Source organism: Caldicellulosiruptor morganii, from assembly GCF_026810225.1.
Taxonomy (GTDB): Bacteria; Bacillota; Thermoanaerobacteria; order Caldicellulosiruptorales; family Caldicellulosiruptoraceae; genus Caldicellulosiruptor; species Caldicellulosiruptor morganii.
Genome location: NZ_CP113865.1, coordinates 628,700 through 744,042 on the forward strand (window position 1 = coordinate 628,700; position 115,343 = coordinate 744,042).

Annotated in this window: 107 protein-coding genes, 1 pseudogene and 1 riboswitch (2 of these 109 running past the window's edge); of the genes and pseudogenes, 93 read left to right on the forward strand and 15 right to left on the reverse strand. The window is 37.2% G+C overall.

The annotated features are described in order from the left end of the window. The 40 genes from OTK00_RS02985 to fabZ form a co-directional block, all read left to right on the forward strand. Window positions 1-1,163, forward strand: partial view of a UDP-N-acetylmuramoyl-tripeptide--D-alanyl-D-alanine ligase gene (locus OTK00_RS02985; RefSeq protein WP_268760827.1) — the 3' portion only. 175 nt of this gene lie to the left of the window's left edge; 1,163 of the gene's 1,338 nt are visible here — the last part of the coding sequence; its start codon lies beyond the left edge, outside the window; its stop codon occupies window positions 1,161-1,163. 2 nt (window positions 1,164-1,165) lie between these two features. Next, complete coding sequence (gene mraY, locus OTK00_RS02990) at window positions 1,166-2,122, forward strand: phospho-N-acetylmuramoyl-pentapeptide-transferase (protein ID WP_045170290.1); 957 nt, start codon at window positions 1,166-1,168, stop codon at window positions 2,120-2,122. A gap of 17 nt (window positions 2,123-2,139) precedes the next feature. Continuing rightward, window positions 2,140-3,501 (forward strand): UDP-N-acetylmuramoyl-L-alanine--D-glutamate ligase, encoded by a 1,362-nt coding sequence (gene murD, locus OTK00_RS02995; RefSeq protein WP_045170289.1) that lies wholly within the window; start codon window positions 2,140-2,142, stop codon window positions 3,499-3,501. Between the two features lie 35 nt (window positions 3,502-3,536). After that, window positions 3,537-4,622 carry a putative lipid II flippase FtsW gene (ftsW, locus tag OTK00_RS03000; protein ID WP_052670962.1) on the forward strand — a complete coding sequence of 362 codons (1,086 nt, stop codon included), beginning with the start codon at window positions 3,537-3,539 and terminating at the stop codon, window positions 4,620-4,622. Next, a complete protein-coding gene (gene murG, locus OTK00_RS03005; RefSeq protein WP_045170288.1) occupies window positions 4,619-5,728 on the forward strand; it encodes an undecaprenyldiphospho-muramoylpentapeptide beta-N-acetylglucosaminyltransferase in 1,110 nt (369 codons plus the stop codon). The genes ftsW and murG overlap by 4 nt, the downstream gene beginning before the upstream one ends. 103 nt (window positions 5,729-5,831) lie before the next feature. Beyond that, complete coding sequence (locus OTK00_RS03010) at window positions 5,832-6,566, forward strand: cell division protein FtsQ/DivIB (protein ID WP_045170287.1); 735 nt, start codon at window positions 5,832-5,834, stop codon at window positions 6,564-6,566. Window positions 6,567-6,571: 5 nt separating this feature from the next. Continuing rightward, a complete protein-coding gene (locus OTK00_RS03015) occupies window positions 6,572-7,315 on the forward strand; it encodes a DUF881 domain-containing protein (protein ID WP_045170286.1) in 744 nt (247 codons plus the stop codon). A gap of 7 nt (window positions 7,316-7,322) precedes the next feature. Beyond that, window positions 7,323-7,688: a small basic family protein gene (locus OTK00_RS03020; RefSeq protein WP_045170285.1), complete on the forward strand. Its 366-nt coding sequence runs from the start codon at window positions 7,323-7,325 to the stop codon at window positions 7,686-7,688. Then, on the forward strand, window positions 7,681-8,772 hold the full coding sequence (gene ftsZ / locus OTK00_RS03025; RefSeq protein WP_045170284.1) for a cell division protein FtsZ: 1,092 nt from the start codon (window positions 7,681-7,683) through the stop codon (window positions 8,770-8,772). Before OTK00_RS03020 ends, ftsZ begins: the two co-directional genes overlap by 8 nt. A gap of 233 nt (window positions 8,773-9,005) precedes the next feature. Next, entirely contained in the window at window positions 9,006-10,667 is a 1,662-nt protein-coding gene (locus tag OTK00_RS03030; protein ID WP_045170283.1) for an AMP-binding protein, read from the forward strand. 79 nt (window positions 10,668-10,746) lie between these two features. Continuing rightward, the gene (lysA, locus tag OTK00_RS03035) at window positions 10,747-12,048 is read left to right on the forward strand and encodes a diaminopimelate decarboxylase (protein ID WP_045170282.1); all 1,302 of its coding nucleotides are present in this window, start codon (window positions 10,747-10,749) and stop codon (window positions 12,046-12,048) included. Between the two features lie 21 nt (window positions 12,049-12,069). Continuing rightward, window positions 12,070-12,702, forward strand: a complete 633-nt coding sequence (locus OTK00_RS03040) for a site-2 protease family protein (protein WP_198525746.1) — start codon at window positions 12,070-12,072, stop codon at window positions 12,700-12,702. Window positions 12,703-12,755: 53 nt separating this feature from the next. Further along, a complete protein-coding gene (trpS, locus tag OTK00_RS03045) occupies window positions 12,756-13,733 on the forward strand; it encodes a tryptophan--tRNA ligase (RefSeq protein ID WP_045170281.1) in 978 nt (325 codons plus the stop codon). After that, complete coding sequence (locus OTK00_RS03050) at window positions 13,730-14,440, forward strand: segregation and condensation protein A (protein ID WP_045170280.1); 711 nt, start codon at window positions 13,730-13,732, stop codon at window positions 14,438-14,440. Before trpS ends, OTK00_RS03050 begins: the two co-directional genes overlap by 4 nt. A gap of 12 nt (window positions 14,441-14,452) precedes the next feature. Further along, window positions 14,453-14,992: an SMC-Scp complex subunit ScpB gene (scpB, locus tag OTK00_RS03055; protein WP_045170279.1), complete on the forward strand. Its 540-nt coding sequence runs from the start codon at window positions 14,453-14,455 to the stop codon at window positions 14,990-14,992. Between the two features lie 12 nt (window positions 14,993-15,004). Beyond that, on the forward strand, window positions 15,005-15,169 hold the full coding sequence (locus OTK00_RS03060; protein ID WP_157841039.1) for a hypothetical protein: 165 nt from the start codon (window positions 15,005-15,007) through the stop codon (window positions 15,167-15,169). Between the two features lie 102 nt (window positions 15,170-15,271). Then, complete coding sequence (locus OTK00_RS03065; RefSeq protein WP_045170278.1) at window positions 15,272-15,472, forward strand: hypothetical protein; 201 nt, start codon at window positions 15,272-15,274, stop codon at window positions 15,470-15,472. Continuing rightward, complete coding sequence (locus OTK00_RS03070; RefSeq protein WP_045170277.1) at window positions 15,447-15,647, forward strand: HD-GYP domain-containing protein; 201 nt, start codon at window positions 15,447-15,449, stop codon at window positions 15,645-15,647. The genes OTK00_RS03065 and OTK00_RS03070 overlap by 26 nt, the downstream gene beginning before the upstream one ends. Next, on the forward strand, window positions 15,634-16,758 hold the full coding sequence (locus OTK00_RS03075) for an RNA-binding domain-containing protein (protein WP_045170276.1): 1,125 nt from the start codon (window positions 15,634-15,636) through the stop codon (window positions 16,756-16,758). Before OTK00_RS03070 ends, OTK00_RS03075 begins: the two co-directional genes overlap by 14 nt. Before the next feature lie 20 nt (window positions 16,759-16,778). Continuing rightward, window positions 16,779-18,164 (forward strand): tetratricopeptide repeat protein, encoded by a 1,386-nt coding sequence (locus OTK00_RS03080; RefSeq protein WP_045170275.1) that lies wholly within the window; start codon window positions 16,779-16,781, stop codon window positions 18,162-18,164. Between the two features lie 164 nt (window positions 18,165-18,328). After that, window positions 18,329-19,807: an IS200/IS605 family accessory protein TnpB-related protein gene (locus tag OTK00_RS03085; protein ID WP_045170274.1), complete on the forward strand. Its 1,479-nt coding sequence runs from the start codon at window positions 18,329-18,331 to the stop codon at window positions 19,805-19,807. A 126-nt stretch (window positions 19,808-19,933) separates the two neighbouring features. Next, window positions 19,934-21,853, forward strand: a complete 1,920-nt coding sequence (gene thrS / locus OTK00_RS03090) for a threonine--tRNA ligase (protein WP_045170273.1) — start codon at window positions 19,934-19,936, stop codon at window positions 21,851-21,853. A 253-nt stretch (window positions 21,854-22,106) separates the two neighbouring features. Continuing rightward, a complete protein-coding gene (cheB, locus tag OTK00_RS03095) occupies window positions 22,107-23,144 on the forward strand; it encodes a chemotaxis-specific protein-glutamate methyltransferase CheB (protein WP_045170272.1) in 1,038 nt (345 codons plus the stop codon). A gap of 280 nt (window positions 23,145-23,424) precedes the next feature. After that, on the forward strand, window positions 23,425-27,108 hold the full coding sequence (rpoB, locus tag OTK00_RS03100) for a DNA-directed RNA polymerase subunit beta (protein ID WP_082054661.1): 3,684 nt from the start codon (window positions 23,425-23,427) through the stop codon (window positions 27,106-27,108). A gap of 29 nt (window positions 27,109-27,137) precedes the next feature. Continuing rightward, entirely contained in the window at window positions 27,138-30,629 is a 3,492-nt protein-coding gene (gene rpoC / locus OTK00_RS03105) for a DNA-directed RNA polymerase subunit beta' (RefSeq protein ID WP_045170271.1), read from the forward strand. Window positions 30,630-30,788: 159 nt separating this feature from the next. Then, window positions 30,789-31,040: a L7Ae/L30e/S12e/Gadd45 family ribosomal protein gene (locus OTK00_RS03110; protein ID WP_045170270.1), complete on the forward strand. Its 252-nt coding sequence runs from the start codon at window positions 30,789-30,791 to the stop codon at window positions 31,038-31,040. Window positions 31,041-31,065: 25 nt separating this feature from the next. Next, window positions 31,066-31,503 (forward strand): 30S ribosomal protein S12, encoded by a 438-nt coding sequence (gene rpsL, locus OTK00_RS03115; RefSeq protein ID WP_045170269.1) that lies wholly within the window; start codon window positions 31,066-31,068, stop codon window positions 31,501-31,503. A gap of 79 nt (window positions 31,504-31,582) precedes the next feature. Continuing rightward, the gene (gene rpsG, locus OTK00_RS03120) at window positions 31,583-32,056 is read left to right on the forward strand and encodes a 30S ribosomal protein S7 (protein WP_045170268.1); all 474 of its coding nucleotides are present in this window, start codon (window positions 31,583-31,585) and stop codon (window positions 32,054-32,056) included. Window positions 32,057-32,088: 32 nt separating this feature from the next. Further along, a complete protein-coding gene (gene fusA / locus OTK00_RS03125; protein ID WP_045170267.1) occupies window positions 32,089-34,164 on the forward strand; it encodes an elongation factor G in 2,076 nt (691 codons plus the stop codon). A gap of 90 nt (window positions 34,165-34,254) precedes the next feature. Then, window positions 34,255-35,457, forward strand: coding sequence for an elongation factor Tu (gene tuf / locus OTK00_RS03130; protein ID WP_013290055.1), 1,203 nt, complete (start codon window positions 34,255-34,257; stop codon window positions 35,455-35,457). Window positions 35,458-35,565: 108 nt separating this feature from the next. After that, window positions 35,566-37,128, forward strand: coding sequence for a GTPase HflX (gene hflX / locus OTK00_RS03135; protein WP_045170266.1), 1,563 nt, complete (start codon window positions 35,566-35,568; stop codon window positions 37,126-37,128). A gap of 114 nt (window positions 37,129-37,242) precedes the next feature. Beyond that, on the forward strand, window positions 37,243-37,665 hold the full coding sequence (locus OTK00_RS03140; protein ID WP_045170265.1) for an NUDIX hydrolase: 423 nt from the start codon (window positions 37,243-37,245) through the stop codon (window positions 37,663-37,665). Between the two features lie 127 nt (window positions 37,666-37,792). After that, window positions 37,793-38,413: a YigZ family protein gene (locus tag OTK00_RS03145; RefSeq protein ID WP_045170264.1), complete on the forward strand. Its 621-nt coding sequence runs from the start codon at window positions 37,793-37,795 to the stop codon at window positions 38,411-38,413. 40 nt (window positions 38,414-38,453) lie between these two features. Beyond that, a complete protein-coding gene (locus tag OTK00_RS03150) occupies window positions 38,454-39,068 on the forward strand; it encodes a hypothetical protein (RefSeq protein ID WP_045170262.1) in 615 nt (204 codons plus the stop codon). 153 nt (window positions 39,069-39,221) lie between these two features. After that, complete coding sequence (locus tag OTK00_RS03155) at window positions 39,222-39,947, forward strand: YebC/PmpR family DNA-binding transcriptional regulator (RefSeq protein WP_045170261.1); 726 nt, start codon at window positions 39,222-39,224, stop codon at window positions 39,945-39,947. 201 nt (window positions 39,948-40,148) lie between these two features. Beyond that, window positions 40,149-40,799 (forward strand): MgtC/SapB family protein, encoded by a 651-nt coding sequence (locus OTK00_RS03160; protein ID WP_045170260.1) that lies wholly within the window; start codon window positions 40,149-40,151, stop codon window positions 40,797-40,799. Window positions 40,800-40,867: 68 nt separating this feature from the next. Further along, complete coding sequence (locus tag OTK00_RS03165; RefSeq protein ID WP_045170259.1) at window positions 40,868-42,349, forward strand: aminotransferase class I/II-fold pyridoxal phosphate-dependent enzyme; 1,482 nt, start codon at window positions 40,868-40,870, stop codon at window positions 42,347-42,349. Window positions 42,350-42,405: 56 nt separating this feature from the next. Beyond that, window positions 42,406-42,798, forward strand: coding sequence for a Mini-ribonuclease 3 (locus OTK00_RS03170; RefSeq protein ID WP_082054660.1), 393 nt, complete (start codon window positions 42,406-42,408; stop codon window positions 42,796-42,798). 32 nt (window positions 42,799-42,830) lie between these two features. Further along, the gene (locus OTK00_RS03175; protein ID WP_045170257.1) at window positions 42,831-43,856 is read left to right on the forward strand and encodes a DUF1646 family protein; all 1,026 of its coding nucleotides are present in this window, start codon (window positions 42,831-42,833) and stop codon (window positions 43,854-43,856) included. 36 nt (window positions 43,857-43,892) lie between these two features. Continuing rightward, window positions 43,893-44,315 carry a 3-hydroxyacyl-ACP dehydratase FabZ gene (gene fabZ, locus OTK00_RS03180; RefSeq protein ID WP_045170256.1) on the forward strand — a complete coding sequence of 141 codons (423 nt, stop codon included), beginning with the start codon at window positions 43,893-43,895 and terminating at the stop codon, window positions 44,313-44,315. Window positions 44,316-44,378: 63 nt separating this feature from the next. On the opposite strand, the gene OTK00_RS03185 is transcribed toward fabZ, so the two are convergent. From OTK00_RS03185 to OTK00_RS03195, 3 genes are read right to left on the reverse strand one after another with little or no spacing between them, the layout of a single operon-like run. Continuing rightward, window positions 44,379-44,960, reverse strand: a complete 582-nt coding sequence (locus OTK00_RS03185; protein ID WP_045170255.1) for a Uma2 family endonuclease — start codon at window positions 44,958-44,960, stop codon at window positions 44,379-44,381. Window positions 44,961-45,007: 47 nt separating this feature from the next. After that, complete coding sequence (locus OTK00_RS03190) at window positions 45,008-46,042, reverse strand: ATP-binding protein (RefSeq protein WP_045170512.1); 1,035 nt, start codon at window positions 46,040-46,042, stop codon at window positions 45,008-45,010. Continuing rightward, the gene (locus tag OTK00_RS03195; RefSeq protein WP_045170254.1) at window positions 46,026-47,045 is read right to left on the reverse strand and encodes a DnaD domain protein; all 1,020 of its coding nucleotides are present in this window, start codon (window positions 47,043-47,045) and stop codon (window positions 46,026-46,028) included. Before OTK00_RS03195 ends, OTK00_RS03190 begins: the two co-directional genes overlap by 17 nt. Before the next feature lie 103 nt (window positions 47,046-47,148). On the opposite strand from OTK00_RS03195, the gene thyX reads away from it, so the two are divergent. From thyX to OTK00_RS03275, 16 genes are all read left to right on the forward strand, one after another. Further along, window positions 47,149-47,937, forward strand: a complete 789-nt coding sequence (thyX, locus tag OTK00_RS03200; RefSeq protein WP_045170253.1) for an FAD-dependent thymidylate synthase — start codon at window positions 47,149-47,151, stop codon at window positions 47,935-47,937. Then, window positions 47,924-48,685: a 23S rRNA (guanosine(2251)-2'-O)-methyltransferase RlmB gene (gene rlmB, locus OTK00_RS03205; protein WP_045170252.1), complete on the forward strand. Its 762-nt coding sequence runs from the start codon at window positions 47,924-47,926 to the stop codon at window positions 48,683-48,685. The genes thyX and rlmB overlap by 14 nt, the downstream gene beginning before the upstream one ends. Beyond that, on the forward strand, window positions 48,669-49,181 hold the full coding sequence (locus OTK00_RS03210; protein ID WP_045170251.1) for an NYN domain-containing protein: 513 nt from the start codon (window positions 48,669-48,671) through the stop codon (window positions 49,179-49,181). The genes rlmB and OTK00_RS03210 overlap by 17 nt, the downstream gene beginning before the upstream one ends. A 97-nt stretch (window positions 49,182-49,278) precedes the next feature. Then, window positions 49,279-49,917 (forward strand): RNA polymerase sporulation sigma factor SigH, encoded by a 639-nt coding sequence (locus tag OTK00_RS03215; protein WP_045170250.1) that lies wholly within the window; start codon window positions 49,279-49,281, stop codon window positions 49,915-49,917. A 155-nt stretch (window positions 49,918-50,072) separates the two neighbouring features. Next, on the forward strand, window positions 50,073-51,476 hold the full coding sequence (locus tag OTK00_RS03220) for a phosphoglucomutase/phosphomannomutase family protein (protein WP_045170248.1): 1,404 nt from the start codon (window positions 50,073-50,075) through the stop codon (window positions 51,474-51,476). A 110-nt stretch (window positions 51,477-51,586) separates the two neighbouring features. Next, the gene (locus tag OTK00_RS03225; RefSeq protein WP_045170247.1) at window positions 51,587-52,681 is read left to right on the forward strand and encodes a D-alanine--D-alanine ligase family protein; all 1,095 of its coding nucleotides are present in this window, start codon (window positions 51,587-51,589) and stop codon (window positions 52,679-52,681) included. 6 nt (window positions 52,682-52,687) lie between these two features. Then, the gene (gene murI / locus OTK00_RS03230; protein ID WP_045170246.1) at window positions 52,688-53,491 is read left to right on the forward strand and encodes a glutamate racemase; all 804 of its coding nucleotides are present in this window, start codon (window positions 52,688-52,690) and stop codon (window positions 53,489-53,491) included. Between the two features lie 25 nt (window positions 53,492-53,516). Further along, a complete protein-coding gene (locus tag OTK00_RS03235) occupies window positions 53,517-53,954 on the forward strand; it encodes a DUF1934 domain-containing protein (protein ID WP_045170245.1) in 438 nt (145 codons plus the stop codon). Beyond that, window positions 53,951-55,636 carry an arginine--tRNA ligase gene (argS, locus tag OTK00_RS03240; RefSeq protein WP_045170244.1) on the forward strand — a complete coding sequence of 562 codons (1,686 nt, stop codon included), beginning with the start codon at window positions 53,951-53,953 and terminating at the stop codon, window positions 55,634-55,636. Before OTK00_RS03235 ends, argS begins: the two co-directional genes overlap by 4 nt. A 163-nt stretch (window positions 55,637-55,799) precedes the next feature. Continuing rightward, window positions 55,800-57,215, forward strand: coding sequence for a phenylacetate--CoA ligase family protein (locus OTK00_RS03245; RefSeq protein ID WP_045170243.1), 1,416 nt, complete (start codon window positions 55,800-55,802; stop codon window positions 57,213-57,215). Window positions 57,216-57,295: 80 nt separating this feature from the next. After that, complete coding sequence (locus OTK00_RS03250) at window positions 57,296-58,885, forward strand: FMN-binding glutamate synthase family protein (protein ID WP_045170242.1); 1,590 nt, start codon at window positions 57,296-57,298, stop codon at window positions 58,883-58,885. Between the two features lie 157 nt (window positions 58,886-59,042). After that, window positions 59,043-62,573: a VWA domain-containing protein gene (locus tag OTK00_RS03255; RefSeq protein ID WP_045170511.1), complete on the forward strand. Its 3,531-nt coding sequence runs from the start codon at window positions 59,043-59,045 to the stop codon at window positions 62,571-62,573. A 72-nt stretch (window positions 62,574-62,645) separates the two neighbouring features. Continuing rightward, window positions 62,646-63,374, forward strand: a complete 729-nt coding sequence (locus OTK00_RS03260) for a tetratricopeptide repeat protein (protein WP_045170241.1) — start codon at window positions 62,646-62,648, stop codon at window positions 63,372-63,374. A gap of 82 nt (window positions 63,375-63,456) precedes the next feature. After that, window positions 63,457-64,185: a tetratricopeptide repeat protein gene (locus OTK00_RS03265; RefSeq protein ID WP_045170240.1), complete on the forward strand. Its 729-nt coding sequence runs from the start codon at window positions 63,457-63,459 to the stop codon at window positions 64,183-64,185. An 85-nt stretch (window positions 64,186-64,270) separates the two neighbouring features. Further along, window positions 64,271-64,996, forward strand: coding sequence for a hypothetical protein (locus tag OTK00_RS03270; protein ID WP_045170239.1), 726 nt, complete (start codon window positions 64,271-64,273; stop codon window positions 64,994-64,996). Further along, window positions 64,953-65,486 carry a hypothetical protein gene (locus tag OTK00_RS03275; protein WP_268760829.1) on the forward strand — a complete coding sequence of 178 codons (534 nt, stop codon included), beginning with the start codon at window positions 64,953-64,955 and terminating at the stop codon, window positions 65,484-65,486. The genes OTK00_RS03270 and OTK00_RS03275 overlap by 44 nt, the downstream gene beginning before the upstream one ends. Before the next feature lie 167 nt (window positions 65,487-65,653). Here OTK00_RS03275 and OTK00_RS03280 read toward each other — a convergent pair whose 3' ends face one another. After that, on the reverse strand, window positions 65,654-66,403 hold the full coding sequence (locus tag OTK00_RS03280; protein WP_045170238.1) for a fumarylacetoacetate hydrolase family protein: 750 nt from the start codon (window positions 66,401-66,403) through the stop codon (window positions 65,654-65,656). A gap of 171 nt (window positions 66,404-66,574) precedes the next feature. Between OTK00_RS03280 and OTK00_RS03285 the strand changes: the two genes are divergently transcribed. Further along, the gene (locus OTK00_RS03285) at window positions 66,575-68,005 is read left to right on the forward strand and encodes an ISNCY family transposase (RefSeq protein ID WP_045169044.1); all 1,431 of its coding nucleotides are present in this window, start codon (window positions 66,575-66,577) and stop codon (window positions 68,003-68,005) included. Window positions 68,006-68,270: 265 nt separating this feature from the next. On the opposite strand, the gene OTK00_RS03290 is transcribed toward OTK00_RS03285, so the two are convergent. After that, a complete protein-coding gene (locus OTK00_RS03290) occupies window positions 68,271-69,125 on the reverse strand; it encodes a hypothetical protein (protein ID WP_045170236.1) in 855 nt (284 codons plus the stop codon). A 173-nt stretch (window positions 69,126-69,298) separates the two neighbouring features. On the opposite strand from OTK00_RS03290, the gene OTK00_RS03295 reads away from it, so the two are divergent. Next, window positions 69,299-70,246 carry an ISNCY family transposase gene (locus OTK00_RS03295; protein WP_045168612.1) on the forward strand — a complete coding sequence of 316 codons (948 nt, stop codon included), beginning with the start codon at window positions 69,299-69,301 and terminating at the stop codon, window positions 70,244-70,246. A gap of 203 nt (window positions 70,247-70,449) precedes the next feature. Here the strand turns inward: OTK00_RS03295 and OTK00_RS03300 are convergent, their stop codons facing one another. The 3 genes from OTK00_RS03300 to OTK00_RS03310 all read right to left on the reverse strand — a co-directional run bounded on the left by OTK00_RS03300 (window position 70,450) and on the right by OTK00_RS03310 (window position 73,597). Beyond that, the gene (locus OTK00_RS03300) at window positions 70,450-71,457 is read right to left on the reverse strand and encodes a transposase (RefSeq protein ID WP_232841444.1); all 1,008 of its coding nucleotides are present in this window, start codon (window positions 71,455-71,457) and stop codon (window positions 70,450-70,452) included. Next, window positions 71,454-72,017, reverse strand: a complete 564-nt coding sequence (locus tag OTK00_RS03305) for a transposase (protein ID WP_241765460.1) — start codon at window positions 72,015-72,017, stop codon at window positions 71,454-71,456. The genes OTK00_RS03300 and OTK00_RS03305 overlap by 4 nt, the downstream gene beginning before the upstream one ends. Before the next feature lie 446 nt (window positions 72,018-72,463). Continuing rightward, complete coding sequence (locus OTK00_RS03310) at window positions 72,464-73,597, reverse strand: hypothetical protein (RefSeq protein WP_014043029.1); 1,134 nt, start codon at window positions 73,595-73,597, stop codon at window positions 72,464-72,466. A gap of 136 nt (window positions 73,598-73,733) precedes the next feature. Here OTK00_RS03310 and OTK00_RS03315 point away from each other — a divergent pair, with 136 nt between their 5' ends. From OTK00_RS03315 to dapF, 7 genes and pseudogenes are all read left to right on the forward strand, one after another. Then, window positions 73,734-78,254: an Ig-like domain-containing protein gene (locus tag OTK00_RS03315; RefSeq protein WP_268760830.1), complete on the forward strand. Its 4,521-nt coding sequence runs from the start codon at window positions 73,734-73,736 to the stop codon at window positions 78,252-78,254. A 230-nt stretch (window positions 78,255-78,484) separates the two neighbouring features. Further along, a complete protein-coding gene (locus tag OTK00_RS03320) occupies window positions 78,485-79,228 on the forward strand; it encodes a hypothetical protein (RefSeq protein WP_241765541.1) in 744 nt (247 codons plus the stop codon). A gap of 43 nt (window positions 79,229-79,271) precedes the next feature. Further along, window positions 79,272-79,796 carry a hypothetical protein gene (locus OTK00_RS03325; RefSeq protein WP_268760831.1) on the forward strand — a complete coding sequence of 175 codons (525 nt, stop codon included), beginning with the start codon at window positions 79,272-79,274 and terminating at the stop codon, window positions 79,794-79,796. Window positions 79,797-80,017: 221 nt separating this feature from the next. Next, a complete protein-coding gene (locus OTK00_RS03330; protein ID WP_045170234.1) occupies window positions 80,018-80,941 on the forward strand; it encodes a carbohydrate kinase family protein in 924 nt (307 codons plus the stop codon). A 45-nt stretch (window positions 80,942-80,986) separates the two neighbouring features. Next, window positions 80,987-81,256, forward strand: coding sequence for an ACT domain-containing protein (locus OTK00_RS03335; RefSeq protein ID WP_029228822.1), 270 nt, complete (start codon window positions 80,987-80,989; stop codon window positions 81,254-81,256). A gap of 47 nt (window positions 81,257-81,303) precedes the next feature. Beyond that, window positions 81,304-82,647 (forward strand): annotated as a pseudogene (locus tag OTK00_RS03340) (PFL family protein); the annotation flags it as partial. A 25-nt stretch (window positions 82,648-82,672) separates the two neighbouring features. Further along, window positions 82,673-83,509 carry a diaminopimelate epimerase gene (gene dapF, locus OTK00_RS03345; protein WP_045169042.1) on the forward strand — a complete coding sequence of 279 codons (837 nt, stop codon included), beginning with the start codon at window positions 82,673-82,675 and terminating at the stop codon, window positions 83,507-83,509. Window positions 83,510-83,622: 113 nt separating this feature from the next. Here dapF and OTK00_RS03350 read toward each other — a convergent pair whose 3' ends face one another. Together OTK00_RS03350 and OTK00_RS03355 are read right to left on the reverse strand one after the other, a co-directional pair. Beyond that, window positions 83,623-84,969, reverse strand: a complete 1,347-nt coding sequence (locus OTK00_RS03350) for a hypothetical protein (RefSeq protein ID WP_241765463.1) — start codon at window positions 84,967-84,969, stop codon at window positions 83,623-83,625. A 641-nt stretch (window positions 84,970-85,610) separates the two neighbouring features. Beyond that, the gene (locus OTK00_RS03355; RefSeq protein ID WP_241765464.1) at window positions 85,611-86,579 is read right to left on the reverse strand and encodes a hypothetical protein; all 969 of its coding nucleotides are present in this window, start codon (window positions 86,577-86,579) and stop codon (window positions 85,611-85,613) included. A gap of 341 nt (window positions 86,580-86,920) precedes the next feature. Here OTK00_RS03355 and OTK00_RS03360 point away from each other — a divergent pair, with 341 nt between their 5' ends. The 12 genes from OTK00_RS03360 (at window position 86,921) to OTK00_RS03415 (ending at window position 98,404) form a co-directional block, all read left to right on the forward strand. Next, window positions 86,921-88,351 carry an ISNCY family transposase gene (locus OTK00_RS03360; protein WP_045169044.1) on the forward strand — a complete coding sequence of 477 codons (1,431 nt, stop codon included), beginning with the start codon at window positions 86,921-86,923 and terminating at the stop codon, window positions 88,349-88,351. 505 nt (window positions 88,352-88,856) lie between these two features. After that, on the forward strand, window positions 88,857-89,267 hold the full coding sequence (locus OTK00_RS03365) for a 4Fe-4S binding protein (RefSeq protein WP_011916528.1): 411 nt from the start codon (window positions 88,857-88,859) through the stop codon (window positions 89,265-89,267). 1 nt (window position 89,268) lies between these two features. Continuing rightward, on the forward strand, window positions 89,269-91,029 hold the full coding sequence (locus OTK00_RS03370) for an aldehyde ferredoxin oxidoreductase N-terminal domain-containing protein (protein ID WP_045169045.1): 1,761 nt from the start codon (window positions 89,269-89,271) through the stop codon (window positions 91,027-91,029). Next, complete coding sequence (locus tag OTK00_RS03375) at window positions 91,004-91,234, forward strand: MoaD/ThiS family protein (protein ID WP_045169046.1); 231 nt, start codon at window positions 91,004-91,006, stop codon at window positions 91,232-91,234. Before OTK00_RS03370 ends, OTK00_RS03375 begins: the two co-directional genes overlap by 26 nt. Before the next feature lie 6 nt (window positions 91,235-91,240). Beyond that, window positions 91,241-91,921, forward strand: coding sequence for a HesA/MoeB/ThiF family protein (locus tag OTK00_RS03380; protein WP_045169047.1), 681 nt, complete (start codon window positions 91,241-91,243; stop codon window positions 91,919-91,921). Further along, window positions 91,916-92,049, forward strand: a riboswitch (molybdenum cofactor riboswitch). It overlaps the preceding gene by 6 nt. 76 nt (window positions 92,050-92,125) lie before the next feature. Beyond that, complete coding sequence (locus OTK00_RS03385) at window positions 92,126-92,935, forward strand: extracellular solute-binding protein (RefSeq protein WP_108720983.1); 810 nt, start codon at window positions 92,126-92,128, stop codon at window positions 92,933-92,935. 19 nt (window positions 92,936-92,954) lie between these two features. After that, complete coding sequence (locus tag OTK00_RS03390) at window positions 92,955-93,587, forward strand: ABC transporter permease (protein ID WP_045169050.1); 633 nt, start codon at window positions 92,955-92,957, stop codon at window positions 93,585-93,587. Further along, complete coding sequence (locus OTK00_RS03395) at window positions 93,580-94,164, forward strand: ATP-binding cassette domain-containing protein (protein WP_045169051.1); 585 nt, start codon at window positions 93,580-93,582, stop codon at window positions 94,162-94,164. Before OTK00_RS03390 ends, OTK00_RS03395 begins: the two co-directional genes overlap by 8 nt. Next, the gene (locus tag OTK00_RS03400) at window positions 94,161-95,375 is read left to right on the forward strand and encodes a molybdopterin molybdotransferase MoeA (protein ID WP_045169052.1); all 1,215 of its coding nucleotides are present in this window, start codon (window positions 94,161-94,163) and stop codon (window positions 95,373-95,375) included. Before OTK00_RS03395 ends, OTK00_RS03400 begins: the two co-directional genes overlap by 4 nt. After that, on the forward strand, window positions 95,372-96,535 hold the full coding sequence (locus OTK00_RS03405) for a molybdopterin molybdotransferase MoeA (protein WP_045169053.1): 1,164 nt from the start codon (window positions 95,372-95,374) through the stop codon (window positions 96,533-96,535). Before OTK00_RS03400 ends, OTK00_RS03405 begins: the two co-directional genes overlap by 4 nt. A gap of 14 nt (window positions 96,536-96,549) precedes the next feature. Continuing rightward, window positions 96,550-97,476 (forward strand): GTP 3',8-cyclase MoaA, encoded by a 927-nt coding sequence (moaA, locus tag OTK00_RS03410; protein WP_045169054.1) that lies wholly within the window; start codon window positions 96,550-96,552, stop codon window positions 97,474-97,476. A 4-nt stretch (window positions 97,477-97,480) separates the two neighbouring features. After that, window positions 97,481-98,404, forward strand: coding sequence for a cyclic pyranopterin monophosphate synthase MoaC/MOSC-domain-containing protein (locus OTK00_RS03415; RefSeq protein ID WP_045169055.1), 924 nt, complete (start codon window positions 97,481-97,483; stop codon window positions 98,402-98,404). Window position 98,405: 1 nt separating this feature from the next. Here the strand turns inward: OTK00_RS03415 and OTK00_RS03420 are convergent, their stop codons facing one another. Then, a complete protein-coding gene (locus OTK00_RS03420) occupies window positions 98,406-98,900 on the reverse strand; it encodes a MogA/MoaB family molybdenum cofactor biosynthesis protein (protein WP_045169056.1) in 495 nt (164 codons plus the stop codon). A gap of 116 nt (window positions 98,901-99,016) precedes the next feature. On the opposite strand from OTK00_RS03420, the gene OTK00_RS03425 reads away from it, so the two are divergent. The 10 genes from OTK00_RS03425 (at window position 99,017) to OTK00_RS03470 (ending at window position 105,408) form a co-directional block, all read left to right on the forward strand. Then, window positions 99,017-99,400 (forward strand): GNAT family N-acetyltransferase, encoded by a 384-nt coding sequence (locus OTK00_RS03425; RefSeq protein WP_045169057.1) that lies wholly within the window; start codon window positions 99,017-99,019, stop codon window positions 99,398-99,400. 28 nt (window positions 99,401-99,428) lie between these two features. Next, window positions 99,429-100,211 carry a CheR family methyltransferase gene (locus OTK00_RS03430; protein ID WP_045169058.1) on the forward strand — a complete coding sequence of 261 codons (783 nt, stop codon included), beginning with the start codon at window positions 99,429-99,431 and terminating at the stop codon, window positions 100,209-100,211. Continuing rightward, on the forward strand, window positions 100,208-100,717 hold the full coding sequence (locus tag OTK00_RS03435; protein WP_108720984.1) for a hypothetical protein: 510 nt from the start codon (window positions 100,208-100,210) through the stop codon (window positions 100,715-100,717). The genes OTK00_RS03430 and OTK00_RS03435 overlap by 4 nt, the downstream gene beginning before the upstream one ends. Continuing rightward, window positions 100,714-101,694, forward strand: coding sequence for an MraY family glycosyltransferase (locus OTK00_RS03440; RefSeq protein ID WP_045169059.1), 981 nt, complete (start codon window positions 100,714-100,716; stop codon window positions 101,692-101,694). Before OTK00_RS03435 ends, OTK00_RS03440 begins: the two co-directional genes overlap by 4 nt. 213 nt (window positions 101,695-101,907) lie before the next feature. After that, entirely contained in the window at window positions 101,908-102,102 is a 195-nt protein-coding gene (locus tag OTK00_RS03445) for a hypothetical protein (protein WP_045169060.1), read from the forward strand. Window positions 102,103-102,119: 17 nt separating this feature from the next. Beyond that, window positions 102,120-102,896, forward strand: a complete 777-nt coding sequence (rph, locus tag OTK00_RS03450) for a ribonuclease PH (protein WP_045169061.1) — start codon at window positions 102,120-102,122, stop codon at window positions 102,894-102,896. Further along, window positions 102,865-103,500, forward strand: coding sequence for an XTP/dITP diphosphatase (locus OTK00_RS03455; protein WP_045169062.1), 636 nt, complete (start codon window positions 102,865-102,867; stop codon window positions 103,498-103,500). Before rph ends, OTK00_RS03455 begins: the two co-directional genes overlap by 32 nt. After that, entirely contained in the window at window positions 103,457-103,933 is a 477-nt protein-coding gene (locus OTK00_RS03460) for a metallophosphoesterase (protein ID WP_045169063.1), read from the forward strand. The genes OTK00_RS03455 and OTK00_RS03460 overlap by 44 nt, the downstream gene beginning before the upstream one ends. Window positions 103,934-103,937: 4 nt before the next feature. Next, window positions 103,938-104,492 (forward strand): GNAT family N-acetyltransferase, encoded by a 555-nt coding sequence (locus tag OTK00_RS03465; protein WP_045169064.1) that lies wholly within the window; start codon window positions 103,938-103,940, stop codon window positions 104,490-104,492. Window positions 104,493-104,643: 151 nt separating this feature from the next. Continuing rightward, on the forward strand, window positions 104,644-105,408 hold the full coding sequence (locus tag OTK00_RS03470) for a DeoR/GlpR family DNA-binding transcription regulator (protein ID WP_045169065.1): 765 nt from the start codon (window positions 104,644-104,646) through the stop codon (window positions 105,406-105,408). Window positions 105,409-105,446: 38 nt separating this feature from the next. Here OTK00_RS03470 and OTK00_RS03475 read toward each other — a convergent pair whose 3' ends face one another. From OTK00_RS03475 to OTK00_RS03490, 4 genes are all read right to left on the reverse strand, one after another. Next, window positions 105,447-106,673, reverse strand: a complete 1,227-nt coding sequence (locus OTK00_RS03475) for an aspartate kinase (protein WP_045169066.1) — start codon at window positions 106,671-106,673, stop codon at window positions 105,447-105,449. A 97-nt stretch (window positions 106,674-106,770) separates the two neighbouring features. Beyond that, entirely contained in the window at window positions 106,771-107,697 is a 927-nt protein-coding gene (gene thrB, locus OTK00_RS03480; protein WP_045169067.1) for a homoserine kinase, read from the reverse strand. A gap of 40 nt (window positions 107,698-107,737) precedes the next feature. Next, entirely contained in the window at window positions 107,738-108,994 is a 1,257-nt protein-coding gene (locus OTK00_RS03485) for a homoserine dehydrogenase (RefSeq protein WP_045169068.1), read from the reverse strand. 32 nt (window positions 108,995-109,026) lie between these two features. Next, window positions 109,027-109,473: an ACT domain-containing protein gene (locus tag OTK00_RS03490; RefSeq protein WP_082054613.1), complete on the reverse strand. Its 447-nt coding sequence runs from the start codon at window positions 109,471-109,473 to the stop codon at window positions 109,027-109,029. 354 nt (window positions 109,474-109,827) lie between these two features. Between OTK00_RS03490 and OTK00_RS03495 the strand changes: the two genes are divergently transcribed. From OTK00_RS03495 to wecB, 6 genes are all read left to right on the forward strand, one after another. Then, window positions 109,828-110,355 (forward strand): adenine phosphoribosyltransferase, encoded by a 528-nt coding sequence (locus OTK00_RS03495; RefSeq protein WP_045169069.1) that lies wholly within the window; start codon window positions 109,828-109,830, stop codon window positions 110,353-110,355. Between the two features lie 16 nt (window positions 110,356-110,371). Then, window positions 110,372-112,582, forward strand: a complete 2,211-nt coding sequence (locus tag OTK00_RS03500) for a RelA/SpoT family protein (protein ID WP_045169070.1) — start codon at window positions 110,372-110,374, stop codon at window positions 112,580-112,582. A gap of 6 nt (window positions 112,583-112,588) precedes the next feature. After that, window positions 112,589-113,038 carry a D-aminoacyl-tRNA deacylase gene (dtd, locus tag OTK00_RS03505; RefSeq protein WP_045169071.1) on the forward strand — a complete coding sequence of 150 codons (450 nt, stop codon included), beginning with the start codon at window positions 112,589-112,591 and terminating at the stop codon, window positions 113,036-113,038. A 40-nt stretch (window positions 113,039-113,078) separates the two neighbouring features. After that, the gene (locus tag OTK00_RS03510) at window positions 113,079-113,678 is read left to right on the forward strand and encodes an MBL fold metallo-hydrolase (RefSeq protein ID WP_045169072.1); all 600 of its coding nucleotides are present in this window, start codon (window positions 113,079-113,081) and stop codon (window positions 113,676-113,678) included. Between the two features lie 97 nt (window positions 113,679-113,775). After that, complete coding sequence (hemZ, locus tag OTK00_RS03515) at window positions 113,776-115,188, forward strand: coproporphyrinogen dehydrogenase HemZ (protein WP_045169073.1); 1,413 nt, start codon at window positions 113,776-113,778, stop codon at window positions 115,186-115,188. Between the two features lie 79 nt (window positions 115,189-115,267). Next, a protein-coding gene (gene wecB / locus OTK00_RS03520) for a non-hydrolyzing UDP-N-acetylglucosamine 2-epimerase (RefSeq protein ID WP_045170117.1) crosses the window boundary here: on the forward strand, window positions 115,268-115,343 show its beginning. It continues 1,082 nt past the right edge of the window; 76 of the gene's 1,158 nt are visible here — the first part of the coding sequence; it begins with the start codon at window positions 115,268-115,270; its stop codon lies off the right edge, out of view.

The window sequence follows — 115,343 nt, forward strand, 5'->3', positions numbered from 1 at the left end:
CACTTTGCTTTCTTACACAGAAAGATGTAATAGCAAAGAAAGATTGTCCTTACTTGAAGGTTGACGATACATTAAAAGCTATGCAAAATCTGGCTTGTGCTTACAGAGAAAAAAGAAAAGACCTTGTTGTGATTGGAATCACGGGAAGCGTTGGCAAGACAACAACAAAGGAGTATATATACAACGTGCTGAGTACCACCTACAATACATACAAAAATCAGGGAAATTACAATAATCATATAGGTCTTCCATATTCTATTCTGAATATTCCGGATAAAACAGAAATAGCAGTCCTGGAGATGGGTATGAGCAATTTTGGTGAAATATCTTTTCTTTCAAAAATATCAAAACCTGATATAGGAGTAATTACCAATATTGGAGTGGCACATATTGAGAATCTCAAAACAAGGTATAATATCTTTCTTGCTAAATCTGAGATACAGGATGGTATGCCAAGCAGTAGCTTGCTTGTCATAAACAATGATAATGATATTTTACATTCCCATAGAAATGAGCTCAAAAGAAGGGTTGTAACCATTGGGATTGAAAATGATTCTGATTTTATGGCAAAGGACATTCAAAAAGCGGCAAATGGATTTTATTTTGTTGTGGACAGTTATAAATACTTTATTGAGACCTTCAACTTTCATGACATATACAATTCACTTTTTGCAATTGCAGTTGGCATAATTTTGGGAATTGACAGAGAAGCAATTGCACAAGGGATAATGAAGAAAGATGGGCTTAAAAGAAGGTTTGAGGTGATAAAAAAGGGTGATATTACAGTTATTGATGATACCTACAATGCAAGTACACATTCAATGATTTCTGCAATAGATAGTGTATGTAATTTTGAGGGCAAAAAGATATTGGTGCTTGGCGATATGCTGGAACTTGGCAGTCTCTCCGAACAGGAACACAGAAAGGTTGGCAGTTACATAGTTACAAAACCGATTGATGTTGTTATCTGCACGGGTCAGGATGCCTTTTATATATTTGACCAGGTGAGAAAGAACGAAAAAATTAAATCATATTTTGTATCAAAAGAAGAGTGTCTTGATATTCTTCAAAAAGAGCTTGAAGGGGGATCGGTTGTCCTGTTTAAAGCATCAAGAGGTGTAAAGCTTGATGAACTTGTAGATAACTTTCTCAGGGGGCTTTGAAAATGCTTGACATTGATACAATACTGGCAATTATAATCTCATTTTTGATAATTCTAATTGTTATGCCAGTTGCAATTCCGTTTTTAAGATACTTAAAATGCGGGCAGGTTGTCCGTGATGATGGACCACAGACACATCATAAAAAAAGCGGTACTCCTACAATGGGCGGAATTATAATTTTTTTAAGTATTTTGATAACTTCATTGATTTTTTACAGAAAATATCCACAAATAGGAGCACCGCTTGCCTGTGCATCCGCGTTTGGACTGATCGGGTTTATTGATGACTTTATAAAGGTTGTTTTAAAAAGGTCACTGGGTTTGCGTGCACGTGAAAAGTTGGTTTTGCAATTTTTGATCAGTATAACATTTTTATATTTTGTTCAAAGGTATCTGGGCACTGATGTGTATATACCGATTTTAAACAGATATGTAGATTTGAAATGGACATATGTACCTGTAATGTCCACTTTGATGGTATTTACTGTAAATGCCGTAAATCTTACAGACGGGCTTGACGGACTTGCAAGCGGGGTTACTTTCATTGTTGGTCTGTTTCTGGCTATTATTTCAATCTTTTTTCAAAAACATGACATGGCAATCTTTAGCGGTGCTATTGTTGGAAGTTGTTTGGGGTTTTTAAGATATAATGCGTATCCTGCAATGGTTTTTATGGGTGATACAGGGTCGCTTATGCTTGGTGGGGCAGTTTTCGCAGTGGCTGTGATGTTAAAACAGCCTGTTCTGGTAATGATTATAGGTGGGTTTTATATCATAGAGGCACTTTCTGTCATATTGCAGGTAATATACTACAAGCTTACAAAGAGGCGACTATTCAGGATGGCACCTTTGCATCATCACTTTGAGCTTTTAGGATGGGATGAGGCGAAGGTTGTTGTTGTGTTCTGGATATTTACAGTTATATTCTGCTTGGTGGCTCTGGCAGTTATACAAATATAAAACTGGAGGTTTTAAAATTGGATTTAAACAAAAAAAATGTTCTGGTGGTTGGGCTTGGCAAAAGTGGAATATCATCGGCAAGGTTTTTAAAAAAACATGGAGCTTACGTTATCGGTTTTGATGAAAAAAGAGAGGATGAGTTAAAGGCTGAAGATGTAAAGGTTTTACATCAATTTACAGATGAACTCTTTTTTGAAGATTTGCCGGATAGCATTTTGGACAAAGTAAACATGGTTGTTGTAAGTCCTGGTGTGCCGCTTACAAAGAGATATATTCTGTTTGCTCACAAAAGGGGAATAGAGATAATCGGTGAGATGGAGCTTGCGTACAGGTTTTGTAAGAGTAAAAACATAGTTGCAATAACAGGGACAAACGGGAAAACAACAACAACCACACTTGTAGGAAAAATTCTACAGGAAGTTTACAGTGATGTGGTTGTGTGTGGCAACATAGGTGTGCCGTTTATTGATTGTATAGAAAGCACAGGTGCTGAAACCATTTTTGTTATTGAAGTTTCAAGTTTTCAGTTGGAGACAATAAAATATTTCAAACCTAAGGTTGGGTGTATTTTGAACATAACGCCTGATCATCTAAACAGACATGCAAACATGGAAAACTATATAAAAGCAAAAATGAGGATATTTGAAAATATTGATGAAGAAGGGTTTACTGTTCTCAATATGGACAACAATATCACAAGAGACTTGATTGGAGATGCAAAAGGAACGCCTATAATCTTTTCGAAAAGTAAGCTGGATAATGAGAATGGTGTTTTTGTTGATGGAGATTATATCTACTTTAGCTTCAATGGTAAAAAGGAAAAGGTGATGAATAAAAATGATATATTCATTCCGGGTGAGCACAATTTAGAAAATGCTATTGCTGCAATTGCATGTGCACTGCCTTTTGGCATTGAGGCAGGCATTTTTGAAAGGGTGCTGAAAGAGTTCAGAGGGGTTGAGCACAGGATAGAGTTTGTTAGAGAAATAAATGGAGTTAAATTCTATAACGACTCAAAGGGTACCAACACCGATGCAGCTATGAGAGCTTTGAATGCTTTTAGCTCACCAATAATTCTGATTGCGGGCGGTTATGATAAAGGGGAAAGCTTTGAGAAATTTGCAAAACTGATTTCGCAAAAGGTCAGGAAGGTGTTTTTACTTGGGCAGACAAGCCAGAAGATAGCAAAAGAATTACAGAAGGCAGGATACTCTAATTTTGAGTTTGTAGAAGATTTGAAAGAGGCTGTTGTAAAAAGCTACAGAGAAGCAAAAGAGGGAGATATAGTTTTGCTGTCGCCTGCATGTGCGAGCTGGGATATGTTTGAAAACTATGAACAAAGAGGAAGACTTTTCAAACAATATGTGAATGAACTTTGAGACTATTTGTGGGATGTGGAAAAATGGAAAGAAAGATTGTCGATTATCCACTTTTATATGTTACTCTTTTGTTATCATTAATTGGAGTTGTCATGATATTCAGTGCAAGTTATTATTATGCATATTATCAATTTCATGATAGTTATCATTTTCTAAAAAAACAATTGATAGGTCTTGTTCTGGGTATAGCAGTAATGTATATAACAAGTCAGATGGATTATAAAATCTTTAAAAAACTGTCGGTGCTTTTTTATATAACAGGAACGGTGTTTCTTGTACTTGTTTTAATACCCGGGATAGGGAAGCTGGTGAATAATGCACGCAGATGGATTGATATTGGACCTATTCAATTTCAGCCATCAGAACTTGCAAAGTATGCCCTTGTAATACTGCTTGCAAGCTATCTTGATGAGACAGCTGAAACAAAATCAAAGTTCAAGGTTTTTATAATCTCCATAATTCTGAGCAGTGTTTATTTTATACTAATATACAAAGAGCCAAACATGAGTACGGCTATTCTGATACTTGCTATTGCAATGCTGATGCTTTTTGCATGGGGACTTAATATTGGCTACTTTTTAACAATTGGCTCTTTATCTTTGCCGGTTCTATATTATCTTACAGTAAAGGAAGCATATAGAGTTGAAAGAATACAGGCACTTTTTAACCCCTGGGCAGACCCGACAGACAAGGGCTATCAGATAATTCAGTCACTGTACGCAATTGGCTCTGGAGGACTTTTTGGTATGGGACTTGGTCAAAGCAGGCAAAAACTTTTGTACATTCCTGAGCCTCATACAGACTTTATTTTCTCTATCCTGTGTGAAGAGCTTGGCTTTGCAGGGGCTGTATCAATAATAATTTTGTTCATACTTTTCATCTGGCGTGGTTTTGTCATTGCTCTTAATGCGCCTGATAGGTTTGGGTTGCTTTTGGCATTTGGTATTACAAGCATAATTGCTGTTCAGGCTATTTTGAATATAGCAGTTGTTACAGCTTCTGTACCCGCAACAGGTGTGCCTATGCCATTTATTACCTATGGAGGTTCATCGATACTTTTTCATATGTTTGGAGTTGGAATACTTTTGAGTATTTCAAGGAGGATAAAGGTGTTAAAATGAACCATAAAAGGGTAAGTATTGTCTTCAGCGGAGGGGGTACTGGCGGGCATATATATCCGGCTCTTGCTGTTGCTGACTATCTGAAAAAAAAGCACAGTGGACTTGAAGTGGTGTTTATTGGCACACAGCAGGGTTTGGAATCCAGGATAGTGCCGCAGCATGAATATCACATAGAGTACATTCAGGCAAAAGGACTAAAGAGAAGTTTGAGTTTAAAAAATGCTGATGTATTTGTTAAGTTTTTAAATGGCTACAGGCAGGCTCTGCGCATATTAAGAAAAGTAAAGCCTGAATTGGTTTTTGTGACAGGGGGCTATGTATCTCTTCCTGTTGCACTTGCGGCAAGAAAACTTGGGATTAAAATTGTATTGCATGAACAAAATGCATATCCCGGGCTTGCCAATAGAATAATTTCAAGATTTTGCGACAGGATCTTAATCAGCTTTGAAGAGAGCAGAAGATTTTTTAAAGATTCAAGCAAGACAGTACTTACAGGTAACCCTGTAAGACTTGAACTTTTATCTTATAGTCAGAAGGCTGCAAAAAATTTCTTGGATTTGACAGACAGGACAGTAGTTTTAGCAGTTGGTGGCAGCAGAGGTGCTGAGAATCTCAATAAAGCGGTGATTAAGCTTGCTAAGGAATTTGAGAATAACAAAGATGTATATTTTATTCTCTCAACCGGTGAAAAAAAATATCAAGAGGCGCTGAGCTTTGCAAATACCTTTGGCGCAAAAAATAACATCAAGATACTTCCGTATATTTCAGATATGCCAAAATACCTTTCAGCTGCGGATATTGTAATATCAAGAGCAGGGGCTATGGCAATCTCAGAGATAACTGCACTTGGAAAGCCGAGTATACTTGTTCCTTCGCCATATGTGGCAAATAATCACCAGGAGCACAATGCAAGGTCTCTTGAGATGCAAGGTGCATGTTTTGTTGTTCTTGAGAGGGAATTGGAAAGTAACAAACTCAAACTTTTCCTTGAAAAGCTTGTTTATGACAGAGCTGTGTATGAAAAAATGAGCAAAATCAGCAAGAAATTGGGCAAACCCGATGCCACCCGGAATATAGGGGAAATTATTGAGTTATACCTGTTTTAGTAACAGATATTGTGGTTTGTGAATAAATAATATGCGGTATTCATCCAAACTATTGTTTAAACAACTAAAAGCAAACAACGTTAAAGGTGAGTGAACTTAGTAAATGAGCAGGTTAGTTAAAAAGATTACAGTATTATTGATTTTGGTTTTCTTAACACTTATATTTGTGTTTAGACTTGACTTCTTTAATGTGAAAGAATTTAGTATACATAATTTGAAAAGAGTTAAAAAAAATGATATTATAAAAATACTACAACAATATCAGAATAAGAATATACTGAGCATAAATAAAAATGAAATTAGAAAAAAACTGCTGGAAAACCCCGAAATTGAAGATGTTAGAGTAAAAATACATTTACCAGATATGCTAATTTTAGAAATTTATGAAAAAGAGACAGCTGGTCTTATAAAATATTTAAACTCCTATATAGAGATTGATAAAAATGGGTATGTAATAAGAATAGAAGGAGATCTGCCCAAAAACTCAATTATATTTGAAGGGCTCAAAATAAATGAGGCAGCAGTTGGCAGAAAACTTGATGTTGAGGATAATCTTTTGCTTGATGAGGGAATACAGATTGCAAATAATTTGAAGAATTTTGATGTTTTTAGTAAATTTGATGTCGACAACGTTATTGTTTTACTGAAAAATATCAATGACATTGAACTTAAAATAGACAAGCTAATAGTAAAATTAGGTGATGGCTCGGAGATAGATTATAAATTGAGGCTTTTGAAAAGTGTGTATGACAGGCTTCCAAAGCATATAGAAGGGATAATAACTGTGAATTCAAACGGGATAGCCACATTTAGTCCAGACGCCGGGGAGGAAAACTAATTATTATGAAAGTAAAGATAAAAAGACCAACAGGTGGACAGGTTGCAATTGCTATTTTGCTGCTTATTTTAGGGATATTGATTTCAATGCAGATAAAAAGTGTCAGGCAGAGCAATGAACTTAAAAACCTTGAAAAGGCAAGGGCTATTGAACTTGCTGAACAGATAAACCAGCTACGAAAAGAAAATAGCAGTTTGAAAGCTCATATTTATGAACTGGAAAGCAGGATTAAAGAGTACCAGGACTCAGCTGCGAGTATTAGCAAAACAACAGAGCTTTTAAAGGAAGAACTTGACAAAGTAAAGATACTGGCCGGGCTTACAGATGTGGTGGGACCAGGCATAGTAATCACGCTTGACGACAGTAAGCTTCCTGCAACAACAAATGTTGACCCGAACAGTTTTCTTCTGCATGATTCAGATATTCTGCAGGTTATAAACGAACTGAGGGCGGCAGGAGCTGAGGCAATATCAATAAATGACCAGAGAGTAGTAGCTACCACAGAGATAAGATGTGCCGGTCCAACAATCAGTATAAACAATACGCGATATTCTGCCCCGTACATAATAAAGGCTATTGGTGATCCCAAAATTTTAAAGAATTCATTGATGATGCGGGGTGGTATTATAGACCTTTTAAAGGAGTTCTCCATTGAGGTCAAAATTGAAGAGGCTTCGAATATTGTGATTCCGAGATATACCGGGACTCTGAAATTTAATTTTGCAAAGATAAAGAGCGAAGGAAGTTGATGGTGAGATGATTGTACTTATACTTGCACTGGCAATAGGCATCTTAATAGGTATATATATCCCTGTGAGTATTCCGCAGGATTATTCTTCATATATTGCAGTGGGGCTTCTTGCTGCACTTGATTCTATTTTTGGTGCCTTGAAATCAAACCTGAAAGGTGATTTTAAAATTGACATATTTATCTCTGGTTTTGTTGGGAACACATTGATTGCTATGCTTTTTGCATATCTGGGTGACAGGCTTGGGATTCCTTTGTATCAAGCGGCAGTTGTGGCGTTTGGCGTTAGGATTTTTCAAAACTTTGGGGAGATGCGAAGAAAGCTTTTGCTTAAAAATAAGAGTTTAACCGGGGAGGAGAAAGAAAATGATTAGTTTTGACACAGAAAAAATGACTGTTGCTCAGCTGAAAGTAATTGGTGTTGGTGGGGCGGGCAATAATGCAGTAAACAGGATGATTGATGTTGGAGTGTCGGGCGTTGAATTTATAGCGGTTAATACAGATAAGCAGGCTCTGCAGAGGTCCAAGGCTCATTATAAGATTCAAATAGGTGAGAAGATAACAAAAGGACTTGGAGCAGGAGCTGACCCCGAGATTGGGCGAAAAGCGGCAGAGGAGAGCAAAGAAGATATAGCTCAGGTTCTAAAAGGTGCTGATATGGTGTTCATCACAGCAGGTATGGGTGGTGGCACAGGAACAGGTGCATCTCCGGTTGTTGCTGAGATTGCAAAAGAACTGGGGATATTGACTGTTGCGGTTGTCACAAGACCGTTTAAAAGCGAAGGTGCAAAACGCAGGGTCAATGCTGAAAAGGGAATTGAAGAGCTAAAGAAGATTGTAGACACAATAATAATTGTACCCAATGACAGGTTGTTTATGCTCTCAACCAATAAAGGTCTAAAAATATCAGATGCATTCAAAATGGCAGATGATGTTCTAAGGCAGGGAGTTCAGGGTATTTCTGATATAATATTGAATCCTGGTCTTATCAATGTTGACTTTGCAGATGTGAGAGCTATTATGATGAATAAGGGATATGCACATATGGGTATTGGTAAGGCAAAAGGGGATGATAAGGTCCTGAAGGCACTGGAACAAGCCATTAACAGCCCGCTCTTGGAAACATCAATAAAAGGTGCAAAGGGAGTGCTTGTGAATTACACAGGCAACCCCGAAGAGCTTTTGCTCGATGAGATTGAAAAGGCAAATGAACTTATCTCATCCGAAGCAGATGAAAATGTCAACTTCATTATGGGTATTGTGTTCAATGAAGAGATGAAAGATGAAGTGCAAGTTACTGTCATTGCAACCGGGTTTGATTCTATAGAAGAGAATAAACAAGAACAGCAAAGTACTAAGATTCCTTCATCAAAGGTGGAAAACCTGAAAAACCTTTTGCAAGATGATGATGTGTTTGAAATTCCAATATTTCTGAAAAATAAAAGAATAAAATATTAATTAAAACAAGGCAAAACTTTTTGCGAAGCAATAGAATGTTGCTAATTTTGTATTTTACATACACAGTTATTAAGAATAGAAAATGATGCAATTGGACATATTGATAAATATATATAATTTTTCGTGATTGACAATTTATGCATCAAAAATTTATAATAGTCTAAAGTCATATAGCCTTTTACCTTATAGAGCAAGGTAAAAGGCTATATAAGTTTTAAGGAGGCAATGGTAGGATGGCTTTAATTGATATGACAATTCCTGATTATTTTGATATGATATCACAGAAGTACGCAGATAACCTTGCAGTAATTTATCATCATGAAAAGATTTATCTTACATATGCTGAGTTCAAAAAAATGGTAGAAGATGCAGCTAAGGGATTTATGGCAATAGGAGTTCAGAAAGGTGAACATGTTGCTGTCTGGGCAACCAACAGGTTGGAGTATCTTATTTCTATTTTTGCTCTTGCTAAGATTGGTGCTGTTTTGGTTACAGTAAATACTAACTACAAAATATATGAGCTTGAGTATCTGTTAAAGCAGTCAGATAGTTCCACACTTGTATTTATAGAGGGCTTTAAGGACTCTAATTATCTTGAAATTGTAAAACAGCTAAATCCTCAGCTTTCTACCTGTGAGAAGGGAAAGCTTGAAAATCCCAACTTACCATATTTAAAAAGGTTAATTTTCATCGGGCAGGAACCTCAAAAAGGAATGTATACCTGGGATGAGGTTGTAGAACTTGGCAAAAATATTACAGACCAGGAGCTTTACCAGAGACAGAAAAGTTTACATCCTGACGAGGTTATCAATATGCAGTATACCTCCGGGACAACAGGATTTCCCAAAGGAGTTATGCTTACACATAAAAATATCTTGAATAATGGCTGTGCAATTGCTGATTGCATGAAACTCAAGCCAGAGGACAGGCTTTGCATACCTGTTCCGTTTTTCCACTGCTTTGGACTGGTGTTGGGAATTACTGCCTGTGTTACAAAGGGTGCTACGATGGTACCTCTTGATCACTTCAATCCACTCATGGTAATGGAGACGATTCATTATGAAAAATGCACTGCTTTACATGGTGTGCCAACAATGTTCATTGCAATACTGCAGCATCCAGATTTTAACAAATTTGATTTTTCTTCACTCAGAACAGGGATTATGGCAGGTGCCCCCTGTCCTATCAAAGTTATGAGAGAAGTTGTTGAAAAGATGAATATGAAGGAGATAACAATTGCATATGGTCAGACAGAGGCCTCTCCTGTCATAACACAAACAAGGGTAGACGACCCGCTTGAATTTAGAGTATCCACTGTAGGCAAGCCATTGGAAGGTGTTGAGGTTAAAATTGTTGATATAAATACCAGAGAAGAGGTTCCAAACGGAACAATTGGTGAGATCTGTGCAAGAGGCTATAATATCATGAAAGGGTATTATAAGATGCCCGAGGCAACAAAGCAGGCAATTGACCAGGATGGCTGGCTTCACACAGGTGATTTGGGCTATATAGACCAGAACGGGTATTTGAGAATTACCGGAAGGCTCAAAGACATGATAATAAGAGGTGGAGAAAATATATATCCGCGTGAGATAGAAGAGTTTTTATACACGCACCCGGCTGTCAAGGATGTTCAGGTGGTTGGAGTGCCTGACAAAGTCTATGGTGAGGAGATAATGGCATTTATTATTTTGAAAGATGGTGCAAGCGCTTCGGAGGAAGAGATAAAGGAGTATGTAAGGCAGAACCTATCACGTCACAAAACTCCAAAATACATTAAGTTTGTAGATAGCTTTCCTACAACTGCCAATGGCAAGGTTCAAAAGTACAAGCTCCGCGAGATGGCGATAGAGATGTTAAATCTTCACGATGCAGCGAATATTGAAACAGCCTGAAAATGATGTAAAATGCAGATTGAATTTGAATGAGTCAATATGTTAGAATTATTAAAACCATTTCTGGAGGGGAAAGAGGATGCAGCTTCGGTACAACCTTGAAATATCACCAGGGGGTAATCTTTCATGGGAAGGAATTGACCTTCTTGACCTGGTAGAAATGTACGGAACGCCTCTTTATGTTATGAATGAGAGGATGATAAGGGAAAATATAAATAGATTCAAGAGTGCACTTCAAAAATATTTTGGAGAAGATGGGCTTATAATTTATGCATCAAAAGCTTTCTGTACAAAGGCAATGTGCCAGATTGCAAAACAGGAAGGAATAGGGCTTGATGTTGTATCAGGTGGAGAGCTTTACACTGCTCTTTCAGTAGATTTTCCGACCGACAGGATATTTTTCCATGGCAATAATAAAACATATGATGAACTGGATATGGCAGTTGAAAATGGAATAAAGATTGTTATTGACAACTTTGATGAACTTGAGCTGCTCAGCCTTATCTGCAAGACAAAATCAAAGAAGGCGGATGTTCTTATAAGAGTAAAACCTGGAATTGAAGCACACACTCATGAATTTATCCGGACAGGTCAGATAGATTCAAAATTTGGCGTTACACTTGAAAATGGTGAAGCATTTTCAATGGTAAAAAGAATACTCACAGAAGAACATCTGAACCTGGTTGGGCTTCATTGTCATATAGGCTCACAGATTTTTGAAACAGCACCTTTTAAGCTTGCAGCAAGGGTTATGCTTGAGTTTATATTAAAGATAAAAAAAGAGCTTGGTTATGACATCCACATTCTGGATTTAGGTGGTGGTTTTGGTATTAAATATACTGCTTTTGACCAGCCACCTCAAATAGAAAAGTTCATAGAAGCTATAGCTGAAGAGGTGGAAGAGTTTTGCCAGCAAAAAGGTATTAAAAAACCTTTTATAGTTTTGGAGCCAGGTCGTTCAATAGTTGGGGAGGCTGGGATTACCCTTTATACAATAGGTGGTATTAAAGAGATTCCCAATGTCAGAAACTACGCATCTGTGGATGGTGGCATGACAGACAATCCACGTTATGCACTTTACCAGGCAAAGTATGACGCATACGTTGTTGAAAATCCACTGGGCGAAAGGACAAAGGTTTACACGATTGCGGGAAGATGCTGTGAGTCAGGGGATATACTCATAAAGGATATTAAACTTCCCGAGCTGAAAGTGGGACAGCATCTTGCTATCCTGGCAACAGGTGCATATAATTATTCTATGTCGAGCAATTACAACAGATTCCCGCGTCCGGCAGTTGTGCTTTTAAAAGATGGACAGGCAAAAATTATTGTAAAGCGTGAAACCTATGAAGACATAGTCAGAAATGATCTGGAAATATAAAAAGTTATGGAGAGAAAGATTATGGGCTTACCAGATATTTCAACAGCGTTACTCAGGATTCCTGGACTTTTGTTTGCTATATCTGTCCATGAAGCGGCACATGGATATGTTGCCTATCTTCAAGGTGATGACCTGCCTAAAAGGCAGGGAAGAATTACATTAAATCCTCTGCCGCATATTGATATTTTGGGTGTAATTTCGCTGATGTTATTTGGTTTTGGATGGGCAAAACCTGTTTTGACAGACCCGAGAAGATACAAGAATCCCAGGGTAGGTATGGGACTTACTGCCCTGGCAGGGCCTGTTGCAAATATTTTATCTGCCATTGCATTTGCTTTGATTTTGAAGTATGTTGGAAACTACAATCTTGTTTCAAACAGATATGTTCTGGCTATGCTGCAGCAGGCATACCTGATAAATGTATATCTTGCCATATTTAATCTTTTACCCATACCACCACTTGATGGGTCAAAAATTTTATTTATTTTTGCACCTGCAAAATATATAGAATTTTACGATAGATTCGAAATAGCTGGTCAGATAATACTTATTGCGTGTATATTTTTGGCACCATTTCTTCTTTCGTTTATACTGCAGCCAATAGCTTATGTTGTTATTAATTTTATAAATATCATACTGAGTCTATTTCCTTGAAAATTTTTTGAAGCATCAATTTCTAAAAACAATGAGGATGGGAGAAGGTAAGAATGAAAAGAGTTTTATCGGGTACAAGGCCGACAGGAATTTTGCATCTGGGAAACTACTTTGGTGCAATAGAGAGCTGGGTAAAACTTCAGGATCAGTATGAGTGTTTCTTTTTTGTCGCCGACTGGCATGCACTTACAACCGGGTATGAAGATACATCCAATTTAAGAGAGTATACAAAGCAGGTGATTATTGATTTGCTTGCGTGCGGGCTTGACCCCAATAAGTGTACCATATTTGTTCAATCTCATGTACCTGAGCACGCGGAGCTTCATCTTTTATTTTCAATGATAACTCCACTTTCCTGGCTCTACCGATGCCCGACTTATAAAGACCAGATGAGAGAGCTAAAAGAACGGAATATAGCAACCTATGGCTTTTTGGGATATCCATGTTTGCAGGCGGCAGATATTTTAATATACAAAGCTGAACTTGTTCCTGTTGGGGAGGACCAGCTTCCGCACCTGGAGCTCACAAGAGAAATTGCAAGAAGGTTCAACTACCTGTATGGGCAAACGTTCCCTGAACCGCAGCCAATCTTGAATACCGTAAAAGTCCTGATCGGGACCGATGGAAGAAAGATGAGCAAAAGCTATGGTAATACAATTGCTCTATCTGAAGATTTGGAAAGTGTGAGAAAAAAAGTAATGAACATGGTCACAGACCCTGCGAGAATAAGAAAAAATGATCCCGGTCATCCGGAGGTTTGTACTGTATTTGCTTATCACAGGATATTCAGTCAAGATTCTATAGATGAGATAGACTCAAGCTGCAGACAAGGGAAAATTGGCTGTGTTGAATGCAAGAAGAAGCTGTTTGAAAATCTTTCTGGATTTTTGGAACCAATTCAGGGTAGAAGAAAAGAGCTTGAAAATGATATGGATTTTGTATATGGAGTGATTGAGGAGGGGGCTAAAAAGGCAAAAGCTGTAGCATCCCAAACATTAAAAGAAGCAAAGGATAGGGCAGGGCTGTTATGAGCTTTGAGGTAAAGCTTCCTAATTTTGAAGGACCGCTTGACCTGTTGCTTTATCTTATAAAGAAAGATAAGATAAATATCTATGATATTCCTATTTCTGAAATTACTAACCAGTATCTGATGTATATAAAACATATGGATGCTATAAATGTAGATTCTGTTTCTGAATTTTTGGTTATGGCATCAACACTTCTGGAGATTAAATCAAAGATGCTTTTGCCAGCATTAAAACAGGAGGAAGATGACCCAAGACAGGAGCTTGTTGAAAAGCTCAAATTATATCAGAAGTATAAAGAGATGGCAATTTACTTAAAGGAGAATCATCCATATAGAGAAAGTTACAGAAGAGTGGTTGGCATAGAAACTCTGGAAAAGGATGTTACAGTAAAGCTTGATATAAGCAAACTTTTTGAGGCATATAAAAATATTCTGACTAAAAGTGAGGTATCGCCGATTAGTATCGAAAATACTCAAAAACTCCATGAAATAACCAAAAAACAGACAATTTCAATTTTAAAAGTGATAAGGCAGGTTTTTGAGTATATAAAGCAAAAGGGTGTTTTGTATTTCAGTGCTCTTATAAAAGGAATTTCAAAAGAGGAGATAGTGTACAGATTCCTGGCAATTTTGGAGTTATGTAAATTGGGTCATATTTGTGTATCTCAGCAACAGGTGTTTGACGATATAAAAATCACAAAAAGGCAGTGAGGCTAAAAGAGGATGGATAGGGCAGCTGCAAAGTCTGTGATTGAAAGTATACTTTTGATGAGTACATCACCGCTTGAAATAAACAGGCTTGCGAAGATTCTGAATATTTCCGAGGAGGAAGTTGAAAATTTTATTGAGGAGCTAAAGCAGGAGTATATTGAAGCTAAAAAGGGTTTTTTGATTGTAAAAGAAGAAAAAGGGTATGTTTTGGTTACAAACCCGGAGAATTCTAAGTATATAAAGGAGTATTTTGAATTTGAACAAAAACAAATGGCACTTTCACAGGCTGCGTATGAGGTACTCTCTATAGTGGCACTCAACGGACCTGTAACAAGGCAGGAGATAGAAAAGATAAGAGGGGTTGGCAGTGAAAATGTGATAAAAAATCTGCTTGAAAAAGGGCTTATAAAAGAAGCAGGGCGGCTTGAAACAGTGGGAAGACCGGCTTTGTATGAGGTGACAGAACTTTTTTACCACTGCCTGGGAATAAAAGATTTGGAAGAGTTGAAACAAAAGTTCATTGAGGCTCAAAAAGGGGATACAACAATTTGATGTATCCTCTTTTTGTTTTTTATAGAAATATTTGCAAATAATATTATAAACTTATCCATCAGCATAAACATCAAGATTTGCACAGCATGGCAAAAAGATAAGATAATTGTACAGAAAAACCCTTTTGAAATTTCAGAAAGAGATTTTATATATTTTAAAAAGAAAGACGGTGCGTAGTTTGTGTATTTTTAACAAATGACTTGTTAACTCACAATATGTTATACTAAATTTAGACAGAATTCGACAAAAAGTAAAGCTTAAAATAGAGGATGTGGCAGGGTGGAGCTAAGAGTTAAAATACTTATTGTGACAATCTTGATAGCACTTTTACCTTCATCAATTGTAGCTGTGTATGTTATGACAAACCTGATACCTCAGTATGAAAAGATAGTTTATGAGTATTTTGTAAATCAGCAGAAAAGGTCCCTGGAAAAGATAACTCAAAAGGCATTTGATGATATCAATAGCAGATGTATTTGATGCCCTCACAACTGACAGACCTTACAGAAAAGCATATTCTACACAGGAAGCTATTCTAATCATGAAAAGTGATGTTGGGAAGAAATTTGATCCGGAGATATTTGATGTCTTTTTGCAGGTATTGGAAGAAGAGAAAAAATTAAATGTTGAGATGAAGATAGATGGACAGGTATAAACTTAAGGTGTTGCTTGAGTCTGATGAAGGACCAAAACTTGATTTTAAAAGTAAGCTTTCTCTGGAGACAGAAAGTGAAAAAAAGGAACTTGTAAAGGATGTAATTGCTATTGCAAATTCAAGAGGTGGCAGAGGATATATCATCTTTGGTGTTGAAGACAAAACCAAAAAAGTCGTTGGAATAGAAGATGAAGGAATTACCGAGGAGAAGATTCAGCAGATTATCTCAAGCAGATGTGACCCTCCTGTTTCAATTAAGTTTGAGATTATGGAGTACGAAGGTAAAAGAGTAGGGATACTTACCATTTACAAAAGCAGTTTGCGTCCCCACCAGATGGTGCAAAATGGAGTGTTTTATATAAGGCGTGGGTCCACCACAGATGTTGCAAAGCGAGAAGAGATTGCTTCCATGTTTGAAGAAAGTGGTATTGTCAACTTTGAGATGACAATCATAAGGAATGCAACTATTTCAGACCTTGACCCGAATCTTATAAGCTTATTTTTCAAAAAAAGTGGGATTGCTTCTGAATGGGATAATGTGGTTTTGCTTGAGAGCTTCGGAATTATTCAAAGAGACAGAGAAAACGGAAATTTTTACCCTACAATGGCTGGAATACTTGTCTTTGGTAAGTACCCGGAGCGGTTTATACCTTCTGCTTATTTGAATTTTGAATTTTTTGACCACAATATGATTATTTGTGGTAACATATATAGTATAATAAATTCGATTGTAAATAACCTGACAGGAAAGTACCCGCAGAAGAATTTATGGGCGCTGTTTGAAGCAGTTGCGAATGCCCTTGTGCACAGGGACTACTGTGATATAACAAGGGCAACAGCGGTGAGGATTACCGAAAAGTCCATAGAAGTTGCAAATCCGGGCTGCCTTTTGGAAGGCAATATAGTTTACAATATGGGAAGGGAGATTATCCCGCGAAGGCGGAATCCCTGGATTTATCAAAAGATGATTGTCTTGGACGAACATAATCTATTTTTAAGAAGCGGTAAAGGTATTGGGAAGATTAAAAAGAGTTATCCTTCTGCGAAGCTGGTAAACGTAAATTCTCAGAATACCTTTAAGATTATATTGCCGCCAATAGAGAAACTGTAAAGAGGAGTATGTTGTCGAAGATGGTGAAAGGTAAGGTTGTGAATTTGCATCCCACATCATCACGGTTTTTTAGGATGGGAATTAAACATTATGAAAAAGGTGAGATAGACATTGCTATTGAGAGACTCAAAAGAGCACTTGAACTTGATAGTAAAAATATTGAGATAAAATTTAACTTGGCAGGACTTTTAGCACAGATAGGAGACTTTGAGAATTCAAATAGACTCTTGCAGGAGCTTGCTCATGACAATCCAGAATTTTACGATTCTCTTTTTGGACTTGGCTGTAATTTTTTTGAGATGGGCAAGCTAAGAGAAGCAAAACACTTTTTAAAAAGGTATCTACAGCTTAGCAATAACATGGAATTTAAGGAAGCAGCTGAAGATCTTCTTGATTTTATTGAGACGCAGCAGGAATTTGAAAAAGAACAAAAAGAGATGGAAAAATTAACAAAGCTTTTAGAAAGAGGCAATTTTCTTTTAGAAAATGGACGTTACGGGGATGCTATAAAGTATTTTAAGATGATACTGTCAAAAGATAATACAATCTTTGCAGCAAGGAACAATTTGTCGCTTGCTTATTTTTATATGGGGGAGATTGAAAAAGCAATACAGGAGGCAAAGAAGGTTTTAGAGGTTGATAAATACAATGTTTATGCAAATTGCAATCTGGCGTTTTTTTACAGTACAGCTGGCAAAACAAAAGAGCTCAGAAAGCAGCTGAAAATAATACTGGAGCTTAAAACGTACGACAACAAAGACAGGATAAAAGTACTGGACACGCTGATAAAGCTAAATCAGCATGATGCAATTGTTGAGAGAGCAGCTGAACTCTTTGAAATTACAAAAGAGCCTTATTTTAAGCATATACAGGCAATTGCATTGTATAATACAAAAAGGTATATAAAAGCAAAAAAGATATGGATGGAGCTTAAAAAGAAGTTTGACATGCCAGAAATCAGGATTGACTATTTCATCAAAAAGGTGGAGAATGTAATAAAAACCTTCAAAAAGGACACTGTAGACTATTTTGAAACAGGTTATACAGGTTCTTCACAGCTTGAGGAGAAAGAGTTTAAAAACCAGCTTCAAAAACATATTAATTTCTATTTTTCTCAGACATTTGAGGAAAATTCAAACAGGATAATGGATATAATACAGCAAAATGTGCTGTTAAGTGAAGAAGATAAAAATGGCATCTACAAACTTTTAAATGCTCTTCCGCTTGAAAAACAGAGACTCAATCTTACTGCAATTGCAGCGGTTGTATACTATGTCTATACAAAGCATTTTGCTAAAAGGAAGGTCAAACAAAAGGATATAGCACGGCAATTTGGTATCTCTCAAACAGTGTTTTCAAAATGGTTTAAAGAATTCAGGGAGTTATTGCTGGGAGAAGAAACTTGAGCTGTAAAACTTATTATACACAGAAGGAGGTATGCAACAGTTGAGAATTACAATGCAAAAAGGTATAATTTTGACTGGGTAGCATTAAAAGTTATTCTGTATGCAAAAGGTTGGTAATATATATGCTACCAGCAGAAGAGCCTTAATAAGAGGTGTAAAAAAACGTGGTAACAGTTCAGACCAAGCTTATTTTTGAAAGTTATGAAGACAAGCAAAAGATACTTGAGCTTATGAGAAGATGGTCTTCATGCATGAGATTTGCATACAAAAGGCTTTTAGAAGGCTTTGATAGAAATAGCCTCAAAAAAGATTTGCAGGGGATTTTTTATTTGAACTCAAGGTATGTAGATGATGCAATAATGAAAGCAAAAGCTGTTTTAGAGTCCTGCAAGCAAAGAGGAGAAGACCCGAGGAAAGCTATCTTTGGCGGCAGGCAGCTTTTTGAAAAGCTCAAAAAGCGGCATATAAATGGCAAGCCTTATAAAAAGCTCAAGATTGAGTGGCAGGAAAAAAGGAAAGGGAATTTATATTCAAGAGGGGACAGGAGCAAGAAAGGGAACTTAAACACAAGGATTGTGACAAATGAAAGAGGCACATTTTTGAGGATAAATGTAGGAGATAGAAAATATGTATTTGCAAGATTGTCAGCTGGTTATAAGAAAGGCAAAGATAGAAGACAAATTTTACAGGAGATTGCTACCCTTGGAGTGCCTTATTCTGTAGAGCTAAAACTCAAAAATGGGAATGTGTATGCTTACTTTTCAGCAGAAGAACTCTTTCCGGCGACAGAAATAACCAAGGAAAATGGTGCTATAGGTATAGATACAAATGCATATCCAAATCACATGGCATGGGTAGAGGTGGACAGAAGCGGACAGTTTATAAGCCATGGCAAGATTCCAATGCCAGAGCTTGAAAGTGGAAGTTTTGAAAAAAGAGAGTATTACAGGTGGCAGTATGCGCATGAGGTTGTGAAGATTGCAAAAGAGAAAAGAAAAGCTATTGTGATAGAGAGGCTTGATATAAAAGACAAAGGGCAAAGAGGAGATTTTTCTTTCAGAAAATCAAGACGGATAAGACATTTTTTCAGTTACAGGTCGCTTTTAGACAAAATCAAGATTTCAGCAAAACGAGAAGGGATAGAGGTTATAGAAGTAAATCCTGCGTACACATCAGTGATAGGGATGCTAAAGTTCGCACCGCAGTTTATGATAAGCAAAGATGTTGCAAGCGCATATGTGATAGCAAGAAGAGGACTTGGAAAAAAAGAGAGGATACCTGCAAACTACATGAAGCTTTTAAATAATCTTGATGCCAGTAGTTTAGAAGAGCTAAAAGGGTATGTGAGAAAAGAAGTTAAAAATGTTTACTTGAGAAGGAAACAAATCAAAGAGATTGAATATGTAATGCGGAAGATACAAAGCTCTGGGAGTGAGCCAGGGAGGCTATTTGCACCTCTGGATGGAACAAGTGCGATTAGCTGTAGTGCAGGCTACAATCTCTGGCGAGTTCTCAGGGTAGCGGTGGTAACACCACTCTCCCCTGACAGGGTGTTGCGAGACATGTCTGTCCTGAAACGGATATTGGTTTCAGGGCAAGTGGGGGGACCGAAAATCGGCGCAAGTTCCTACTTCTTGGGGTAGGGGCTATGGCTTTCCCAAATACCGCCTGCTGGGGCTGGGAAAGTCTTGAGATGGCGGATTACAAATACCCCAGCCGCCAATACTGTACAATTTTGCACAGTATTGGTTGACCAGGAAAAGCTTTAAATGGAAAAAGTAAAAGTCACTCTTCCGGATGGAAAAGTAATTGAAGTTGAAAAGTCAACCTGTGCTTTGGATCTGGTAAAATCAATTAGCATGAAACTTTACAAAGAGGCGGTTGCATGCAAGATAAACGGGGTTTTAAAAGATCTGTGGACAAATTTGTATGAGGATTGCAATTTTGAAGTTGTTACATTTTCAAGCGATGAAGGAAAGAAAGTTTACTGGCATACAACTTCACATATCCTGGCCCAGGCGGTAAAAAGGATTTTTGGTGATGGGGTGAAACTTGCCATTGGACCTGCTATTGACAACGGTTTTTATTATGACTTTGATGTTCAGGAGTCCATTACAGCAGAGATTTTAGAAAAAATAGAGCAAAAGATGCAGGAAATAATCAAAGAGGATTTGAAAATAGAGCGGTTTGAGCTCTCAAGGCAGGATGCTATAAAGCTTATGGAAGATAGGAATGAGCCATATAAAGTTGAGCTTATAAAAGAAATTCCGGAAGGCGAAGTTATTTCATTCTACAAACAGGGGGAGTTTGTTGACCTTTGCACAGGTCCACATCTTCCTTCGACAGGCAGAGTAAAAGCTTTCAAGTTGCTTTCTGTAGCAGGTGCGTACTGGCGTGGAAATTCTCAAAATAAAATGCTTCAAAGAGTTTATGGAATATCGTTTGAGAAAAAGTCACAGCTTGATGAATACCTTACAATGCTTGAAGAGGCAAAGAAAAGAGATCATAGAAAGCTTGGAAGAGAACTTGATCTGTTTGATATATTTGAGGAAGGACCGGGATTTCCTTTCTTCCTGCCAAAGGGGATGGTTATAAGAAACATTCTGGAAGACTTTTGGAGACAGGAGCATAAAAAAAGAGGTTATCAGGAGATAAGAACTCCTATAATGTTGACAAAAGACCTTTGGGTTCAGTCAGGTCACTGGGACCATTACAAAGAAAATATGTATTTTACCAGAATAGATGATCAGGAGTTTGCCATAAAGCCTATGAACTGTCCTGGTGGCATACTGGTATACAAGAGAAAATCACATTCATACAGAGAACTTCCTCAGCGTTTGTGTGAGCTTGGGCTAGTTCACAGGCATGAGTTATCCGGTGTATTGCATGGTCTTATGAGGGTAAGGTGTTTTACACAGGATGATGCTCATATATTCATGTTGCCTTCGCAGATAAAGGATGAAATAAAGGGTGTAATTGATCTTGTTGACTATTTTTACAGTGTATTTGGTTTCAAATATCATGTTGAGCTTTCAACAAGACCTGAAAACTCAATGGGGACAGATGAGCAGTGGAATATGGCAGAGACTGCTCTTAAAGAAGCTTTAGAGGAACTGGGTATAGATTACAAGATAAATGAAGGTGATGGTGCTTTTTATGGTCCCAAGATTGATTTTCATCTTGAAGATAGTTTGAAAAGGACATGGCAGTGTGCGACAATTCAGCTTGATTTTCAGATGCCAGAAAGGTTTGACCTGTATTATATAGGTGAAGATGGTGCAAAGCACAGACCGGTAATGCTGCACAGGGTTATCTTTGGAAGTATAGAGAGATTTATTGCCATACTTACTGAACACTTTGCCGGTGCGTTTCCTGTTTGGCTGGCACCTGTTCAAATAAGAGTAATACCGGTATCCGATAATTTCAATGATTATGCAGCAAAAATATCTCAAATACTGAAGGAAAATGGATTCAGAGTTGAGGAAGATTTCAGGTCTGAGACAGTGGGGTATAAGATAAGAGATGCTCAGCTGCAAAAAATACCTTATATGGTGATAGTTGGCGAAAAAGAGAAAAAAGAAGATACTATATCTGTAAGGGACAGAAAGAAAGGTGATCTGGGAACTTTTACGGTTGACCAGTTTATATCAATGGTTAAGGAGAAAGTAGAGAAAAAGGCTCTGGAATAAAAAGAAGGCTGCCTTTGATTGATGTTTGCTTGAATGCTTTTGGGGCTGTTTTATGGCAGCCTTTTTTAAATTCTTTTTGTTATTTATGAATTACTTAAAAGGATCAAGAGAAAGATTTACAATATTGCATTTGTATGAATTTTTGGGACTGGCCGATGAGGTTGTGCAAAGTTTATGAAAAATGGTCTGTTTTGATTATAGCATTTTTGGGAATAAATATTAATAAACAATATCATAATAAGGTGAATGGCTTATGTACAGAGTACTGGTTGTTGACGATTCAGCATTTATGAGGCAGCTCATCAAGTCAATTTTGGAACAAACAGGAATGTTTTCTGTAATGGTTGCGCAAACACCTCTTATTGCACTTGATAGAGTGAGGAAATTTAAATTTGATGTTATAACCATTGATTATGAGATGCCATATATGAATGGTGTTGAACTTATAAAGAAGATAAAAGAGATTTCAGACAGTAAAATCTTAATGATAAGTGCATATACCTATCCCGGTGCACATACAACATTTGAAGCATTGTCAGCAGGTGCATTTGATTATATACTAAAGCCATCAACACAGGAAGAAATAAAAGAGTTCGAGAGTGAACTGATCAAGAAAGTAACTGCTGCGTGCAAAGAATACAGGATACCACAAATTACAAAAGCTGTAACCGACGATATAAAAGATTTCAAAATGTCAGTAGAGGATAATCTAATTGAAAGAGCAAAAGCTGCAAAGGTTGTGGGTATTGGGATATCAACAGGGGGCCCCCCTGTTTTAGAAAAGATGTTTAAGGACCTCAAGAAAGATTTTTCTATTCCAGTTCTGGTTGTGCAGCACATGCCACCGAACTTTACAAAACCGTTTGCAGAAAGGCTTGCTTCTATTACATCCAAATGTATCAAAGAAGCAGAGGATTGGGAAGAAATAAAACCGGGGTGTATATACATTGCAAAAGGTGGGTATCACCTGGCTGTTGAAGGGAAAGCGGGCAAACTTTACACAAGAGTGCTTGACCTTGAAAAGATAAAGAGCCACAAACCATCTGCTGAGATTCTTTTTAGCTCAATTGCAGAGGCATGTGGCAAAGATGCCATAGGTATAGTTATGACCGGGATGGGTTCTGATGGAAGTGATGGTATACTGGAGATGAGAAAAAAAGGAGCAATTACTATTGCGCAGAGTGAAAAGACATGCGTTGTCTTTGGAATGCCAAAGGCAGCTATTGAAAAAGGAGCAATTGAATTTGTTATGAGTCCTCATGAGATTGTTGGGTTATTAAATATGCTCTAGGATAATAATTTTTAAAAATTTTTTTGATTCTAGCTGTAGATGACCACAAAAATTTGACAGTGGTCATCTTTAATTTTGTGCAACAAAAAATTTTTCAGTTAATTGACACAAAAAAGTGCTTGTGTTATAATAACAAAATGCGTTAATATGGCTGTGAATTCCTTTCAACAAAGACTGGTCTAAAAAAGCTTGATGTCGATATAGATACTTTCATGAATGCACTTGTAAGTTTAAGGAAACAATATTAAAGAGAAGGAAATTTTTTTAAGAGGTGATTTAGTTGGCGCTACCTCGTCCTGTGCAATATGGAAAAGTACAGAGAATGAGCTATGGAAAAGTAAAAGAAGTTCTGGATTTGCCATATCTGCTGGAAATCCAGAAAAAGTCATTTCAGTGGTTTTTAGACGAAGGACTCAGAGAGGTTTTAAAAGAGATATCTCCTATCAAGGACTACTCAGAGAATTTGCTTTTGGAGTTTGTGGACTACTATTTTGACGGACCACCAAAGTATTCTGAGCAAGAATGTAAAGAGAGAGATGCAACGTACGCAAGACCTCTCAAGGTTAAAGTGAGATTGATTAACAAAGAAACAGGTGAGATAAAAGAACAGGACATCTATATGGGCGATTTTCCAATTATGACCGAAACAGGGACATTTATAATCAATGGGGCAGAAAGAGTAATTGTAAGCCAGCTCATACGATCACCTGGGTGTTATTTTGCATCCTCAATTGACAAACAGGGTCGCAAGATTTTTTCTGGCACTGTGATTCCAAACAGGGGTGCATGGCTTGAGTTTGAAACAGACACCAGCGAGCTTTTGTCTGTCAGACTGGACAGAACAAGGAAAGTGCCATTGACAACATTCCTCAAAGCACTGGGACTTTACAATCAGCAACTAATATTTGACAAATTTGGTGAGGATGAGAGGTTAAAAGCTTCTCTTGAGAAAGAAGCCAACAAAGGCGAGCTTGGAAATCCGGTTGAAAATGCACTTTTGGAGATTTACAGAAGGCTCAGACCTGGTGAGCCACCGAATGTTGAAAATGCAAGAAGTTTGCTGAAAAGAATGTATTTTGATCCAAGAGGATATGATCTGGCAAAGGTAGGAAGGTACAAGTTAAATAAAAAATTATCATTGTGGAAGAGAATTTTTAACAAAAGAGCTGCCCAGGATGTTGTTGATGAAACAACAGGGGAGATACTTGTAAAAGAGGGTGAAATAATATCGAGAGAAACAGCACTTGCTATTCAGGATGCAGGTATTAATGAGGTTTTAATATATATAGAAGACAGCAGAGTATTCAAAGTGGTTGGAAACAATACAGTAAAGCTTGAAAAGTATGTGGATTTTGATGTCTCTGATTTGAACATCAGAGAACTTGTATATCTACCTGTTCTCAAAGAGATTCTGTCTGCGACCAGCGATGTGAGTGAAATTAAACAGTTAATTAAAGAGAGAGAAAGAGAACTTGTACCGTATTGTCTCACAATAGATGATATATTTGCTGCAACAAGCTATTTCCTGGGCTTAAAATATGGTATTGGTCATACAGATGATATAGACCACCTTGGAAACAGAAGAGTAAGAGCGGTGGGTGAGCTGCTGCAAAACCAACTCAGAATAGGTTTTGCACGAATGGAAAGGGTTATCCGGGAGAGAATGAACATACAGGATATTGCTTCTGTCACACCACAAACGCTTATAAATATACGTCCTGTGACAGCTGCAATTAAGGAATTTTTTGGTTCAAGCCCGCTTTCTCAGTTTATGGACCAGGTGAACCCGCTTGCAGCTTTGACAAACAAAAGGAGACTTTCTGCACTTGGTCCAGGGGGGCTTTCAAGAGACAGAGCAGGGTTTGAGGTAAGGGACGTTCATCATTCTCACTATGGAAGAATGTGTCCTATTGAAACACCCGAGGGACCCAATATCGGTCTTATAACATCCTTAGCAACATATGCAAGAGTCAATGAATATGGCTTTTTGGAGACACCCTACAGAAAGGTGGATAAGAAAGAAGGAAGAGTTACTGATGAGGTGATATATCTTACGGCAGATGAAGAGGACACATACAAAATTGCTCAGGCGACAGAACCTGTAGATGATGAAGGAAGATTTGTAAACCAGAGAATTACAGTAAGATTTGGAGAGGATATTATTGAGGTTGACAAGCATGAGGTAGACCTTGTTGATATATCACCAAAACAGATTGTTTCAGTGTCTACATCATTAATACCATTTTTGGAAAATGACGACGCAAACCGCGCGCTCATGGGCTCCAACATGCAGAGGCAGGCTGTTCCACTTCTGATGACAGAGTCACCAATTATTGGCACAGGTGTTGAGTATAGAGCTGCTGTGGATTCTGGTGTTTGCGTAGTTGCCAAGAAAGACGGTATTGTTGAGAAGGTTTCTGCCGATGAGATTGTCATCAAGAATAATGATGGCACAAAGGATGTATATCATCTTTTGAAATTTAAGAGGACAAACCAGGGGACGTGTTTTAACCAGCGACCAATTGTGAAAAAGGGGCAGGAAGTAAAGGCAGGCGAGGTTATAGCAGACGGACCATCAACCGACCATGGCGAGCTTGCGCTTGGCAAAAATGTTCTTGTTGCATTCATGCCATGGGAAGGCTATAACTATGAAGACGCTATATTAATCTCTGAAAGGCTTGTAAAAGAAGATGTATATACATCCATTCATATAGAAGAATATGAATGTGAGGCAAGGGATACAAAGTTAGGTCCGGAAGAGATAACCAGAGACATACCAAATATAGGTGAGGATGCAATCAAGGACCTGGATGAAAGGGGAATTATTAGAATTGGTGCAGAAGTAAAAAGTGGAGATATTCTTGTAGGTAAAGTTACACCAAAAGGGGAAACAGAGCTCACTGCCGAAGAGAGGCTTTTGAGAGCTATTTTTGGTGAAAAGGCAAGAGAAACAAGGGATACATCCTTGAGAGTACCTCATGGTGAGGGTGGAATAGTTGTTGATGTGAAAGTGTTCTCCCGTGACAAAGGCGATGAGCTACCACCGGGTGTAAATCAGCTTGTAAGGGTATATGTTGCCCAGAAAAGAAAAATTTCGGTTGGCGACAAGATGGCAGGAAGGCATGGTAATAAAGGTGTTATTTCAAGAATTCTGCCTGTTGAGGACATGCCATTTTTACCCGACGGTACTCCGGTTGATATTGTATTGAACCCGCTGGGTGTACCATCGCGTATGAATATCGGGCAGATTTTGGAGACGCACTTAGGTTATGCAGCAAAAGCACTTGGCTGGAAAGTAGCAACGCCTGTGTTTGACGGTGCCAAGGAAGAGGATATAGAAGAGGCTTTAAAACTTGCAGGGCTTTCACCAAGTGGGAAAACAGTACTCTATGATGGAAGAACTGGTGAGCCATTTGATAATGAAGTCACTGTAGGTTATATGTACATGCTAAAGCTTGTGCATCTTGTTGATGATAAGATTCACGCACGCTCAACAGGTCCTTATTCACTTGTTACACAGCAACCACTTGGTGGTAAAGCTCAGTTTGGCGGGCAGAGATTTGGTGAGATGGAAGTCTGGGCGCTTGAAGCATATGGAGCTGCGTATACATTGCAGGAACTTTTGACTGTGAAATCTGACGATGTCACCGGTAGAGTAAAGACCTATGAGGCAATTGTAAAGGGAGAGAATATTCCAGAGCCGGGTATACCTGAGTCGTTTAAGGTTCTGGTAAAAGAGCTCCAGAGCTTGTGCCTTGATGTGAAACTACTGTCTGAGGATAACAAAGAGATAGAGCTCAAAGAATCTGTAGATGAAGATGAGCAAATACAGGGTCTGACAGGTTTTGAACAGGGACTTGAGGATATTGAAGATGTTGAAGAAGACAGAGAAAAATTCTATGAGGATTTAATGGATGCAGTCAATGAGCAAGACGAGGGTGCAGACGATGATTTTGACGAGTAAAAACCTCAAAAAGGTGGGTGTGAGGTGGAATGGATTTATTCAACTTTGATGCCATAAAGATTAGCCTTGCTTCTCCTGAAAAGATTAGAGAATGGTCAAGAGGCGAGGTAAAAAAACCCGAGACTATAAACTATAGAACATTGAAGCCCGAAAAAGATGGGCTTTTTTGTGAAAAGATTTTTGGTCCGACAAAGGACTGGGAGTGTCATTGTGGAAAGTACAAAAAAGTGAAATACAAAGGTGTTGTATGTGACAAATGCGGTGTTGAGGTAACAAAATCAAAAGTAAGACGTGAGAGAATGGGGCACATTGAACTTGCTGCCCCCGTCTCTCACATCTGGTATTTCAAAGGTGTACCAAGCAGAATGGGACTTATACTTGACATGACACCAAGAAACTTAGAAAAGGTCCTGTATTTTGCAGCGTATGTTGTAATTGACCCGGGCGATGTACCTAACTTAGAGAAGAAGCAGATTTTGTCTGAAAAAGAATACAGAGAGCTTAAAGAGAAATATGGTGACAGATTCAAAGCGGGAATGGGTGCAGAAGCTATAAAGGAGCTTTTAAAGGAAATAGATTTGGATAAGCTCTCAAAGGAGCTAAGAGAAGAGCTTGAAATGGCAACAGGGCAAAAGAAACTGAAAATAATAAAAAGGCTTGAAGTTGTTGAGGCGTTCAGAAGGTCAGGTAACAGACCCGAGTGGATGATATTAGACGTAATACCAGTAATTCCACCTGAGCTTCGCCCGATGGTGCAGCTTGATGGTGGGAGATTTGCAACATCTGACTTGAATGACCTTTACAGGAGAGTTATAAACAGAAATAATCGTTTGAAAAAGTTGATTGACCTGGGTGCGCCCGACATAATAATCAGAAATGAGAAGAGGATGCTTCAGGAAGCGGTTGACGCACTGATTGATAACGGAAGACGTGGCAGACCTGTCACAGGTCCAGGAAACAGAGCTCTTAAGTCTTTGTCTGATATGTTAAAAGGTAAGCAGGGAAGGTTCAGACAGAACCTTCTGGGTAAACGTGTTGACTATTCAGGACGTTCTGTTATTGTTGTTGGACCGGAGCTAAAAATATACCAGTGTGGTCTTCCAAAGGAAATGGCACTTGAGCTTTTCAAGCCTTTTGTTATGAAAAAGCTTGTTGAAAAAGGAATTTGCAACAATATCAAAAACGCCAAAAAGGCAGTGGAAAGACAGAGAAGTGAAGTATGGGATATACTGGAAGAAGTTATAAAAGACCATCCGGTTTTGCTAAACCGTGCTCCAACATTGCACAGGCTTGGTATTCAGGCATTTGAGCCAGTACTTGTTGAAGGAAGAGCTATAAGACTCCATCCTCTGGTGTGCACAGCATACAATGCTGACTTTGACGGCGACCAGATGGCGGTGCATGTTCCACTGTCTGCAGAGGCACAGGCTGAGGCAAGGTTTTTAATGCTTTCTGCGAACAATTTGCTAAAACCTGCCGATGGTAAGCCTATTGTGGTTCCAACCCAGGATATGGTTCTGGGAATATATTACCTGACGCTTGAGAAGAAGGGTGACAGAGGCGAAGGGATGATATTCTCCTCAGAGGATGAGGCGCTTTTAGCGTATGATCATAAAGCGGTGGGGCTACATGCCAGAATCAAAGTAAAGAGGACGGTTGAGAAAGACGGTGAGGTTGTTTCGGGAATTGTTGAGACAACTGTAGGGAAAATTATACTGAATCAAGTAATTCCACAGAACCTGGGATTTGTCGACAGAAGCAAAAAGGAGAACTGGATAAAGTACGAGATAGATACGCTTGTTGATAAAAAAATGCTGGGCAAAATCATTGACAGGTGTATAAAAGTTTATGGAAATACTAAAACGGCAGAGATTTTGGATGAGATAAAAGAGCTTGGATTTAAATTTTCAACAAGGGGAGCAATCACAATTTCTGTATCCGACATGGTAATTCCAGAGGTTAAGCAAAAGCTCATAGCAGAGGCTGAGCAAAGGGTTGAGGAGATTGAAAAGCTATACAGGCATGGATTGATTTCGGATGAGGAGAGATATGAACAGGTAATTACTGTGTGGAATGAGACAAAGGACAGGATAACAGAGGAACTTATCCAGAATCTTGATGAGTTTAACCCGATATACATGATGGCAAACTCGGGGGCGAGAGGTTCAAAAAATCAGATAAGCCAGCTTGCAGGTATGCGTGGGCTTATGGCAAATCCATCCGGAAAGACCATAGAGATGCCTATTAAGTCAAACTTCAGAGAGGGCTTAAATGTTCTGGAATTTTTCATCTCTACACATGGTGCAAGAAAAGGGCTTGCAGATACAGCGCTAAGAACAGCTGACTCAGGTTATTTGACAAGAAGACTTGTTGATGTTGCTCAGGATATTATTGTTCGTGAAGAGGACTGTGGTACAAGCAAAGGTGTTTGGGTGGAAGAGATAAGGGATGGCACAGAGGTAATTGAGACGCTTGAAGAAAGGATAATAGGAAGATATGCTGCCGAAGATATTGTACATCCGCAAACTGGAGAGATCATAGTAAGAAGGAATGAGGTTATAACAGATAATAATGCAAACAGAATAGTAGAGGCTGGTATAAAGAGTGTGTATGTAAGGTCAGTGCTTGAATGCAAAACAAAATATGGAGTTTGTGCAAAGTGTTATGGGCTTGACCTTGGCACAGGACAGCCGGTAAACGTTGGTGAAGCAGTGGGTATTATTGCTGCTCAGGCTATAGGTGAACCGGGAACACAGCTTACAATGAGAACATTCCACACAGGTGGTATTGCAGGGCAGGACATTACACAGGGTCTTCCGAGGGTTGAAGAGCTATTTGAAGCAAGAAAACCAAAAGGAGTTGCTATAATTTCTGAGATAGAAGGGTATGTTTCTATAAAGGAAGATAAGAAGAAGACTATCACAGTGCGCAACGACAATGGAGAGGAAAGGACTTATGAAGTGCCATATGGTGCAAGGTTGAAAGTGAATGATGGGGATTATGTAAAAGCAGGAGATGAACTTACAGAAGGTTCACTCAATCCACATGATTTGCTGAGGATAAAAGGACCAAGAGGGGTTCAGAGCTATCTTCTGGCAGAAGTCCAGAAAGTTTACAAGATGCAGGGTGTTGATATAAATGATAAACACATAGAAATAATAATCAGGCAGATGATGAAAAAGGTCAAAATTGAAGATGCGGGTGATACAGAGCTTTTGCCGGGCGATATTGTAGAGATTCACAGGTTTGAAGAAGAGAATGACAGAGCGATAGCAGAAAGCAAACGTCCTGCTCTTGGAAGAAGGGTGCTTCTGGGTATTACAAAGGCAGCACTGTCAACAGAGTCGTTTTTGTCTGCTGCATCTTTCCAGGAGACAACAAGAGTTTTGACCGATGCAGCAATTAAGGGTAAAGTGGACCCACTGATTGGTCTTAAAGAGAATGTTATCATAGGCAAGCTAATTCCAGCAGGAACTGGAATGGCAAAATACAGAAATATTGTGGTTCAAGAAAAAGTATAAAAGAAAAAAGGGGTATGCCCGATAGAACTTTTAGAGGCATACCCCTTGAAAAAGCCTAAAAGCTGCTTTAGCAAACTTTCTTGACATAAAATAATTTGAGTGTTATTATATTTGAGTGTAATTTTACACCTTCCATTGTGAAAAAGGGAGGAAGTGAATTTGTCATCAGACTTAGAAGCCTTAAAAACTTCTCCTAAGACAGTAGGGGCGCGCCAAACTGCCCAAGCTATCCAGAAAGGGAAAGCCAAAATAGTATTCGTGGCAAAAGATAGCGACGAATGGGTAGTGAGGGATATTATAGAGATGTGCAAACAAAAAGGTATAAAGCTTGTGTTTGTTGATTCCAAAAAGGAACTTGGAAAGATTTGCGGTATAAGTGTGGCAGCATCCTCTGCCGCAATAATTGAATAAGATTTTCGACAAGGAGGTGTAATGAATGCCAACAATAAACCAGCTTGTAAGATATGGGCGTGAAAAGAAGATTGATAAGTCAAAAGCACCAGCGCTCCAGAAAGGTTTTAATTCACTTAAAAAGAAGTACTATGATATAAGCTGTCCACAGAGAAGAGGTGTTTGTACAGTTGTAAAAACTGTTACACCAAAGAAGCCAAACTCTGCTTTAAGAAAGGTTGCCAGAGTAAGGCTTACAAATGGTATTGAAGTGACAGCATACATTCCTGGTATTGGTCACAACCTGCAGGAACACTCTGTTGTTCTTGTAAGAGGTGGAAGAGTCAAGGACCTGCCGGGTGTAAGGTACCATATTGTAAGAGGAACTCTTGACTGTGCTGGTGTTGCTAACAGAAGACAGGGCCGTTCCAAATATGGAGCAAAAAGACCAAAGCAGCAGGCAGCTGGCGCGGCAAAGAAATAATGAATATGACAGGGTAGCGTAGAGCAGGATACAAGCTTTAAAAAAGATGATTGTAGTTTTTAAAAAGGAGGGGTAGAGTTTGCCAAGAAAAGGACCAGCAAAGAAAAGAGAAATATTGCCAGATCCAGTCTATAATGACAGAGTGGTGGCAAAGCTTATAAACAAGGTAATGAAAGATGGAAAAAAATCTATTGCACAGAAGATAGTATATGGTGCATTTGATATAGTTAGAGAAAAAACCGGTAAAGATCCGCTTGAGGTGCTGGAACAGGCACTTAATAATGTTATGCCAGTACTTGAGGTAAGGCCAAGAAGAGTTGGTGGTGCAACATATCAGATTCCGATTGAAGTATCACCTGACAGAAGACTTTCGCTTGGTGTTAGATGGCTTGTTGAATATGCAAGGGAAAGAAAAGACAAAAGAACAATGAGGGAAAAGCTTGCTGCAGAGATTATGGATGCAGCAAACAATACAGGCGGTGCAGTCAAGAAGAAAGAAGATACACATAGAATGGCAGAGGCAAATAGAGCATTTGCACATTATAGATGGTAATATTACTTTTTTGACAAGGAGGACAGAAGAAATTGCCCAGGCAGTTTCCGCTTGAAAAAACAAGAAATATAGGTATTATGGCTCATATAGATGCAGGGAAAACTACAACAACAGAGAGAATTCTTTTCTATACCGGTAAGGTTCATAAACTGGGAGAAGTCCATGAAGGTACAGCTACCATGGACTGGATGGAACAGGAACAGGAAAGAGGTATTACAATAACCTCGGCTGCTACAACCTGTGAGTGGAGAGGGCACAGAATAAACATCATTGACACACCAGGGCATGTTGACTTCACGGTTGAAGTAGAAAGGTCTCTGCGTGTGCTTGACGGTGCAATAGCTGTATTCTGTGCAAAAGGCGGTGTTGAGCCACAGTCAGAGACTGTGTGGAGACAGGCGGACAAGTATCGTGTTCCGAGAATTGCGTATGTTAACAAGATGGATATAATGGGTGCTAACTTCTTCAATGTCATTGAGATGATGAAGGAAAGACTGGGTGCCAACCCTGTTGCGATTCAGGTACCAATTGGCAAAGAGGACACTTTCAGAGGTGTTGTAGACCTTCTTACAATGAAGGCTATTATATATGTAGATGACCTTGGTAAGGTTTCTCAGGAGACAGAAATTCCAGATGATGTAAAAGATGTTGCAGAAGAGTATCGCACAAAACTTTTAGAAGCGGTGGCTGAAACAGATGAAGAGATCATGGTAAAATATTTAGAAGGTGAAGAGATTACAGTTGATGAGCTCAAAGCTGCTATAAGAAAAGCAACAATAAACATGCAAATGACACCTGTTTTGTGCGGTTCGTCATATAGAAATAAAGGTGTTCAGCCACTTTTAGATGCTGTTGTTGACTATTTACCATCACCGGTTGACATTGCAGCTGTTAAAGGATTTTCGCCTGACACTGGCGAAGAGATTGAAAGAAGAACAAGTGAAGATGAGCCATTCTGTGCTCTGGCGTTTAAGATTATGTCTGATCCATATGTTGGTAAGCTCACATTCTTAAGGGTTTACTCGGGTATACTTCATGCAGGTTCCTATGTATATAACTCAACAAAGAACAAGAAAGAGAGAGTTGGAAGACTTCTTCAGATGCATGCAAATCACAGAGAAGACATTGATGCAGTATATGCAGGTGACATTTGTGCAGCAATAGGTCTTTCCAATACAACAACAGGTGATACCCTGTGTGATGAAAACCACCCGATAATACTGGAGTCAATGGAATTTCCAGAGCCTGTTATTCAGGTTGCAATTGAACCAAAGACAAAGGCTGACCAGGAAAAGATGGGTATTGCACTGCAAAGACTTTCTGAAGAGGACCCGACATTTAGAGTGTCAACAAACCATGAAACAGGTCAGACACTAATTGCAGGTATGGGTGAGCTGCATTTAGAGATTATTGTTGACAGAATGAAAAGAGAGTTCAAAGTGGATGTAAACGTTGGTAAACCACAGGTTGCTTACAAAGAGACAATTAAAAAGTCGGTCAAGGTTGAAGGTAAATACATCAGGCAATCAGGTGGTAGAGGTCAATACGGTCATGTATGGCTTGAACTTGAGCCGCTTGAAAGAGGCAAGGGATATGAATTTGTTAACAAGATTGTTGGTGGTGTGATTCCAAAAGAATTCATACCATCGGTGGACGCGGGAGTTCAGGAAGCTATGCAGACAGGTGTTCTGGCAGGGTATCCTGTTGTGGATGTAAGAGTAACTCTGTTTGATGGTTCTTACCATGAAGTTGACTCAAGTGACATGGCGTTCAGGATTGCGGCGGCTCAGGCTTTCAGAGAGGGTATGAAAAAGGCAGACCCGGTTCTGCTGGAACCTATTATGAAGGTTGAAGTTGTTGTGCCCGAAGAGTATATGGGCGATGTAATGGGTGATATTAACGCAAGAAGAGGTAGAATTGAAGGTATGGAACTCAGAGGAAATGCGCAGGTTATCCGTGCATATGTTCCACTTGCTGAAATGTTTGGATATGCAACAGACCTGAGGTCTAAAACACAGGGTCGTGGCACATATACAATGCAGTTTGATCACTATGAAGAGGTTCCAAAGAATATTGCTGATAAGATTCTTGAAATGAAGAACAAATAAATGATAAAATAATTCATAAGCCGTGGTTGTAATTTTAAACATTAACATAAATCAAAAAATATTATTATCGTGAAGGAGGATAAAACGAGGATGGCAAAGGCTAAATTTGAAAGAACAAAACCACACGTAAACATAGGTACAATTGGACACGTTGACCATGGTAAGACAACATTGACAGCAGCAATCACAAAGGTTTTGGCGCTAAAAGGTAAAGCTCAGTTTATGGCTTATGACCAGATTGACAAGGCTCCAGAGGAAAGAGAAAGAGGTATCACAATCAACACAGCACACGTTGAGTATGAGACAGATGCAAGACACTATGCACACGTTGACTGCCCAGGACATGCTGACTATGTAAAGAACATGATAACAGGTGCTGCTCAGATGGATGGTGCTATCCTGGTTGTATCTGCAGCAGATGGTCCAATGCCACAGACAAGAGAGCACATTTTGCTTGCAAGACAGGTTAACGTTCCATACATCGTTGTATTCCTCAACAAGGTAGACATGGTAGACGACCCAGAATTAATTGAGCTTGTTGAGATGGAAGTTAGAGAGCTTCTGTCAAAGTATGGTTATCCTGGTGATGAGGTACCAATCATTAAAGGTTCTGCTTTAAAGGCGTTGGAGTCAACATCACAGGACCCGAATGCACCGGAGTATCAGTGCATTTTAGAGCTTATGGATGCGGTTGACAAATACATTCCAACACCACAAAGAGACATTGACAAACCATTCTTGATGCCAATTGAGGACGTGTTCTCAATTACAGGTAGAGGTACAGTTGTTACAGGTAGAGTTGAAAGAGGAACACTCAAGACAGGCGAAGAGGTTGAAATTGTTGGTTTTGCACCGGAGCCAAGGAAGACTGTTGTAACAGGTATTGAGATGTTCAGAAAGGTACTTGACGAAGCAGTTGCAGGTGACAACGTAGGTTGCTTGCTCAGAGGTATCCAGAAGAATGAGGTTGAAAGAGGTCAGGTTCTTGCAAAGCCAGGCACAATCAAACCTCACACCAAATTCAAAGCACAGGTTTATGTACTGACAAAAGAAGAGGGTGGAAGACATACACCATTCTTCAACGGTTACAGACCGCAGTTCTACTTCAGAACAACAGACGTTACAGGTACTATTACACTACCAGAGGGTGTTGAAATGTGCATGCCTGGCGACAATGTTGAGATGACAGTTGAACTTATTTCCCCAATTGCAATTGAATCAGGACTCAGATTTGCTATCCGTGAAGGCGGAAGAACAGTTGGTGCAGGTTCTGTTACAACAATAATCGAGTAATAAAAAAAGCCCAAGCCTATGGGACGGGATATGGTTTTCTCCCCCTTAGGTTTGGGCTTTTTTTGACATATAGAAAATTACAAAAGGGGGCTTTAAGTTTTAAGATTTATGGCAAGGATAAGAGAATACTACAGAGACCTCATTGAAAAGCTCAGGCGCTACAAAAGCGACGAGTATATGATAGACCAGTTTATCTACAATGGTTTAAAAGAAATCTCCCAGAAACTGAATAAAGAAGTTGCTGTGATAATGAACAGGAAGGGTAACATTGAAGAGGTTGTAATTGGAGAAAAGGATAAGATAGAGATTGAAGATAAACTTAAGCCTCAGAAAAAAGCAGCCATCATCCATACTCATCTGACAAACCAGTCCAGCCCCTCTATGAGTGATTTGTCAACACTGATTTTGGAAAAATATGATTATATAATGACAGTTTCGCTAAAGACAGAAGAAGCGACTGTAGCGTTTTGGGGTAAAGCACTTAAAGATATTGAAATACTCGGTCCTTTTAAGGTTGAGTATTTCTATGGATTTGACATATCACACAAAATTTCAGAAATTGACCGAAAGCAAAAAGAAAGAGAAAAAATCTATGATATTGATAGTGATAAGATTGAAGAAAAGGCTCTTTTGGTTGATGTGTGGGCAAGAAGTGATTCTGAAATTGACAAATATCTGTTTGATGAACTTGAAAGCCTGTGTCACACAGCAGGTGTAAAGGTAATTGACAGGGTTGTCCAGGTAAGACGCAACATAGACCCTGCATATTTTATAGGCAGGGGTAAAGTGGAAGAGATCTTACAAATATGTCAGCAAAAAGACATTGATGTTGTAATCTTTAACAGGGAGCTGACTCCGGCACAGATAAAGAATCTTGAAGAGGCCCTTTTGAGAAAAGTAATTGATAGAACAGACGTCATACTTGACATATTTGCAAGAAGGGCAAGGACAAAAGAAGGAAAACTTCAGGTGGAGCTTGCCCAGCTTCTTACGCTGCTTCCACGACTTCGTGGAATGGGGACCATACTTTCAAGACTTGGTGGTGGGATTGGCACAAGAGGTCCCGGTGAGACAAAGCTTGAGCTTGATAGAAGACATATCCAAAGACGTATAGAAGAGATCAAAAAGGAACTTGAAAAGGTAAAGAAAAGCAGAGAAATACAGAGAAAAAGTAGAATAGAGAACAATGCCCCGGTTGTTTCTATTATAGGTTATACAAATGCCGGCAAATCAACTTTGATGAACGTACTTTCAAAAGCAGATGTACTTGTTGAGGATAAGCTATTTGCTACTCTTGATACCACAACAAGAAGAGTGTACCATAAAGGTAAAGAGTTTTTGGTTACAGATACAGTTGGTTTTATACGCAACCTTCCACATCATTTGGTAGAAGCCTTTTCTTCAACTCTTGAAGAGGTGAGATATTCAAATTTAATTTTAAATGTTGTGGATGTATCAGACCCGTTCTACTTTGAACACATAAAAGTCTCGGAGGATTTACTAAAGCAGCTTGGTGCTGACAACATTCCTATTATTAGAGTGTATAACAAGATTGATAAAGTCAACTCTTTCGATTTGCACATTTTTGACCGGGTTCCGTCTGTTTTTATTTCAGCTAAAAATAAAGCAGGTATTGACAGGCTTCTTGATATGATTGTTGAGAGGATATAAATAAAGATTTTTCACATTCTAAGATGCTCAAGTTGAATATAATGCATAAAGAGGGTATTATTAATTTAAGGGGGAAATTTTAATTTAAATAAAAAAGGAAAGGGGTTGTCCGCAGTGCTTATTAGAAACTGTGCTGGTGGGGTTGTATTCTATCAGGGCAAAATTTTTATTATGAAAAATGAAAAAGGTGAATGGGTGTTTCCCAAGGGCGTTATCAGGAACGGTGAGATTGCACCTGAGGTTGCTGTAAGACGGGTAAAAGAAGAGGTTGGGATTGATGCTTCAATTCTGTCAACTGCAGGTCAAACAAGTTACGAATTCTATTCGGTGACACGTCAGAAGCCAGTGTGCAATAAAATAGTCTGGTATATCATGGAGGCAAAATCCCCGGAGTTTTTGAAGGAGAATAAAGAAGAGAATGTATATGATGCAGGATATTTTGATATTGAAGAGGCTCTTCAGAAGATTACTTATAGTCAGGATAAGGCTTTGGCTTCCTGTGCGTATCAGCAATACAAGCAGCTTGTGAATATTTAAATTGATGTCTATAATATAATTGATAGAGGCTAAAAGGGGGCTGTCATTAAATCAAAATATGACAGCCCTTTTGCTTCTGCTTCTAACCAGGGAAAATGAGGGCTAAAAAAGGGAAGGGAATGGGGATATGGGCTTTAAAACTATAAGAGAAAACACACGAGCAGAGATTGTAGAAAAAAAATCCAGATTTATTGCCTCAATATTTAGAGTGGAAAATCAGCAGGAAGTGGATTTTTATTTAAATGAAATACGAAAAGAGTTTTACGATGCAACTCATAATGTATATGCCTATACATATGGCATTGAATATCCGGTTCAAAAATACTCGGATGATGGAGAACCACAGGGCACAGCAGGGCTGCCTGTGATGGAGGTTATAAGAAAAAACGGGCTTTCCAATGTTCTGCTGGTTGTTACCCGTTATTTTGGTGGAATACTCCTTGGTGCATCAGGACTTGTGAGAGCGTATACCCAGGCTGCCGCAGTTTGTATTGAAAAGGCAGGAGTTTTGGAGTATCATGAGTGTGAGAAGATAGCCATAACTGTGGATTATCCTGACTATGAAAAAGTCAGGTGGTTGATTGAGAAAAATAGGACTAAAATACTTGAAATAGAATACTCGCAGGTGGTGGACATCCTTGTTTTGGTGAAAGCAGAACATGCCGACGAATTTGTAAAATTACTTTCTGACCTTACAGGGGGTAACTTTTTGGTCGAAAGAAAAGGCCTGTGTCTTGAAGCAATTTAAATACTTCAGGTAATTTTACAAAAAAGGAAGTGAATGGTCTGTGAACAAAAAAGAAAATATGTACAGGAATGCTATCTTTAATCCTTTGAATTTTATCAGGGATGTTTCACTTATAAATAATTTTCCTGCTGGAATAGCAATTTATTTAATTTATCTGGTTTTATTTTCATTGTATGTGTATGTGCAGATTAAGGGCAGAAATGAGATGCTGCCACAAGAATCAGGTCTTATCTTTTTTGCAGATAGAATAATAAACTATGATATTGAGAATTTGAGACTGGCAAAACTTGTAATAAACTTATTTTCAGCAGAAATTTTAAGACTTTTTGTTATGAGCGTAATTTTGTTTATAGTATCCTCAATACTGACAGGAAGAAGAACAAAACTATCCCAGATTACAACAATATTAACAGTATCATACTTAATCCCCTGTTATGTGTTTCTCATAGGAGTTGTATTATCATTTTTGCCTTTGAGCTTTGTGATTTTTAAAGCAGCCGAATTGGCGTTTTTAATATCTTTGTATGAAGCATTTTCAAAAGGTTTTGGTATATCAAGACCGAAAGCATTTGTGAGTTTATTTGTAATTGTTGTAGCTCAGGCACTGCTTTATGTGTATGTACCCTCAGTTTTTCTCACACCATTTTTCATATAAATAATAAATTCTATTTGACATTAATCCTAAATTGAATTTATAATTTCTGTGTACTGAATGCTTTTGTTAATTCATATAAGCTAAGATATTCGTCAAAGGCAAAAATTGAAAATTATTCATGTATACTATACAAACGGGGTAGGTGTGAGATGGATGGCTGGACATTCAAAATGGGCAAATATAAAACATAAGAAGGAAAAAACTGATGCTCAGAAAGCCAAAATTTTCACAAAACTGGGCAGGGAATTGATGGTTGTAGCCAGATTGTATGGTCCTGACCCTGAAGCAAATCCCAAACTCAGAGATGTGATTGCAAAAGCAAAAGCTAACAATATGCCCATGGACAAGATAATGGGGTTTATAAAAAAAGCAGCCGGTGAAATTGACACTACAGGGTACGAAGACATTACATACGAAGGCTATGGTCCTGGCGGTGTTGCTGTAATTGTTGAGGCTATGACAAACAACAGGAACAGAACTGCCGGGGAAATCAGACATATCTTTGACAAAAATGGTGGTAATTTGGGGCAAACTGGTTGTGTATCCTGGATGTTCAGCAGAAAAGGTGTGATTATAATAGACAAAGAGAGTTTTCCTGATGAAGATTTTGTGATGGAGAAAGCTTTGGAGTATGGAGCAGAAGATTTTTCTTCAGAAAATGATATATATGAGATAATAACTTCTCCTGAGGATTTTTCAAGGGTGAGAGAAGGTTTGGAGAGGGATGGATTTACTTTTATAAGAGCTCAAATAGAGATGATTCCCCAGACCACTGTAAAGCTTTCTGAAGAGGATGCCCAGAAGATGAGAAGACTGATTGACATGCTTGAAGACAACGATGATGTAAAAGAGGTATATCATAACTGGGAAGAAGAGTAAGTTTTTATGTATAGCAGTGAGAGTGGCAGGGAATAACAGTAAAAAAGCAGGTATTATTTGGGAATTTTTTAGATGCAAGAATTTATTTTAAAGCTGCCCTTCTTACTGCTATTATTTTATATAAATTGAGGATAACATTTTAATTTTTGCTGAATTGTAGTATAAAATATGAATATATCCTATAGATTAGAGGGATTTTGAATGTTAGAAGACATTCTAAAGATCATGTTTGCAATCTTAGCAGGTGGTCTTATTGGCATTGAGCGCGAAAATGTCCACAGACCCGCAGGCTTTAGAACTCATATTCTGGTGTGTGTGGGCTCTACTCTTGTTATGATGACGTCAGAGTACATTTTTAATGTATACTATAAGGGACATGCCAACATAGACGTTGCAAGGCTTGGTGCTCAGGTAATCTCGGGGATTGGTTTTTTGGGTGCAGGCACTATAATAAAAGATGGTGCTACAGTAAAGGGTTTAACAACAGCTGCAACACTGTGGGCTGTTGCATGTATTGGGCTGGCAATTGGAATTGGCTATTATAAAGGTGCGGCTCTGGCAACAGCTGCTGTATACCTTACATTAATTTTTTTGAAGAAATTTGAAGTGAGATTTGTTTCCAAAGGGATTTTAAGGTCGATTGTTGTTGAGGGGCACAATCTCAAGGATTCAATCCAGAAGATTGATTCTATTCTGTCCGCACATGCTATTGCAATAAAAGACCTTAAATTTATTCATGAGGAGACAGAAAAGATTTATTACAAAGTTCTTGTGCTTCCCGATGCAAACATAAATCAGCTCATTACAGACCTTTATCTTGTAGAGGGAGTCAGCCGCATTTTCTTTGAATAAAAAAGTACTTTTAAAAAAAATGAAGTGTGGTATAATTATCAATCAGAAAATTAAAAAAATAAAAGTGGATGGAGGCAGGGCAGAATAAGGTGACAAAGGAGGACCAGAGCAAAACACCCCTTTTTGATGCTGTAAAAAGACACATTGAGAAAAATATTATACCATTCCATGTGCCGGGGCATAAATATGGAAGAGGTCTTAAAGAGTTTACTGACTTTGTCGGGCAAAACGTCATGCTAATGGATCTGAATGGTATGGAGGATCTGGACAATGCAAACAACCCGATAGGAGTGATTTATGAAGCAGAAAGGCTTTTTGCAAGTGCATTTGGCGCTCAGTATGCATACTTTCTGGTGAACGGGACAACATCGGGTGTACAGACAATGATAATGTCGGCCTGTGAACCTGGCGATGAGATAATATTGCCTCGAAACGCTCACAAAAGCGTGTTTGGGGGTATAATCTTAAGCGGGGCAATTCCGGTGTATGTTCAACCGGAGGTAAATGAAGAGCTTGGCATTACTATGGGTGTGACAATTGAAAATGTTAAAAAGGCAATAATGAAACATCCTCATGCAAAGGCTGTGTTTGTTATAAATCCAACATATTATGGTATTGCAAGTGATTTGAAATCCATCACAAGAACTGCACACAAGTTTGGCATGGCAGTTTTGGTTGATGAGGCGCATGGTGCACATATGGGCTTCCACAATGATTTTCCACTGACAGCAATGGAAGTTGGGGCTGATATGAGTGCTGTTTCAACCCATAAAACGGGTGGTTCTCTTACCCAGAGTTCGGTACTTCTTCTGCGCGGGCACAGAATTCAGCCCGAGACAGTAAAACAGGTTCTAAACCTCACAATGACAACAAGCTCATCCTATATATTGATGTGTTCGATTGACGTTGCAAGAAAACAGCTTGCAATGTACGGTGAAGAGATGCTGGAGGAGACATTGAGGCTTGCCAGAATGGCAAGAGAAGAGATAAACAAGATTGAGGGACTTTATGCATTTGGTAAAGAGCTCATCGGCACCCCTGGTGTTTATGACTTTGATGAGACAAAACTTGGGATCAATGTCCGAAGACTTGGAATTACTGGTTATGAGGCTGAAAGGATATTGAGAGATGAATACAACATACAGATAGAGATGTCTGACCTTTATAATATTCTTGCAATAATCACTCTGGGTGATACTCAGGAGAGTGTGGAAAAGCTAATCGAAGCGCTGCGCGATATGGCAAAGAAACTTGGTGTAAAGGATGTAAAGACCCCAACAATTGTGCTTCACTCACCGCAGGTTATTGTATCACCGCGGGATGCCTTTTACAGTTCAAAGAAGGTTGTTGAGCTTGACAATGCAGTAGGTGAGATTTCTGGCGAGATGGTAATGGCATATCCACCGGGAATACCACTTATTTTGCCCGGTGAAAGAATAACAAAGGACCTTGTGGACTACATTAAGCTTTTAAAAGAAGAGGACTGCCAGCTTCAGGGTACTGCCGACCCGTATGTCAATACAATAAGAGTACTGGGAACTGCTGATTAGAGAAGAGGAGTGTGTGAGTAACTTTTAAAATTTATTTAAGAGAGAGTGTTGATAAATTGCTTAGCCCTTTGGTATATGCTTATATTGGTGATGCAGTGTATGAGTTATATGTAAGAAATAAAGTGATATCCGAAAATCCTGATTTGACTCCTTATCTTTATTACTTGAAAACTACTATGTATGTAAGAGCTTCAAGTCAAGCGATAGCTATAAAAAAATTGTATGAAAAGCTTGATGAAAATGAAAAGTGGATTGTGAAGAGAGGTAGAAATGCAAAGACTAAAACTATTCCTAAGAATGCTAAGTTGAGTGATTACAAATATGCTACAGCCCTTGAAACATTAATTGGGTATTTGTATTTAGAAAATAATATTGAAAGATTGGAATATGTTCTTTCACAAGCATACGAAATAATAACTCAAGAGTACAAAATGATTAAAAACAACTGATTTGAAAATCAATTTTGAAAGGATTGATGAATATGATCACTGGATTAATAGTTCTCCTTTTGATTATTTTATTTTTGCCTTTTTTTGTTAAGGCAGTAGAACACAATTTAGAGTATTTTTTGTTCATAATGGGCATTATAGGTGTTGTTATCTCTAAGCAGATGAGCTTAGATTTATTTGAGCATATCCTTAAAAATCATCTGCTTTATTATATAACTTTTGCTGTTTTAATAGCTGGAATGTTGTTTTTCTTCTTTAGAAATAAAATAAACACAATGATAGAATTATTGACTCGTAGAATTTCTATCCAATTTTTTGTGTTTATTGTAATTATTATTTTGGGATTAAGTTCAAGTTTTATTACTGCCATAATTGCGTCATTGTTATTAACCGAAATAATGCATCACACGCCACTTGATAGGAATACGAAGATAAAGGTTATTGTATTGGCATGTTTTGCAATTGGATTTGGTGCTGCATTGACACCAGTGGGTGAGCCATTGGCAACAATTACTATTTCAAAACTCAAAGCAGATTTTTTCTATTTAGCAAGAGCAGTTGGAGTAGAGATTATTATCACAACACTGTTAATGGCTTTTTTAGCAGCTCTTGTTGTTAAAAAGGCAAGTAAAGTAGATAAAGATGAATTTACTGAAAGTGTAGAAACCATTAAAGATGTGTTTTTGAGGGCTTTTAAAGTTTTTGTATTCGTATTTGCACTTGAGCTGTTAGGGACTGCTTTTAAACCATTAATAGATTTGTACATTATAAAGTTAGATGCCAGAATTCTTTACTGGGTCAACATGATTTCTGCTATAGTTGATAATGCTACCCTGGCAGCTGCAGAAATTTCAAGAGATATGACAGATGAACAGGTCCGAGCAATTATTCTTGGAATGATTATAAGTGGAGGAATGTTAATTCCTGGGAATATACCAAATATAATATCAGCAGGAAAGTTCAAAATTAAAAGTAAAGAGTGGGCAAGGATTGGGGTTCCGATAGGTTTGGTTTTGATGTCTGTATATTTTGTTTTGGTATTTATAATTAAACTGTAAAAAATTTCAAAAAGTTAGGAAAGGAAGATGTAGTTGATGTATGATATTACCAGTATACTACATATTCTTCCACACAGATATCCTTTTTTGCTTGTTGATAGAATAATTGAAATAGAAGAAGGAAAAAAGGCAAAGGGGATTAAAAATGTAACAATAAATGAGCCTTTTTTTCAGGGGCATTTCCCAAAAGAGCCTGTTATGCCGGGTGTTTTAATTGTTGAGGCAATGGCTCAGGTTGGAGCTGTTGCAATGCTTTCAAAAGAAGAGTTCAAAGGGAAAACTCCATTTTTTGCGGGTATTGATAAAGTGAGGTTTAAGAAGGTTGTAAGACCGGGAGATGTGCTTTTGATTGAAACAGAGCTTATATCTCTCAAAGGCTCAATTGGCAAGGCAAAAGCTGTTGCCTGTGTTGAGGGTGAAGTTGTCTGTGAGGGAGAGCTACTTTTTGCAATAAAATAAATTAAAGCAGAAAAGGGTAACCGCTATAACTTCTTGAAAGTTTTTGGGGGTTACCCTTTTACTTTATAACACCTCTTTTATCTGAGCAAAATCTATTATAAGATCATCAAAGATTAAGACTTTGATTTTGTCATCAAAAGTATAAAGTGATGGTGGTAAATAGTCTTGGTTATCTTTTAGTTGATAAACTAAAATGGTCTGGTTTTGTGGATTTACAATCCAGTATTCTTTTACTTTAAATTGGGTGTAAAGATTTAGCTTTCTAATATAGTCATGGGAAAAGTTGTTTTGGGATACCACTTCAATTATCATGTCAGGTGTTCCGATACAACCTTGTTCAGTAAGTTTCTTTTTGTCACATATAATTGAAATATCAGGCTGAACTACATTCTTAGCTTTATTCACCTCATTTCCTTCCTCTACTAAGATGACGTCAAAAGGAGCTGTATAAACCTTGCAAGGTTTTTTATTCTGCTTTATATAGTTTCCAATAATCAGTGTTAATTCAAAGATAATTTCTTGATGTATTCTTGAAGGAGCAGGGCTCATGTTATAAATGACACCATCAATAATTTCCACTCTTTCCTCTTTAGGAAATTTCAAATAATCTTCATATGTCCAGAACTTTGGTAATATCTCTTCCATACAAGATGCACTTCCTCTCTTTAGAATTATATTGAAAAAATTGAATTTTATGTCGCACGTTTTTCCAACTGAGTTTTGGCTTTTATAACCCTTATATCTTCACCAAACAGGTGCAAAAACATGAAATACTCATGAAGCCTTCCCATTGTCTTGTCTGAATAGAGTTTTAAAAGTCCATCAATGTTATAGTTTGTTGTTATAATTGTCTTTTTGTTTGTCATATAGCGTTTGTCCAAAAAGCTCTGGAAAACGCCGTGACAGAACTCAGTGCCTTTTCCTTCATTACCAAGGTCATCTATAATCAAAAGATCCACCTCTTCAAGGCTTTTGTACTCTTCGTCATCCACCTCATCGTACAGCCTCACCATTTTGGAATATTTTTCTTTTAAGATCTCAAAAAAGGCAATGCTGTCAAGGAATATTACCGTTTTTTTTCTGTCAATAATCTCTTTTGCAATACAGTGTGCTAAAAAAGTTTTGCCAAGCCCGGTTGAGCCATAAAAAAGTAGACCTTTTTGAGAAGGCTTGTCAAAATTCTTTACAAATTTTTTCACTTCTTTTATGATATTCAGCATATTCTCGTATGGCGATATGCCCTCTTTTGGGTCTATCTCTTTTGAATAGAATTCAAGGTTAAAATTTTTAAAGTTATGCTCTTTTAAAATGTCCTTCAACTTGCTCTGTTGATATAAAAGTTCTATAAAAAGCTGAGTTCTGCATCTGCAAACTTCAATTCCTTTTTCACCCACCACAAAACCTGTATCTTTGCAAGTTTGGCAGGTATAGCCGGGTTCTAAATAGTCCTTTCCAAGTCCAAGGCTGATAAGTAGTTTTGTCCTCTTTTGAATCAGGTTGTCTAAAACTTTTGTGTACTTTTCTATATCAGCCTGATTCTGAGAAAGAGAAGCCTGTGAAAGTTTTAAGCCAGCTTTTATTATCTTCTGGTTCAAATCGGCAAATTCTTTTGACTTAGAAGATAATTCTGCAATTTTTTTCTCTCTTGCAATCTCAGCATTTTGTCGCCTTTGCTGATATATTCTGTTTATTGTTTCAACTATCTTCTTTTTATTCATCATCGTCATCATCTCTGTTACCTCTCAGAGCTTTTTTATAAAGTTCCTCCAAGGCAGTATATGTAGAGGGGTCCCTTTCTTCGTGGGTTACTTTTTTGGAAGCTGTTTTTTTATTCTTTTCTCTTTTCTGAGCATTTTCAAGCTCAAACTTCTTGATTGACTCTAAATCTCTGAGCCCTGCCTCATACCATCGTTTTATTATACCATTTACATAGTTAACGGTAGGATTGTTGACATTTTTTATAAGACTCAGTGCATACATTATTACCTCTTCGGGCATCTTCCAGTCATTTATCCAGACGTTCATTATCTCATCTTCAACCTTGGTAGGAGCTCTGTTGTAAATTCCAAGGTTTTGAAGCACAAGTCTTTTTATTCTGCCGGTGCTTTCCTGAAGCCTTATATACTCCTCAGCTTTCTCGATACTATCTATGTTCAGTTCCTTCCACTTGATGGCAATCTGCTCGAGGTATTTCAGGTTCTTATTGTTCTTGTTTATTGTAACATAGTTGATGAGAAGATATATAACCTCAATAGGGAGTTTTAACCAGTCGTAAATTTCAAGAAGCACATCTATATCGTTTTTATTGAATGTTCTGCAGTACTGCTTCTGGGCAAATTCCAAAAGGTTTCTGAACTTCTCATCTGTCTCAAAAAATCTTGATAAATCGTCTGTTGTGTATACAGGAGGTGTTGGTTTGGTTTCAGCAGTTTCAAAATCAAGTTTTTCGTCAAAAAAGTCAACTGTGATGTTTCCATCTGTATCTTTTGAAATCTTTATAAGTTTCCTTTCAGCCCAGAATTCAATGGCTTTGATTACATCGCTTTCAAGAAGATTCAGGTCCTGAGCTATTTTATTTACTTCGATAAAATCCACTTTGTTTTGCAGCAAAAACTTCAGGTAAATATATACCTTTACAAACTCACCGTCTGAAAAAGGCATATGGTTTTTTATAAAGTCATGGGTTATCACAACAAAGTTTTGTACCTTCTGTTGAAAAAAAAGCTTCATACCTGTAAAATGCCCCCTTTTTGTGATAAAATAATTTTATCACAAATTGAGCATTATTTTTATACCAAAAAAATGAATGAATACACTAATATGGAGGAAAAAAATGGGTTTTAAAGTTAGCCTGCTGTCGCACACGCCGGAACCAGAAAAGGTTGTTGCAACGGCTGCAAAGCTCTGCTATTCAAATACATCTGTGGAGAATATTTTTGACAGGCTTGATGATGAAGCAATAAAGAACTTTCTGAGTTTTTTGGTTGAGATAGGGCACCAGTCTCCGCTTGAGCATGTTAGCTTTACTTTTGGAATAGAGGGTGTTAGTAGGAGCTTTACACACCAGCTTGTGCGGCATAGAATTGCTTCATATTCCCAGCAGTCGCAAAGGTATGTAAGGCTTGATGGCTTTGAATATGTAATTCCACCGAGTATAGAAGAAGATGAAGAGTTAAAAACAATCTTTGAGGATACCATGAGAGAGATTGCAAGAACCTACAGAGTTTTGACAGAAAAGCTTCAGGAAAAACACAGAGCTGCTTTTGTAAGTAAAGGTTTTAGCGATAAAGAAGCTTTTAAAAGGGCTGAGAAAATGGCAATTGAAGATGCAAGATATGTTTTGCCAAACGCATGTGAGACAAAGATAATCATGACAATGAACGCAAGGGAGCTTTTGCATTTTTTTGGTGAGCGTTGCTGCAACAGAGCACAGTGGGAAATAAGAAGTGTTGCTGATAAAATCTTGGAGATAGTAAAAGAGGTTGCACCAAATATTTTCAGGTTTGCAGGACCAAAATGTATAAAGCTTGGATACTGTCCCGAAGGGAAGTTTTCCTGCGGGGAGTTTGAACAGGTGAAGAAGAAATACCTTGGAAAGAGGGAAAAAGATGAGAACAATTGAGGGCAAAAATCCTGTGAAAGAGGCGTTGAAGGCAGGAAGTTCTATTGCAGAGGTGTATGTGTCAAATACTGCAAAGGATAAAACCATTTCAGAGATCATAAATCTTTGCAAGCAAAAAGGTATAGTTGTAAAATTTGTTGACAGAAATAAGATTGACAGAATGGCAAAGACCAAAAACCCACAGGGAGTAATTGCAATTGCTCAGGAGTACAGATACTATGACATAGATGACATCTTGCTTGAAGCATCAGGAAGAGGCGAAAAACCTTTTCTGGTTTTGCTGGATGAGATTACTGACCCTCACAATTTCGGCTCTATTATAAGGTCTGCACATTTGTGCGGTGCACATGGGATTGTGATTGAAGCGAGAAACTCATGCCCGATTACCCCGGCTGTTGAAAAGGCTTCAGCGGGTGCAATTGAGTATATAAAGATTGCAAGGGTTGTCAATTTGAGAAGGACAATTGAGGAGTTAAAACAAAAGGGTATCTGGGTGTATGCAGCAGATAACAATGCTACACAACTTTTATTTGATTGTGACTTCAAGATTCCAACATGTATTATAATTGGTTCTGAAGGGAAAGGCATTTCAAGACTTGTTAAAGAAGGTGCTGACTTTTTAATAAAAATCCCCCAAAAGGGTAAAGTCAACTCTTACAATGCTTCTGTTGCTGCCGGGATTATCTTTTTTGAGGTTTTGAAACAAAGAATTCAAGAAGGAGAAGGAAAAGGTGCACTTGATAGTTGATGGATATAACTTTATAAATGCATGGAGTTATTTGAGAATGATTGCTGAAGATGATCTGGAAGCAGCAAGGAAGAAGTTGATAGATATTCTGGCTGACTTTTCTGGCTATAAAGGTTATAGAATAACCGTTGTTTTTGACTCGCATCTGGTCAAAGGTGCCCGGCGAAAGAAAGAGGTTATAAATGATATAGAGGTGGTATTTACAAAAGAGGGTGAAACAGCTGATAACTACATAGAGAAGTATGTTTACAAAAACGCAAGCATTGAGAAGATAACGGTGGTTACATCTGACTACTTAGAGCAGCTTATGATTCTGGGCGATGGAGCCATCAGGATGACCCCAAGAGAGCTTATTTACCAGTTAGAGAGTTATAAAAAGGAGCTTGAAAGAAAAGCAGGCGAAAAAACCTTAAAAAAAGAGAGAGTGGAGGATGCACTTGACTGCTCTGTTATCAAAAAATTGGAGAAATTTAAAAAGAAATTGGACCAAGCTTGATATGTTTTATGGCAATAATATATAATTATGATGTGGGAGAATATCTTGATTGAAATTATTTTACAAAAAGGCTTAAAAAATTAAGGAGGCTTTTGCCTTGACATCACAAAAACAGCTACTGAATTTCAAAGACTGTACTGATGAAGAGCTTGTAAGGTATTCAAAAGAGGGTATAAAGGAAGCTACAGAAGAGCTTCTAAACAGGTATCAAAATTTTGTAAAGGCAAAGTGCAGGGTATATTTTCTGATCGGTGCTGAAAAGGACGATATTTACCAGGAGGGTATGATAGGACTTTTTAAAGCTGTACGTGATTTTGATGAGAGCAAATATCCCACTTTCAGGTTATTTGCCGAGCTTTGCATTACAAGACAGGTGATAACTGCAATAAAAACTGCAAGCAGGCAAAAACATATCCCTCTTAACACGTACATATCCCTGAACAAACCTGTGTATGAGGAAAATGATGAAAGGACGTTGCTTGACACTATTGCAAATTCTCTAATATCTGACCCCGAGGAGGTTATGATTACAAAAGAGGAGTTTGAAAACGCGTTAAATGTTATCACGGGGTGCTTGAGCCCTTTTGAAAACAGGGTTTTAAGCCTCTATCTTGAGGGAAGGAGCTATCAGGAAATTGCCGAGATGATTAACAAGGATGTAAAGTCTATTGACAATGCGCTTCAGCGAGTTAAAAAGAAGATTGAAAAATACTTTGGAAGTATGCATAACCAGTGATGTAAGTGGTCAATAAATGTTTGCTGTAAGGATATGTGTTTGAAAAAGATGGTCATGTGGTTTTTACTGGCCATCTTTTTTTTGTTTGTTGTAAAAATTTTAAACTATATTATAATATACTTGTCCAATTTTTTTAGAAGGAGGTCAAAATAAATATGACAAAGATAACCTTTGGAACAGATGGCTGGCGAGGTATAATTGCTGACGATTTTACATTTGATAATGTAAAAATAGTTGCTCAGGCAATTGCTGATTATGTTTCAGAAACTTACACTGACCCGAAAATAATCATTGGTTATGACTATAGATTTCACTCCGAAAACTTTGCAAAGATTTGTGCAGATATTTTAACTTCAAATGGTATTCAGGTGCTGTTTTCAAAAAATCCAATTCCCACTCCGGCTGTTGCACATGCAGTTGTAAAATACAAAGCAAGCGGGGCTATTATGATAACAGCAAGCCATAATCCCTACTATTACAACGGTATAAAGTTTATACCTCATTATGGTGGACCTGCAAATACACAGATTACAGATAGGATTGTAAAGAATGTTGAAAGAATTCAAAATAGTGGGATTTCAGAAATAAATCCGGATTCCAGCCTTGTTGAGTTTTTTGACCATAAAGAGGAGTATTTAAATGATTTGCTTGCGTTAATTGACAGAAGTGCGTTTGAAGGCAGGAGGTTGAAAGTGCTTGTAAATCCAATGTATGGCTGCGGGATAGGGTATGTTGACGAGGCACTGAGAAGGCTTGGATGTGAAGTAAAGGTAATCAATAACCATCGTGACCCACTTTTTGGCGGGCATTTACCCGAACCAAATTTGGAAAACATGAAAGATTTGCTTGAAATTATTAAGACAGAAGAGTTTGATCTGGGTCTTGCAACAGACGGCGATGCCGACAGGTTCGGTGTTGTAAATCCAGATGGAGAGTTCATATCAGCAAACCAGGTAATATCCATGCTGACCGATTACCTGATAAACACAAGAGGCAGGGCGTCATCGGTTGCAAGAACAGTTGCAACAACCTCTATGGTTGACAAGATTGCAGAAAGACATGGTATGAGATGCATTGAGACACCGGTTGGATTTAAGTACATTGCAGAGTGTCTTATGAAAGAGGATAGTTTGATTGGCGGGGAGGAATCAGGTGGACTTTCTATAAAAGGACATGTGCCAGAAAAGGATGGAATTTTAGCAGACATTCTTGTTGCAGAGGCGGTTGCCAGACTTCAAAAGTCACCCAAGGAGATTCTGGATAAAGTTGAATCTGAATATGGTAAACTGTATAATAAAAGAATTGATATCAGAACAACTCACAGCAAAAAACAGGAAGCACTGGAGAGGATAAAAAATTTCGGCAAAGACAGCGTGGCTTCTCTGAAGTGTCTTGAGTACAGAACAAGAGATGGTCTTAAGGTCATTTTGGAAAATGAGGCATGGTTTTTGGTAAGGGCATCTGGCACGGAAGATTTGATTAGAATATATGCAGAGAGCAGGGATATGGATACGCTTGAGAAGATACTTTCTGAAGTAAAGGAATACTTAGGGCTGTAAACAAAAAAAGGGAATAAATTAGTTTATATATGAGGAATAAAGAGGAATAAAATTAGAAAGTTTATGAATATATAAATTTACAAAAAGCACATTCTGGAGGTAATTTGTAGATGACCAAATTAAATGTTGCTGTTTTATTCGGTGGAGTTTCAACAGAACATGAGGTTTCTATAGTATCTGCAAAATCGGTTATGCAAAACCTTGATAAAGAGAAGTATGAAATAATACCTATCGGTATTACAAAGGAAGGCAAATGGCTTTTGTATACCGGTAAAATAGAAGATTTGGACAGTAAATGGACAGTGTATTCTATTGAATGCTTTATCTCACCTGACAGGACCAGAAAGGCGCTTGTCAAGATAAAAGATAGCGAAGCTACTTTTATTGACATTGACGTTGTATTTCCTGTCCTCCACGGATTGAATGGTGAGGATGGTACAGTGCAGGGACTTTTGGAGCTTTCAGGGATTCCATATGTTGGATGTGGTGTGCTGTCATCAGGCATATGCATGGACAAAGCTTTTGCCAAAAAGCTTGCACTTTTGGAAGGTATTCCACAGGGTCATTTTTTGGTGATTTACCAGAATGAATATCTTTCAAAAAAAGACTACTTTATAAGAAGGATAGAGAGTGAATTTTCATATCCTGTGTTTGTAAAACCTGCAAATTCAGGTTCTTCGATAGGGATTTCAAAGGCAAAGGACAGAGATGATCTGATTTTAGCAATCAACCAGGCTTTTTATTATGACACAAAGATTTTAATTGAAGAGGCTATAGATGCGCGGGAGATTGAATGTGCACTGCTCGGGAATGATGAAATTTTTGTCTCTGCTCTGGGCGAGATAATACCTTCCCGTGAATTTTATTCATATGAGGCAAAGTATATAGATAACTCTTCTGAGCTGATTATTCCTGCAAAGCTTGAAAAGCAGGTGGAAGATGAGATAAAAGAACTTGCTGTAAAGATTTACAGACTATTTGAGTGCAGCGGTATGGCAAGAATAGACTTTTTTGTAGACAGAAAGACCAGCAAAGTATATTTCAATGAAGTAAATACAATCCCCGGCTTTACAAGTATTTCTATGTATCCAAAGCTTATGGAGTACAGCGGTATACCCTATTCACAGCTTCTTGATAGGCTAATTGAACTTGCAATTGAAAGAAATTCCAGAAAACAGAGTATAAAATACAGCAAAGAGGGTTGAAGCTTTATGGATACACGACCAATTGGCATATTTGATTCAGGTCTTGGTGGGCTTACTGTCTTCAAAGAGATTGTGAAACTTATGCCAAACGAGAATATTGTATATTTTGGTGATACTGCAAGAATACCATACGGTTCTAAGTCCAGAGAGACTGTGACAAAATTTGCTGCCCAGAACACAAGGTTTTTGCTATCAAAGAATGTCAAGATTGTGGTTGTTGCCTGCAATACAGCCTCTGCATATGCATATGAATATTTAAAAAATCAGTTTGAGATTCCGGTTGTTGCTGTTATTGAACCTGGAGCAAAAGCAGCGGTTTTCACCACAAAGAATAAAAAGGTTGGTGTGATTGGGACCGAAGGAACAATTGCCAGCGGTTCTTTTGAGAAAAAAATTCTGGAGTTTGATCCTGAGATAGAGGTGTTTTCAAAGCCCTGCCCTCTGTTTGTGCCTCTTGTTGAGGAAGGTTGGGTTGACAAAGAGGTCACATATCTTGTGGCAAGAGAGTATCTGGAGGAATTTAGGCAAAAAGGCATAGATACTCTTGTTCTGGGGTGTACACACTATCCATTTTTGCAAAAGGTGATAAAGAAGGTATTGCCGGGTGTTTCTCTGGTAAACCCGGCGCTTGAGACAGCAAAACAGACATATGAGGTATTAAAGCAGGCAGACATGCTGAACCTATCTTCTGAAGAGCCCACTTACTATTTTTATGCAAGTGACAATTTAAAGAAATTTGAATCGGTAGCCTCAATATTTTTGAATGAAAAGATAAAATGTGAAGAAAAGATTGACATTGAAAAATACTAAATTGCAATGTTTTCGGGGTGAAAGTATGAAAAAGGATGTCCTAATTTTTGTCAGAGGCACTCAGGAGTACCCCGCAGGTAGTCCGGAGAATAGCATAGAGTTTTTTACAGAAGGAAAGTTTTATAAAAAAGGTGAAAGTTTTTATGTGACATACAAAGAAAGTGAGATTACCGGGCTTGAGGGCACAACCACCACATTCAAGATTCAGCAGGACCATATAACCCTGATTCGCTATGGTGATGTCACATCAACACTGATATTTGAGCCTGGCAGGAGGCATATATCAACATATATTACCGAAGATGGTGTGATAATGATAGGTGTTTATACAAAAAGGATGAAGGTAGATTTGAGTGAAAATGGTGGAGAGGTTTTTGTTGAATATGCCATTGATTTGGATTCACGTATGATGTCCGAGAACGACTTTTTACTCCAAATAAAAGAGGCAGGTGTAAAAAATTGAACTTGGTAAAGCTTGCAAAAGACCAGATAAAAGAAACCATCGAGAAAGCTGTAAATAGCTGCATTGAAAAAGGGATTTTTCAACTTGACCGGCTGCCACAAATAATGATTGAAAAACCCAGAGAAAAGGCACATGGTGATTTTGCAACAAATATTGCAATGGAGCTTGCAAGAAAGCTTAAGAAAAATCCACGTGAATTAGCTCAGAATATTGTTGATAATATTGACCTTGCAACAACACTTATTGAAAAAGTTGAAGTGGCAGGTCCCGGTTTTATAAATTTCTTTTTCAAAAAAGAGTGGCTTTACAGGGTTGTTGATGTTATACTTTCTGAGGGAGATAATTATGGCAAAGTTGACATTGGCAACCGTAAAAAAGTTATGGTTGAATTTGTCTCAGCAAATCCGACAGGTCCCATGCACATGGGAAATGCACGGGGCGGTGCTCTTGGAGACTGCCTTGCAAACCTCCTGAAGTGGGCGGGGTATGATGTCACCAAGGAATTTTATGTAAACGATGCAGGGAATCAGATTGAAAAGTTTGGGGAAAGTCTTGAGATAAGATACAGGCAGCTAAAAGGAGAAAAGGTTGACCTGCCCGAAGACTGCTACCATGGTGAGGATATAATCGAAAGAGTAAAAGAGTATTTGAATGAAAATGGTGATGATTTGGAATCTTTACCTTCTGATCAGAGAAGGAAGAAGCTTGTTGAGTTTGCGCTAAGGAAAAATATTGCACTGATGAAAGAACATTTGCAAAAGTATGGCATCGAATATGATGTGTGGTTTCACGAAAGTAGCCTCTATAGCAGTGGGGAGGTTTTTGAGACAATTGAAGAACTAAAAAGGCGTGGGTTTACCTACGAAAAAGACAATGCTTTGTGGTTTGCCGCATCCAGGATAGATGAAAATTTAAAGGATGAGGTTTTGATAAGGACAAACGGTATACCAACCTACTTTGCGGCAGACATTGCTTATCACAGAAATAAGTTTGAAAAAAGAGGATTTGGCATTGTGATTGACATCTGGGGAGCGGATCATCACGGACATGTACCGAGGATGAAGGCTGCTATGAAGGCACTTGGGATTGACCCGGACAGGCTTATTATAATACTCATGCAGCTTGTAAGACTTGTCCGTGGCAGGGAAGTTGTGCGAATGTCGAAAAGAACAGGCAAAGCTATAACTCTTATTGACCTGATAGAAGAGATTGGGAAAGATGCAGCAAGATTTATGTTCAACACAAAGTCTGCCGACACACATATTGAGATTGACCTGGACCTTGTGACACAGCAGACGCTTGACAATCCTGTGTTTTATGTCCAGTATGCTCATGCAAGAACATGTGGAATAATAAGAGCTCTTTCTGAAGAGGGAATTGTTCTGAAGAAAGAAAAAATAAGGCTTGATCTTTTGCAGCAGGAAGAAGAGCTTGAACTTCTGAAAAAGCTTTTGGAGCTTCCGGAAGAGATAGAGATTGCAGCACGCAATTTGGATGTTAGCAGAGTTACCAAATATCTTTTGGACTTGGCTTCACTCTTTCACGCTTTTTACAACGCATGCAGAGTAAAAAATGAGAATGAAGAACTTATGCACACAAGGCTTTCACTTGTTGAATGTGTAAAAATTGTAATTAAAAATATGCTGTCTTTGCTTGGTGTTGACGCTCCAGAAAAGATGTAGATATACAATATCCCCCTTGACCATTTTTTACAAATGGTTGAGGGGATTTTTTATTTATTCTAAATAAAAATTAGATTAATAGCTTTTAATCTATTGTTAAACTTTGAGATGATATGATATAATTCTACATAGTAAAGTCTGAAAATCTTAGGGGCGCTATTGTATGGATTTATTTGCGGTGCTTATAAGAAATATGTTTTTTCCTCTGATGGAAATCTTTAAGGGAAACAGGATTAGAAAAAAACTGAACATTTTGAAAAGTGTTCAATCAAAAAGCAAAATCGAAATTGAAGAGATTCAGAGAGAAGAGCTAAAGAAATTGCTTCTTTTCTGCATTGAACATGTTCCGGCATACAAAAAGTTCGGGTATTTGAAGGAAAAGATTTTGAAAGATCCATATACTGCTTTGCTTGAATTTCCTGTACTGGAGAAAAAAGAATTTAACCAGAATAGAGATTTGTACCTGTCTGAAAAAGCTGATCTGTCGCAGTGTATACCAAATAAAACAGGCGGTTCTACAGGTGAACCTGTAAAGTTTTACATGGATAGAGAAACTGTTGAGTGGTATGAGGCTGCAAGATATTTGGGCCTTTCATGGTGGGGAATAAATATTGGCGACAGGTGTGTTATGCTCTGGGCGTCTTTGAATGACATAAAAAACACAAAGGATTTGAAAGGAAAATTAAAAGAGCTCATTTTAAAGAACAGATTGATTATATCAGCCTGGGATATAAATGAAAAAAACATAAAAGAGATTGCAAAAAAGATTCAGAAGTACAAACCTGTCTTTATATATGCATATCCTTCGGCTGCTTATAAACTTGCAAGATTGATTAAAGAAAATGGCATAGACCTTAAGATTAAGCTTAAAGCTGTTGTCACAACAGCAGAGAATTTGTACAGCTATCAGAGGGATTTAATAGAAGAGGTTTTTGGATGTCCGGTGGTAAATGAATATGGTGCAAGGGATGGAGGCATCATTGCCTATCAGTGCAGAAAAGGAAAGATGCATTTGATGACTTTAACAGGTTATTATGAATATATTAACATTGAAGGTGCAGAAGATGAAAACAAAAAGGCTATTCTGGTTACAGACCTTCATAACTACACAATGCCACGACTGAGATATAAACTTGGTGATGTTGTAACACTGGACAGTGATGGGTGTGACTGTGGCATAGGATTTCCAACCATAAAAGAGATAGACGGCAGGGTGGATGAAATTTTCTTCACCAGAAATGGGGAAGTATATGATAGCCATTTCTTTAATATATTAGCAAGAGAAATGGAAGGAGTTTTGCAGTATCAGCTGATTCAGCATGATGTGGATAACATGACCCTGAGGATTGTAAAAGGGAAGGCTTTTAAAGAAGGTGAAGTTGAGAAATTTATAAAAGAGATTAAAAACAGGTTTGGCGATGTTTCAATAAAGGTTGACTATGTTGATGAGATTCCGGTAGGACCGTCTGGCAAAGCAAGATATACTATCAGGGAGTATAAGATCCCTGCGATGAAGTTGCTTTTACTTCTTGCAAAGATTGCTTTTGTGATGCTGTCTTTGCCCGGCATAGAAATATAAACCGATTGTGCCGGCAATTATTTATAAATTTACAAAGTACAAACATTAAATCAAATGTAGAAGGGGAGGATGGTTTTAGGATGAATTTGAGAAGGCCAAATGCAAATGAAGCAACAGGTACTTTTAACCGTTCAAAAGATGTTGTTCCAATGTCGGGTATCTGTACACGCTGTGTGGACGGTTGCCAGGGTAACTGTGAAATCTTTTTATCCTCATTCAGAGGAAGAGAGGTTTTGTATCCTGGACCTTTTGGTGAGGTCACTGCGGGTGCAGACAAAAACTATCCTGTTGACTATTCGCACCTGAACATACAGGGCTATGCGGTTGGTGCAAAGGGGCTTCCGGAAGGGGTTGAAGCCAATTCTGACACAGCAATCTTTCCCAATGTTGATACAACCACCGAGTATGGCTGGGAAAAGAAGGTAAAGTTGAAGGTTCCAATATTTACAGGTGCACTTGGTTCAACAGAGATTGCGCGCAAGAACTGGGAGCACTTTGCAGTTGGAGCAGCCATTTCTGGAATCACACTTGTGTGTGGAGAAAATGTCTGTGGAGTTGACCCTGAACTTGAACTCTCTTCAGATGGCAAGGTCAAAAAATCTCCTGAGATGGACAGAAGAATCACAACATACAAGAGATTTCATGATGGCTGGGGCGAGATACTTGTTCAGATGAATGTTGAAGACACACGTCTTGGTGTTGCTGAATATGTCATTGAGAAGCATGGTCTTGATACCATTGAGCTAAAATGGGGTCAGGGCGCTAAGTGTATAGGCGGAGAGATCAAGGTAAAAAGCCTTGAGAGAGCTCTGGAACTCAAAAAGAGGGGATATATAGTTCTTCCTGATCCAACTTTGAAAGAGGTTCAGGAGGCATTCAAAAAGGGTGCTATCAGAGAATTTGAAAGACATTCAAGGCTTGGTTTTGTTGAAAAGGAAAGCTTTTTGAAAGAGATAGAAAGGCTCAGAAGCCTTGGTTTTAAGAGAATTACTTTAAAGACGGGTGCATATTCTGCGGTTGAGCTTGCAATGGCACTGAGATTTGGTGCTGAGGCAAAGCTTGACCTTATAACAATAGATGGTGCGCCGGGCGGTACCGGTATGAGCCCGTGGCCAATGATGAATGAATGGGGAATTCCAACATTCTATTTGGAAGCACTGGCGTATCAGTTTGCTGAAAAGCTTTCAAAGAAGGGCTTCAGAGTGCCTGACCTTGCGATTGCAGGTGGATTTTCAACAGAGGATGGAGTGTTCAAAGCAATTGCAATGGGCGCTCCATATGTAAAAGCAGTATGTATGGGAAGAGCTTTGATGATACCCGGCATGGTGGGTAAGAACATTGAAAAATGGCTCAAAGAAGGTAATTTACCAAAGACAGTTTCAAAGTATGGAACAACCCCCGAGGAGATTTTCATAACATATGAGGAGCTCAAAGAGAAGTTTGGCGATGAGATGAAGAACATCCCGCTTGGAGCTGTTGGAATTTACACATTTGTCCAGAAGTTCAGGATAGGGTTGCAGCAGCTTATGGCAGGTTCAAGAAACTTTAGAATCTCCACAATCTCAAGAAAGGATTTGATTGCGCTCACAGAAGATGCTGCAAAGATATCAGGCATTCCGTATGTAATGGATGCATACAGAGAAGAGGCAGAGAGAATTTTGGAAGAATAGTTTTGCAGCAGAGCAATATACAATAGTAAAGAGGGGCTTTTGCCTCTCTTTTTTTTACCTTCGCTTGATTTTTCAAAAAACAACGTTTGAATTGACACATTATCACAAATTTTATAAAATATCAACAAAATATTTTATAAATCTTGGAGGGGTTGTGATGAAAAAGAATTTAAAAAAACTTTTGACCATGATTATTTTGTGTGCTTTTACAATGAATATTTTGATTCCTTATTTTGTTAAAGCTGAAAGTTTACCTGCCAATACTTCAGCTTACACAGGAGCGACACCTCAGGATACTTCTCTCATTAAAAGTCCAAGGCAGATTTTGTTTGAACAAATTGAAAGGTTATCAGGTTTGCCAGAACCTTTCTATGATCAAAAGCCATCTTATGACGAAAAAATCAAACAGGTGAAAATTGCACTGATAAAGGCTTTAAACTTTTTTGACAGTGACACCACCATCTTTGACAGGAACTTTTTTGATTATGTTGAAAAGGCAGTCAGAAAGCTTAAGTATTATTTGCATCATGGGAACCTCAAAAAAGATATAGCTCCAACCATAAACGAGATAAGAACAAGCTGCATTCTGGCAGCAAAGCTGGTTGTAGAAAATTTAAAGAAGGTATGTGAAGAAAATGAGAGCATTTTTACCCAAAAACAGAAAAAGGAGTTTTTGAAAGCAGTTGAGGAATATAATAAAGGCTGTGATTTTGAAAACAAAAAGAACAATGAGCAGGCTATTCATTTTTACAGAAATTCATGGGAACGTTTAAACCAGCTCAAAAAAGCAATTTTTCAGCTTCAGGACAAAGACAGTGACAGTTGTCCCGATTTTCTTGAAGAAAAATTTGGGCTTAAGACTAACAAGAAGGATACAGATGGAGATAACCTTTCGGACTTCTTTGAAGTTTTAAAGCTTTTCAATCTGACAGATGGTAAATCCATTGACACAGACAGAGATGGCATACCGGACAGTCAGGAAGATCCGGATGAAGACAAACTTGTAAATATTGAAGAGCAGAGATTTGGCACAGACCCTCTTTTGCCCGATACAGACGGTGACGGACTGGATGATTATTTTGAAATTTTTACTTTTAAAAGTTCACCGCTGAAAATTGATACTGACGAGGATGGTCTGCTGGACAAAAGTGAATATCTACTTGGCACAGACCCGAATACGCCTGATACAGATCAGGATGGTATTTTTGATGGACTTGAAGAGTATAAACAGGTGTTTACAGATAAAGAAACTGGTGCAAAGGTGGAAATTACAGCAGAGGGTGACATTTCAGAATTTGTTACAACAAGAAATCTCAGCAACGAAGAAATATTCCAGCATGTTTATGGTTTGGTTTCTGAACCTGTTGATTTTGAGGTATATGTGCCTTTTAAGGAAGCTACAGTATATATTCCAATTGACACAACAAAAGTTCCAAACGGTGATATACAGAATGTAAAAATGTTTTATTTTGATGAAAATTTGATGACTTTTGTTCCACTTGATGAACAAGGTGTAGATGTTGAAAAAAAGCTTGTATGGGCAAAGACAGACCATTTTACAACTTTTGTACTCTTCTATATACCAACATGGAAAGCAGTTTGGGAAGTTCCAATAAACAAAGGCGAAAGGGAAGTTAGCCATCAGACAAAGTATATAGACATAGTATTTGTGCTTGATTCATCTGGGAGCATGAGCTGGAATGACCCGAACGATTACAGAAAAACAGCCGCCAAGTCTTTTGTAGATGCCCTTGTGCAGGGAGACAGGGCAGCTGTTGTAGATTTTGACAGTTACGGATACTTATTGCAACCACTTACACATGATTTTGAAGCGGTCAAGAGTGCAATTGACAGGATTGACAGCAGCGGTGGTACAGACATAGCAGCAGGTATAAGGATTGCAAATCAGCAATTAATTTCACAGAGTTCTGACGACAGGATAAAGGTAATAATACTTTTAACAGACGGTGAAGGATACTATGACCAGAGCCTCACTGCTCAGGCAAAAGACAGCAATATAAATATCTACACAATAGGTTTGGGTACAAGCGTTGATGAAAATCTTTTACGTAATATAGCAGCGCAGACAGGCGGAATGTATTTTTCAGTATCTTCTGCTTCTCAACTCCCACAGGTATTCAGCAGAATAACAGAAATAGTAACAGAACCGGTTGACACTGATGGAGATGGAATACCGGACAGTGTAGAGGTATCAGGTGCGCGAACAGGTTTTGGAACTTTGGTATATTCAGACCCCAATAATCCAGACACAGATGGAGATGGGATAGAAGATGGTGAAGAAATAGGTGTACTTGTTAACGGGCCCAATGGTGAATATTACAAGTCATCCACAAACCCTGCTATTAAAGATAGCGATCAGGATGGGCTTTTTGACGCTGAAGAGGATGAATATGGAACAAAGCCATATAATAGCGACACAGATGGTGATGGGCTGTCCGATGGTATTGAAGTTAGCATGGGATACTCACCGCTTCACAAAAACTATGACGGCGATTCATATACAGACAAAGAAGAAGCTGAAAGAGGACTTGATCCGTACCTGTATGATAAAACATGGTTCGAACATATAAAAGATATTCTGGCAGGTGCAACATGCGGTGATGCAGGTGAGATACTTGTAAAGTATGGTATACTGGCAGAAAGAACTTTGAAATCTCTTGGCTATTTGATAGGACAAATTGCTTCGGGATTTATTCCATTTTCCAACATAAGAGATGCTGTTGCAAGCCTTGTAAAACTTGACTTTGCAGGGGTGTTTACTAACCTGCTTGCGTCTGTGCCGGGTGCTGGTAATATTGCTGATGTTATAAGAGGATTTTTAAAGTTTATAGGGCTTGGAGATGAGTGTATCAAAATTGCGGCAAGGCTTATATATGAAAAGTTTGATGCATGGAGGAGTATATTTGCATCTGATGTATTCATGCCTGTTTTTGCGTTACTTTCAAAGGGAAAAGACAATCTTAAAGCATTGGAAGATGCTGTGGAAGATAGAAAGTTTTACAAAGCTGTACCAGAACTTGCACAGCATAATTGTATTGATGAGGTGGCAGAGTGCCTTAATAATGCAAAAGACAAGATAATATTAAAAGAGATTGAAAAAATACAAAATATTGAAGATATAGAAACAAGAGTAAATAAATACATGATAAAAAATAATCTAAAAAGTGAAGTGATAAAAGCAGAAAGGTTTGCAGTTGAAGCTGCAGTTGATTACTTTACATCTCTTGGCTATATATGCGTATACAAAGCACCCCATGGAGTAAAGGGACCTGACTTAGTTTTCAGAAAAGGTGATGATTATTTAATAGTAGAGGCAAAAGGAGCAGTAGATACTACTAAAAATCCGACAGTAGGAAGTGGAAGGCTGTTTAATTATGTGAAAGACGAAGAAACAGGGGTGAAAGAAAAATTTGCCCAGCTTTCGTGGAAATGGCTGAGTACAAATTCAGAAAGGTATCTGGGTGTTATGAAAAGAGAAATGGACCCTGTGGAATTTGAGAAATTCAAGAAATTTTTGCGAAATGAAGGGCAGTATGAGGCAGCTGTTGTGTATGCGGCAAAGAATGAGAAGATAAAATGGGATGGGGGAATTGCAAAATACCTGAAAGAAGCTGTTGCAAACAATGAGCATATCAAAAGCATGACAATGATCAAGATGACATTTTAAAATCAACCTGAGGGATGGTTTTTTTATAGGGAGCAGGTTTTAATATTCAGGCCAAAAGGGGGAAGTTTGCTTATGTGGTGGGAGATAAAGCTCAACAGTAAAAGACTAAAAAAGATGATTGAAGAGGAGCTGGATTTTTATCAAAGAGGCTATAGAGATATATTTACATTGATAGCGCTTGGGAGAGCATATATGTATCTGGGGGAGTATGAAGAAGGCAGGAAATATATGTTAAAGTGCATAGAGAAATCGTGGGAAATTGTAGAAGAAGCAAGAGTTAAATACGGATATGAGAGTGCGTCAGTAGCCCTGAATATAGCAAGGACAGCCAAATATAGGAGATGGATAGGTGAGTTAGAGCAGATGAAGGAAGAGTTTGCGGAGGCGAGCAGGATATTTGGAAGGGTGTATGAGAAGAAGAGAGAAGAAGGAAGTGTGCTGGCATTGCGACCATGGGGTCATCCTGATTTTTATGTATTATGGGCAACAGCCGAGTATTATACAGGGAATCTGCAGAAAGCTGTTGAGATAAAAAGATTAATGGAGGGAAGAAGAGGAGTAATTCCTGGTGGTTTTGCGGAATGCATTCTCAAGAAAGACCCGGAGGGGATAAAAAAGATAATGAGTAACATTATTGGTGTTATAAAAGAAGAAAAAATACCACCCCATGGTGATGAACTTGTGGATGACCCGTGGCACTGGTATGAGGAGGGCAAAAAGATACTGGGGTTTCCGAGCATATTTGATGTGTATGATAAAACTCCCCCCATATTCAATTACTCTGAGTTTGAGAATGGCTGAGTACAAATTAGAATTAACCTGAGGGATGGTTTTTTAAAATGAGCAGGTTTTAATATTCAGGCCAAAAGGGGGAAGTTTGCTTATGTGGTGGGAGATAAAGCTCAACAGTAAAAGACTAAAAAAGATGATTGAAGAGGAGCTGGATTTTTATCAAAGAGGCTATAGAGGTACATCTACATTGATAGCGCTTGGGAGAGCATATATGTATCTGGGGGAGTATGAAGAGGGCAGGAAATATATACTCAAGTGCATAGAGAAGAGAAGAGAGCTTGTAGAAGAAGTAAAAGTTAAATATGGATATGAGAGTGATTCGGTAGCTATAAATATAGCAAGGATAGCCAAGCATATGAGATGGATAGGTGAGTTAGAGCAGATGAAGGAAGAGTTTGCGGAGGCGAGCAGGATATTTGGAAGGGTGTATGAGAAGGAGAGAGAAGAAGGAAGTGTACTGGCATTGCGACCATGGGGTCATCCTGATTTTTATGTATTATGGGCAACAGCCGAGTATTATACAGGGAATCTGCAGAAAGCTGTTGAGATAAAAAGATTAATGGAGGGTAGAAGAGGAGTAATTCCGGGTGGTTTTGCGGAATGCATTCTCAAGAAAGACCCGGAGGGGATAAAAAAGATAATGAGTAACATTATTGGTGTTATAAAAGAAGAGAAGATGCCGCCTGATGAGGATGAACTTGTGGATGACCCGTGGCACTGGTATGAGGAGGGCAAAAAGATACTGGGGCTTCCGAGCATATTTGATGTGTATGATAAAACTCCCCCCATATTCAATTACTCTGAGTTTGAGAATGGCTGAGTACAAATTAGAATCAACCTGAGGGATGGTTTTTTTATAGGGAGCAGGTTTTAAAATATCCAGGCTAAAAGGGGGAAGTTTGCTTATGTGGTGGGAGATAAAGCTCAACAGTAAAAGGCTTAAAAAGATGATTGAAGAGGAGTTTGATATGTTAAGCAAGGGGTATTTTCTGCATGATTTAAGGGCACTGACTTTAGGGAGAGCATATATGTATCTGGGGGAGTATGAAGAGGGCAGGAAATATATACTCAAGTGCATAGAGAAGAGAAGAGAGCTTGTAGAAGAAGTAAAAGTTAAATATGGATATGAGAGTGATTCGGTAGCTATAAATATAGCAAGGATAGCCAAGCATATGAGATGGATAGGTGAGTTAGAGCAGATGAAGGAAGAGTTTGCAGAGGCGAGCAGGATATTTGGAAGGGTGTATGAGAAGAAGAGAGAAGAAGGAAGTGTACTGGCATTGCGACCATGGGGTCATTCTGATTTTTATGTATTATGGGCAACAGCCGAGTATTATACAGGGAATCTGCAGAAAGCTGTTGAGATAAAAAGATTAATGGAGGGTAGAAGAGGAGTAATTCCGGGTGGTTTTGCGGAATGCATTCTCAAGAAAGACCCGGAGGGGATAAAAAAGATAATGAGTAACATTATTGGTGTTATAAAAGAAGAAAAGATGCCGCCTGATGAGGATGAACTTGTGGATGACCCGTGGCACTGGTATGAGGAGGGCAAAAAGATACTGGGGCTTCCGAGCATATTTGATGTGTATGATAAAAGCGGACCTTTGTTTGAATGTAGTTCTGAAAAGTAGATTAAATGGAGGTGTTGAAAAGATGAGCATCCCTTCCTATGTTATTTTAGAGTATGAATTTAGAGTCAATGGCAGAGTTCAATCAGACGATATTATAAAATTCGAAGATGTATTTGTTGAGTTCATACACAACTTTTGTGAAATTACTCTTCTAAACATAGAAGGTTATTTTCCTAACGATGCAACGTTCAACATTTTCTGGCCCAACATTCATGCTGAATTGACACAAATTGAGAGAGTTGGTGAAAACTTATTTAAAGTTAAGCTGTGGTTTGCTTATGATATGACATTATCAAAAAAGGGGAAAAAGAAATTAATAGAAAAATGTAAAGAGTTTATAAGAAGAATGAACAGGTTTTTTGAGCTGTTTGAATATAATGTCAGATTTGGAGACGAACCTATTAGCGAGGAAGTGTATGATCCTGCTGAAGAATCGGGAATAGTCCCTGATTATGAAGATTTGTTTCTTGATGATGACGATGAAGAATAGTTAATAAATTTTTATTAGCCAGTTTTCAAAATTTATCAGAGCAATAAAATAGTGCGATAACTCTGCAGTGTAATATTTTTGTGGATTATTAGTAATTTAAAATAATAGGCTGTTATTCCCGGTAAAAAAGGAATAACAGCCTGCTTCCTTTGAAACTCACAGGCAATTTATACAACAAAATTTGTAAGCACTCCGATTCCTTCTATTTCAACTTCAACCACATCACCCTGTTTCATTGGACCGATGCCTGAAGGAGTGCCGGTTATAATCACATCAAATGGCTTTAAAGTCATTATTGAACTTATGTAGCTTACCAGGTTTTCCACAGGAAAGATGAAGTTGCTGGTGTTTGAACTTTGAACAGGCTTTCCATTCAGATAGGTCCTGATGTTGCTATTATTGGGGTCAATCTCATCTGTTATAACAGGACCAAGAGGCAGGAATGTGTCAAATGACTTTGCAACTGTCCACTGACCATTTTTTGGCTGAAGATCTCTTGCTGTAACATCATTTGCACATGTATAGCCCAGTATGTACTCATTTGCCTGCCCGGGAGTGATATTTCGACATTCCTTTTTTATGACAATTGCAAGCTCGCCCTCATAGTCCACTTGTTTGCTCATATGCTTGGGGTATATAATATTCTCCATGTGTCCAATCACACATGTTGGTGGTTTTAAGAATAGAACCGGTGTTTCAGGGATTTCAAGCTTTAATTCGCATGCATGGTCCCTGTAGTTAAGTCCCACGCAGATTATCTTTGAAGGTTTTACAGGCGGCAGGATTTTAAGGAGATCTTTTGGGTAAATTTGGCTATCTACAATCAGCGGGTCTATACTTTTAACAGGTTTTACAATATCATCTTCCACAAGTCCAAAGAATGTCCTGTTTGCATAAAAAAATCTTCCAAGTTTCATTTATAGCTGTCACCTCACAACACTGAATGATAATTAGCCTTTTGCAGAAACGCTCAATATGAGCGTTATCAAGCTTTATAAAGATTCGAAAAAGTCTGGTCACCCTCCTCATAGTTGTAGTAAAATATGATTATATAAAACAAATTTTCTACTATGAGGAGGGGGTCCAAAATGTTCAACAACAAACCTAAACAACTTTCTTTCCTCGATCTATTCTCCCACCTAAAGGCTTCGGCTCTCTACAAGCCTGAAAGCCTCTTGGGCTTGTTCAATAAATTCATCAACTTATCAGACTACATACCTTCTTCTTTCTACAATGCCTACTACAAATACTTTGGTAAGCATAGATGCTTCTCCTTAGAATCTATGCTCCTTTGCTTTTTTGTCCAAAAATTACTCAAACTCAATACTCTTACTCAGCTCCGCGCTGTGCTTCTTAACTCCTATGAACTTCGTTCATTCTGTAACTTAAATGGTAATGTTCCCTCTATTTCAACCTTCTCTCGCTTCAGAAAAATCTTCAACAACGAAATCCATAAACTTTTTCAAAATATCTCTATCCATGCACACAATATTTCTCTTAGGCAATCCCCTGAACTTGCTTCAATCTTAATCTTCGATACAACCGGTATTGTCCCAAAGGTCCGTGAAAATAACCCTAAATTCATTCAATCTCTCTTGAAAAATACCTCAAAAGCTAACCCTGAGCTGTCCTCTGATAAAATCTACTCTCTTGTTTATTCTTCCTTGCCTAAAACTGCTAATGCTAATTCTAATATCCGTCTTATGTTCGTAAATGGCCATTTCTGCTGGGCTTTAAAATTCGCTGTCATTACCAATGCTCTCGGTATTCCTTTGGCTTTAGTACCTCTGTTTAACTCTGACTCTCCTTCTTCTGACCCTCAAGAAGCAAAGGCTATCTCTGACTCTAAAGCTTTATTTCCTTCGCTCGAAACTCTATTCTCTTACATTCCCAAAAATTTCTCCACTTTCATCGCTGACAGTGCCTTGGATGCACATAACATCTACTCAACTTTAAAAAACACTTTCAACTTCTCCAAAATCATTATCCCTCTAAATCCAAGAGCCTCTAAAAATACTACACCTACTTCAGACCCTAATATCGTTATATCTGAAGATGGTGTCCCTATCTGCAAAAAGTTCAATCAACCTTTTAAACCTGAAGGCAAATGTCAGGGTAAAAATCGTTCTGTGCGTCTTAAATGGGTCTGCCCCATGTCTTGTTATAAAGACGGCAAACGCATTTGCTCTTGCCCTCAACCTTGTACTAACTCTAAATCTGGCAGAATGTTCTACACTTACCCTGACGATTTTCGCTCTTCCCCAGGTATCAACAGAAATTCTCAAGAGTTTTTAGACCTCTACAATAAACGTGTCGCTGTAGAGCAGACTATTTATCACCTAAAATCCTATATGGGCTCCGATGTCATCTGTACTTATGACCATATTTCTATCTTCTCTGATTTTTTACTCTCTGCAATTACTTACTCACTTTTGTTTATCCTTGCTCACAATATCAAACTCTATTGTTCTAAATTAACTATCAAAAAGCTTAACAAACTCAAAAAACTTATCGCTTAAAACTACAATTTTTCTTAAATCATTAATCTACCAAAAATTTGTGACTTTGTTTTTTACTTAACCTTCTAAAGCCAAGAAGCTAGAAGGCTTAGGATACTATTGTCTTTTTTGATATTGTTAATTTTTGTCATATGTTTGTTGCTGATTATTTTTGTTTGCATTGATAATATTTGGTTGTCATTTTGCTTTTCTTTTTGTATCTTGATAGTATTTCATGTTAGTATTGGCATCTGTTACCTTCAATCACCAACCATTTTGCAAACGGCTATAGAGGATTATTAAAATACAAAATATTTGAACAAGGTTCGGTTTGTAGTAGTAATCTTTTATCATAAAGTGAAAAAAACTTAAAAATGGTGTTATTAGGCTCCAAATATTCCATTGTTACAAGGTAGCCATCACTTTCACAAATATCTATACATCTTTCTTTTTTGTTAAACTTAAATGTGTTGTAATTCTTAGTAACTATTTTTTTTCCTAAATAGAGAGCTTCTATAATACTTATTTCTTGATTTTCAACTATTTCTCTTGCAATGTAAAGAACATCTTTTTTATCAATCTTCTTTACTTTAATAATTTTGTAATTGGTATAACTAGAATTTTCTAATATTTTTTCCCTGATGGTACAAATAAGATGTGAAGAATTATTCTTCTCAAGAAGATTAATTTTGTAAAATTCAGATTTATTTTCATTAACATATGTTTTAAGATAATAATAGTTATCATTCTCAATGAAATAAAAGGGTAAAACAGCATCGAATTGAGTACATGTAAAAGTGTATTTTTCGAAATCTACTGTATCTTTTAAAATATCAACTTTTAATTGTTCAATAGGATAAATTATGTGCTTTTGAGTAAAATGATCGGTTGAAACAATATCACTTCCTTCTTTATTATTGACAAGGAGATCATGTTTTTCGGAACTTCCAAGGTTGTTAATTTCAAAAAATAAGTATTTAGAATCAAACAGATGTACTTGGACCACGTTGATATGTTTTATTTTTTTTGATAGTCGAGAAGACAATAGATAATATTTTTTTGCTATAATATCAATAAAAATAAATAATGGTTCAAACATCTCTAATTTGTTATTCTTATCAAAGTATAGCATTAATTTCACAAAGATATATCTTTTATCTAATAATTTTGCATGTATTGAATATTGATTCTAGTAGCTTGTTGAATAAAACATATTGACATAAAAGTAATAAATTTATAAATGGAAAAAACCATCCTCCTTGAGATAAAATTTTAAGAAGAGAATACTAAAAAACCCAAGCAAGGAGGATGGCAATGACTAATTTTATTAAAGCACAAAAACAAAAATTTTTAAAGATATTTATGACAATTGAAAAAGTAATAAAAGATTTAGGATTGAAGATAAAAAACAACAAAAGAGGAAGACCGAAGAAATTTAAGCTGAGCCATATAATAGCTTGTTTTGTTTATAAAGTCAAAAATAGGATAAACAGCTTTAGGGAATTAGAGTACAAGATAAATGAAGATGAAGAATTTAGAAAGGTCATAGGAATAGAAAAGAGCCCCGATCATTCATATTTTTCAAAATGGGCTAAAATGATTGAAGAAGAATATATAGAAGCAATAGCAAGAATTTTAGTAAGAGAAATAGATCCCAAGACAAGAGTTTGTGCTATAGATTCTACACCTTTGAGAAGCTCGAGGGGTGATAGAGAAGCAGGAGTAGGAAGATGTGTTAGTTTAGGTTTTTACAATGGGTATAAATTACATGTGCTAGCAACAGTTGAAGATGAGGTCATACCGATAGTATGGTGGTTGACATGTGCAAATATTCATGATAGTAAAGCGGTAGAACTTTTGTATGAAGCTAAGATATTTGGACCTGATGTAATATTAGCAGATGCAGGTTATGATTGTACAAAGTGGTTTGATGTGGCTGATAGACTTGGAATAAAGTTTGTAGCGGGTATAAATAAGAGAAATACTAAGGATTTTAACAATGTCAAAAATATTCTGAGAGCACAAAACATAGAATTTTTAAGAAGTAAAGAAGGACAAAGAGTATATAAGCAAAGGATAAAAATTGAAAGATTATTTGGGAAGCTGAAAGGAGAATATAATTTAGAACAAGTACGGCTAAGAGGTTTTAGAACATATAAGAGACATGTTGACTGGATAATGGTTACTTATTTGATAGAGCTTTATATTCAAAAAATTGAAAACTGTAAATTTTCTTTTAAATATGCATGGAATAATTTATAGTCCCATATAGTTACATTAATAGTAGAATTATTTATTCAACAACTTAGATTCTAGTGTAAAAACTCAATTTTAGAATCTGCCTTTCTGTATTTTGAAAATTTATTCAGGTAAATTGTGGTAATTTATGCCCATGATAACAAAAATCCAGTCTAAAATCTGCCGAGAAAAACTTATGTATTACCTCTATAATACGTTATTACCATTTATTGTACCAATACGGGCGCACTTCCCCCCTGGCTCTCTCCAATAGCTTTTTTAGCTCGCTCCAACATGTATCTTGCAAAACGCTTAAAATTCTGGGCCAATACCTTTAAACCTACGTTTACTCTACATTTTACAAGTCCCCTTACTCGAAGTTTCGAAAGACCATGACCCCTCTTCAAGGCTGAATTAGTACCTTCTATTGCTGCTCTTTTGCTCTTGTTTTCCTCACACCTGCATTCTATCTTTTCCCGTTGTTTGGTTGCTTCTATCGATTTTAGATTTACCCTCACCACATAATCTTTTTTCTGCTCTTTGCAATAACATTGATTTTTTAATTCACACTTTGCACAGGCTTCTTTTGGAAAATGGGCTACCGTCTGCCCTTTCTTAACACTTGCATGAATGGGTATTATTCCCCTTGGGCATTTTTTTATCACTTTCGTCTCTTCATCTATTTCATATTCGCTCACTGACATCCTAACAGGCTTCCTACCGTTTAAATCAGTAAAATGAACTTCTACACAGTTCTCTTTTGCAATTTGTACTACTTCTTTGGAGTAATAACCACCGTCTACATAGACTTCTTGACATTTTGTATTCTGTTTTACAATAGGTAGTCTCTCTTTTAAAAGCTCTACATCACTCTTTATGTTCTTTTCTACCGTATAGTCTGTTATGAGCTGAAAAGAATTTTCTTTTGCACAGGTTTCGCTAAGGTTTAAAACATATCCGCTTTCAGCTTTGTTCCCCTTCTTGCGATAAGTAGCATCCTCATCATATGCTGACTGAAGAGAATCGCTGGGTATACTTTTGCTATCTTTGGCCTTGAGCTTCTTGGTTTGTTCGTCGTAGTACGCCTGTTCCGACAAAAATCTTTCAAGGATCCTATACGCATCGGAGTTTTTTAGTTCAGAAATGTTTTCAATTGTTTCTTTTGTTTCTTGGCAAAGATTCAAGAGCATTTCCAGCCTGCTTTCGCCTTCTGAAGGCTTGGTTTTGTGTATCACTTCTGTCCTAAATTCAGGGTTGAGAACTTTTTTAGGTTCTCTGAAAGTCTGTCTTCAGGAATGGATTTTACTGCCCTGTAAAGTACATCAAAGGCAAGGGCAACTCTTCCTGCTTTTTTGATGTTTGACATGAACATGGTGGAGTCTATCCGCTGTTCTTTCATGCATATACCTGCTTCTTTGGCAAAAATCATGGTAAGATTTAAAAACTGCCCGAATATTAAGTCCTCTTGTTCAGGATGTTTTATGAGGTATTTGTATATCCTTGTTCTAAAGTCATACAAGGTTTTCTCTGAAAGGTTCATACCTCCTAATGTTCTTATTCCTACAGCATAATTTATCAGGTAATTGAAGTTGAAATTTTCGATAAGTTCATCATCAGAGTAGTTTTTAAGGTGTTTTATGTATTCCAAAGAAAGAAGTATGTTAACCGGGAAGTTAGCCCTTCCTGTATCACTGTATAAAACTGAAAAGGGTTTTTCATCGATGTTGCAGAACACGTATTTATAAAATATGGGAGCCCATGATTTTTCAAGTTTAGCCTTTATCCTTGAATCCATGAAGTTAACACTTTCAAATAATGATTGTTGGAGATGGTTGTTATTTTCTCTAAACAAGTACAACACCCCATTTGTCGTAATTTTTGCTCCTTTGATTCTAACATAATTCTATAAAAATTTGTACTACATATATTTTTATGTTTATTTATTCAATTCTAATTTTATATTTATACTTCTTCATAAAGAAAAAAGGCTTTTTACACCAGAATCAACTTTGAATTCTGAAAACTTAAAGTGTCGAAAATGAAAAAAACATGACATCAACAGCAAACTACTTTTCAAGAAACAGAGGTATTGTCCAAAGTTTTTAATTTCGTTTAACTATTAACACCTGTCAATTTCCTCTAATTGCCAAAACAAAATGGCATTTAACAATATTAAATTATACCAATAAAGTTAAATTCAGGACATTAGAATATTAATACTTCAAAAAGCAAATAATTTTCTTATTCTCTATTTTTATGTTTCCTTTTTTCAGCTTCATAAAGACTGTGTGACAATACTTTGATATAGTGCAGAGTGGAAGCTTTTCGTATTAACATAAATACAAAATAAAGATATTTACTGTCTTTCACTTCTTCACTATTTAAGTCTACTCTTGCTCTCGCATAACAGAAACTATCATATTTAACCTTGTTAAATATCTCAATTGGAAGTTGAAAATAAAGAGCAGTCGAAGCAGGGTCGATAATTAAATAACCGTTCTTTTTATCAATAATAAATCCTTCATCTTGCCATTTAAACATGTTTTCACCCAGATAAGAACGAGCAAACTCTTTAAGTAACATATTCAAATAAGAAATTTCAAAGGTCACTGGGGATTCTTTCAAAGCTTTGTTAATTTCTTTACAAGCAAGTAAAAAGACTTCATTAGGGCTCCATATTTCTATTCGTTTTCTTCTCATACCAGCACATAAACCATAAAAGGAATCAGGGAAAAATAAATTAACTGCAACTGTTTTTGCATGCGGATTGTTACTATATATATAATTTCTGAAAGCACTGTCAAAAGTATTTTTGTTAGTATATCCATACCAGTCGTAATTGCTTTCTACAGGTCTGTAATTGAACAGCTTGTCAATTAAAAATTCAAAAAGATTTTTGTTCATTCTTTTCAGAAATTTAATACTCTTTTTCTCTTCCATAATCAAATTATAAGAATAAGCAATAGCAAAAGCTTCTTCTTTCTGCCATATTCGACTACAGTTATTTATTCTGGCAAAAACATCACAGAAGTGGTAAAATTCGAAGCGAGAATAAATGGTTTTTAAAATAATATAAACAACTTGGGCAAGTTCTTTTTCTGAACTTATTGTGAAACCATTTTGGTAAACAAGTTTTAAAATTTCAAGCATTAACTGCAAAACTGCTTCAATTTTAATTCTTAAAAAACCTATCTGCTTGTCAGGAATGTAATATCCTAAAACTTTATTTACAGAACCATAATATACTTTTTGGTAAATTTCCAGCTGAGTATTTTCTATTTCTTTTTCAAGAAACTCAACATAGAACAAACCGTTATTATATTTTTTTCCAGATAAAACCTCAACATATTTTTGGAAGAAAACATCAAAAAGCATGTATTATTTATTTTCACCTCTTTCGAATATTTACATATTTTTATCATACCTTAAGTTTTAATTTGTTTCAAGCTATATTTACAAAAATAAACTGGATATGATATTATAAAATTAAAAAAATGGTGGGGTATAGAGGATGCCAAAAAGAGTAATATCTTTTGTTATGCTTTTGTCTTTTTTAATTTCAATTTTACTTTCCTATCAAGCTTTTTCGTATTCAGATAAAGTTCTAAAAGACATTTCAATATTTGTGACAAAAGTTGAGAGGCTTGACAATAACCAGTATAAAGCAACATGGGGATATGAAAATCCGAATAAGAGTACAATAATGCTTCCGAAAGGGCACTCTAAACTATTTGGCGATATCAAAAGAGGTGACTGTATTTACAGATTTGAACCGGGGAAACATGCAACTGCTTTTTCAACATTATTTACTGGTGACAGGGTGATTTGGGAGATAAAAAACATTTCGGGAAAAGAAAAAAGGGCTATAGCTTACAAAGAGGCTGCAAATTTAGATTTTAACTCTTCTCTTATATCTATTAATTTTCAGCCGTATATAAAAGGACAAAATAATATTTTAACAGAAGGTTTTATACCAGACAGTGGTGAAGTTTTTTCAAATCAATTCGGGCTTGATTTTGGATTTGAAAAGAAGGCGAAAACCTTCAGGGATAATGCTTGCAAAGACCCTCTTGTTTGTACCGGCGTGATATTAGAACATAACAATAAATGGCAGATAAAACTTCCCAATGGAGCTTATGATGTTGTAATAAGTGTGGGGAGTGCAAATAAGGACACATGTAACACAGTTATTGTGGAAGGGCAGGAGTTCTGTTTAAATTTGAAACTCAAAAGAGGTGAATTTCAGCAGATAAAAAAGAAAGTAATTTTAAATGATGAATACCTTACACTCAGCACATCTTTTCACGGTAATTCAAAAACAGTTTTAAATTACATACAGATATTCTCAAAAAAAGTTTGTAGCATCAGCTTAGAGCCGAAGGAAATGGAAATTGAAATAGGTGAGAGTTTATATTTATTTGCTAAAGTTATTCCAGAGTGGGCGGATAATCAAGAAGTAATTTTTAGCAGCGAAAACCCTTCAATTGCCGAAGTAGACCAAAAAGGTATGGTAACAGGAGTTGCAGCCGGAACCACAAATATAATTGCACAAACTAAGGATGGAGGATATAAGGCTGTATGTAAAGTCACTGTTGTAGAGTCTGGTGTGCCATATCAGATTTCTTTTGCAAAGACTCGTTTGGATGTAGAGATTGGCAAAAGCAGAAAGATAGAATATATAATTGAACCTGTAGGGTATAAAGGCAAGATTGAGTGGATTAGCTTAAATCCTGATATTGCTGAGGTGGACTCACAGGGCAATGTAAAAGGAGTTTCAGTAGGAGAGACAAGGGTTAAGGCAAATCTGCCTGAGACAGGAAGTTTTGATGTTTGCAGGATTGTTGTCCACGACAAGTATCCTTATCCATTTGTTCTTATGGCAGACAGTGTCTATGGAGATGTTTATCTTGAATGGGATGAAGTTTGCAATGCTGAATATTATGTTGTAAAGAGAAAAGCAGAAACTGAAGAGAATTACAAAGAAATAGCAAAGACAAAAAATACAAGTTTTGTAGATACAACATGTTATGAAGATGGCAGATATTATTACGTGGTGTATGCTTACAACAGCTTTGGAGAGAGTCATTCAAACGAAGAAATAGTAGATGTTCGCAACCTCGACAGCGATTTTGATGGCATAAATGACAAGAAAGAGAGCATGCAGGGTTTGAACTCCAAAGTGCAGGATAGTGACCGAGATGGGCTTGAAGATAGTTATGAAGCAGAGCTTGGCACAAATCCACTTTCTAAGGATTCTGATAATGACGGACTGAGTGATTATTTTGAACTTGAAATTTCGAAAACAGACCCACTCATTTCTGATTCTGACAGTGATGGCATTATTGATTCCAAAGAAGATTTTGACAATGATAAGCTTGATAATTTGTCTGAAGAAAAGACTTTTACATCTCCAATTTTTGCAGACACAGATTTTGATGGAATTAGTGATTATGATGAAATATTTATCTCAAAAACAAATCCAATAAAAGTAGATACTGACGAAGATGGTTTGTTTGATAAAACAGAAGTAGATAGTGGTTTAAATCCACTTAGCAAAGACAGTGACGGCAATGGCGTGATTGATGGAGAAGAAAGTATCTACCAAGTTGTGTCAGGCGAAAGGCTAAGAAGTGTTAATCAAAATGAACAGGTTGTCTTTGGACTCAAGATAAAAGCAAAGGGTGAAATAGTCAACAGTGTTGTTGTCCAAAAAGTTTATAATTCATCCACATTTTTTGCAAATGGCTTTATAGTAGGAGAACCTGTTAAAATTGAATGTTTTGAACCGTTTGAAGTAGCCCAGCTTCAATTTAGGTTAAATGACACTGTTTTAGAGGGAGATCAGCTGAGCCATTTTGCGGTTGTGTGCTATGATACCAAAGGCGGCAAGTTTAGCTTACCAAAGGCAACATATAATGAGAGTTCAAAAACTATTACTGTTGAAACAAATCATTTCAGTGTATACTATCTTATAAATCTTAAGAAATATTTAGACATCACTGGTTTAAAAAGTGGGACTGTTTCACCTTCCGGGCAGGCTGATATTGTGTTTGTTATAGACACAACAGGTTCAATGTCAGACGAAATAGATGCTGTCAAGCAAAACATTAACAATTTTGTAGATAAGCTAAAAACAAAAGATATTAGTGTAAATTTGGGGCTTGTAACATACAAAGATATAACATGTGATGGTCCAAATTCAACAGTAGGTCATGGATTTTTCTCATCAGCAGATGACTTCAAAAATGCACTCGGCAGTATAAAAGTTGATGGTGGTGGCGATACACCTGAGACACTGATTGATGCTCTTGAAACTGCAAGGTTGCTTGGCTTTAGAGAAAACAGCACAAAATTCATAGTTGTTTTAACAGATGCCAACTATAAGCTTGAGAACAGGTTTGGAATAAAGTCAGCAGATGAGATAATAGAAAGACTCAAAAGTGATAATATTATTGTTTCAGTTGTAAGTCCTACGTCGTTTGAAGAATTGTATTTTGCTTTTTCCAGCCAAACAAAAGGTATTTTTGCAGACATCTATTCTGACTTTTCTTCAACACTTGAAAAGTTAATTGATTTAGCAAACCAATATGTCAATGATGGCAGCTGGATTGTTTTGTCCAATCTGGATATAATCAAACTTAAAAAAGCTCCAGATTTAAACGACAGTGTTACCGACACTGATGGAGATGGACTTACTGACTCTGAGGAGCTAAAGAACTCCCAGAAAATAACACTGGAACTTCCATGGGGTGGATTGCTGGAAAATTTAGAAATTTGGGATTTTGTAAGCTATCCTACCAAAGTTGATAGTGATGAGGATGGACTTTCAGATTACGATGAGGTACTTAAATACAAAACATCTCCTATCGATTATGATACCGACTGCGACCTTTTGAGCGATCTTGAGGAAATAGAAGCAGGGACAAATCCGGTTGTTGTTGATAGCGATGAAGATGGTTTGAGTGATAGTGTTGAGTTTTATCTATTTCCTGGTGATGAAGCTTTTGATCCTAACACTGAAACAACTTTGTGGGGATGTGACTATGAAGAAGCACTCCTCTATTTAAGAGAAGAGCTTCCGCTTTATGTGAAAAGAAACACAGTTGAGGATGTAATCTTAACAACAACATACTCTCTTTACAAAAAGCAGCAAACTTTAAATAATTCCAGAAAAAGAAGCAAAGTTACAATGTTGAATAAAAACATAGTTTTTTGCTCAAGAAATGATGAAAAACTTCTGATTGAACCGGATGAAGAGTTAATAATTTGTGAGGGCTCAACTATTTATGTTAACAGCAAATACCCTGAATTGTTTAAAGTTTACGGCTCTTTAAAAATAGGTGGACCTAACAAAAAAACTTATGTGAAAATAGGAAATCCAAATAATTCATCAAAGTCCAATACACTCAAAGCAATTAGAGAATATACTTCAAGAATGACCATTTTTGCGGTAGTAGCCCCAATGGAGTGTGGTAACCAACCCAGATGCGAAATTACGAATATAGAGCTTTCTTCATTTGCGGGTTTTTTAAGCATAGGACACAAGGGATATGTTAAGATAGATGGTTGCACACTTAAGAATGTGAAGACGGGTGTATATGTAAGCCCGGTTTGTTCTCCGCAGGGTTCCCAGCTTTTGATTTCAAATACCACATTCCATAGCTGCTCAACAGCCGGGCTGTGGCTTTGCGCAAATATCAAACCTGTCAGGATAAATAAGAGCATATTTTATAGTGCCCCTGTTATAGTTGACAGCAAGGATGCAAATTTGAGGTTTGATGAATGTATATTCGAAAACTGCAATAACAGCAAAGATGAACCGGCATTTAGAACACTGCAAAGAGGCTCAAAAAACATTCTATTTTTATCCTGTGCATTTAGAAACAATAGCATTGGAATACATGCTTATTATCACAAAACAATAGTATTTATAAATGATTGTGTATTTGAAGGGCACAAATATTGCTCAATTTTACGCCAAGTAAATCCTAAGGTTATTGTAGATAGACATACACGGTTTTTAGAAACATAGAGCCTATCGTAAAATTTGAGGGAGCATCAACAAGCGAAACTCTATTTTCAGCTATTTTAGGATTATTAGATCCTTGTGGTATTAAAGATATCATAGAAATATTAGCAGGCGAAGACATCATAACTGGCGAAGAGATTCCAGGTATCGAGAAAGTTGAAAGGTTACTGTTTTTAACTTTAAATGCTAATGATATAAGAAGAGCAGATGATATTGAAAAGTGGCTTAAATATTTGGATGAAATAGAGAAAAATTCAAGTAAAGAATTCAGGAACTCTGTTGCGAAATATTCACCTGAGTTTGCCGAAAAAATTTGCAGGAAATTGTCGAATTCTGAAATATCAGCGGCAGGAAGACTGTATAATAAGATAGGCGAATTTTTTACCCAAGGATTAAATATCTATATAGACTCACATTACAAAAAACTGATGGAATTATCAGAAGAGTATGGCAGAGAGGCAGTTTATTTGAGCATTCACGAGGGGTTGGAGAATGCCGAAAGAAGACTGGCTGTGATTTTTAAAAATACAAGAGAGATAAAAAATAAAGAAGATTTAGTATATTTTATAAATAGCGGCGATGAGCTGGCAAAGTCGCTGGGTGTGAGTGCTTTCAAAGAATCCAACTATCGAGATTGTTTGTATAAATATCTGGGTATAGATAACATAAAGGATTTGGCAAACAAGGCATATCAAGTTCACCACATATTTCCACAGAGTTTATTTGGGGAAGGTGGTCTTTATGAATCGATATTTAAAAGAGCGGGGTTGAATGTCCACGATGTGAGGTTTTTGGGGCTGTGGGATGCAAAGGACCATTTGAAGAAAAAGTATGATTATAATAGAGAATGGTTAGAGGAAATGAGGAAGTTGCTGAGAAAACATGGAGATCGGATAGAGGATATTGATATAATTGAAGTGATAGAAAAAGGAAGGGAGATAGCGGATAGATATGGGTTCACAAGGGTTAGATTTTAGCTTTTATGATAATTTTTATCATCTTAGATCTGATTGGCGCTCAATGCAAGTAGAATTGCGACAGGAAGACTATTTAAGTGGTAAATATTTAGAGATATTAAGACGAGGGCATGAGATAGTGGAAAAAGAAGGGGCGATAGAGTTTTGGAGGATAAGGAATAAAAGGTTATCAGATGTTCTTACCACAGGAAGTGACATACTGATAGTGTCGATCAGGGTGATAGAGATTTTGGAGAGGTATGGACTTACGGGTTGGAGGAAATTTAAGGTAGTGATAAAGGATGAGAGGAAGGGTGTAATAAGCGAAGGTTACTGGGGAATAAGTGTTGTGAGTAATATATTGAGAAACAGGTGGGATTTATATCGCGAGATAGTAGAGGAGAGGCTGGATGGGACTAAGAAGATAAGGAAGTTTGGATGGTATTTTGAGCCTGAGGACTGGGACGGCAGTGATTTTAACCTGCTTGATGGTATATCTTTAATAGTTACAAAGAGGGTAAAGGATGTGTTTGAGAAGGAGAAGGTAAAGAATATAAGTATTAAGAGTGTGCATGATATTAGTGTTTAATGATATTGAGGACTTTTGAGAGGGGCAGAAGAGCCCCTTATTTTTTAATATGCTATAAAAAATTTTGACACTTCTTCTGTAAAGAACTTTTAAAAAGTATGCTTAAGAGTATATTAAAAGGTTTCTCACAAGGTTTATTTATCCCTCTATATCTTATTCACTTGTGAATATTAAATGTTCTATAATAATGTTATACTCAAAGAAAAGGGGGCTACTAGTTTTTGAAAGTTGTCTGCTACGGAGAGGTTTTGATAGATTTTTTGAATGTAAAAGAAAACCTTTTTGAAGCAAACCCGGGTGGTGCACCGGCAAATGTTGCAGCGGCTATCTCAAAGTTTGGAGGAACGTCCTATTTAATTTCACAAGTTGGGAATGACATGTTTGGAAAAATGATTATAGATAGCCTTTCTGCCTGTGGTGTTGACATTTCAAATGTTAAAATAACAGATGAATATTTTACGACACTTGCGTTTGTAAAGCTTGATAGCAGGGGCGAGAGGTCTTTTTCGTTCTCAAGAAAATATGGTGCAGATGTTTACCTGAGAGTGGAAGATATTGATATGAATATCGTAAAGTCAGCTGATATATTTCACTTTGGCTCACTTACAATGACATATGAACAAAACAAAAGAACCACCTTAGAGCTTTTAAAGATTGCAAGACAAAGTGGCAGCGTCATCTCATATGCCCCAAATTACAGAAGTAGCCTTTGGGAAAGCCAAAAAAAGGCTTTGGATACCATGATTGAACCTGTTGAGAGTGGGTTTGTTGATATTCTGAAGATGTCTGAGGAAGAGGTTTTGCTATATGAAAAGGACGTAAATAACTTTTATAATAGAATAAAAGATAAGGTAAAGATTTTTCTTGTGACATTTGGCGAAAAAGGTAGTATGGTTTTCTTTAAGGAGAAGTCATATTTTGTTGATACAATAAAAGTTGATGTGGTTGACACAACAGGATGTGGAGACTGCTTTGTCGGCATGGTTTTGTACGAAATTTCAAAGTTTTTGCCAGTTGAAAATCTTTCAGAAGATGAAATTATTAAAATTGTAAGAAAGGCAAACATAGCAGGGGCTCTCTGTGCAACCAAAAAAGGTGCTATTCCTGCAATTCCTGAGTACACTCAAGTTTTAGAAAGGCTTTGAAGTTCAAAAAGCCCTTTATTAAAAAATTTTTTGGGGGAAAGAATTATGAGAGCAATAATAACGGTTGTGGGTAAAGATAAAGTTGGCATAATTGCGGCAATCTCGAGCTTACTTGCCCAGAACAATGTAAATATTCTTGATATAAGCCAGACAATTATGCAGGGATTTTTTACAATGATAATGCTTGTTGACCTTCAAGATTGCAAATTGAAGTTTTCTGAACTGAAAGATCTTCTCATAAAAAAAGGGCAGGAAATAGGCGTTGATGTAAATATGCAGCACGAAGACCTTTTCAATAGCATAAACAGGATATAGTAATTTTACTTTTTTGAGGAGATGAAAGCAGAAAGTTTACATCGCAGGAGATAATTGAAACCATCAATATGGTGAAGCAAAGCAATTTAGATATTCGAACAATCACAGTGGGGATAAGCCTTTTTGATTGTAGCTCTGACATTCCCCAAAGGTTTATTGATAACATGAGAAAAAAGATTATAAAATATGCGGGGAATCTCAAAAATGTGGCAAATGAGATTGAGGATATGTTTGGACTTCCAATTGTCAACAGAAGGGTTGCGCTAACACCTATTTCTCTTTTGACCTTTTCTTATTCATATGAAGACCTCATAAAGGTTGCAACTGCCATTGATGATATTGCCAAAGAACTTGAGGTTGACCTGATAGGTGGTTACTCTGCTGCTGTTCACAAAAACTATGATGAAAATACAAGGAAATTTATATCTTCTATCCCAGATGCGTTGGCATCAACAGATAGACTATGTTCTTCGGTTGATGTTGGGACAACAAGGTCGGGTATTAACCTTGATGTGATTGCCCATCTTGGGTTTATAATAAAAGAGATTGCACAAAAAACTAAAGACAAAGACAGTTTCGGATGTGCAAGGTTTGTTGTGTTTGCAAACGCACCAGATGACAATCCATTTATGGCAGGTGCGTTTCATGGGACAGGCGAGGGAGATTGCAGCATCAATGTTGGAATCTCAGGCCCTGGTGTTGTGAAAAGAGCATTGGAAGAGAAGAAAGACGCTTCAATTGATGAGATTTATGAGACAATAAAAAAGATGGCATTTAAAATAACAAGGGCCGGTCAGCTTGTTTTGCAGTATGCTTGCAAGAAACTTGGTATTCCTGCAGGGATTGTAGATTTGTCTCTTGCGCCAACTCCGAAGGTAGGTGACAGTATTGCGGAGATACTTGAAGAAATTGGGATAGATAAGGTTGGAGGGTATGGAACAACATTTGCTTTAGCAATTTTAAATGATGCAGTTAAAAAAGGCGGTGCAATGGCTGCAACATTTACAGGGGGTTTATCTGGTGCGTTTATTCCTGTCTCAGAAGACAGTGGAATGGTAAAAGGGGTTGAAAGTGGTTCGCTTACGTTGGAAAAACTTGAAGCTATGACAAGTGTTTGTTCTGTTGGGCTTGATATGATTGTTGTGCCGGGAGATGTTGAACCTGAATTGATTTCAGGGATGATAGCAGATGAGATAGCAATTGGTGTATATAATAACAAAACAACTGCTGTGAGAGTCATTCCTGCGTATGGTAAAAAAGAAGGCGATGAGGTTAACTTTGGTGGGCTTTTGGGAGGTTCAAAAGTGATGAAAATAAATAGAAGCTCACCAAAAAGGTTGATTGAACGTGGAGGAAGAGTTCCACCACCTATAATTTCGCTTAGAAACTAAAAATTTTGAAAAGGAGGTACAAAAAATGCTTTTTTCCAAGATGCACGGACTTGGCAATGACTTTATTGTAATAGATGCAAGAGGCAAAGAGGATATTGATTACAACTCTCTTGCAAAGAGGATGTGCCACAGACACATTGGTGTTGGAGCAGACGGACTGCTGCTTGTTTTAGATTCGAAGCTTGCTGATATCAGGATGAGAATTATAAACTCAGACGGGTCTGAGGCTGAGATGTGTGGAAATGGAATTCGGTGCTTTTCTAAATATGTGTTTGAAAGAGGAATAGTAAAAAAAGACAAATTCAAGGTTGAGACATTGGCAGGAATAATAGAACCAGAGCTTATTTTAAATGAATATGGGCTTGTGGAGAAGGTAAAGGTCAACATGGGAAAACCAAGCTTTAAAAGAAAGGATATTCCTATGCAAGGCGACCCAGAAAGCGATGCTATAAATACATCAATAGAGGTTGATGGTAAAGAGTATAAGATTACATCTCTGTTGATGGGTGTTCCTCACACAGTGTTGTTTGTTGATGATGTAGAAAAGGTTGACATTTATACTTTAGGTCCTAAAATAGAAAGGCATGAGGTATTTCCAAGGAAAACAAATGTCAATTTTGTTCAGGTGATTGACAAGAATAATATTAAGGTGAGAACGTGGGAAAGAGGAGCCGGAGCTACATTTGCATGTGGAACAGGCTCTTGTGCCTCTGTGATAGCATCAAACTTGAACGGTTTTACAGAAAAGAAGGTAAACGTCCACCTTTATTTTGGCATGCTTGAAATAGAGTGGCAAGATGATGGCACAGTATTCATGACAGGACCTGCCGAGGAGGTTTTTGTTGGAGAGTATTTGGATTAAAGATTATTTTTAGAAATTACAGAAAAAAGCTCTCTTATCTTGGTTATAAAGCTTATAAATAGAAATAGATGCCAAGAATGAGAGCTTTTTTATTTAACAATTAAAATTTGGTATTATATAATTAATAAAAATTTATCTTTAGTTCTACTTTTTTCAACAAGTGTAATTGTAAAAGGACTTGAAAGGGGATATTTTGTGGTAAATTCAAGAAAAGCTGAAGAAGAATCTAATGAATATACCTTTATTTTATAATGCTTTGGAATATCTCTATAGTCAAAACGAGGGGAGAAAGTTAAAAAAAGACCATGTTTTAAGATGTACTTGTACATGATATCTGGCATAAATTGCTCTTCTTTGCTCAGGAGAATATTTACACTTTTTGTATTGTTACCATTTAAAAATTCTTTACTTATTCTTAACAGATTTTGTTTATCATTTATTTCTTCAATTGATAAAGAAATAGTCGTTAGTAAACCATTATTATAGTGCAGGAATTTATTATCAAGATTGATTGAAGTTTGCATTATCTCTTTTGTATAATTTTTAAGTTCTAATTTTATAAGTCTGGATAAATTAGTTTTTATAGATTTCTTAATATAGTAGAAGCACAAATCTTTTATCGATTCAATATCATCTAAAAAGCGAAAAGAAAAATTTTCTGAGACACGTTCAACAATATAAGCGTCTAAAAATAATTTTTGATTTTTAATGTCTTCAATAAATTTATTCAGTGGATAAAATGCAAAAGCCTCCCAAAAGTGTCGAGTCATTTTTGAATTTTCTGGTAGCCAATACATTTCCTTTTCCTCAGCGTCAATTTGTCCAAATTTAATAAATATAAAACCATCAGCGTTGCTAACAGGAAAATACCTTATATAGGATATAGGAAACGGCTTTTTAGGATCATTATCGTAAATGTAACTATAGAATTTATTTTCAAAAAGGTCTATTACATAAATTTGCCATTTATTATTAGAGTTGGAAGCATAGAACTTGTCGTGTATAGTTATTATATAGCGAAAATTTACCATTTCAAAAAAAAGAAGGGGAGGCACAATGAAATTACTTATACCTTCCTGTTTTAAGTGATTTTCCCATAGCTTTAATTCAACAATAGGAATTTCAAAAATGTCTTTTTCGTCTCTATTTAGCAGGTTAATACTCCTGACAGTAATTTTAACATAGTCATCTGCAATATTCCAGTAATACCCATATAGTGTATTATTTATTTCATCAAAATAAATGATTTTATCTAATTCTTTTTTAAACAGGTAAGTTTTAAGTTGAAGATTTGAGATATCAATAAAACATATACCAACAGATTTATATGTGCTTCGGTTTAATACACTTCTTAATAAGAAATTTTTGCACTCTATTGGTAAACTACCCAATTGATTATTTTTTAAAACATTATGCATTTCGGATGATAAATCTTGGATATAAACAACATCAATGTTCATTATTTTTATCCTCCTAAATAAAAGTATTTGACTGCTTTGTTAAAAGACAAGAAGTAGCTTTGAAAAGTTTGTTTAGCTACCTCTTTGTAATTTTTGTATTACAAAATTTTACTAAACCATAACCAAAGATATTGTCTTTTCCTTCTTTTCCTATGTCTTTAGATAATTTCAAAAGCACTTTATAAATTTCATTAGCTATCAAGAATAAATCAGTAAAAATATATCAGTGTCTCCATTTGATTATAAGGATTATCTAAAACCATATCTTTATATAGCATGTGAACTTGATCTTGAGAATCAATAAACTGTTTATTAGAGCAACTATAAGACTTGTAAGTTAAATAAAGATGGTCGGGATTTTGCAATATATCTTCTTCATTAAAATGCATTTTACATGTAATTATGTAATCTTTTTTTAAATTTAATTTAATGATATTTTCATTTCCCTCAAATTCAAAATAAAAGTCCCTCTTAATTATCCTTTTTCCAAAAAACAAAATAGTAACTTTAAAACAATACGAATTTATTTTATTGGCTTTCACAATATAAAATATAAAATAAATTCTTTTTTTGGAATTTTATTGCTGTCCAATATACGTTCTTTTACGAACATTGAATCACTTAAAATTCTCTCATCAAGGCTACAGACGGTTTCTTTTGTTTTTACACCTAGAAACTTTGACTCTTATTAGTTCTGACTTGTTTTGAGTTATAAAAGTCTTTATATAGAAAAACTCATCATTTTCGAACCATCTGCAACAAGTTGGCACAACAACATTGAAATCCATTCTCTCAAAACAATATCTTTCGAGATCAACATTACGAATAGAAATGTCTTCAAAAAATTTCCTGAGAGGATAAATTATCATCTTTTGATTAACACGGAAATTAGAAAGCTCAAAATTTTCTTTTTTTTCTTGTATTGCCTCAAAGATAATATCAAATTTTTCAGAATCACCAATTCTACCAGTTTGAAAAAGAATATATTTTCCTCCCAACAAGGTTGTCTGAACTATTTCAATTTCTTTTATAAACTTTTCAGAAATGTATGAAAGGTAATAAATTTTCTCAACTGTTGAGTCAAAGAAGAAAAGATAAGATTTATCTTTTTTCTTTTTATTCATTGTTTCTATCAAACAATCTATTGTAAAAATAGAATATTTACCATCAAGAATCTTAGTTTGACAGAAACATTCTATCTGATTTAAGGAAATTTTAGATTCAGTTTTCCGAAACTGTAGCAGTTTTATTTCATATAAGTTTACTTCGGCATGGTTTAATATATCTATTTTTAATATGCAAAAAGCCGAAGAGTTTTGCTCTATAGACAAACCATAGACAATCATTTTTGTCTTATCAATACCAATAATATTATCTATTGGTATTTTTAAACTGTATTCAGTCAAAAGGTGAAGACGTTTATCTGCTTCAAGAGTGTATATTAGCAAATTTGTAATTTTTAGATTAGAAGAATTTTCCTCTCTTGTTGCAATAAATAAAGTATCTTCGTGGTACAAAAGTCTCGTCTTAGAACAAATTTTTAATGGATTTTCAGACAATATGCTTTTTTGTGGAATAAACAAATGTCCTACAAAAGTTACATTACCCACTTATTTACACCTCAATTGATATTTCTATTTTTGACTTTTTGGCGTCACAAGCTTATTTTGCATACATTATTCTAATTGTTGTCCAAACCACTTTTGACAACTAGAAAACGACTGTAATTCAAAGAATACCAATGATTAGAAACTTTATATCAATATGGTACAACCAAGATTTCCTCATTATCTAGAGGATTATTAAAATACAAATAGCCTTTTGCAGAAACGCTCAATATGAGCGTTATCAAGCTTTATAAAGATTCGAAAAAGTCTGGTCACCCTCCTCATAGTTGTAGTAAAATATGATTATATAAAACAAATTTTCTACTATGAGGAGGGGGTCCAAAATGTTCAACAACAAACCTAAACAACTTTCTTTCCTCGATCTATTCTCCCACCTAAAGGCTTCGGCTCTCTACAAGCCTGAAAGCCTCTTGGGCTTGTTCAATAAATTCATCAACTTATCAGACTACATACCTTCTTCTTTCTACAATGCCTACTACAAATACTTTGGTAAGCATAGATGCTTCTCCTTAGAATCTATGCTCCTTTGCTTTTTTGTCCAAAAATTACTCAAACTCAATACTCTTACTCAGCTCCGCGCTGTGCTTCTTAACTCCTATGAACTTCGTTCATTCTGTAACTTAAATGGTAATGTTCCCTCTATTTCAACCTTCTCTCGCTTCAGAAAAATCTTCAACAACGAAATCCATAAACTTTTTCAAAATATCTCTATCCATGCACACAATATTTCTCTTAGGCAATCCCCTGAACTTGCTTCAATCTTAATCTTCGATACAACCGGTATTGTCCCAAAGGTCCGTGAAAATAACCCTAAATTCATTCAATCTCTCTTGAAAAATACCTCAAAAGCTAACCCTGAGCTGTCCTCTGATAAAATCTACTCTCTTGTTTATTCTTCCTTGCCTAAAACTGCTAATGCTAATTCTAATATCCGTCTTATGTTCGTAAATGGCCATTTCTGCTGGGCTTTAAAATTCGCTGTCATTACCAATGCTCTCGGTATTCCTTTGGCTTTAGTACCTCTGTTTAACTCTGACTCTCCTTCTTCTGACCCTCAAGAAGCAAAGGCTATCTCTGACTCTAAAGCTTTATTTCCTTCGCTCGAAACTCTATTCTCTTACATTCCCAAAAATTTCTCCACTTTCATCGCTGACAGTGCCTTGGATGCACATAACATCTACTCAACTTTAAAAAACACTTTCAACTTCTCCAAAATCATTATCCCTCTAAATCCAAGAGCCTCTAAAAATACTACACCTACTTCAGACCCTAATATCGTTATATCTGAAGATGGTGTCCCTATCTGCAAAAAGTTCAATCAACCTTTTAAACCTGAAGGCAAATGTCAGGGTAAAAATCGTTCTGTGCGTCTTAAATGGGTCTGCCCCATGTCTTGTTATAAAGACGGCAAACGCATTTGCTCTTGCCCTCAACCTTGTACTAACTCTAAATCTGGCAGAATGTTCTACACTTACCCTGACGATTTTCGCTCTTCCCCAGGTATCAACAGAAATTCTCAAGAGTTTTTAGACCTCTACAATAAACGTGTCGCTGTAGAGCAGACTATTTATCACCTAAAATCCTATATGGGCTCCGATGTCATCTGTACTTATGACCATATTTCTATCTTCTCTGATTTTTTACTCTCTGCAATTACTTACTCACTTTTGTTTATCCTTGCTCACAATATCAAACTCTATTGTTCTAAATTAACTATCAAAAAGCTTAACAAACTCAAAAAACTTATCGCTTAAAACTACAATTTTTCTTAAATCATTAATCTACCAAAAATTTGTGACTTTGTTTTTTACTTAACCTTCTAAAGCCAAGAAGCTAGAAGGCTTAGGATACTATTGTCTTTTTTGATATTGTTAATTTTTGTCATATGTTTGTTGCTGATTATTTTTGTTTGCATTGATAATATTTGGTTGTCATTTTGCTTTTCTTTTTGTATCTTGATAGTATTTCATGTTAGTATTGGCATCTGTTACCTTCAATCACCAACCATTTTGCAAACGGCTACTGAATGATAATATTTTGGTTAAAATTATACAACATGACCCTTGAAAACACAAATTTTAAATTGCAAGAAAACATATTGTAAAGTTTCATTTCAGGTGGTATAATAAGATTGTTAAAAAATAAACAAAAAAATATTTGATTGTTCTGGGGCTTTTATGGGTATAAATACTTATATATTGCTCAATTTAGGAAAATACTATTAAGATAGAGTCAAATATGAATAGGTGGTGATTTAAATTGCCAAAAGTATTAAGAGCCGATAATATGAACAAGTGTCTCGGATGTTTTACATGTATGCTTACATGTGCAGCTGTAAATCATAACAATCACAACTTAGCAAAGAGCTCTATAAAAGTTAAGACAAGAGGAGGGCTTCAGAGCAAGTTTGCAGCAACCATTTGTGTTGCCTGCAAAGAGCCTGCCTGCGCCGAGGCCTGTCCAACAAATGCGCTTGTTAAGCGTCCGGGTGGAGGCGTGAGGTTAATAGAAGAAAAGTGTATTGCCTGTGAAAAGTGTGTTTCGGCTTGCATTGTTGGTTCCATTCACATGGACTATGACAGAAAAATTCCAATTGTATGTAAGCACTGCGGAGCATGTGTTAGAATGTGCCCGCATAACTGTTTGAGCATGGAAGAGGTGAGTGAGTAAAATGATTGGAACAGATTTTATTAGAGTTTTATACATCGACCTTACGAGCAAAAAGGCAGACATACAGGAAAGAAAGGACCTGTATAAATACTTAGGCGGAGCGGGAGTTGCAGCAAAGCTTCTTGAAGAGAACATGAAAAAGGATTTACCACCCCTTCATGAACAGCAGCCACTTATACTTTCTATTGGTCCGCTTTCGACAATATTTCCTGTTGTGACCAAAGCTGTTGCAACATTTATCTCACCCCACACAGGTGAGTATGGTGAGAGCCATGCAGGTGGAAGGCTTGCAATGGCAATCAGAAATGCAGGCTACGATGCAATTGTTATAACCGGAAAGGCTGAAAAGCCCACATATCTTGTTATAACAGACAAATCTATAGAGTTCAAGGATGCGCGTGCCATGTGGGGGCTTGATGTTGAAGAGGTTGGAAGGGTTATCAGAGAAAGAGAGCCCGGCCCCGGCAAGAGGAGTATTATAAGAATTGGGAAAGCGGGCGAAAACCTTGTGACATATTCGTGCGTGAATGTTGACACATACAGACATTTTGGAAGACTTGGAATTGGAGCTGTGTTTGGTAGCAAGAACCTAAAAGCAATGATGATAATGGGCGAAGAAGACATACCAATTTCCAATCTCAAAGAGTATTTTAAAACATACCAGGAGATCTACAAAAAGGTCACGCAAACAGATGCTATGGCAAAGTATCATGAACTTGGAACGCCCATGAACATCAAAGTTTTAAATGCTATAAATTCCCTGCCAACAAAGAACCTTTTGCAATCCACTTTTGAGTATGCAGATAACATATCAGGCGAGACCTTTGCAGAAAAGAATCTGATAAGAAAGGTTTCATGTGTTGGCTGCCCGATAGGGTGTATTCATATTGGACAGTTCAGACGCGAATTTGACAAAGGGTATGAATACGAATCAATAGCAGTGTCATACGACCATGAGCTAATTTATGCTCTGGGGAGCCTTCTTGGGATAAAAACAACTGATGAGGTTTTGCAGATAATCGATGAGGTTGAGCTTGCAGGGCTTGATGCAATTTCGACCGGTGTTGTTCTGGCATGGGCAACAGAGGCACTCAACAAAGGCCTTATAACAAGAGAAGATACTCTGGCTGACCTTGAATTTGGCAACACCATGGAGTATATAAAGGCAATTGACAACATTGCAGACAGGGTAAATGAGTTTTACTATACAATTGGGAATGGTCTTAAAGAGGCGGTCAAGAAGTACGGTGGCGAGGAGTTTGCACTTTTATATGGCGGAAATGAGATGGCTGGTTATCACACAGGGTATGCTTTTGCGCTTGGTCAAACAGTTGGTGCAAGACATTCGCACTTAGATAATGCAGGATATTCATATGACCAGAGCGCAAAAGAGTTAAAAGATGAAGAAATAGTGGATTATGTGATAAAGGAAGAAAAAGAGAGGGATGTTTTAACATCGCTTTGCATCTGTCTTTTTGCAAGAAAGGTATATGACAGACCTACAATATTGAAGGCTTTGAATACAATTGGCATTAACTGGACAGATGAAGACCTGACCCGGCTTGGCAATGACATTTTCTTTACAAAACTTAAAATAAAAAAAGAACTTGGTTATTCGCTTGAAAACTACAGATTCCCCAGGAGAATTTTTGAAACGCCAACTCTCTGGGGTAAGATGGATGAGCAGAGGTTAAGCAGGCTTTTGAAGATGTACATTGAAAGGGTGGAGAAGGAGTATGAAGATTGGAGTAGAGGTGAATGATTTTTTCAGAAGATATGGTAGCAGAGTTGGCAGATTTGAACTTGAAATAGGGGAAAACACCAGTGTCCAGGCCCTTCTTCAAAAGCTCAATATTCCAGCTGACAAAGTTGGCTTTGTCATTGTAAACCAGAAAAGGGTTGACAATGACTATGTTTTTTCAGACAATGATAGTGTGTATATAACTCCATTTGCAACTGGAGGCTAAGGTTTTATGCAAAAAAGGTTTCTAAAAAATATAGGTGCGTTGACCGAAGAAGGGCAAAAAAGAATTTTTTCAACAGTTGTTGCTGTTGTTGGTGTTGGTGGCATAGGCGGATTTTTGATTGAGGGTCTGGCAAGGCTTGGAGTAAAGAAGATTATAGCAGTTGATATGGACACATTTGATGAGACAAACCTCAACAGGCAGATAATATCGAATATTAACAATTTGGGCAAATACAAGGTTTTTGAAGCAGAAAAAAGGGTGAAAGAGATAAATCCCGGTGTGTATTTTGAACCAATAAAAGAAAAAGCATACCTTGAGAATCTTGATGTTTTTCTCTATGAAGCCGACTATATATTTGATGCGACAGATAACATGGAGATAAGAAAAAGCTTATCTAAGTTTGTACAGAATACAGGCAAGGTTTTAATCCATGGCGGGTGTGCTGGCTGGTATGCACAGGTTGCAATCATCACAAAAGATACACCCGGGATAGAAAGGCTTTTGGGAGAGATAAATGTTGAAGGTGCAGAAAAAGAGCTTGGCAATCCTGTTTTTGCACCAATGCTGACAGCAGCACTTGAGCTTTCTGAGTTTTGCAAACTTGTTTCAAAACAGGGAGATATACTTGTTGGCAGGTGCTTGCTTGTAAACCTTTTGACAAATGAATATAGAACCTTTGAATTTTAAAAATCTTTCCGAGCCATTGCAGCCTAAAAAGAGGCTTTTGCCTCTTCATGGTGCTTTGGCCGATAGGGTGCAGGTTCAGGGAAACCACTGCGCCTCCCGCTTTGGAAAGGAAAGATTCAAAAAGGGTACTCTTTCTGGTTTTTCAAAGCGGGGAGTACCCTTTTGCTTTTTTTAAGCTTTTGATTAAAAAGGGGTATATTGGAAATGAAAAGGTATATAGCCAGAATTTTATTTAGCATATTTTTTGCCATTTTGATTTTAAGTTTTTATTCTTATTCGGAAGATATGAAAAGCTTCAGGATAGCCACCACAACAAGCATCTATGACAGTGGTTTTTTGGATTTTGTTGCTCCTGAGTTTGAAAAAAAGAGCAATATAAAACTCAGTTTTCTCTCTGTTGGAAGTGGTCAGGCTGTGAGAATATTTAAAAATGGGGATGCTGATGGAATAATAATCCATGAGAAATCTTTTTTGGATGACCTGAAAAAGCAAAAACTTATTCAAAAGTATACTCCTTTTGTTTCAAACCAGTTCATACTTGTTGGTCCAAAAAGCAAAAAGGATTTATTCAAAAAGGTAAAATCCATTCACGCAGCATTTTTGATAATAAAAGACAGAAATTTGAAATTTGTATCACGTGCAGACAATTCTGCAACATATATAAGAGAGCTTGAAATATGGAAACTGGCAAAGACAGAGCCTGATTTTAAAGGTTATATTAAGTCGGGGCAGGGTATGGGAATGAGTTTGAATCTGGCAAACGAGAAAGAAGCTTTTATTTTAACTGATGAAGCAACATTTTATAAAATGAAGGACAAACTTGACAGGCTGGATATTGTGTATCAAAATCCCGGGGAAGAAATATTGTCAAACACATATTACTTTGCTTTTTCACCCGGAAAAACAAAGCTTGCCTTTTTTGAAATGTTTTTAAAAAGCAAAGAGTTTAAAAGGCTTGTTGCTTCTTTCAATCAAAAGTATTTTAAAAAAGAGATTTACAGAGCAGCAAAATAAAAGGTAGAGGTTAAATTCAATGATTGCAAATGTTATTGTATCAACCCTAATTGTCTGTATTCCATCAACAATAATTTCACTTATTATAGGGATTCCCGCAGGTTTTTTTCTCAAGATAAAAAGATTCAGGGCTCGAAGACTGGTTTTAAGGCTTGTATATACTTTTTCGGGACTTCCTCCTGTGCTGGCAGGGCTTTTTGTGTATATAATACTTTCCAGAAAAGGTCCTCTTGGTTTTTTGAATATTCTTTTTACCAGGTGGGCAATGATTATTGCCCAGGTAATTTTGATTGTGCCAATAGTTATTATGTATACACTGTCAGGACTTAAAAATGTGCAAATGGTTTTGGACAATCTGGACTTTTTAAATGTAAAAGGTAAAAAAAGGTACATTGCACTTGTAAGAGAGTATTCAAAAGAGCTAATTTATGCAACCATCCTTGGGCTTTCGCGTGCGATCTCCGAGGTGGGAGCTGTTTTGATTGTTGGTGGGAATATAGAAGGAGAGACTCGAATACTTACAACAGCCATTATATATGAAATAACAAAAGGAGAATTTTCAAGCGCGCTTTTGCTGGGGGCAGTTTTGCTCATTATATCATTTGCATTTAATACTATTTTGCAAATACTGCAGGGTGATATAGTTGATTGAGGTAAAAGAGGTTGAAAAGTTCTTTGAAGACAGGTTTTTGTTCAGATGTGAAAACTTAAAATTCGAAAATAAAGGTCTTTACATCATAAAAGGTCCAAATGGATGCGGAAAGACAACTTTTTTGATGATGCTCTTTGGAAAAGATAGAAATTTCAATGGGATTATAGAGAATACATTCTATGAAAAGGTTATGCTTCCGCAGCAGCCGTATTTTTTCAAAGGAAGTGTTTTATATAACCTTTCTTTGAGTTTAAAAGGGGAATTGCTCAGGGAAGCGATAAATATACTCAAAGCGTTTTCAATAGACCCTGATTTGAACATACACTCTCTTTCGCTTGGTCAAAAACAGCTTGTTGCCTTTTTGAGAGTTTTCTTTGCAAAGTCTGATGTCCTTTTTTTGGATGAACCTGATTCATATCTTGGCAGTGCTGTTAAAGATTTTATATTTGACAGAATAGAAAAAGATGCCCGAAATAGATGTATAATTGTTGTGACACATGATTCATGGGAAACAAAGCACGCAAAAGAGATCTATTTTGAGAACAATCAAATAAAAGAAAAAGGTGGTGCAGTATGAAGGTTTTGAAGACTTACTTTGAAGTGTTTGATATTTTAAGAAATGAATTTTTGGACTTTAAACTCAGAACAGAGATTGTCCCTATAAAAGATGCTGTTAACAGGATATGTGCAAAGGATGTTGTATCAAGCATTGACGTTCCACACTTTGACAAATCAACTGTTGATGGATATGCGATAAGGTGTGAAAACACATTTACGGCAAACGATGAGAATCCTGCCATCTTTGATTTGATTGGTGAGGTAAAAACAGGTGAAATTCCGGCATTTGAGATTGAAAGTAACAGGGCGGCGAGGATATTTACAGGTGGCTGGTTGCCGGATGGTAGCAATGCTGTTGCCATGCTGGAAAATACAGTTGAAGAGGATGGAAAATTTTTTGTTTTTCGTCCGGTAAAGCCAAATGAGAACATACTTAAAAAAGGTGAGGACATAAAAAAAGGCTGTGTTGTTATAAAAAAATATCAGAGGTTAAAAGCGCCTCAGATTGGAGTTTTAGCAGCAATTGGTCAAAAGGATGTTGAGGTATTTTCAAAGCTCAAAGTTGGAATCATTTCGACAGGTGATGAGATAATTTCACATGACCAGAAACTTGAGGGTGCAAAGGTTTATGACATAAACTCATATACGCTTTATGCTGCTTGCAGTGAAGAGTATGCTGATGCTAAGCTTTACGGAATTGTTAAAGATGATTACAGTGCTCTGTACAATGTGGTTCAAAAGGCCATTTTGGAAAACGACATTGTGCTTATATCAGGTGGAAGTTCTGCTGGCATGTATGATAATACCCTTAAAGTTATTTCAAGTTTAGAAGATGCAAAAATTCTTGTTGATGGAATTTCAATAAAGCCAGGAAAACCAACAATAATTGCAAAAGTCCAGAATAAAGCTATATTTGGATTGCCAGGGCATCCCGTTTCGTGCTTATTTATATTCAAGTTTTTTGTTAAAAAGTTAATTGACATTATTCTTCATCAGGAGGAAACAGATAGAAAGGTTCTGGCGAAAATGAAAACTAACTTTGCAATCTCAAGCGGGAGGACAGAGTTTGTGTTTGTAAAGCTTGTATACTCTGATGAAATCATTGCTGAACCTCTGTATGGGAAATCCGGTTCAATAAATCTTTTAAACAATGCATCGGGGTATATCAGAGTGGATAATACAAAAACAGGCATCAAAGCAGGTGATGTTGTTGAGGTGATACTTTTATGAAAGATTATCACTTTTCGGCTACCCTGCCGCAGGATGCGAGAGATATAATGGAGAAGATATTGAAAGAGTGTGTGAGCCTTAAAACAGAGATGGTTTCAATTTACAATTCACAGGGCAGATTTGTGGCAAAAGATCATCTTTCTATCAATACATCACCTCCTGCCAGTGTTGCTGCAATGGATGGGTATGCAATAGAAGCTGAGCAGACTTTTGATGCAACCGATACAAGTCCAAAAACAATTGAAAATTTTAAAGTTGTTCAAACAGGAGAGAGCATACAGGGATTCAATGCGGTTGTTCCATTCGAGGAAGCACAGATAGAAGGGCGAAGAATTAGGATTTTCCAGAGTTACTATCCGGGGCAGAATGTACGTTCAAAAGGTGAGGATGTTCAGAAAGATCAGATTCTTGTCAGAAAAGGTGATTTTTTGACCTTGTTTGACAGGGTGTATTTGAAAGCTGGTGGCTATCTTGAAGTTGAGGTTTACAGAATGCCAAAGGTTGCTTTCCTACCAACAGGTGAAGAACTTGTGGACATAGTTGAAAAGGAAGGACAGCTTGTTGAGTTCAATTCTATCATCTTTAGCGATATTTTACAAAGATATGGTTTTGAGGTTTCTATTTTTAAACCTGTTGAAAACAATCTAGAAAAACTAACAGAAAAAATAAAAGAGCTTTTACCAAGTTTTGATATCATTTTTGTAAATGCGGGTTCATCCAAGGGTGACAGGGACCTGACAGCTGATGCTATATCAGCTCTGGGACAGGTGCTTGTCCACGGTATAGCTATAAAACCCGGCAAGCCAACAATCATAGGGAAAGTGGAGAATAAGCCTGTTATAGGTCTTCCGGGCTTTCCTGTTTCAATGTTTTTTGTATTGAAGGAAGTTTTTTTGAGGTCATTTTTCAAGGCGTTCGGTTTGAATCCAAAAGAAAAAAGTGTATTTGCAATTCTTGAAAGGAGACTCTCATCCGACATAGGCTCTGAAGAGTATGTGAGAGTTAGCATTGAAAACACAGATGGTAGGAATGTCGCTAAGGTTTTGAAAAGAGGGGCAAGTGTGATATCAAGCTTGAAAAGGGCAGATGGATATATCACAGTGCCTGTCAATGTGGACATGCTGGAGGCAGGTAGCATAGTTGAGGTGAAACTTATTTGAAAAGGTGATGGTAAATGTATGATGGGTTTTTTAGAAAGATTGAATACCTGAGACTTTCAATAACAGACAGGTGCAACTTCTTTTGCAGATACTGCAGGGAAAAAAACGCATGCAAACTTGAGAGCAAAGAGCTTTCAAAAGATGAGATTTTTAAAATTATTTCGGTATTTAAAAAACTTGGTATAAAAAAGCTGAGACTTACAGGCGGTGAACCATTTTTAAGAGATGATATATTTGAAATTATAGAGTATGCCAGTAGCATTGGCATAAAAAATATAAATGTTACAACAAACGGATATTTGGATGATGAGAAAATTGCAAAGATTTTAAAAAGCAGTCTTTTATCAATTAATATTTCACTTGATACTCTGAACAATCAAAGATACAGAGTTTTAACTGGGTTGGATGTACTTGACAAAGTGAAAAGTGCCATAAAAAGCCTTTCAGAATACAAGAAGGTAAAGATTAACACCGTTTTGCTCAGGTCAACAAACTTTGATGAGATTGAAGATTTAATATTATTTGCCAAAGAGAACAATGCTATCATTAGATTCATCGAGCTTATGCCAATAGGTGTTGCAAACAGAATTTTTGATAATGAATTTGTAAGCATTGAGGAGGTTTTAAAAAGGTTTAGGAAGTATTACGAGGTAGATGTTAATAGAAATTCTGTTGCAAAGTACTACTATATTGAAGATTTTGATCACGTTGCTGGGTTTATAAATGCTGTTTCAGGGCATTTTTGCGAAAGATGTGACAGGGTAAGGGTCTCGGCTGAAGGAATTCTTTACAACTGTTTGTTTGATAAAACAGGACTTGATTTAAAAGAGTATTTAACCGATGAGGATGTTTTGGAAGAGAAAGTCCAAGAATTCATTAAAAAGAAAAAGTTTACAAGAAATCAATCAACAGATTCAATGATGTTCAGAATAGGAGGTTGAAAAAATGGAGTTTACTCATATTGACAGAGAAGGAATGCCACAGATGGTTGATGTATCCGAAAAAGAGATAGCAGAAAGGTATGCAAAAGCAAGTGGCAGAATTTATGTGGGAGATGAGGTCATAAAAGCGATAGAAGAAAACAAATTACCAAAGGGAGACATATTTTCAGCAGCAAAGATTGCGGGTATAATGGCGGCAAAGAGAACGTCGGACATAATTCCACTCTGCCACAACATATTTCTATCGCACGTTGATATTTCGTATACAATAAACAAACAGCAGGGTTTTATAGAGGCAGTCTCAGAGGTAAAAACCCATGCTCAAACGGGTGCTGAGATGGAGGCATTGACAGCAGTTTTGATTTTTTTGGAGACAATCTATGACATGTGCAAAGCAATAAAAAAGGATATGGTAATTTCTGATGTGAGGTTGATTGAAAAGACAGGGGGAAAATCGGGGCACTATATTTTTGACCCGGAAAAGAGATTTGCAAAGGTTATCTCAATAAATATCAGTAAACAGAAAGGTACACCAAAAGTGCCTGTACAGGAGGCGAATGTAATTGAGGATTTTGGCATAGAAGAAGATGCACATGCAGGGACATCACACAGACAGGTGAGCCTTTTGGATAAATCCAGCATAGAGAAGATGGAGGAGTATGGTATAAAAGGCCTTTGCTTTGGCAAGTTTGCAGAAAATATTACAACCGAGGGACTTGATATAAGCAAAATTCGACCTGGCACAAGGTTGAAGATAGGAAGCAGCGTGATACTTGAGATAAGCCAGATAGGGAAAAAGTGTCATGCGGATGGATGTGAGATTGCAAGGACGGTTGGCATCTGCATAATGCCAAAAGAAGGACTGTTTGCAAGAGTATTAAAAGGAGGCAAAATAAGGGTGGGAGATACTATAGAAATTTTAGGTTAAATCACTCTGCCTTACCACATTCTCTCTCATTTTCAAGCAGGATATTCAGTCCATGTTCCAGAAGCGGCAGAACTGCCTCAATGCATTCTTTTACTGCCTTTGGTGAGCCGGGAAGGTTGATAATAAGACTGTTTTCATATATTCCCGAAACACCGCGTGAAAGGTAGCTTCTTTTGTTTATTTTGCCCGTCTCATACCGGATTAATTCAGAGATGCCCGGGGTCTGTTTCTGGACAATCTCAAGTGTTGCCTCGGGTGTGACATCTCTTTTATAAAAACCGGTGCCGCCTGTTGTCAGAATGAGGTTTGCACCCGAGTTTGCCGCTTCCACTATAGCCTTTTTTATTTCTTCTTTCTCATCCGGGACAATTTTGTAATATACATCTACAAACCCCTGATCTTTTAGAAGATTCATTATCTCTTTTCCGCTGAGATCTTCTCTTTCTCCTTTTGCACTCCTGTCCGAGCATGTTATTACTGCGAACGTGAATGGCATTTTTAGACTTACCCCCTTTATTGAGCTATCTTTTCTCTATTTTAGATTTTAAAGTGCTTTTCAATTTGTTATAATTATATAAGATATTATCTTAATTTTAAAGAGGTTTGAGTTTCATGGTTGAAATAAGGCAAATGAATCCTGATGAGAAGCAAACTGTCAAAAGCCTTATAGAAAAATGTGGTTTTGAGTATTATGACAGTGCAATTACCCATGTTGTGAGCGATAAAGACAGAATTATTGGAGCTTCCCAGCTTGCAGTGGAAAAATCTGAGGCTCAGATTTTGTCAATTGTGGTGGATGAGAACTTTCGCAGGATGGGATTCGGTGATGGGCTTTTGAAGATGCAGATAAATCATTGCTACAAAAATGATATTTCAGTTGTAAAAGTCAGAAAAGGCATTGCAGATGGATTTTTTAAAAGGGTGGGATTTATAGAAACTCAGGAATGGCTTGTTTTGGATGTTCAGGCATTTTATTTAAACCTGCATTGCAGGTAAAAAAACAAAAGTAGAAAGAGGGTAGGAAATGAATCTTGATTATGAGTGGTTTAAAAAGAAAATTTTAGAGTATACAGGGATTAACCTTTCATATTATAAAGAAAAACAAATGAAAAGGCGAATAGAGTCTTTGATGAAAAAGAATGGCTTTGAAACTTATACTGACTACTACAGTGCTCTGACAAAGGACCAGAGACTTTTCAATGAATTTATAAACTATTTAACAATAAATGTATCTGAATTTTACAGAAATCCACAACAATGGGATATACTTGAAAAAGAAATTATGCCATATATTCTCAAAAGAACAAGAAGACCAAAGATTTGGTCGGCTGCGTGTTCAACCGGAGAAGAGCCATATTCAATTGTAATGCTTCTGACAAGATTTTTTCCATTGAATGAAATAAAGATTCTGGCAACAGACATTGACGATGATGCTCTGAGAAAGGCAAAAGAGGGAGTGTATTTGAAAAAAAGTCTTGAGAGCTTGCCGCAGGAATTTGTAAGAAGGTTTTTCAGAGAAAATGGAGAATTATATTACATAAGTGATGAAATAAAAAGATGTGTTGAATTTAAACACCATGACCTTTTAAAAGACCCCTATCCAGCAGGGATGGATTTGATTGTATGCAGAAACGTTCTCATTTACTTTACAGAAGAGGCAAAGGATATGGTATATAAAAATTTCAACAGGTCTTTGGTGATGAATGGTATTTTGTTTGTTGGTTCAACCGAGCAGATCATTGCACCGCAAAAATACGGGCTAAAACCAATCAGGACATTCTTTTATGAAAAGGTGATGGATATTTGAAAGCAAAAGAACTTTCATATACTGGTTTAATGGCAGCCCTGAACATAATCTTTTTAATTTTTGCTTCTATTTTGCCAAGAGTAAACAGTGTATTTTATATTTTATCTTCGGTCTGTGTTATGATAATTGTGTGGCTTTACAGTACAAAAACAGGTATTGTTATGTATATTTCAGTATCACTGCTGAGTTTAATAATTGTTCCAAATAAACTTGTTGCAATCCTTTACATTCTTATTTTTGGTCTGTATCCAGTAATAAAGGCTTTCTGCGAAAAGGGTTTTCCGCTTTATGTGGAGATGGGGTTTAAAATTTTGTTCTATAACTTTATGTTAATCATTTTATATTTTGTTCTCAAAATAATACTGAAAGAAGTTCCGCATTTTAAATACGGAATAGTTTTGACAGTTGCATCATCAGAGGTTATATTTTTGCTTTATGACTATCTTCTAACACTCATTCTACAGAGGTTAAAGACACTCAAAATTCCTTGGAGGGGAAACCAATGACAGACCTTATAATAAAAGATGCACTTTCGTTTTTGCTTTCGTTTATTCTGGTGACCATTATAACACCGTATGTTCAGAAAAAGTCCATTGAAATAGGGTTTGTTGATAGACCAAATCCGCGAAAAATCCATTCATACCCGATTCCTGTAACAGGTGGAGTTGCACTATTTTTATCATTTTTCATATCACAGTTTTTGATAAGAGGCATAAGCCGTGAATTTTTGGGCTTCTTTATAGCATCAAGCTTAATTTTGGCGATAGGGCTTGTTGATGACTGGTATAAATCTCAGGGCAGGGAATTTGGTGCTCTTCCAAAATTTCTGGTACAGGTTTTGGCCTGTTCGATAGTTTTTTTTATGGGCATCCAGATTGAAGGGATAACCAATCCGTTTACACACAGGTTCATAAACTTTCCTGTGTGGTTTCAGTATATAGCAACTGTGATATGGCTTTTTGGTGTGACAACAGTGATAAACTTTATTGATGGGATAGATGGACTTGCGGCAGGCATCACTACCATTTCAGGCACTACTTTGTTTTTTGTTGCTCTTATGAATCTCAGCATAATTTCAACAGCAAGAGTTTCAACGTATATGGCAGCAGCGCTTGTGGGGGTTGCATCGGCATTTTTGATTTTCAACCGCCACCCGGCAAGAATTTTTATGGGTGACTCGGGGGCCACATTCTTGGGATTTGTGCTTGGAACAATTGCTGTTGAAGGGACGTTTAAAGTTGCAACGGTTGTATCTTTGATTGTGCCAATCCTGACTCTGGGACTTCCTATATTTGATAATCTCTTTGTAATATTCAAAAGAATCAAAGAAGGGAAGCCTATTTACAAGGCTGATAAAAGTCAGGTACACTTCAGGCTTCTTGAAGCGGGGCTCAATCAAAAACAAACGGTTCTGTTTTTATACCTTGTAAGTATTTGTTTCTCATTGACCTCGCTTATAATTATGCTTCTGGCAAGAAGATAGCTAAAGACAGGTTCTTTTTCTTGTTCTAAACCACCCTCAATTTAAATATGTTAATAAAAAGATTAACATAAATTTTTGAAAAGAGGGTGGTTTTGGAATGAGAAAAAGAATTTTTTTTGTACTGGTTCTTTGTTTGTTCTTCTTGACCTCATGTAGTTTAAACAACTGATAAAAAGTCTTGGCTATAGATTTTCTAAACTAAATGGGTTAAAATTGAATAATGTAAGCCTGAAAGAGGTTGATACAATTCTGTCCTCAATCTGTTTTACAGTTAAAGAAATAGACAGATCTATACGGTACATTAAGCTATCTGTAAATGGCAAAGAAGAATATCTTGACCAGTATCATCTGAAAGATAAAATAGATGTAAATCAGTTTGAATTGAATCCTGCAAATCTAAAACTATGAAAGGAAGGTTAAGAGCTATGAGACCGGATCAGAGAGCTTACAATGAACTTCGACCGATAAAGATAACACGAAATTTTATAAAATATGCTGAAGGTTCGTGCCTTATTGAGATGGGGAACACAAAGGTGATTGTGACAGCAACGGTTGATGACAAGGTTCCGCCTTTTAAAAAAGGAAGTGGTGAGGGCTGGATCACAGCTGAATACTCCATGCTGCCAAGGGCAACACAGCAGAGAAATGTAAGGGATATAAACAAGCTCAGGCTCAGCGGCAGGAGTCAGGAAATACAAAGGCTGATTGGCAGAGCACTCAGGGCCGGTATAAACTTTAAAGCTTTGGGCGAGCGTGTTATAATCCTTGACTGCGACGTTATTCAGGCAGATGGTGGTACAAGAACAGCTTCAATTACAGGTGGGTTTATTGCAATGTTCGATGCCTGCAAAAAGCTTTATGATGATAAAGTGGTAGAAAGCTTCCCAATTACAGATTTTGTGGCTGCAGTGTCTGTCGGGATCTGTGATGGAATTGAGATGCTTGACCTTTGCTTTGAAGAGGACTCCAAAGCTTCGGTTGATATGAACCTTGTTATGAACAGCAAGGGAGAGTTTATTGAGATTCAGGGCACGGCAGAAGGTGCTGCTTTTACACAGCAGCAGTTTGAAAAGCTGCTTGAGCTTGGCAAGCAGGGTATTCAAAAGATTATTGAAATTCAAAAAGAGGTTTTAGGGGAAGATAGCAAACTTGTTGGGAGTGTTCAAAAAGATGAAAAAGCTTCTTGTTGCGACCAGGAATAAGGGAAAGGCGCAGGAGATAAAGAATCTAATTGGAGATTTTTTTGATGATGTTTTGACACTGCTTGATTTTGCTGAGAATATACACATAATTGAGGATGGAAAAACTTTTGAAGAAAATGCACTGAAGAAAGCAAAATCTATTTACGGGCTTTACAGACTTCCCACTTTGGCTGATGATTCAGGGCTTGAGGTGGATGCGCTTGGAGGAAGACCGGGTGTGTATTCTGCAAGATATGCGGGCGATAATGCAACCGACGAAGAAAGAATAAAAAAACTTCTGGAAGAATTAAAAGATGTGCCTTATGAGAAAAGGGATGCACAGTTTGTATGTGTGCTTGTTTTTATTGATGAGAATGGCAGAGTGTATCAGACAAAGGGAGTATGCAGAGGGAAAATTGGCTTTGAACCACGGGGTGAAAATGGTTTTGGGTATGACCCTATTTTCATTCCTGAAGGCTACAGTGTGACATTTGCAGAGCTTGAGACTGATGAGAAAAACAGAATATCACACAGAGCCAGAGCTTTTGAAAAACTAAAAATGATTTTGGGTGAGATATACAATGAAGATACTGGTACTGAGCGACACCCATGGAATTACCTATGATGCAGAGAGAATTGTAAAGAAGTATGAAAAAAACATTGTTTTGTGTGTTCACCTTGGTGACCTTGTGAAAGATGCTGTATATCTTCAGAATAAATTCTTGAATCTAAGATTTGAGATAGTGAGAGGAAACAACGACTTTACAAGAGATTTTCCATCGGAAAAGATTATTGAAGTCGGGGGCAAAAAAATTCTAATAACACATGGTCATATGTATTCTGTAAAATCTACATATGACCTTATTGTCAACCATGCAAAGACATTCAAAGTTGATGCAGTGTTTTTTGGTCACACGCATCAGCAGGAGGAGTTCTACTCTGACAATATCTTATTCTTAAACCCCGGAAGCCTGGCACTTTCAAGAGATGGTTCAAGGTCATACGCGATTGCAGAGGTAACAAAGTTTGGTGTTGTAGCATATTTAGAAAAGGTGTGAAATGATGTTAATTGCAAAGGGTGATCTTGTAAATATCAGAGAGCTGAGATGGGGGGATTTAAAGTACCTCCAGAAATGGTCAAATGACCCGGAGGTTGCTTTCTGGGCACGTGGTGTAAAGGATGTTTCTTATACATCTGCTGGTGAGTTCAGAAGATGGTATTATTCGCGTTCAAACTCAAGTATTAAAAGGTTTATAGTTGAAACAAAAGATAAAAAACCAATTGGATCTATTTCTTATCGCGACTATGACCCTGTAAACAAGGTGGTTGTGCTTGGCATTCACATAGGTGAGAAAGAGTACTGGGGGAAAGGTTTTGGCACCGACGCAATTAAAGCATTTGTAAAATACTTGTTTGCAACACTTGATATAAACAGAATAGAACTTGACACATTCGATGACAACATAAGAGCTATTAAAGCATATCAGAAATGCGGGTTTAAAATTGAGGGAGTTTTGCGTGAGGCAAGGTTTATTGATGGAAAGTTTCATGATGTTATCATAATGGGTATGATAAGAAAGGATTTCGAAAAGATAGCAAACAGAACACAGATATGATATAATAAAAAAATAAAAAAGCAAAAACAAATAAAGAGAAACAATAAAAATATCAATTGCGGTGATGCTGGTTTTGGAGCCTCAAAATGCAGATTTGCTTCTCAAAAAAAGGTACTTTGTTTGAAATCTACAGGGGGAGGTAAGTAGGAAGGTGCTTGCAATTGAACGAAGACAAAAGATTATGGCAATGCTCAATGAAAATAAGAGTGTTCTTGTACCCGAGCTTGCAAAGCTTTTTAATGTTACAGAAGAGACTATCAGGCGCGACCTTGAGAAGCTTGAAAAGGAAGGATTTTTGAAAAGGACATATGGCGGAGCGGTTCTGGTTGAAAACTACAATGTTGACATCCCATTTGAGTTTAGAAATGTAACCAATATTGAGGGTAAAAAACAAATAGCTCTGACTTTAATCAAGTATATCGAAGATGGCGATACACTTGTTATGGACTCAAGCACGTCAGCTCTGCAGGTTGCAAAGTTATTAAAAACCAAAAAGAAGATAACAGTTATTACAAACTCTGAACAGATAATAAATGAGCTAAAAGTTTTTGAGGATAATATCAAAGTAATATCCACTGGTGGGACACTGAGAAATAGATCACTTTCACTTGTTGGACCTATTGCAGAGAATACTTTGAAGTCCCTTAATGCAAACAAAGCTATAATTTCATGTAAAGGATTTGACATTGAAAAAGGTTTTACAGAGTCAAATGAGCTTGAAGCACAGGTCAAGAAAATAATGATTGAAATAGCAGATCAGGTTTTTATGATTGCTGACCATACAAAGATGAACAAGACAGCACTTGTCAACATTGCAACACTGGATGATGTGGATTTTATATTCACCGACAAAGTACTGCTACCAAGCCAGGAAAATGCTATAAGAGAGAAGAATGTGGAAATTGTCTATTGCTGAAAAGCAGTTTAAAAGGGGCTTTCAAAAGCCCCTTTTTGTTATTTTCCATTGTTTAAAAGATGCAGCTTGAACTTGTCATGTATAGCTCTTACTGCTTTTTCAGCATCCTTTTCGTCAATCAGAACAGAAATCTTTATCTCTGATGTTGAAATCATCTCTATGTTGATTCCTGCATCGTAAAGTGCTTCGAACATAGTTGCAGCAACACCTGGATTGTTAACCATTCCCGCACCTACAATTGACACCTTTGCAACATTATCTGCATATGTTATGTCCTTTGCGCCGATTATGTGAAGATTCTTTGTCAGAACATCCAATGTCTGCTTGAGATTGTTCTTTGACACAGTAAATGATATGTCTTTTGTCTTTTCTCTTCCAATTGACTGCAGAATTATATCAACGTTTATATTTTCCTTTGCCAGCAGTGAAAATATCTGAAACGCCTTTCCGGGAACATTTTCAACTCCAATCACAGCAACTCTTGCAATATCCTTGTCACAAGCAACACCTGAAACTAAAAGCTTTTCCACAGAACTTACCTCCTTTACAACTGTTCCTTCATTGTCATTGAAAGATGACCTGACAACTATGGGGATATTGTATTTTTTTGCAAGCTCAACAGACCTGTTATGAAGAACCTTTGCACCCAGCGTAGCAAGCTCTAACATCTCATCATATGAGATCTCTTTTAACTTTGAGGCGTTTGGAACAATTCTTGGGTCTGCTGTGTAAACACCGTCAACGTCTGTATAAATTTCGCACTTATCAGCTTTCAAAGCCGCAGCCAGAGCCACAGCTGTTGTGTCAGACCCTCCACGACCCAGGGTAGTAATATCATCATATTTGTTTATTCCCTGAAAACCTGCAACAACCACTATGTTTCTCTTATCAAGCTCTCTTTGAAGCCTTTCTGTATCAATCTCTTTGATTCTTGCGTTTGAATAGTTACTATCTGTCTTTATTCCTGCCTGCCAGCCGGTAAGAGATATTACAGGATAGCCGAGTTTTTCGATTGCCATTGCCATAAGAGCAATTGATATCTGTTCACCTGTTGAAAGTAGCATATCCATTTCTCTTTTGGATGGATTTTCATTTATCTCTTTTGCTTTTTCAATCAGCTCATCGGTTGTATCGCCCTGAGCAGAGACAACCACAACAACCTTGTTTCCCTTTTCGTACTCAGCTATGGCACGTCTTGCTGCTCTAAATATTCTCTCTTTGTCTGCAACAGACGTTCCGCCATACTTTTGAACAACTATTCCCAATTTTTGTCCCCTCCCTTTTTTAAAACTAAAACTTACTGGGTCTTTTATTATGGCTTTGAATAATATTATATTATACTTTATTTTTTAAATTATTGCTTTATCTTTTAAAACTGCTACTGCTTTGCACAGAGAAGACTGTTGCACCGCTGTTGTCAGCCTCTAAAATCATCAGGTCCCACTTTGCTTTCAAATCCAGTGATTTTAGAGCGCTTTTAACATTATTTTCAAATATATCGTAATTTTCGTCAATCAATGCTATTATGGAAGGTCCGGCACCTGACAGAAACGCACCTTTTGCACCAAATTCCAGAGACAAATTCACAATCCTATCAAAGTCAGGTATAAGATTTTTTCTGTAAGGCTGATGGAGTCTGTCCTGTGTTGCAGCAGGTAAAAGTTCATAGTTTCCTGTTGTAATTGCACTTGCAAACAGTGCTGCTCTTCCCACATTGAAAACTGCATCTTTGAAATCAATGTATTTTGGCAAAATATTTCTTGCATATTCAGTGGATAGCTGAAAATCAGGAATGAACACTGCAAACTTGAGCCTGTTTGGCACAACAAACTTGATGTAATTTACCCTGTTTTCTTCCAGTACCGCAAATACAAGCCCGCCAATCATTGCAGGTGTTGAGTTATCGGGGTGTCCCTCCATCCTGGCTGCTAAGAAAATCATCTCTTCTTCGGAGAGTTTTCCACCGCACAGAAGGTTTGCAGCATAAATCCCGCCGGAGATACATGCAGCAGATGAGCCCAGCCCGCGTGTAAGTGGAATTTCATTTATAAGATTTATCCTCAAACCTTTTGGATACCATCCAACTTCATCAAATACAGTCTTCATTGCTTTGAATACAAGGTTGTTTTCATCTTTGGCAATCGAAGGATCGTCCGGGTTGGAAGTTATAACAAGCCCTTTTTCAATTTCTTCTACTTCAATGATGTTATAGAGTTTTAATGCAACTCCCATACAGTCAAATCCGGCACCAAGGTTTGCCGATGATGCCGGAACCTTTACAGAAATCATTTTTGCAGCTTACCTCCAGAATTCTGATTTGTTTTAGAGTTTATATGTTCTCATCATATCTGATTACTGACAGAACCTTTTCAACAGCAGGCAGTTTTTCAAGCTGGGATATTTTTTCTTTGAATTCCTCTTCTTTTAGCTCATGGGTTACAAAAGCAAACTCGTTTTCGCCAATTGGTTTGTGAGTGTTAACAATCATGCAATCATTGAAAATAATGGAAACAGCATCTTTTGCTTTTGTGATGTCTTTGTATTTTACTCTTACAAAAAATCTGCATGATGTTTGATTTATATCCAGAACCTTGATATCGCCCGAAATTCCCCATGTGTATACATATGACTTGTCAATGTGCTTAACAATGTCGATTATATCCCCCACAACTGCACTTGCAGTTGGAAGCTTCCCGGCGCCCTGACCATAGAACATCACATCCCCTATTGCGTCACCTCTTACCAGGATTGCATTGAATACATCGTCCACATTTGCAAAAGGACTTTTTTGGAGTATCATAAGCGGGCTTACTCTTGCAAAAACAGTTGTATTATCCAGCTTTTTGCTCATGGCAATCAGCTTTATGGTACATCCAAGTTCCTCAGCATATTCCATGTCCTCTTTGGAAATCTTTGAAATACCTTCTGTATAGATGCTTTCGTAATTTACATAGTGGGAATATGCAATTGAAGACAGAATGGCAATCTTTCTGCAGGCATCATGCCCTTCAATATCATTTGTCGGATTCCTTTCAGCATAGCCTTTTTCCTGCGCTTGCTTTAGAGCTTCTTCAAATGACAGTGAATATTTGTTCATCTGCGTGAGAATATAATTGGTGGTGCCATTCAGAATACCTGCGATTTCGGTTATTTGATTTGCTGCCAGACAGTTCTGCAGAGGTCTAATAATTGGTATTCCACCGCCGACACTTGCTTCAAAGAAGTAGTTGATATTTTTCTCCTTTGCAATCTTTAAAAGTTCAGGACCATGCTTTGCAACAAGCTCTTTATTGGATGTTACAACATGCTTTCCTTTTTCTAAAAGCCTTTTTGTATAAGTATATGCAGGCTCAAGTCCACCAATTGTTTCCACCACAATGGAGATTTCATCGTCATTTAGAATTTTTTCAAAGTCTTTTATGATCAGCTCTTTAGCCGGATGGTCATCAAAGTCGCGAATGTCCAGAATATATTTGATTTTTATTTCATCTCCTGCTCTTCTGGCAATAGACGCTGCATTTTTTGTAAGAACTTCCCATACACCTGAACCAACAACACCAAATCCCATTATAGCTATTTTTACCAATTTTAGTCTCCCTCCTTCTTGAAACTTTTGCATTATTCTCTTCCCAGAATTTCAATCTTTTTGACGCCGTTTACCTTTTCAATTTCCTGAATAAGCTCTTTAACAGACTTTGTCATCTCAGATGTTCTGATGGATATTGTAACAGTTGCAACTCCACCTAATGGAATATTCTGGTTAATTGTAAGTATATTGGCATTTGTCTCTGATATAATGTTTAGTATCTTTGAAAGAATTCCGGGTATATCCTGCAAGACAAGTGCAAGCGTGATTATCTTCCCTCTGGAGCTTTCAAAAAAAGGGAATATACAGTCTTTGTATTTATAAAAAGCGCTTCTTGAAATTCCCACAACTTTCACAGCTTCGTTCACAGCTTTGACCTCACCTTTTTCCAGAAGCTCTTTTGCTCTGATAACTTTTAAAAAGACTTCAGGCAGCACACTTTCCTCAACGATATAGTAAGTGGCGTCTTTTTTCAGCATCAGCTTGTTCACCTTATAAGAACAAATGTCTTTATGGAATGGATTTTAACACAATCTCATCTAAAATTCAAGTATAAAAAGAGATATTTTTAAATTGAATATTATATTCTAAATTGCAATATTAAATGCAACACTTTTTTTGATGAAACTGGAAATTATAACTTAATGCTTTTTTGTATTTTTTGATGGCATGGATTTTATATAAAAAGCCCTTTTGTTTCATATAAGGAAAGAAAAAGAGCTTTTTGTTCTCTTTAAGTGAGTTTGATAAACAGGTATTTTAAAAATATTAATTTTTTTGATATACTAAATATCGTAAACACGAATTTTAATAGAGAAGCAGGAGGATATAAAATGAACCTTAAGGAAAAATTCAGACACGTTTTGAACTTTCCCAAAGAGGGTATAGATTTTATTGATATAACAACAGTTTTGCAGGACAAGGATGCATTCAGGTATGCAATTGATTCTCTGGTAGAGCTGGTAAAAGACCTTGACTTTGACCTTATTGTTGGACCTGAATCGAGAGGGTTTATCTTTGGTGCGCCGGTTGCATATGTACTTAACAAAGGACTTGTACTTGTAAGGAAAAAAGGAAAACTTCCTTATAAGACAGTTTCGGTTGAGTATGAGCTTGAATATGGCAAGGATGTTCTTGAGATGCACATTGATGCAATTCAGCCCGGGCAGAAAGTTGTCATTATAGATGACCTTTTGGCAACCGGTGGTACAACGCTTTCCAACATAAAGCTTGTTGAAAAGCTCGGCGGTAAGGTTGTTGGGATTGCTTACCTTGTTGAACTTACCTATTTGAATGGGAGAGAAAACTTAAAAGGTTATGATGTGAGGTCTGTTGTCCAGTTTGAGTCTTCTTTAATTTAAATTTAAGTATAAAAAAATGGACCAAAAGAAGTGGTCCATCGAGGTGAACTGGTCTTTGGATGAGAAATTTAATCAGCTTATAGAAAAGGTGAAAAAGTACGCAACAGAGGAAGATATCAGCTTAATCAAAAAGGCATATGAGTTTGCCAGAAGACATCATGACGGTCAGGAAAGGAGCTCCGGTGAACCATATATAGTACATCCTTTGGAAGTTGCGTTGATTTTGTCTGACCTTGAACTTGATATTGCAACCATTGTGGCAGGGCTTTTGCATGATGTTGTGGAGGATACCTCTGTTTCGTTACAGCAGATCGAACAGGAGTTTGGTAGTGAGATTGCAAACCTTGTTGATGGTGTGACAAAGCTGGGGAAGCTTGAGTTTACAAGCAAGCTTGAGCAGCAGGCAGAGAACTATCGCAAGATGCTCATTGCAATGGCAAAAGATATAAGAGTAATTTTGATTAAGCTTGCCGACAGGCTTCATAATATGAGGACTTTGAAGTATTTACCACCTGAAAAGCAACGTCAAAAAGCTCAGGAGACTATTGACATATACGCACCGCTTGCTCACCGACTGGGAATTTCAAAGATAAAATGGGAGCTTGAGGACCTGTCTTTGAGGTATCTTGACCCGGAAGGGTATTATGACCTTGTTGAGAAGATTGCCAAAAAAAGAGTTGAGAGAGAAGAATATATCAAAAAGATAATTAATCTCATCTCTGAAAAGCTTAAAGAAGCAAACATTGAGGTTGGTCAGATAGATGGTCGGCCAAAACACTTTTACAGCATCTATAGAAAGATGAGGCAGCAGGGAAAGACGTTAGAGGAAATTTATGATCTTTTTGCCATAAGGATTATTGTAAATTCTATAAAAGATTGTTACGGAGTTCTTGGGATAATCCATACACTGTTCAAACCGATGCCGGGTCGCTTTAAGGATTATATAGCAATGCCAAAACCCAATATGTATCAATCGCTTCACACAACTGTCATTGGACCTGAAGGTGAGCCGTTTGAGGTTCAAATCAGGACCTTTGACATGCACAGGACGGCAGAGTATGGAATTGCTGCTCACTGGAAATATAAAGAAGGAAGAATAAAGTCCACTGATGAAGATGAGAAGTTTGCATGGCTCAGAGAGCTTTTAGAGTGGCAAAAAGAATTAAAAGATGCAAAAGAGTTTATGGAATCTTTAAAAATTAACCTGTTTTCTGATGAAGTATTTGTTTTTACACCAAAAGGCGATGTTATAAGCCTGCCACAGGGGTCAACGCCTATTGACTTTGCATATGCAATTCACAGCGAGATAGGCAACAGGATGGCAGGTGCTAAAGTCAACGGCAAACTTGTACCGATTGACTATGAGCTCAAAAATGGAGATATTGTGGAGATTATTACATCGCCAAACGTACATGGTCCTTCCCAGGATTGGCTGAAGATTGTTAAAAGTCCTCAGGCAAAGAACAAGATAAATGCATGGTTTAAAAAAGAGAGAAAAGAAGAGAATATCCAGAAAGGCAAAGACATATTGGAAAAAGAAATCAAAAAGATGAATCTTCCGCTGCAGTATGCTTTTAAAGAGGATGTGCTGCAGGCGGTTTCACAGCGTTATGGATACAGAACACCTGAGGATATGTTTGCAGCACTTGGCTACGGCGGAATTACTGTTGGGAAGATTGCCCTGAGGATTAAAGAGGAGATAAAAAAGTACATTAAAGAGGATGAGGTTAAAGAAGTTCAAATAGAAGAGAGACCAAAACCGGCAAAAGCTTCTTCTAACAATGGTATTTTAGTAAAAGGTGTTGAAAATGTGCTTGTCAGGTTTGCAAAGTGCTGCAATCCTGTTCCCGGGGATGAGGTTATAGGATATATCACAAGAGGAAGAGGTGTTTCAATCCACAGGCGTGACTGTCCCAATGTTGAACAGTACTTAAAAGAGCCTGAGAGGATAGTGGAAGCTGAGTGGAATGTTACAAAAGATGCCAAGTTTGATGCGCAGATTAATATTCTGGCAAATGATAGAACAGGTATCCTGATGGATATAACAAACCTGCTTGGTGAGAACAGGATTTCGGTAAAGGCAATTCAGGGGAGAACCACGCGTGATAGGATTGCAAACATAAACCTCACTGTTGAGATAAGCTCAATTCAGCAGCTTGAAAAGATAATAAGAAAGCTTCGAAAGATTGACAGCGTATTTGATGTTCAGCGTGTAAAAGGGGGATAAAAAGTATTGAGAGCAGTAATCCAGAGGGTAAAGAAAGCATCTGTTGCTGTGGATGATCAGATTGTTGGAAAGATTGGACGGGGTCTTTGTGTATTGCTTGGTGTAGCCAGCGATGATACAGAAGAAGATGCAAATTACCTTTGCGACAAGATTGTAAATCTCAGGATATTTGAAGATGAAGCGTCTAAATTTAATCTGTCGCTGAAAGATGTCGAAGGAGAAGTTCTGGTTGTTTCAAATTTCACGGTTATGGGTGATGCAAGAAAGGGAAGACGACCAAATTTCATGTTTGCAGCAGACAGAGAAAAAGCAGAGAAGCTTTACAACTATTTTGTGGAAAGGTTAAAAATGCTTGCTGGCAGGGTTGAGTGTGGAATCTTCCAGGCTCATATGGAAGTTGAGATTGTAAATGATGGTCCTGTGACAATTCTGCTTGATAGCAAAAAAGTTTTTTGAAGTTTTTGTTTTATAAAAGTAGAGGGGGTAAAGAGTTTAAATGTTTTTTAAATGTATTGAGGTTGGGGATGTCTTGACAAACTGCTATGTTTTTGGTGAAAAGGAAGTTGTAATAATTGACCCGGGGGATGATGCAACAAAGATAGAAAGTGTGATTGTAGAGAATAATCTTGTACCATCTGCAATCCTTCTTACTCATGGTCATTTTGACCATATTCTGGGCTGCCATTACCTGAAACAGAGGTTTAAGATTCCAATCTGGGCGCATGAGGATGAGAGAGTCGTATTGATGACACCGAATTATAATCTTTCATATATGGTGGGAAATGAGACAATAATAAATTGTGATGGATATTTCAGAGATGGCGATATACTTGAGTTTGGAAGCTTTAAATTGAAGGTTATTCACACACCCGGTCACACACCTGGTTCGAGCTGTTTTTTGTATGAAAATAGTATCCTTTTTTCGGGAGATACACTTTTCAAAGATTCGTTTGGAAGAGGCGATCTTCCACTTGGTGACGAGAGGCAAATTTTTGAGTCTATAAAGAATAAACTTCTGATTTTACCGGGTGATGTAAAAGTCTATCCGGGTCACGGGATTCCTACAACAATAGCCCAGGAGCTTAAAAATTTTTGAAAGAATGAATAAAAATCCAACTTATAGCTAAAAAGAAGCTATAAGTTTTTATTTTATGTTTTACAATGACATGTTTGAAAAAAGGGGAAGTTCAAAGTTGAAGATTACATACTACTCAAACAGCCAGAAATTTTTATATGATTTTCAACATATAATACGCGCATTTTATCCAGGCGTAGAGATAAAGTTTGGAAACGGTGGAGATGTCCATTTTGAAGCGCTGTTTGAAAACTCTTTTGTTACAATAAAAGCAAAAAAGGCCGGAAAAGAGATTTTGGTCAGAAGTTTTATGCTGACAGATGATGAGCATGAGTCAAAAAAGATATTTGGTAGAAATCTTTACGATGTTTTAAAGGCTTTGACTGGTAAAGAACTTCCATGGGGTATTTTGACGGGGATAAGACCAACCAAGATTGCATACCCGCTTGTGGAGGCCAAGCTTTCAGCCGGGGAAGCCTGTGAGTATTTGCAAAGAGAGTATTATATAGCTAAAAAGAAAGGGCTTCTTCTTTTTGAGGTTGCTCAAAACGAAATTGATGTTTTAAATAAGGTTGATCCTCTTGCAGCATGTTTGTATATTGGAATACCCATTTGTCCCACCAAATGCCTGTACTGCTCATTTTCTTGTAATGAACTTAACAGGGAGACTGAGTCACTTTTAGACCTTTATACTCAGGCGCTTTTGACAGAGCTTGAAAGAACGTATGAAATTATTGAGAAAAATAAAAATAGGATAGTTGCCATCTATTTTGGCGGGGGAAGTCCGGCAATTTTGGGTGCCGGAAATATAAAAAAGATTTTTGAAAGTTTACTTGCCAGCTTGAACAAAGAGGATATTCGCGAGATTACGTTTGAGGCAGGAAGGCCGGATACTATAGATCAAAGTCTTCTGGAGCTTTTATCAGTTTACAAAAGGGATTTTAATATGAGGCTTTGTATAAATCCGCAGACATCAAATGACAGAACGCTTCAAATAATAGGCAGAAATCACACATTTGAGGATATTAAAAGAGCATTTGAGCTTGCCAAAGAATATGGATTTGAGAACATAAACAGCGATGTGATTCTGGGGCTTCCAAATGAAAGTGAAGAAGACTTTCAAAAGACAATTTATGATGTGCTGAATTTAAATCCTGCTTCAATTACAGTTCATACACTCTCAATTAAACGCGCAAGTCTTTTGAGGTTCAGGTGGCAGGAGTACCGGTTTATGGACGAAGGTACAGTAAACAATCTTCTTGATTGGACAAAGTCCATCTTGAGCGCTGAAAGGTATATTCCATATTATATGTACAGACAGAAGAACATGATAGGCAATTTTGAAAATGTTGGGTATTCGAAAAGAGGTTTTGAAGGGCTTTATAATGTTATGATAATGCAGGAGAGGCACAATATATATGCTTGCGGTGCAAAGGCTGTTTCCAAATTCGTATTTGAAAATGACAGGATTGAAAGGGTGTTCAATCCTGCTGATATACAGCTTTACATCTCGCGAATTTTAAATGTTTAAAAATATGGTTGGTATGGGCAAACTTTTAGTAAATTTTTCAAAGTATTGTAAATACAAAAGAAAGGATGGTATAAAGTTCATGATAAAGACCATGATAGTATTTGGTACAAGACCTGAAGCCATAAAGATGGCACCGCTTATAAAAGAACTTCAGA

What these genes read in the sequence shown, in the direction of transcription:
- mraY (WP_045170290.1), top strand. Translation starts at nt 1,166, where the DNA reads ATGCTTGACATTGATACAATACTGGCAATTATAATCTCATTTTTGATA.
- murG (WP_045170288.1), top strand. Translation starts at nt 4,619, where the DNA reads ATGAACCATAAAAGGGTAAGTATTGTCTTCAGCGGAGGGGGTACTGGC.
- OTK00_RS03010 (WP_045170287.1), top strand. Translation starts at nt 5,832, where the DNA reads ATGAGCAGGTTAGTTAAAAAGATTACAGTATTATTGATTTTGGTTTTC.
- OTK00_RS03015 (WP_045170286.1), top strand. Translation starts at nt 6,572, where the DNA reads ATGAAAGTAAAGATAAAAAGACCAACAGGTGGACAGGTTGCAATTGCT.
- OTK00_RS03020 (WP_045170285.1), top strand. Translation starts at nt 7,323, where the DNA reads ATGATTGTACTTATACTTGCACTGGCAATAGGCATCTTAATAGGTATA.
- ftsZ (WP_045170284.1), top strand. Translation starts at nt 7,681, where the DNA reads ATGATTAGTTTTGACACAGAAAAAATGACTGTTGCTCAGCTGAAAGTA.
- OTK00_RS03030 (WP_045170283.1), top strand. Translation starts at nt 9,006, where the DNA reads ATGGCTTTAATTGATATGACAATTCCTGATTATTTTGATATGATATCA.
- lysA (WP_045170282.1), top strand. Translation starts at nt 10,747, where the DNA reads ATGCAGCTTCGGTACAACCTTGAAATATCACCAGGGGGTAATCTTTCA.
- OTK00_RS03040 (WP_198525746.1), top strand. Translation starts at nt 12,070, where the DNA reads ATGGGCTTACCAGATATTTCAACAGCGTTACTCAGGATTCCTGGACTT.
- trpS (WP_045170281.1), top strand. Translation starts at nt 12,756, where the DNA reads ATGAAAAGAGTTTTATCGGGTACAAGGCCGACAGGAATTTTGCATCTG.
- OTK00_RS03050 (WP_045170280.1), top strand. Translation starts at nt 13,730, where the DNA reads ATGAGCTTTGAGGTAAAGCTTCCTAATTTTGAAGGACCGCTTGACCTG.
- scpB (WP_045170279.1), top strand. Translation starts at nt 14,453, where the DNA reads ATGGATAGGGCAGCTGCAAAGTCTGTGATTGAAAGTATACTTTTGATG.
- OTK00_RS03070 (WP_045170277.1), top strand. Translation starts at nt 15,447, where the DNA reads ATGATATCAATAGCAGATGTATTTGATGCCCTCACAACTGACAGACCT.
- OTK00_RS03075 (WP_045170276.1), top strand. Translation starts at nt 15,634, where the DNA reads ATGGACAGGTATAAACTTAAGGTGTTGCTTGAGTCTGATGAAGGACCA.
- OTK00_RS03080 (WP_045170275.1), top strand. Translation starts at nt 16,779, where the DNA reads ATGGTGAAAGGTAAGGTTGTGAATTTGCATCCCACATCATCACGGTTT.
- thrS (WP_045170273.1), top strand. Translation starts at nt 19,934, where the DNA reads ATGGAAAAAGTAAAAGTCACTCTTCCGGATGGAAAAGTAATTGAAGTT.
- cheB (WP_045170272.1), top strand. Translation starts at nt 22,107, where the DNA reads ATGTACAGAGTACTGGTTGTTGACGATTCAGCATTTATGAGGCAGCTC.
- rpoC (WP_045170271.1), top strand. Translation starts at nt 27,138, where the DNA reads ATGGATTTATTCAACTTTGATGCCATAAAGATTAGCCTTGCTTCTCCT.
- rpsL (WP_045170269.1), top strand. Translation starts at nt 31,066, where the DNA reads ATGCCAACAATAAACCAGCTTGTAAGATATGGGCGTGAAAAGAAGATT.
- tuf (WP_013290055.1), top strand. Translation starts at nt 34,255, where the DNA reads ATGGCAAAGGCTAAATTTGAAAGAACAAAACCACACGTAAACATAGGT.
- hflX (WP_045170266.1), top strand. Translation starts at nt 35,566, where the DNA reads ATGGCAAGGATAAGAGAATACTACAGAGACCTCATTGAAAAGCTCAGG.
- OTK00_RS03145 (WP_045170264.1), top strand. Translation starts at nt 37,793, where the DNA reads ATGGGCTTTAAAACTATAAGAGAAAACACACGAGCAGAGATTGTAGAA.
- OTK00_RS03155 (WP_045170261.1), top strand. Translation starts at nt 39,222, where the DNA reads ATGGCTGGACATTCAAAATGGGCAAATATAAAACATAAGAAGGAAAAA.
- OTK00_RS03160 (WP_045170260.1), top strand. Translation starts at nt 40,149, where the DNA reads ATGTTAGAAGACATTCTAAAGATCATGTTTGCAATCTTAGCAGGTGGT.
- OTK00_RS03165 (WP_045170259.1), top strand. Translation starts at nt 40,868, where the DNA reads ATGGAGGCAGGGCAGAATAAGGTGACAAAGGAGGACCAGAGCAAAACA.
- OTK00_RS03175 (WP_045170257.1), top strand. Translation starts at nt 42,831, where the DNA reads ATGATCACTGGATTAATAGTTCTCCTTTTGATTATTTTATTTTTGCCT.
- fabZ (WP_045170256.1), top strand. Translation starts at nt 43,893, where the DNA reads ATGTATGATATTACCAGTATACTACATATTCTTCCACACAGATATCCT.
- OTK00_RS03185 (WP_045170255.1), bottom strand. Translation starts at nt 44,960, where the DNA reads ATGGAAGAGATATTACCAAAGTTCTGGACATATGAAGATTATTTGAAA.
- OTK00_RS03190 (WP_045170512.1), bottom strand. Translation starts at nt 46,042, where the DNA reads ATGACGATGATGAATAAAAAGAAGATAGTTGAAACAATAAACAGAATA.
- OTK00_RS03195 (WP_045170254.1), bottom strand. Translation starts at nt 47,045, where the DNA reads ATGAAGCTTTTTTTTCAACAGAAGGTACAAAACTTTGTTGTGATAACC.
- thyX (WP_045170253.1), top strand. Translation starts at nt 47,149, where the DNA reads ATGGGTTTTAAAGTTAGCCTGCTGTCGCACACGCCGGAACCAGAAAAG.
- rlmB (WP_045170252.1), top strand. Translation starts at nt 47,924, where the DNA reads ATGAGAACAATTGAGGGCAAAAATCCTGTGAAAGAGGCGTTGAAGGCA.
- OTK00_RS03220 (WP_045170248.1), top strand. Translation starts at nt 50,073, where the DNA reads ATGACAAAGATAACCTTTGGAACAGATGGCTGGCGAGGTATAATTGCT.
- OTK00_RS03225 (WP_045170247.1), top strand. Translation starts at nt 51,587, where the DNA reads ATGACCAAATTAAATGTTGCTGTTTTATTCGGTGGAGTTTCAACAGAA.
- murI (WP_045170246.1), top strand. Translation starts at nt 52,688, where the DNA reads ATGGATACACGACCAATTGGCATATTTGATTCAGGTCTTGGTGGGCTT.
- OTK00_RS03235 (WP_045170245.1), top strand. Translation starts at nt 53,517, where the DNA reads ATGAAAAAGGATGTCCTAATTTTTGTCAGAGGCACTCAGGAGTACCCC.
- OTK00_RS03245 (WP_045170243.1), top strand. Translation starts at nt 55,800, where the DNA reads ATGGATTTATTTGCGGTGCTTATAAGAAATATGTTTTTTCCTCTGATG.
- OTK00_RS03250 (WP_045170242.1), top strand. Translation starts at nt 57,296, where the DNA reads ATGAATTTGAGAAGGCCAAATGCAAATGAAGCAACAGGTACTTTTAAC.
- OTK00_RS03255 (WP_045170511.1), top strand. Translation starts at nt 59,043, where the DNA reads ATGAAAAAGAATTTAAAAAAACTTTTGACCATGATTATTTTGTGTGCT.
- OTK00_RS03260 (WP_045170241.1), top strand. Translation starts at nt 62,646, where the DNA reads ATGTGGTGGGAGATAAAGCTCAACAGTAAAAGACTAAAAAAGATGATT.
- OTK00_RS03265 (WP_045170240.1), top strand. Translation starts at nt 63,457, where the DNA reads ATGTGGTGGGAGATAAAGCTCAACAGTAAAAGACTAAAAAAGATGATT.
- OTK00_RS03270 (WP_045170239.1), top strand. Translation starts at nt 64,271, where the DNA reads ATGTGGTGGGAGATAAAGCTCAACAGTAAAAGGCTTAAAAAGATGATT.
- OTK00_RS03275 (WP_268760829.1), top strand. Translation starts at nt 64,953, where the DNA reads ATGATAAAAGCGGACCTTTGTTTGAATGTAGTTCTGAAAAGTAGATTA.
- OTK00_RS03280 (WP_045170238.1), bottom strand. Translation starts at nt 66,403, where the DNA reads ATGAAACTTGGAAGATTTTTTTATGCAAACAGGACATTCTTTGGACTT.
- OTK00_RS03285 (WP_045169044.1), top strand. Translation starts at nt 66,575, where the DNA reads ATGTTCAACAACAAACCTAAACAACTTTCTTTCCTCGATCTATTCTCC.
- OTK00_RS03295 (WP_045168612.1), top strand. Translation starts at nt 69,299, where the DNA reads ATGACTAATTTTATTAAAGCACAAAAACAAAAATTTTTAAAGATATTT.
- OTK00_RS03305 (WP_241765460.1), bottom strand. Translation starts at nt 72,017, where the DNA reads ATGGATTCAAGGATAAAGGCTAAACTTGAAAAATCATGGGCTCCCATA.
- OTK00_RS03310 (WP_014043029.1), bottom strand. Translation starts at nt 73,597, where the DNA reads ATGCTTTTTGATGTTTTCTTCCAAAAATATGTTGAGGTTTTATCTGGA.
- OTK00_RS03315 (WP_268760830.1), top strand. Translation starts at nt 73,734, where the DNA reads ATGCCAAAAAGAGTAATATCTTTTGTTATGCTTTTGTCTTTTTTAATT.
- OTK00_RS03325 (WP_268760831.1), top strand. Translation starts at nt 79,272, where the DNA reads ATGCAAGTAGAATTGCGACAGGAAGACTATTTAAGTGGTAAATATTTA.
- OTK00_RS03335 (WP_029228822.1), top strand. Translation starts at nt 80,987, where the DNA reads ATGAGAGCAATAATAACGGTTGTGGGTAAAGATAAAGTTGGCATAATT.
- dapF (WP_045169042.1), top strand. Translation starts at nt 82,673, where the DNA reads ATGCTTTTTTCCAAGATGCACGGACTTGGCAATGACTTTATTGTAATA.
- OTK00_RS03350 (WP_241765463.1), bottom strand. Translation starts at nt 84,969, where the DNA reads ATGAACATTGATGTTGTTTATATCCAAGATTTATCATCCGAAATGCAT.
- OTK00_RS03360 (WP_045169044.1), top strand. Translation starts at nt 86,921, where the DNA reads ATGTTCAACAACAAACCTAAACAACTTTCTTTCCTCGATCTATTCTCC.
- OTK00_RS03370 (WP_045169045.1), top strand. Translation starts at nt 89,269, where the DNA reads ATGATTGGAACAGATTTTATTAGAGTTTTATACATCGACCTTACGAGC.
- OTK00_RS03375 (WP_045169046.1), top strand. Translation starts at nt 91,004, where the DNA reads ATGAAGATTGGAGTAGAGGTGAATGATTTTTTCAGAAGATATGGTAGC.
- OTK00_RS03380 (WP_045169047.1), top strand. Translation starts at nt 91,241, where the DNA reads ATGCAAAAAAGGTTTCTAAAAAATATAGGTGCGTTGACCGAAGAAGGG.
- OTK00_RS03385 (WP_108720983.1), top strand. Translation starts at nt 92,126, where the DNA reads ATGAAAAGGTATATAGCCAGAATTTTATTTAGCATATTTTTTGCCATT.
- OTK00_RS03390 (WP_045169050.1), top strand. Translation starts at nt 92,955, where the DNA reads ATGATTGCAAATGTTATTGTATCAACCCTAATTGTCTGTATTCCATCA.
- OTK00_RS03400 (WP_045169052.1), top strand. Translation starts at nt 94,161, where the DNA reads ATGAAGGTTTTGAAGACTTACTTTGAAGTGTTTGATATTTTAAGAAAT.
- OTK00_RS03405 (WP_045169053.1), top strand. Translation starts at nt 95,372, where the DNA reads ATGAAAGATTATCACTTTTCGGCTACCCTGCCGCAGGATGCGAGAGAT.
- moaA (WP_045169054.1), top strand. Translation starts at nt 96,550, where the DNA reads ATGTATGATGGGTTTTTTAGAAAGATTGAATACCTGAGACTTTCAATA.
- OTK00_RS03415 (WP_045169055.1), top strand. Translation starts at nt 97,481, where the DNA reads ATGGAGTTTACTCATATTGACAGAGAAGGAATGCCACAGATGGTTGAT.
- OTK00_RS03420 (WP_045169056.1), bottom strand. Translation starts at nt 98,900, where the DNA reads ATGCCATTCACGTTCGCAGTAATAACATGCTCGGACAGGAGTGCAAAA.
- OTK00_RS03425 (WP_045169057.1), top strand. Translation starts at nt 99,017, where the DNA reads ATGGTTGAAATAAGGCAAATGAATCCTGATGAGAAGCAAACTGTCAAA.
- OTK00_RS03430 (WP_045169058.1), top strand. Translation starts at nt 99,429, where the DNA reads ATGAATCTTGATTATGAGTGGTTTAAAAAGAAAATTTTAGAGTATACA.
- OTK00_RS03440 (WP_045169059.1), top strand. Translation starts at nt 100,714, where the DNA reads ATGACAGACCTTATAATAAAAGATGCACTTTCGTTTTTGCTTTCGTTT.
- rph (WP_045169061.1), top strand. Translation starts at nt 102,120, where the DNA reads ATGAGACCGGATCAGAGAGCTTACAATGAACTTCGACCGATAAAGATA.
- OTK00_RS03455 (WP_045169062.1), top strand. Translation starts at nt 102,865, where the DNA reads ATGAAAAAGCTTCTTGTTGCGACCAGGAATAAGGGAAAGGCGCAGGAG.
- OTK00_RS03460 (WP_045169063.1), top strand. Translation starts at nt 103,457, where the DNA reads ATGAAGATACTGGTACTGAGCGACACCCATGGAATTACCTATGATGCA.
- OTK00_RS03465 (WP_045169064.1), top strand. Translation starts at nt 103,938, where the DNA reads ATGTTAATTGCAAAGGGTGATCTTGTAAATATCAGAGAGCTGAGATGG.
- thrB (WP_045169067.1), bottom strand. Translation starts at nt 107,697, where the DNA reads ATGATTTCTGTAAAGGTTCCGGCATCATCGGCAAACCTTGGTGCCGGA.
- OTK00_RS03490 (WP_082054613.1), bottom strand. Translation starts at nt 109,473, where the DNA reads ATGCTGAAAAAAGACGCCACTTACTATATCGTTGAGGAAAGTGTGCTG.
- OTK00_RS03495 (WP_045169069.1), top strand. Translation starts at nt 109,828, where the DNA reads ATGAACCTTAAGGAAAAATTCAGACACGTTTTGAACTTTCCCAAAGAG.
- OTK00_RS03500 (WP_045169070.1), top strand. Translation starts at nt 110,372, where the DNA reads ATGGACCAAAAGAAGTGGTCCATCGAGGTGAACTGGTCTTTGGATGAG.
- OTK00_RS03510 (WP_045169072.1), top strand. Translation starts at nt 113,079, where the DNA reads ATGTTTTTTAAATGTATTGAGGTTGGGGATGTCTTGACAAACTGCTAT.